The sequence below is a fragment of the Mycobacterium sp. G7A2 genome (assembly GCF_041902445.1).
GTDB lineage: Bacteria > Actinomycetota > Actinomycetes > Mycobacteriales > Mycobacteriaceae > Mycobacterium.
In genome coordinates this window covers 1,931,788-2,045,111 of the sequence record NZ_CP169251.1, presented here as the reverse complement: position 1 = coordinate 2,045,111, position 113,324 = coordinate 1,931,788, and the positions used below count along the sequence as shown (strand labels likewise).

At 67.2% G+C, this 113,324-nt stretch carries 112 protein-coding genes, 1 tRNA gene and 1 pseudogene (2 of these 114 only partly in view); 51 read left to right on the top strand and 63 right to left on the bottom strand.

From position 1 onward, the window contains the following. The 3 genes in view from ACEWX3_RS09990 to ACEWX3_RS09980 are tightly spaced (at most 30 nt apart) and all read left to right on the top strand, a layout consistent with a single transcriptional unit that may run on beyond the window. Positions 1-753: the 3' portion of an amidohydrolase family protein gene (locus ACEWX3_RS09990; protein ID WP_207069132.1), read on the top strand. The gene continues 390 nt to the left of window position 1, outside the view; 753 of the gene's 1,143 nt are visible here — the last part of the coding sequence; its start codon lies beyond the left edge, outside the window; the stop codon is at positions 751-753. A 3-nt stretch (positions 754-756) separates the two neighbouring features. Next, a complete protein-coding gene (locus ACEWX3_RS09985; protein ID WP_374159335.1) occupies positions 757-1,194 on the top strand; it encodes a Rieske (2Fe-2S) protein in 438 nt (145 codons plus the stop codon). A gap of 30 nt (positions 1,195-1,224) precedes the next feature. Continuing rightward, a complete protein-coding gene (locus ACEWX3_RS09980; protein WP_374159334.1) occupies positions 1,225-2,097 on the top strand; it encodes an alpha/beta fold hydrolase in 873 nt (290 codons plus the stop codon). Positions 2,098-2,101: 4 nt separating this feature from the next. Here ACEWX3_RS09980 and ACEWX3_RS09975 read toward each other — a convergent pair whose 3' ends face one another. After that, entirely contained in the window at positions 2,102-2,581 is a 480-nt protein-coding gene (locus ACEWX3_RS09975; protein ID WP_374159333.1) for a hypothetical protein, read from the bottom strand. Positions 2,582-2,601: 20 nt separating this feature from the next. On the opposite strand from ACEWX3_RS09975, the gene ACEWX3_RS09970 reads away from it, so the two are divergent. The 8 genes from ACEWX3_RS09970 (at position 2,602) to ACEWX3_RS09935 (ending at position 10,046) form a co-directional block, all read left to right on the top strand. Further along, entirely contained in the window at positions 2,602-3,894 is a 1,293-nt protein-coding gene (locus tag ACEWX3_RS09970; RefSeq protein ID WP_374159332.1) for an NADH-ubiquinone oxidoreductase-F iron-sulfur binding region domain-containing protein, read from the top strand. A gap of 8 nt (positions 3,895-3,902) precedes the next feature. After that, a complete protein-coding gene (locus ACEWX3_RS09965) occupies positions 3,903-4,196 on the top strand; it encodes a ferredoxin (RefSeq protein WP_207069147.1) in 294 nt (97 codons plus the stop codon). A gap of 60 nt (positions 4,197-4,256) precedes the next feature. Continuing rightward, on the top strand, positions 4,257-5,903 hold the full coding sequence (locus tag ACEWX3_RS09960) for an OB-fold domain-containing protein (protein WP_374159331.1): 1,647 nt from the start codon (positions 4,257-4,259) through the stop codon (positions 5,901-5,903). A gap of 57 nt (positions 5,904-5,960) precedes the next feature. Further along, positions 5,961-6,785 carry an alpha/beta hydrolase gene (locus tag ACEWX3_RS09955; protein ID WP_374159821.1) on the top strand — a complete coding sequence of 275 codons (825 nt, stop codon included), beginning with the start codon at positions 5,961-5,963 and terminating at the stop codon, positions 6,783-6,785. Then, positions 6,785-7,603, top strand: a complete 819-nt coding sequence (locus tag ACEWX3_RS09950; protein WP_374159820.1) for an NAD(P)-dependent oxidoreductase — start codon at positions 6,785-6,787, stop codon at positions 7,601-7,603. Before ACEWX3_RS09955 ends, ACEWX3_RS09950 begins: the two co-directional genes overlap by 1 nt. A gap of 100 nt (positions 7,604-7,703) precedes the next feature. Beyond that, entirely contained in the window at positions 7,704-8,519 is an 816-nt protein-coding gene (locus tag ACEWX3_RS09945) for an NAD(P)-dependent oxidoreductase (protein ID WP_374159330.1), read from the top strand. A gap of 124 nt (positions 8,520-8,643) precedes the next feature. After that, positions 8,644-9,846 (top strand): cytochrome P450, encoded by a 1,203-nt coding sequence (locus ACEWX3_RS09940; RefSeq protein ID WP_207068470.1) that lies wholly within the window; start codon positions 8,644-8,646, stop codon positions 9,844-9,846. Next, positions 9,846-10,046 carry a ferredoxin gene (locus tag ACEWX3_RS09935; RefSeq protein WP_207068469.1) on the top strand — a complete coding sequence of 67 codons (201 nt, stop codon included), beginning with the start codon at positions 9,846-9,848 and terminating at the stop codon, positions 10,044-10,046. The genes ACEWX3_RS09940 and ACEWX3_RS09935 overlap by 1 nt, the downstream gene beginning before the upstream one ends. Positions 10,047-10,064: 18 nt before the next feature. On the opposite strand, the gene ACEWX3_RS09930 is transcribed toward ACEWX3_RS09935, so the two are convergent. Genes ACEWX3_RS09930 through ACEWX3_RS09920 form a run of 3 tightly spaced genes read right to left on the bottom strand, consistent with a single transcriptional unit; the run spans position 10,065 to position 11,866 of the window. Then, complete coding sequence (locus ACEWX3_RS09930) at positions 10,065-10,349, bottom strand: DUF1330 domain-containing protein (RefSeq protein ID WP_374159329.1); 285 nt, start codon at positions 10,347-10,349, stop codon at positions 10,065-10,067. A gap of 17 nt (positions 10,350-10,366) precedes the next feature. Continuing rightward, positions 10,367-10,558, bottom strand: a complete 192-nt coding sequence (locus ACEWX3_RS09925; RefSeq protein ID WP_207068467.1) for a ferredoxin — start codon at positions 10,556-10,558, stop codon at positions 10,367-10,369. 24 nt (positions 10,559-10,582) lie between these two features. Beyond that, on the bottom strand, positions 10,583-11,866 hold the full coding sequence (locus tag ACEWX3_RS09920) for a cytochrome P450 (RefSeq protein WP_207068466.1): 1,284 nt from the start codon (positions 11,864-11,866) through the stop codon (positions 10,583-10,585). Positions 11,867-12,070: 204 nt separating this feature from the next. Here ACEWX3_RS09920 and ACEWX3_RS09915 point away from each other — a divergent pair, with 204 nt between their 5' ends. From ACEWX3_RS09915 to ACEWX3_RS09895, 5 genes are read left to right on the top strand one after another with little or no spacing between them, the layout of a single operon-like run. After that, a complete protein-coding gene (locus tag ACEWX3_RS09915; RefSeq protein WP_374159328.1) occupies positions 12,071-12,901 on the top strand; it encodes an emopamil-binding protein in 831 nt (276 codons plus the stop codon). A 54-nt stretch (positions 12,902-12,955) separates the two neighbouring features. Beyond that, positions 12,956-13,621: a TetR/AcrR family transcriptional regulator gene (locus ACEWX3_RS09910; protein WP_374159327.1), complete on the top strand. Its 666-nt coding sequence runs from the start codon at positions 12,956-12,958 to the stop codon at positions 13,619-13,621. A 15-nt stretch (positions 13,622-13,636) separates the two neighbouring features. After that, complete coding sequence (locus tag ACEWX3_RS09905) at positions 13,637-14,935, top strand: acyl-CoA dehydrogenase family protein (protein ID WP_207068464.1); 1,299 nt, start codon at positions 13,637-13,639, stop codon at positions 14,933-14,935. A 35-nt stretch (positions 14,936-14,970) separates the two neighbouring features. Next, entirely contained in the window at positions 14,971-15,963 is a 993-nt protein-coding gene (locus ACEWX3_RS09900; protein ID WP_286183526.1) for a phosphotransferase family protein, read from the top strand. Between the two features lie 7 nt (positions 15,964-15,970). Next, the gene (locus ACEWX3_RS09895) at positions 15,971-16,936 is read left to right on the top strand and encodes an NADPH:quinone oxidoreductase family protein (protein ID WP_374159326.1); all 966 of its coding nucleotides are present in this window, start codon (positions 15,971-15,973) and stop codon (positions 16,934-16,936) included. Here the strand turns inward: ACEWX3_RS09895 and ACEWX3_RS09890 are convergent, their stop codons facing one another. From ACEWX3_RS09890 to ACEWX3_RS09855, 8 genes are all read right to left on the bottom strand, one after another. After that, a complete protein-coding gene (locus ACEWX3_RS09890) occupies positions 16,937-17,437 on the bottom strand; it encodes a hypothetical protein (RefSeq protein WP_374159325.1) in 501 nt (166 codons plus the stop codon). Next, entirely contained in the window at positions 17,434-18,084 is a 651-nt protein-coding gene (locus ACEWX3_RS09885) for a TetR/AcrR family transcriptional regulator (RefSeq protein ID WP_207068460.1), read from the bottom strand. The genes ACEWX3_RS09890 and ACEWX3_RS09885 overlap by 4 nt, the downstream gene beginning before the upstream one ends. 196 nt (positions 18,085-18,280) lie before the next feature. Continuing rightward, positions 18,281-19,429 carry an acyl-CoA dehydrogenase family protein gene (locus tag ACEWX3_RS09880; protein ID WP_374159324.1) on the bottom strand — a complete coding sequence of 383 codons (1,149 nt, stop codon included), beginning with the start codon at positions 19,427-19,429 and terminating at the stop codon, positions 18,281-18,283. Positions 19,430-19,442: 13 nt separating this feature from the next. Then, a complete protein-coding gene (locus ACEWX3_RS09875; protein ID WP_374159323.1) occupies positions 19,443-20,588 on the bottom strand; it encodes an acetyl-CoA C-acyltransferase in 1,146 nt (381 codons plus the stop codon). A 2-nt stretch (positions 20,589-20,590) separates the two neighbouring features. Next, positions 20,591-21,391 (bottom strand): enoyl-CoA hydratase/isomerase family protein, encoded by an 801-nt coding sequence (locus ACEWX3_RS09870; protein ID WP_374159322.1) that lies wholly within the window; start codon positions 21,389-21,391, stop codon positions 20,591-20,593. Then, positions 21,388-22,623, bottom strand: coding sequence for a CaiB/BaiF CoA transferase family protein (locus tag ACEWX3_RS09865; protein ID WP_374159321.1), 1,236 nt, complete (start codon positions 22,621-22,623; stop codon positions 21,388-21,390). The genes ACEWX3_RS09870 and ACEWX3_RS09865 overlap by 4 nt, the downstream gene beginning before the upstream one ends. 85 nt (positions 22,624-22,708) lie before the next feature. Further along, entirely contained in the window at positions 22,709-23,887 is a 1,179-nt protein-coding gene (locus tag ACEWX3_RS09860; RefSeq protein ID WP_207068455.1) for an acyl-CoA dehydrogenase family protein, read from the bottom strand. Positions 23,888-23,921: 34 nt separating this feature from the next. Continuing rightward, entirely contained in the window at positions 23,922-25,217 is a 1,296-nt protein-coding gene (locus ACEWX3_RS09855) for an amidohydrolase family protein (RefSeq protein ID WP_207068454.1), read from the bottom strand. A gap of 258 nt (positions 25,218-25,475) precedes the next feature. On the opposite strand from ACEWX3_RS09855, the gene ACEWX3_RS09850 reads away from it, so the two are divergent. The 7 genes from ACEWX3_RS09850 to ACEWX3_RS09820 are packed head-to-tail and all read left to right on the top strand — an operon-like array spanning position 25,476 to position 31,282. Next, positions 25,476-26,006 carry a carboxymuconolactone decarboxylase family protein gene (locus ACEWX3_RS09850; protein ID WP_374159819.1) on the top strand — a complete coding sequence of 177 codons (531 nt, stop codon included), beginning with the start codon at positions 25,476-25,478 and terminating at the stop codon, positions 26,004-26,006. Positions 26,007-26,012: 6 nt separating this feature from the next. Next, entirely contained in the window at positions 26,013-27,356 is a 1,344-nt protein-coding gene (locus tag ACEWX3_RS09845) for an aromatic ring-hydroxylating dioxygenase subunit alpha (protein WP_374159320.1), read from the top strand. Next, positions 27,349-27,678 (top strand): hypothetical protein, encoded by a 330-nt coding sequence (locus ACEWX3_RS09840; RefSeq protein ID WP_207068452.1) that lies wholly within the window; start codon positions 27,349-27,351, stop codon positions 27,676-27,678. The genes ACEWX3_RS09845 and ACEWX3_RS09840 overlap by 8 nt, the downstream gene beginning before the upstream one ends. Further along, complete coding sequence (locus tag ACEWX3_RS09835; protein ID WP_374159319.1) at positions 27,678-28,928, top strand: amidohydrolase family protein; 1,251 nt, start codon at positions 27,678-27,680, stop codon at positions 28,926-28,928. Before ACEWX3_RS09840 ends, ACEWX3_RS09835 begins: the two co-directional genes overlap by 1 nt. Further along, positions 28,912-29,358: a nuclear transport factor 2 family protein gene (locus ACEWX3_RS09830; RefSeq protein ID WP_207068451.1), complete on the top strand. Its 447-nt coding sequence runs from the start codon at positions 28,912-28,914 to the stop codon at positions 29,356-29,358. The genes ACEWX3_RS09835 and ACEWX3_RS09830 overlap by 17 nt, the downstream gene beginning before the upstream one ends. Continuing rightward, positions 29,355-30,476, top strand: a complete 1,122-nt coding sequence (locus ACEWX3_RS09825) for an acyl-CoA dehydrogenase family protein (protein WP_374159318.1) — start codon at positions 29,355-29,357, stop codon at positions 30,474-30,476. Before ACEWX3_RS09830 ends, ACEWX3_RS09825 begins: the two co-directional genes overlap by 4 nt. Positions 30,477-30,478: 2 nt before the next feature. Next, positions 30,479-31,282, top strand: coding sequence for an acyl-CoA dehydrogenase family protein (locus ACEWX3_RS09820; RefSeq protein WP_207068449.1), 804 nt, complete (start codon positions 30,479-30,481; stop codon positions 31,280-31,282). Between the two features lie 16 nt (positions 31,283-31,298). On the opposite strand, the gene ACEWX3_RS09815 is transcribed toward ACEWX3_RS09820, so the two are convergent. Next, positions 31,299-32,084 (bottom strand): enoyl-CoA hydratase, encoded by a 786-nt coding sequence (locus ACEWX3_RS09815; protein ID WP_207068448.1) that lies wholly within the window; start codon positions 32,082-32,084, stop codon positions 31,299-31,301. Between the two features lie 222 nt (positions 32,085-32,306). Here ACEWX3_RS09815 and ACEWX3_RS09810 point away from each other — a divergent pair, with 222 nt between their 5' ends. From ACEWX3_RS09810 to ACEWX3_RS09795, 4 genes are all read left to right on the top strand, one after another. Then, positions 32,307-33,026 (top strand): TetR/AcrR family transcriptional regulator, encoded by a 720-nt coding sequence (locus ACEWX3_RS09810; protein ID WP_374159317.1) that lies wholly within the window; start codon positions 32,307-32,309, stop codon positions 33,024-33,026. A gap of 325 nt (positions 33,027-33,351) precedes the next feature. Continuing rightward, a complete protein-coding gene (locus tag ACEWX3_RS09805) occupies positions 33,352-34,476 on the top strand; it encodes a cytochrome P450 (protein WP_286183525.1) in 1,125 nt (374 codons plus the stop codon). A 37-nt stretch (positions 34,477-34,513) separates the two neighbouring features. After that, the gene (locus ACEWX3_RS09800) at positions 34,514-35,350 is read left to right on the top strand and encodes a mycofactocin-coupled SDR family oxidoreductase (protein ID WP_374159316.1); all 837 of its coding nucleotides are present in this window, start codon (positions 34,514-34,516) and stop codon (positions 35,348-35,350) included. Between the two features lie 156 nt (positions 35,351-35,506). Then, positions 35,507-36,955 carry a wax ester/triacylglycerol synthase family O-acyltransferase gene (locus tag ACEWX3_RS09795; protein ID WP_374159315.1) on the top strand — a complete coding sequence of 483 codons (1,449 nt, stop codon included), beginning with the start codon at positions 35,507-35,509 and terminating at the stop codon, positions 36,953-36,955. Here ACEWX3_RS09795 and fadD12 read toward each other — a convergent pair. Together fadD12 and ACEWX3_RS09785 are read right to left on the bottom strand one after the other, a co-directional pair. Next, positions 36,952-38,586: an acyl-CoA ligase FadD12 gene (gene fadD12, locus ACEWX3_RS09790; RefSeq protein WP_374159314.1), complete on the bottom strand. Its 1,635-nt coding sequence runs from the start codon at positions 38,584-38,586 to the stop codon at positions 36,952-36,954. The two genes, ACEWX3_RS09795 and fadD12, sit on opposite strands and share 4 nt — an antisense overlap. Positions 38,587-38,588: 2 nt before the next feature. Further along, on the bottom strand, positions 38,589-39,386 hold the full coding sequence (locus ACEWX3_RS09785) for a lysophospholipid acyltransferase family protein (protein ID WP_374159313.1): 798 nt from the start codon (positions 39,384-39,386) through the stop codon (positions 38,589-38,591). Between the two features lie 61 nt (positions 39,387-39,447). Here ACEWX3_RS09785 and ACEWX3_RS09780 point away from each other — a divergent pair, with 61 nt between their 5' ends. Beyond that, positions 39,448-40,509 (top strand): NAD-dependent epimerase/dehydratase family protein, encoded by a 1,062-nt coding sequence (locus tag ACEWX3_RS09780; RefSeq protein WP_374159312.1) that lies wholly within the window; start codon positions 39,448-39,450, stop codon positions 40,507-40,509. Between the two features lie 103 nt (positions 40,510-40,612). Here ACEWX3_RS09780 and ACEWX3_RS09775 read toward each other — a convergent pair whose 3' ends face one another. The 18 genes from ACEWX3_RS09775 to ACEWX3_RS09690 form a co-directional block, all read right to left on the bottom strand. Next, the gene (locus ACEWX3_RS09775; protein WP_374159311.1) at positions 40,613-43,051 is read right to left on the bottom strand and encodes a CoA transferase; all 2,439 of its coding nucleotides are present in this window, start codon (positions 43,049-43,051) and stop codon (positions 40,613-40,615) included. Between the two features lie 7 nt (positions 43,052-43,058). Next, positions 43,059-44,018: an enoyl-CoA hydratase/isomerase family protein gene (locus tag ACEWX3_RS09770; protein ID WP_374159310.1), complete on the bottom strand. Its 960-nt coding sequence runs from the start codon at positions 44,016-44,018 to the stop codon at positions 43,059-43,061. Next, on the bottom strand, positions 44,011-45,144 hold the full coding sequence (locus ACEWX3_RS09765) for a M24 family metallopeptidase (RefSeq protein ID WP_374159309.1): 1,134 nt from the start codon (positions 45,142-45,144) through the stop codon (positions 44,011-44,013). The genes ACEWX3_RS09770 and ACEWX3_RS09765 overlap by 8 nt, the downstream gene beginning before the upstream one ends. Continuing rightward, entirely contained in the window at positions 45,134-46,420 is a 1,287-nt protein-coding gene (locus ACEWX3_RS09760) for a M24 family metallopeptidase (RefSeq protein WP_374159308.1), read from the bottom strand. Before ACEWX3_RS09760 ends, ACEWX3_RS09765 begins: the two co-directional genes overlap by 11 nt. Positions 46,421-46,422: 2 nt before the next feature. After that, complete coding sequence (locus tag ACEWX3_RS09755) at positions 46,423-47,631, bottom strand: amidohydrolase family protein (RefSeq protein WP_374159307.1); 1,209 nt, start codon at positions 47,629-47,631, stop codon at positions 46,423-46,425. A gap of 42 nt (positions 47,632-47,673) precedes the next feature. Next, the gene (locus ACEWX3_RS09750) at positions 47,674-48,909 is read right to left on the bottom strand and encodes a cytochrome P450 (protein WP_374159306.1); all 1,236 of its coding nucleotides are present in this window, start codon (positions 48,907-48,909) and stop codon (positions 47,674-47,676) included. 127 nt (positions 48,910-49,036) lie between these two features. Continuing rightward, on the bottom strand, positions 49,037-49,231 hold the full coding sequence (locus ACEWX3_RS09745; protein ID WP_207068434.1) for a ferredoxin: 195 nt from the start codon (positions 49,229-49,231) through the stop codon (positions 49,037-49,039). Between the two features lies 1 nt (position 49,232). Continuing rightward, entirely contained in the window at positions 49,233-49,943 is a 711-nt protein-coding gene (locus ACEWX3_RS09740) for a TetR/AcrR family transcriptional regulator (RefSeq protein WP_374159305.1), read from the bottom strand. 3 nt (positions 49,944-49,946) lie between these two features. Then, the gene (locus ACEWX3_RS09735) at positions 49,947-50,774 is read right to left on the bottom strand and encodes an SDR family NAD(P)-dependent oxidoreductase (RefSeq protein ID WP_374159304.1); all 828 of its coding nucleotides are present in this window, start codon (positions 50,772-50,774) and stop codon (positions 49,947-49,949) included. Then, entirely contained in the window at positions 50,771-51,598 is an 828-nt protein-coding gene (locus ACEWX3_RS09730) for an alpha/beta fold hydrolase (RefSeq protein WP_374159303.1), read from the bottom strand. The genes ACEWX3_RS09735 and ACEWX3_RS09730 overlap by 4 nt, the downstream gene beginning before the upstream one ends. Further along, complete coding sequence (locus tag ACEWX3_RS09725) at positions 51,595-52,185, bottom strand: NADPH-dependent FMN reductase (protein WP_374159302.1); 591 nt, start codon at positions 52,183-52,185, stop codon at positions 51,595-51,597. Before ACEWX3_RS09725 ends, ACEWX3_RS09730 begins: the two co-directional genes overlap by 4 nt. 8 nt (positions 52,186-52,193) lie before the next feature. Then, positions 52,194-53,180, bottom strand: coding sequence for a cyclase family protein (locus ACEWX3_RS09720; protein ID WP_374159301.1), 987 nt, complete (start codon positions 53,178-53,180; stop codon positions 52,194-52,196). Positions 53,181-53,204: 24 nt separating this feature from the next. After that, positions 53,205-54,050, bottom strand: a complete 846-nt coding sequence (locus ACEWX3_RS09715; protein WP_374159300.1) for a coniferyl-alcohol dehydrogenase — start codon at positions 54,048-54,050, stop codon at positions 53,205-53,207. A gap of 2 nt (positions 54,051-54,052) precedes the next feature. Then, the gene (locus ACEWX3_RS09710) at positions 54,053-55,360 is read right to left on the bottom strand and encodes an LLM class flavin-dependent oxidoreductase (protein ID WP_374159299.1); all 1,308 of its coding nucleotides are present in this window, start codon (positions 55,358-55,360) and stop codon (positions 54,053-54,055) included. 6 nt (positions 55,361-55,366) lie between these two features. Then, a complete protein-coding gene (locus tag ACEWX3_RS09705; RefSeq protein WP_374159298.1) occupies positions 55,367-57,178 on the bottom strand; it encodes an FAD-binding protein in 1,812 nt (603 codons plus the stop codon). Further along, a complete protein-coding gene (locus ACEWX3_RS09700) occupies positions 57,175-58,095 on the bottom strand; it encodes a 3-carboxyethylcatechol 2,3-dioxygenase (RefSeq protein ID WP_374159297.1) in 921 nt (306 codons plus the stop codon). The genes ACEWX3_RS09705 and ACEWX3_RS09700 overlap by 4 nt, the downstream gene beginning before the upstream one ends. Then, on the bottom strand, positions 58,040-59,791 hold the full coding sequence (locus ACEWX3_RS09695; RefSeq protein ID WP_374159296.1) for a bifunctional 3-(3-hydroxy-phenyl)propionate/3-hydroxycinnamic acid hydroxylase: 1,752 nt from the start codon (positions 59,789-59,791) through the stop codon (positions 58,040-58,042). The genes ACEWX3_RS09700 and ACEWX3_RS09695 overlap by 56 nt, the downstream gene beginning before the upstream one ends. Further along, positions 59,788-60,654: an alpha/beta fold hydrolase gene (locus tag ACEWX3_RS09690; RefSeq protein WP_207068423.1), complete on the bottom strand. Its 867-nt coding sequence runs from the start codon at positions 60,652-60,654 to the stop codon at positions 59,788-59,790. The genes ACEWX3_RS09695 and ACEWX3_RS09690 overlap by 4 nt, the downstream gene beginning before the upstream one ends. A 137-nt stretch (positions 60,655-60,791) precedes the next feature. On the opposite strand from ACEWX3_RS09690, the gene ACEWX3_RS09685 reads away from it, so the two are divergent. Beyond that, positions 60,792-61,505, top strand: coding sequence for an IclR family transcriptional regulator (locus ACEWX3_RS09685; protein ID WP_207068422.1), 714 nt, complete (start codon positions 60,792-60,794; stop codon positions 61,503-61,505). A 34-nt stretch (positions 61,506-61,539) separates the two neighbouring features. Then, the gene (locus tag ACEWX3_RS09680; RefSeq protein WP_374159295.1) at positions 61,540-63,153 is read left to right on the top strand and encodes an FAD-dependent oxidoreductase; all 1,614 of its coding nucleotides are present in this window, start codon (positions 61,540-61,542) and stop codon (positions 63,151-63,153) included. A gap of 12 nt (positions 63,154-63,165) precedes the next feature. Here ACEWX3_RS09680 and meaB read toward each other — a convergent pair whose 3' ends face one another. Next, on the bottom strand, positions 63,166-64,038 hold the full coding sequence (gene meaB / locus ACEWX3_RS09675) for a methylmalonyl Co-A mutase-associated GTPase MeaB (protein WP_374159294.1): 873 nt from the start codon (positions 64,036-64,038) through the stop codon (positions 63,166-63,168). Positions 64,039-64,139: 101 nt separating this feature from the next. Between meaB and ACEWX3_RS09670 the strand changes: the two genes are divergently transcribed. After that, positions 64,140-64,904 (top strand): SDR family NAD(P)-dependent oxidoreductase, encoded by a 765-nt coding sequence (locus ACEWX3_RS09670; RefSeq protein WP_374159293.1) that lies wholly within the window; start codon positions 64,140-64,142, stop codon positions 64,902-64,904. Then, entirely contained in the window at positions 64,901-65,656 is a 756-nt protein-coding gene (locus ACEWX3_RS09665; protein WP_374159292.1) for an SDR family NAD(P)-dependent oxidoreductase, read from the top strand. Before ACEWX3_RS09670 ends, ACEWX3_RS09665 begins: the two co-directional genes overlap by 4 nt. A 48-nt stretch (positions 65,657-65,704) precedes the next feature. Here the strand turns inward: ACEWX3_RS09665 and ACEWX3_RS09660 are convergent, their stop codons facing one another. The 4 genes from ACEWX3_RS09660 to ACEWX3_RS09645 are packed head-to-tail and all read right to left on the bottom strand — an operon-like array spanning position 65,705 to position 69,748. Further along, the gene (locus ACEWX3_RS09660) at positions 65,705-66,469 is read right to left on the bottom strand and encodes an enoyl-CoA hydratase/isomerase family protein (protein WP_207068417.1); all 765 of its coding nucleotides are present in this window, start codon (positions 66,467-66,469) and stop codon (positions 65,705-65,707) included. Between the two features lie 3 nt (positions 66,470-66,472). Next, positions 66,473-67,561 carry an acyl-CoA dehydrogenase family protein gene (locus ACEWX3_RS09655; protein ID WP_374159291.1) on the bottom strand — a complete coding sequence of 363 codons (1,089 nt, stop codon included), beginning with the start codon at positions 67,559-67,561 and terminating at the stop codon, positions 66,473-66,475. Next, positions 67,548-68,366 carry an acyl-CoA dehydrogenase family protein gene (locus ACEWX3_RS09650; RefSeq protein ID WP_374159290.1) on the bottom strand — a complete coding sequence of 273 codons (819 nt, stop codon included), beginning with the start codon at positions 68,364-68,366 and terminating at the stop codon, positions 67,548-67,550. The genes ACEWX3_RS09655 and ACEWX3_RS09650 overlap by 14 nt, the downstream gene beginning before the upstream one ends. Continuing rightward, a complete protein-coding gene (locus ACEWX3_RS09645) occupies positions 68,351-69,748 on the bottom strand; it encodes a class I adenylate-forming enzyme family protein (protein ID WP_374159289.1) in 1,398 nt (465 codons plus the stop codon). Before ACEWX3_RS09645 ends, ACEWX3_RS09650 begins: the two co-directional genes overlap by 16 nt. A gap of 156 nt (positions 69,749-69,904) precedes the next feature. Between ACEWX3_RS09645 and ACEWX3_RS09640 the strand changes: the two genes are divergently transcribed. Continuing rightward, positions 69,905-70,228, top strand: a complete 324-nt coding sequence (locus tag ACEWX3_RS09640; RefSeq protein ID WP_286183524.1) for a 2Fe-2S iron-sulfur cluster-binding protein — start codon at positions 69,905-69,907, stop codon at positions 70,226-70,228. Here the strand turns inward: ACEWX3_RS09640 and ACEWX3_RS09635 are convergent. The 4 genes from ACEWX3_RS09635 to ACEWX3_RS09620 all read right to left on the bottom strand — a co-directional run bounded on the left by ACEWX3_RS09635 (position 70,216) and on the right by ACEWX3_RS09620 (position 74,464). Next, on the bottom strand, positions 70,216-71,310 hold the full coding sequence (locus ACEWX3_RS09635; protein WP_374159288.1) for a CaiB/BaiF CoA transferase family protein: 1,095 nt from the start codon (positions 71,308-71,310) through the stop codon (positions 70,216-70,218). The genes ACEWX3_RS09640 and ACEWX3_RS09635 overlap by 13 nt on opposite strands. 39 nt (positions 71,311-71,349) lie before the next feature. After that, complete coding sequence (locus tag ACEWX3_RS09630; protein ID WP_374159287.1) at positions 71,350-72,303, bottom strand: LLM class F420-dependent oxidoreductase; 954 nt, start codon at positions 72,301-72,303, stop codon at positions 71,350-71,352. 82 nt (positions 72,304-72,385) lie between these two features. After that, the gene (locus ACEWX3_RS09625; RefSeq protein WP_207068411.1) at positions 72,386-72,787 is read right to left on the bottom strand and encodes a cobalamin B12-binding domain-containing protein; all 402 of its coding nucleotides are present in this window, start codon (positions 72,785-72,787) and stop codon (positions 72,386-72,388) included. 87 nt (positions 72,788-72,874) lie between these two features. Continuing rightward, positions 72,875-74,464, bottom strand: coding sequence for a methylmalonyl-CoA mutase family protein (locus ACEWX3_RS09620; RefSeq protein WP_374159286.1), 1,590 nt, complete (start codon positions 74,462-74,464; stop codon positions 72,875-72,877). Between the two features lie 174 nt (positions 74,465-74,638). Here ACEWX3_RS09620 and ACEWX3_RS09615 point away from each other — a divergent pair, with 174 nt between their 5' ends. The 4 genes from ACEWX3_RS09615 to ACEWX3_RS09600 all read left to right on the top strand — a co-directional run bounded on the left by ACEWX3_RS09615 (position 74,639) and on the right by ACEWX3_RS09600 (position 79,028). Beyond that, positions 74,639-75,646, top strand: a complete 1,008-nt coding sequence (locus ACEWX3_RS09615) for an SDR family oxidoreductase (protein WP_374159285.1) — start codon at positions 74,639-74,641, stop codon at positions 75,644-75,646. Further along, on the top strand, positions 75,643-77,151 hold the full coding sequence (locus ACEWX3_RS09610) for a class I adenylate-forming enzyme family protein (RefSeq protein WP_374159284.1): 1,509 nt from the start codon (positions 75,643-75,645) through the stop codon (positions 77,149-77,151). Before ACEWX3_RS09615 ends, ACEWX3_RS09610 begins: the two co-directional genes overlap by 4 nt. Next, positions 77,148-77,450 carry a hypothetical protein gene (locus ACEWX3_RS09605; RefSeq protein ID WP_152518028.1) on the top strand — a complete coding sequence of 101 codons (303 nt, stop codon included), beginning with the start codon at positions 77,148-77,150 and terminating at the stop codon, positions 77,448-77,450. The genes ACEWX3_RS09610 and ACEWX3_RS09605 overlap by 4 nt, the downstream gene beginning before the upstream one ends. 84 nt (positions 77,451-77,534) lie before the next feature. Further along, positions 77,535-79,028: an adenylate/guanylate cyclase domain-containing protein gene (locus tag ACEWX3_RS09600; RefSeq protein WP_374159283.1), complete on the top strand. Its 1,494-nt coding sequence runs from the start codon at positions 77,535-77,537 to the stop codon at positions 79,026-79,028. 45 nt (positions 79,029-79,073) lie between these two features. On the opposite strand, the gene ACEWX3_RS09595 is transcribed toward ACEWX3_RS09600, so the two are convergent. From ACEWX3_RS09595 to ACEWX3_RS09575, 5 genes are read right to left on the bottom strand one after another with little or no spacing between them, the layout of a single operon-like run. Beyond that, a complete protein-coding gene (locus tag ACEWX3_RS09595) occupies positions 79,074-79,487 on the bottom strand; it encodes a nuclear transport factor 2 family protein (RefSeq protein ID WP_374159282.1) in 414 nt (137 codons plus the stop codon). Then, positions 79,484-79,897: a Zn-ribbon domain-containing OB-fold protein gene (locus ACEWX3_RS09590; RefSeq protein ID WP_374159818.1), complete on the bottom strand. Its 414-nt coding sequence runs from the start codon at positions 79,895-79,897 to the stop codon at positions 79,484-79,486. Before ACEWX3_RS09590 ends, ACEWX3_RS09595 begins: the two co-directional genes overlap by 4 nt. Positions 79,898-79,911: 14 nt before the next feature. Further along, positions 79,912-81,120, bottom strand: coding sequence for a thiolase family protein (locus ACEWX3_RS09585; protein WP_374159281.1), 1,209 nt, complete (start codon positions 81,118-81,120; stop codon positions 79,912-79,914). Positions 81,121-81,148: 28 nt separating this feature from the next. Then, complete coding sequence (locus ACEWX3_RS09580) at positions 81,149-83,401, bottom strand: acyl-CoA dehydrogenase (RefSeq protein ID WP_374159280.1); 2,253 nt, start codon at positions 83,399-83,401, stop codon at positions 81,149-81,151. Further along, on the bottom strand, positions 83,398-84,417 hold the full coding sequence (locus ACEWX3_RS09575; RefSeq protein WP_374159279.1) for an NAD-dependent epimerase/dehydratase family protein: 1,020 nt from the start codon (positions 84,415-84,417) through the stop codon (positions 83,398-83,400). The genes ACEWX3_RS09580 and ACEWX3_RS09575 overlap by 4 nt, the downstream gene beginning before the upstream one ends. Before the next feature lie 105 nt (positions 84,418-84,522). On the opposite strand from ACEWX3_RS09575, the gene ACEWX3_RS09570 reads away from it, so the two are divergent. Genes ACEWX3_RS09570 through ACEWX3_RS09560 form a run of 3 tightly spaced genes read left to right on the top strand, consistent with a single transcriptional unit; the run spans position 84,523 to position 87,401 of the window. Beyond that, positions 84,523-85,098 carry a TetR/AcrR family transcriptional regulator gene (locus ACEWX3_RS09570; protein ID WP_221362988.1) on the top strand — a complete coding sequence of 192 codons (576 nt, stop codon included), beginning with the start codon at positions 84,523-84,525 and terminating at the stop codon, positions 85,096-85,098. Between the two features lie 36 nt (positions 85,099-85,134). Then, on the top strand, positions 85,135-85,584 hold the full coding sequence (locus ACEWX3_RS09565) for an SRPBCC family protein (RefSeq protein ID WP_207068402.1): 450 nt from the start codon (positions 85,135-85,137) through the stop codon (positions 85,582-85,584). Next, positions 85,581-87,401 (top strand): sulfatase-like hydrolase/transferase, encoded by a 1,821-nt coding sequence (locus ACEWX3_RS09560; RefSeq protein ID WP_374159278.1) that lies wholly within the window; start codon positions 85,581-85,583, stop codon positions 87,399-87,401. The genes ACEWX3_RS09565 and ACEWX3_RS09560 overlap by 4 nt, the downstream gene beginning before the upstream one ends. Before the next feature lies 1 nt (position 87,402). Here ACEWX3_RS09560 and ACEWX3_RS09555 read toward each other — a convergent pair whose 3' ends face one another. Beyond that, a complete protein-coding gene (locus tag ACEWX3_RS09555; protein WP_374159277.1) occupies positions 87,403-88,665 on the bottom strand; it encodes an amidohydrolase family protein in 1,263 nt (420 codons plus the stop codon). Positions 88,666-88,690: 25 nt separating this feature from the next. On the opposite strand from ACEWX3_RS09555, the gene ACEWX3_RS09550 reads away from it, so the two are divergent. Further along, positions 88,691-89,542, top strand: coding sequence for a helix-turn-helix transcriptional regulator (locus ACEWX3_RS09550; RefSeq protein WP_374159276.1), 852 nt, complete (start codon positions 88,691-88,693; stop codon positions 89,540-89,542). A 72-nt stretch (positions 89,543-89,614) separates the two neighbouring features. Here the strand turns inward: ACEWX3_RS09550 and ACEWX3_RS09545 are convergent, their stop codons facing one another. Further along, complete coding sequence (locus tag ACEWX3_RS09545; protein WP_374159275.1) at positions 89,615-90,505, bottom strand: alpha/beta fold hydrolase; 891 nt, start codon at positions 90,503-90,505, stop codon at positions 89,615-89,617. Positions 90,506-90,714: 209 nt separating this feature from the next. Between ACEWX3_RS09545 and ACEWX3_RS09540 the strand changes: the two genes are divergently transcribed. Then, the gene (locus ACEWX3_RS09540) at positions 90,715-90,957 is read left to right on the top strand and encodes a hypothetical protein (RefSeq protein WP_152518038.1); all 243 of its coding nucleotides are present in this window, start codon (positions 90,715-90,717) and stop codon (positions 90,955-90,957) included. Between the two features lie 184 nt (positions 90,958-91,141). Here the strand turns inward: ACEWX3_RS09540 and ACEWX3_RS09535 are convergent. Beyond that, a tRNA-Leu gene (locus ACEWX3_RS09535) sits at positions 91,142-91,225 on the bottom strand. A gap of 124 nt (positions 91,226-91,349) precedes the next feature. Here ACEWX3_RS09535 and ACEWX3_RS09530 point away from each other — a divergent pair. The 4 genes and pseudogenes from ACEWX3_RS09530 to ACEWX3_RS09515 all read left to right on the top strand — a co-directional run. Next, on the top strand, positions 91,350-92,081 hold the full coding sequence (locus ACEWX3_RS09530) for a hypothetical protein (RefSeq protein WP_374159274.1): 732 nt from the start codon (positions 91,350-91,352) through the stop codon (positions 92,079-92,081). Then, complete coding sequence (locus ACEWX3_RS09525; RefSeq protein WP_221362994.1) at positions 92,062-92,439, top strand: hypothetical protein; 378 nt, start codon at positions 92,062-92,064, stop codon at positions 92,437-92,439. Before ACEWX3_RS09530 ends, ACEWX3_RS09525 begins: the two co-directional genes overlap by 20 nt. A gap of 13 nt (positions 92,440-92,452) precedes the next feature. Then, positions 92,453-92,797: a DUF3817 domain-containing protein gene (locus ACEWX3_RS09520; RefSeq protein WP_374159273.1), complete on the top strand. Its 345-nt coding sequence runs from the start codon at positions 92,453-92,455 to the stop codon at positions 92,795-92,797. A 29-nt stretch (positions 92,798-92,826) separates the two neighbouring features. After that, positions 92,827-93,990 (top strand): annotated as a pseudogene (locus ACEWX3_RS09515) (acyltransferase family protein); the annotation flags it as partial. Here ACEWX3_RS09515 and rdgB read toward each other — a convergent pair. From rdgB to clpS, 11 genes are read right to left on the bottom strand one after another with little or no spacing between them, the layout of a single operon-like run. Continuing rightward, entirely contained in the window at positions 93,984-94,595 is a 612-nt protein-coding gene (rdgB, locus tag ACEWX3_RS09510; RefSeq protein ID WP_374159272.1) for an RdgB/HAM1 family non-canonical purine NTP pyrophosphatase, read from the bottom strand. The pseudogene ACEWX3_RS09515 and the gene rdgB overlap by 7 nt on opposite strands. A gap of 5 nt (positions 94,596-94,600) precedes the next feature. Beyond that, the gene (gene rph / locus ACEWX3_RS09505) at positions 94,601-95,383 is read right to left on the bottom strand and encodes a ribonuclease PH (RefSeq protein WP_152518042.1); all 783 of its coding nucleotides are present in this window, start codon (positions 95,381-95,383) and stop codon (positions 94,601-94,603) included. A 33-nt stretch (positions 95,384-95,416) separates the two neighbouring features. Continuing rightward, positions 95,417-96,190 carry a cyclic nucleotide-degrading phosphodiesterase gene (locus tag ACEWX3_RS09500; RefSeq protein ID WP_152518043.1) on the bottom strand — a complete coding sequence of 258 codons (774 nt, stop codon included), beginning with the start codon at positions 96,188-96,190 and terminating at the stop codon, positions 95,417-95,419. A gap of 58 nt (positions 96,191-96,248) precedes the next feature. Continuing rightward, positions 96,249-97,094, bottom strand: coding sequence for a glutamate racemase (gene murI, locus ACEWX3_RS09495; RefSeq protein ID WP_207068395.1), 846 nt, complete (start codon positions 97,092-97,094; stop codon positions 96,249-96,251). Beyond that, positions 97,091-97,774 (bottom strand): rhomboid family intramembrane serine protease, encoded by a 684-nt coding sequence (locus tag ACEWX3_RS09490; RefSeq protein ID WP_179967530.1) that lies wholly within the window; start codon positions 97,772-97,774, stop codon positions 97,091-97,093. Before ACEWX3_RS09490 ends, murI begins: the two co-directional genes overlap by 4 nt. Beyond that, complete coding sequence (locus ACEWX3_RS09485; protein WP_207068394.1) at positions 97,765-98,748, bottom strand: cysteine synthase; 984 nt, start codon at positions 98,746-98,748, stop codon at positions 97,765-97,767. The genes ACEWX3_RS09490 and ACEWX3_RS09485 overlap by 10 nt, the downstream gene beginning before the upstream one ends. 11 nt (positions 98,749-98,759) lie before the next feature. Continuing rightward, positions 98,760-99,041: a MoaD/ThiS family protein gene (locus ACEWX3_RS09480; RefSeq protein WP_152518047.1), complete on the bottom strand. Its 282-nt coding sequence runs from the start codon at positions 99,039-99,041 to the stop codon at positions 98,760-98,762. A gap of 25 nt (positions 99,042-99,066) precedes the next feature. Beyond that, the gene (locus tag ACEWX3_RS09475; protein ID WP_374159271.1) at positions 99,067-99,480 is read right to left on the bottom strand and encodes a Mov34/MPN/PAD-1 family protein; all 414 of its coding nucleotides are present in this window, start codon (positions 99,478-99,480) and stop codon (positions 99,067-99,069) included. A gap of 42 nt (positions 99,481-99,522) precedes the next feature. Beyond that, on the bottom strand, positions 99,523-100,545 hold the full coding sequence (locus tag ACEWX3_RS09470; RefSeq protein WP_374159270.1) for a P1 family peptidase: 1,023 nt from the start codon (positions 100,543-100,545) through the stop codon (positions 99,523-99,525). Further along, positions 100,542-101,129 carry a DUF2017 domain-containing protein gene (locus tag ACEWX3_RS09465; protein WP_374159269.1) on the bottom strand — a complete coding sequence of 196 codons (588 nt, stop codon included), beginning with the start codon at positions 101,127-101,129 and terminating at the stop codon, positions 100,542-100,544. The genes ACEWX3_RS09470 and ACEWX3_RS09465 overlap by 4 nt, the downstream gene beginning before the upstream one ends. Before the next feature lie 7 nt (positions 101,130-101,136). Continuing rightward, entirely contained in the window at positions 101,137-101,439 is a 303-nt protein-coding gene (clpS, locus tag ACEWX3_RS09460; RefSeq protein ID WP_374159268.1) for an ATP-dependent Clp protease adapter ClpS, read from the bottom strand. Here clpS and ACEWX3_RS09455 point away from each other — a divergent pair. The 3 genes from ACEWX3_RS09455 (at position 101,438) to ACEWX3_RS09445 (ending at position 106,526) form a co-directional block, all read left to right on the top strand. Then, positions 101,438-102,862, top strand: coding sequence for a nicotinate phosphoribosyltransferase (locus tag ACEWX3_RS09455; RefSeq protein WP_374159267.1), 1,425 nt, complete (start codon positions 101,438-101,440; stop codon positions 102,860-102,862). The two genes, clpS and ACEWX3_RS09455, sit on opposite strands and share 2 nt — an antisense overlap. A 4-nt stretch (positions 102,863-102,866) precedes the next feature. After that, positions 102,867-104,978, top strand: coding sequence for an ATP-dependent DNA helicase (locus ACEWX3_RS09450; protein ID WP_374159266.1), 2,112 nt, complete (start codon positions 102,867-102,869; stop codon positions 104,976-104,978). Positions 104,979-105,080: 102 nt separating this feature from the next. After that, positions 105,081-106,526, top strand: a complete 1,446-nt coding sequence (locus ACEWX3_RS09445; RefSeq protein WP_374159265.1) for a peptidase — start codon at positions 105,081-105,083, stop codon at positions 106,524-106,526. On the opposite strand, the gene ACEWX3_RS09440 is transcribed toward ACEWX3_RS09445, so the two are convergent. Both ACEWX3_RS09440 and glgP read right to left on the bottom strand, forming a co-directional pair. Next, positions 106,523-107,368 (bottom strand): virginiamycin B lyase, encoded by an 846-nt coding sequence (locus ACEWX3_RS09440; RefSeq protein ID WP_374159264.1) that lies wholly within the window; start codon positions 107,366-107,368, stop codon positions 106,523-106,525. The two genes, ACEWX3_RS09445 and ACEWX3_RS09440, sit on opposite strands and share 4 nt — an antisense overlap. Then, the gene (gene glgP / locus ACEWX3_RS09435; RefSeq protein ID WP_207068385.1) at positions 107,365-110,004 is read right to left on the bottom strand and encodes an alpha-glucan family phosphorylase; all 2,640 of its coding nucleotides are present in this window, start codon (positions 110,002-110,004) and stop codon (positions 107,365-107,367) included. Before glgP ends, ACEWX3_RS09440 begins: the two co-directional genes overlap by 4 nt. Positions 110,005-110,249: 245 nt before the next feature. Between glgP and ACEWX3_RS09430 the strand changes: the two genes are divergently transcribed. Both ACEWX3_RS09430 and glgB read left to right on the top strand, forming a co-directional pair. Next, the gene (locus ACEWX3_RS09430) at positions 110,250-112,337 is read left to right on the top strand and encodes an alpha-1,4-glucan--maltose-1-phosphate maltosyltransferase (protein WP_374159263.1); all 2,088 of its coding nucleotides are present in this window, start codon (positions 110,250-110,252) and stop codon (positions 112,335-112,337) included. A gap of 4 nt (positions 112,338-112,341) precedes the next feature. Further along, positions 112,342-113,324, top strand: partial view of a 1,4-alpha-glucan branching protein GlgB gene (gene glgB / locus ACEWX3_RS09425; RefSeq protein WP_207068383.1) — the 5' end (the start) only. 1,240 nt of this gene lie beyond the right edge of the window; only the first 983 of its 2,223 coding nucleotides appear in the window; its start codon is at positions 112,342-112,344; its stop codon lies off the right edge, out of view.

Genomic DNA, 113,324 nt, shown 5'->3' with positions numbered 1-113,324 from the left:
CTGGACAGCCACAACAACTGGCACGAACGTTGGCGCGGCTCGATCTGTGTGGCCATCCAGCAGCCCGAGGAGGGTGTCGCCGAGATCGAGCGGTGGGCCGGCCATCCCTACATGAGCCAGATCTTGATCAAGGCCGAGCCGAGGCCGTCATGGGGCAATCCGAAGTACGACCCGATCTGGGCCGCAGCGACCAAGCACGACATCCCCGTGAGCTGTCACCTGTCGCGTAGCCATTACGACGAACTGCCCATGCCACCGGTCGGCATGCCCAGCTACAACCACGACTTCATGGTCACCTATTCGTTGTTGGCGGCGAATCAGGTGATGAGCCTGATCTTCGACGGCACCTTCGACCGGCACCCGAATCTGCGGATCGTCTTCGTCGAGCACGCCTTCACCTGGATCCTGCCGTTGATGTGGCGGATGGACAAACTCTACGAAGCGCGCAAGTCGTGGCTCGACATCAAGCGCAAGCCCAGCGAGTACGTCAAGGACCACATCAAATTCACCACACAGCCGCTGGACTATCCCGAGGACAAGACGGAATTGTCCAGGGCGTTCGAATTGATGGAGTGCGAGAAGATCCTGCTGTTCTCCAGCGATTACCCGCACTGGACCTTCGACGACCCGCGCTGGCTGGTCAAGCACCTACCCGAGCACGCCCGCGAAGCGGTGATGTTCCGCAACGGCATCCAGACCTACAAGCTGCCGGACACCGTGCCGGCGCTCGAGGGCCAGGTCCGGGTCTTCTGACACATGGAAGACGACAACGCGCCCGCGGTGGCAGCTGGGCGGGAGCCCCGATTGGCAGCTGGGCGTGAGCCCCGGTTGGCACAGGGACGTGAACACGTCGTCGCCACCGTCGACGAGATCCCTCCAGGCACACACAAACTCGTGCCCATCGGCCGGCACGGGGTGGGCGTGTACAACGTCAACGGCACGTTCTATGCGATAGCGAACTACTGTCCGCACGAGGGAGGACCGCTGTGCTCGGGGCGAGCCAGGGGCCGCAACATCGTCGACGAAAGCGTCCCCGGGGATGCGGTGATGGTCCGCGACCTGGAGTACATCTTCTGCCCATGGCACCAGTGGGGTTTCGAGCTCGCCACCGGCACAACCGCGGTCAAGCCCGAGTGGAGCATCCGCACCTATCCCGTGCGAATCGTCGGCAACGACGTTGTCGTACAGGCCTGACCGCTTCCACCCCGGACAATCGGAGAGAAGTTGCCCAACAAGAAGATCGAGATCAACGGCGGTGACGTCGTCTACGAGATCCTCGGCAAAGAGGGCGAGTTCATCGTCCTGACGCCGGGCGGACGGTTCAGCAAGGACATTCCGGGGCTGAAGCCGCTGGCCAAGAAGCTGGTCGAAGGCGGCTACCGGGTGCTGCTGTGGGACCGGCCGAACTGCGGCAGGTCCGACGTGCAGTTCTACGGCCAGAGTGAATCGCACATGCGGGCGCAGACCCTGCAACAGTTGATCACCAAGCTCGAGATCGGCCCGTGCATCATCGCAGGCGGCTCGGGAGGAGCCCGCGACTCGATGCTGACGACGATGCTCTACCCCGAGCTCGTCCGAAAGCTGGTGGTGTGGAATATCGTCGGCGGGGTCTACGGCTCGTTCGTCCTCGGCTCGTACTACATCGTGCCCAGTATCCTGGCCGTACGCGGGGCGGGCATGAAGGCAGTCGCGCAGATCGCCGAGTGGCAGGAGCGCATTGCCGAAAACCCCGACAACGAGACCCGCATCCTGTCTCAGGACCCGGACGAATTCCTCAAGCTCATGCTGCGCTGGCTCAACGCGTTCGTACCCAAGCCTGGGCAGACCATCCCGGGCGTCGAGGATGAGTTGTTCGACAACATCACCGTTCCCACTCTGATCATCCGCGGCGGCGAGAACGACCTGGATCACCCCAAGCGAACCTCGCTGGAAGTCAGCTGCCTGATCAGGGGCTCCACCGTGATCGACCCGCCTTGGCCGGAGGACGCGTGGGAACGCGCCGGTGAAGCCCGGGCTTCGGGGAAAGTCAAACGGTTCAACATGTTCGACACCTGGGTGCAGGCAGCGCCGGCCATCCTCGATTTTCTGGGGCGATGACGTGCTAACGATCCACCGTGACGATGCGCACCTCGCAGTTCGTCGAGGCTTCCAGCGCGGTGTGGATGCGGCTCTCGGGGATGCGGGCGAGGTCGGCCTTCTGCAGGGTGACCGTCAGGATGTCCCAGCCGTCGTCGCCCGGGGTGCGCTCGATGATGCCGGGCACTCCGAACCCGGCAAGCACGCCGCGGGCGTCGTCATCGGTGCCGTGACTGACGAACGTCAGCACGCCCAGCACCGGCTGGGCGGGAAAGGCCCTGCTGCACAGTCGTATCGCGACATCCTGCAAAGCTTCCGAATCGTTGCCGTCCATGAGGATCTCGACCTCGCGACGGCTGGGCGGCAAGCCGGCCAGGTCGTTGTCGATGACCCTCGCTCCTCTCTCGGCGGCCAGCGCGGTCAACTCGGCCATCCCGGCCCGCAACTGGTCGGCCGTCAGCTCACCCGCGGGATCGACGCCGATCCGCACCACCGCTGTTCGCATGCTGGGAAGGGTAGTCGGAGATGAGTACGGCGATGAACACCGAATTGACCGTCGCCGCATGGCCGGGGTTGACACCCCGGTTGCTACGGGTCGAGCAGGCCGTGGAATCACTGGACGAGTATCGACGCACTGGTGGTTATGCCCCGCTGGCCGACGATGCGGCACTGCTGGACGACATCGCCCGGGCGGGGGTGCTCGGCCGCGGAGGCGCTGCATTCCCCATGGCGACCAAGCTGTCTACGGTGCGGACCGCGTCTCTGCGCGGCGTGGACACGGTGCTCGTCGCAAACGGCGAGGAAGGTGAGCCGGCTTCGGTGAAGGACCGCTGGCTGCTTCGCCACCGCCCGCATCTCGTGCTCGACGGGTTGCGCCTGGCGGCGCACATCATCCGGGCACGTCACGCCCATGTCTACGTTTCCGACGAGCGAGCCGCCGCGGCGGTACGGTCTGCGCTCGACGAAGTGACGATCGAAGCGCTCGGTGGTGTCACGGTCAGCGTCTTCACCGTCGCTCCCGGTTACGTCGCGGGTGAGGAGACCGCCGCTGTGCGGGCGATCAACGGTGGCCCAGCCAAGCCGACCGACAAACCACCTCGGCCCTTCGAAGAGGGCGTCGGCGGGCTGCCCACCGTGGTCAGCAACGTCGAGACGCTGGCCAACCTTCCTTTCGTTCATCAACACGGCGCCGACACCTATCGGAGCGAAGGCACCTCGAGCTCGCCCGGCACCTTTCTCGCCACGCTCACCGGTGGCACCCGGCAACCTGGCCTCTACGAGATACCGTTCGGCATCTCGGCGGCAGAATTGGTTGCGCTGCACGGCATCTCCGTCGACCAGGTTCGGGGTGCGTTGATGGGCGGTTACTTCGCCGGGCTGCTCGACCAACGCATCCTGCAGGTGACGATGGACCACGCGTCGTTGCATGCAGTGGGCAGTGGACTCGGCTGTGGCGCGGTGTCGGTCATCACCGACGAGTGCCCGGTGGCCGTCGGCGCGTCGGTCCTTGCCTACTACGACCGAGAGAACGCCGATCAGTGCGGATCCTGTTTCAACGGCACCGCAGCCATGGCAGCCGCCGCCTGTGCGCTGCGGGACGGGGTGGCCACCGCCGACGACGTCGCTCGCCTGCGGCGCTGGTCAGTCGTCTTGCGGGGCCGCGGCGCGTGCGCAACGCTCGACGCCGCCTGCAACATCGCCGCCAGCATGCTCGCGATGTTTCCTGACGACGTCGCCCGCCTCCTCGAGAATCGGGTCGGAGTCCAGCCCCGCGTGCCGTACACCGCGCTGCGCCCCTTCGAGGTGGAGGCACTGTGAGCAACCCACTGCGGATCAAGCTCGACCGGACACTGTGCGACGGCTTCGGCATCTGCGCGAAGCACGCCCCGGAGTACTTTTCGCTCGACGACTGGGGATACGCCGTCCTGGTCGGTGACGGCACCATCCCCGAACAGGATCGCGACGCGGTCCGTCGCGCTCTGCTGGACTGCCCGGTGCACGCCATCCTCGAGATCGGCGAACGTCGGCCGGACGAAACCCCGATCCAGCCCCTGCGAGAGCCTGATCTCGACCAGCTGAAGACGGAGGACAACGAAGCAGAATGGGGTTTCACCCGATGAGCGCTTGCGCAGCGACGAGCCCTCGGGCGAGGAGCCAACGATGAAGAGCAGAGGCCCCCGATGAGCCGGCTTCCCCTGCCCCAGTTGACCTTCGACAACGAGTTCTTCTGGACCTCAGGAGCTGACGGGGCGCTCCGGATCCAGGGATGCGGTGACTGCAAGGCACTCATCCATCCGCCACAGCCGATCTGCCGGTACTGCTACAGCCACAACGTCGCACCTCGCGAGGTGTCCGGTCGCGCGGTGCTCTCGGCCTTCACGGTCAACCACCGATTCTCGATTCCCGGTCTTTCCGCGCCGTACGTCGTCGCACAGGTGGCAATAGAAGAAGATCCGCGGGTCCGGTTGACGACCAACATCATCGACTGTGATCCCGAGGAGCTCGAACTCGGCCGGGTTGTCGAGGTCGTGTTCGAACAGAACGACGACGTGTGGCTGCCGCTGTTCAGACCGACGTCAAAATCCGAGACCGCTCCCCTGCCGGACGACGAGATCGCGCCGACGGACTTTCCCAAGTTCGTACGGCCGATGCTGACCACCGAGAAATTCGAGGACACCGCAGCCATCACGGGTATCGGCGCGTCGAAACTCGGCCGGCGGCTGATGGTGTCGCCCCTGTCGCTGACTATCGAAGCCAGTGAGGCGGCGATCGCCGACGCCGGGTTGACCCTGGCCGACATCGACGGGCTGTCGACGTATCCGGCCATCGACGCGATGGGTATGGGTGAGGGCGGGATCACTGCGCTGGAGGGCGCTTTGGGCATCCGACCGACGTGGATAAACGGCGGTATGGACACGTTTGGTCCCGGTGGATCCGTCATCGCCGCGGTGATGGCTGTCGCGACCGGTATGGCGCGTCATGTGCTGTGCTTCCGCACCTTGTGGGAGGCCACCTTCAACCAGCTGATGAAGGAAGGCAAACTCTCCCCGCCGGGAGGTGCCAGGGTCAACAGCTGGCAGGCGCCGTTCGGCGCCACGTCAGCGGCCCACACCCTGGCGCTCAACGCGCAGCGCCATTTCCATCGCTACGGCACCACGAAGGAAACGCTGGGCTGGATCGCGCTCAACCAGCGCGCCAACGCGGCCCTCAACCCCACAGCCATCTATCGCGATCCGATGTCCATGGACGACTATCTCAACGCGAGGCCGATCACCACCCCGTTCGGCCTCTACGACTGCGACGTCCCCTGCGACGGCGCGGTTGCGGTGGTCGTCTCGGCTGTCGATGCCGCTGCCGACGCCCCGAGGGCTCCGGTCTACTTCGAGGCGATCGGCACGCAGATCATCGAACGCACCGACTGGGATCAGACCACGCTGACCCATGAGCCGCAGGTGCTGGGCCAGGCGGCTCATCTGTGGACGCGGACGTCGTTGCGGCCGAATGATGTCGACGTGGCCGAGCTCTATGACGGCTTCACGTTCAATTGCCTGTCCTGGCTGGAAGCCCTCGGGTTCTGCGGGATCGGTGAGGCCAAGGATTTCCTCGACGGCGGTGCCGCAATCGCGCGCGACGGCGTCATTCCGCTGAACACCCACGGCGGCCAGCTATCTCACGGACGAACCCACGGCATGGGGCTGATCCACGAGGCCGTCAGCCAGTTGCGCGGCGAGGCCGGTGAGCGCCAGGTGGACAACGCCCGCGTGGCCGTGGTCAGCAGCGGCGGCCTGACTCCCAGCGGTGTGATGCTGCTACGGACAGAGGCCTGAGCCCACGTGACTGGACCTGCTCCGCGCCGCCGCGTCGTCGTGGTCGACGGCATTCCGATGTCGGGGCTCGTCGCGGCCGCGCCGGACCCGCGGGCGGTCATCGTCGCGGTGCACGGCGGCGCGACGTCCTCGGCGTACTTCGACTGCCCAGGCAACCCGAATCTGTCACTGCTGCGCGCGGCGGCGCCAGCGGGTTTCACGGCTATCGCACTGGACCGGCCGGGCTACGGATCTTCCGCGGTCTACGCGGACGAGTTCGCCGACCCGGACCGCCGGGTGGGTGCCGCGCTGGGCGCGTTGGTGAAGATGCTCGGTACGGGAAGCCGCGGTGCGGGGTACTTCCTGTTCGGCCACTCGGCCGGTTGCGAGTTGGCGCTGCGGATGGCGATTGCCGCGGACGACGTGGTCGGCGTGGAGTTGTCCGGGACCGGTCTGCGTTATACCGACGAGGCCAAAGCGATCATCAGTGACGCCACGGTCACCTCCCGACCGGCGGGGTTACGCGATCTGCTCTGGCAGCCGACCGATCTGTACCCCGCCGAAGTCCTCACCGGTGCACTCTCGGCACCCGGGGTGGCCTACGAATCCGAGGCGACCGCTCACTGGGCGCGTCGGGACTTTCCGGCGATCGCCGCGACAGTGACCGTCCCGGTGCAGTTCAGCGTCGCCGACCACGAAAGAGTATGGGAAACGACGCCGCAAGCGCTGAGTGCGATCACGGGTCTGTTCGCGGGCGCTGTGCGGCTCAATCACATGGCCGACAGCGGACACAACCTGAGTGTCGGCAGAACCGCTGACACATATCACCGGAACGTGCTGTCGTTCCTCGAGGAATGCATCGCGGGCAGCGGCCGCGACCGAGAGCAAGTGGAGGCGAGTTGATACGAGTCGGTTTCATCGGACTGGGCAGCCAAGGCGGGCCCATGGCGCGGCGGATTGCCGAGGGTGGCTTCGAGACGACGCTGTGGGCTCGCCGGGCAGCGAGTTTGGAACCGTATTCGGACACGTCTGCCAAGTCAGCCGCCACGCCCGCCGAGATGGCGGCTGCCAGCGACCTCGTCTGCCTGTGTGTGGTCGGTGACGACGATGTCCGCGAGGTGTTGTACGGCGACACCGGTGTGCTCGCCGGCATGAACGAGGGCGGTGTCATCGCAATCCACAGCACCATTCACCCCGAAACCTGCCGCGAGATCGCCGAAAGAGCTGACGCTCAGGGTGTCTCGGTCATCGATGCACCGGTCAGCGGCGGTGGCCCGGCCGTCGAGGAGGGCACTCTCCTGGTCATGGTCGGTGGTGACGAGGAGGTGGTCGAACGCTGCAGGCCGGTGTTCGCCACCTATGCCGATCCGATTGTGCATCTCGGACCGCTCGGCGCTGGGCAGAGCACCAAGATCTTGAACAATCTGCTGTTCAGCGCGAATCTGGGCAGTGCGGTGAGCACGCTGGAGCTGGGCGAATCGCTCGGCATCGCGCGGGACAAGCTCGTCGAGGTGCTCAACCGCGGGTCGGCGACGAGCAAGGCCGTGGGCAGCATCTCCATGTTCGGTGGCACGTTGGAAGGGCTGGCACCGATCGCGGGGGCGTTGTTGCAGAAGGACGTCCGGCACGCAGCCAGCCTCGCCGCCGCTGCGTCAGCCGCCGAAGGTGCGGTATTCACGGCGGCGGACGCGGCACTGGTGGCCATGGAGTACGGCCGATGAGCGCTTGCGCGAAGAGCAGAGCAGCACGATGAGCGCTTGCGCGAAGAGCAGAGCAACACGATGAGCGCTTGCGCGAAGAGCAGAGCAACACGATGAGCGCTTGCGCGAAGAGCAGGGCAACACGATGACCCGTGTCGGATTCGTCGGCGCGGGCCGCATGGGCACCCCGATGGTGACCCGCCTGGTCGGCGCCGGCCACGAGGTCCGGGTGCTGGCGCGCACCGGCGAGAAGGCAGCTGCGCTGGCTGAACAGGGGGCCGAGCCGGTCACCGACCTGACTGCGGTGGCCACCGGCGCCGACGTCGTCGTGGTGTGTGTGTTCAGCGACGACCAGGTCAGGGAGCTGTGCCTGGACGGTGAGCTGGTGGCACGCATGGCTCCAGACTCTGTCCTGATCCTGCACACCACGGGCAGCCCGAAGACCGCGCAGTCGATCGCGACGAGGCATCACCACGTGGCGGTCATCGACGCGCCGGTCAGCGGCGGGCCGCACGACATCGCCGCGGGGGCGGTGACGTTGTTCGTCGGCGGTGACGAGGAGGCGCTGGACCGGGCTCGCCCGGTACTGAGCAGCTACGGCCATCCCATCCTGCACACCGGTTCCACCGGGACAGGCCAGGCCGTCAAGCTCGTCAACAACACGCTGTTCGCGGCGCAGATCGGACTGGTCACCGAAGCAGTCCGGCTCGCCTCCCGGCTCGGCGTCGGCGAGACGTCGCTGCTCAACGCGCTGACGCACGGCAGCGCCGAGAGCCGGGTGCTCTCGATGATCGCCAGGACAGGCTCGGCCGAGGCGTTCCTCGCCGCGGTCGGCGAGTTCATCGGCAAAGACATCGCGGTGGTGCGGGACACGGTGGGCGACCTCAACGATGACCTGGGCGAATTCGACAGAATCCTGAAGACGGTGACGCCATGATCGCGCGCCGCGCCGTTGCCCAATCAGCTGACTTTCGAGACCAAGTGTCACATACTGGAGCCATTACAGTGAAACAGCCTTCCGTAACGTTTCCGTCTCCGCATACCGCGCCGAGGAGGACCTGATGACAAAGCCCACATTGGTGTTCAACCCGGTCGCCCAGGAGTACTTCGACAATCCCTACGAGATTTATCGCAGAATGCGCGACGAGGCGCCGATCTACTACGACGAAGAGCAGGACTTCTACGCGCTGACCCGACATGCCGACGTCGCCGCGGCGTTCAAGGATCATGACGGGTTCTCGTCGGCGCGCGGCTGCGATCTCGGGATGGTCCGCTCAGGCGAGGTTCCGCAGAAGTCCATCATCTTCATGGATCCTCCCGATCACCGTCACATGCGCAGCCTGCTGAACAAGGCGTTCACCCCTCGGGCGATCCAGTCGCAGCGGGACACCGTCGTCGAGCTCGTCGAGCACTATTTGAGTGAGGCCGACCCGGACAATTTCGACGTCGTTCAGGATTTCTCCGGACCGTTCCCGGTTGAGGTCATCACCCGGATGGCCGGGGTCCCCGAAGAGTTTCGCCAGCAGGTCCGGCACTGGATCGACACCAGCTTGCATCGCAAGCCTGGCCAGATCGAGATGGACGACGAGAACATGCAGGCCAACATCGATTCTGGGATGTACTACTACGGCCTGGTCCAGGAGCGTCGCAAGAACCCCCAGGACGACATGATCAGCAGGCTGATCGCCGCGCAGATTCCCGACGAGAACGGGGAGATGCGCCGGCTCGACGACATCGAGATCACCGGCTTCACCACGCTGCTCGGCGGCGCCGGCGCCGAGACGGTCACGAAGCTGGTCGGCAGCGCGGTGGTCGAGTTCGCCCGTCACCCCGAGCAGTGGCAGAAGCTGCTCGACGATCGCAGCAAGATCCCCGCGGCCGTCGAAGAATTGCTGCGCTACGTGGGGCCGGTGCAGTACAACGTCCGTTACAGCCTCAAGGACGTGGAATTGCCCAGCGGCCGGATTCCGGCGAACAAGCCGGTGTTCCTTATGGGCGCCGCCGCCAATCGCGATCCTCGTGCTTTCGACGACGGCGAGACATTCGACATCGACCGGGACCGCACCCAGGCGCAGAATCTCGGACTGGGTTATGGCATCCACAGTTGTCTGGGCGCGGCACTGGCCCGCATGGAGACGGCCATCGCCCTGGATCATCTGCTCGACTTCATGCCCCGGTTCGACGTCGCATTCGACCGTCTCGAGCGGGTCAACATGCAGAATGTCGCCGGCTACCACCATGTTCCGGTGAAGGTGGTGAAGTGATGGCACAGAAGATCGACGTCGATTTCGGACTCTGTGAAAGCAATGGCGTGTGCATGGGTATCATCCCGGAGGTGTTCGACCTCGACGATGAGGACTATCTGCACGTCTTGCAGGACGAGGTGACGCCGGAGAACGAGCAGCAGGTCAAAGAAGCGGTGCGGCAGTGCCCGCGGCAGGCCATCTCTATCCGTGACGAATGACGGCGACCGACGACGCCATCAGAAGCCGGAGACAATCACCCCGTTGCAGTCCGCCGCGGCCTGACGTAGCTTCACCGCTTCCTGGTAGGCGTCCGAGTAATACCACTCCATGGCCGCATCAACGGATTCGAACTCCAGCAGCACGGTCTGTGTTGCCGGCCAGTCACCCTCGATGACCGTGGGGTTGTGTCCGATCGACAGAACCGTCGCGCCGGCCATGGTTTTCGACGCCAGCTTGCCGTACTCGGCCATCCCCTCTGGATCCTTGATTTCCTCGGTGATGATCACATAGCCCTTGGCCACGTTGATTCCCCTTCCAATCAGTCGATTTCACGGATCGCCCGCTCCGGGCAGTTCTGGACGGCTTCGTGCGCGGCGTCCTGCAGCGCGGGCGGGACGTCACCGGGATCCGCCACGGCCCAGCCGTCCTCGGTCATCGTGAACACCTCTGGACACAGCGTCAGACACATGCCGTGTCCGGCGCAGCGGTCCTCGTCGACAGTGACTCTCACACTCACACTTTCACTCGCGCCGTCTCACGCAAGGTCGAACTCGAGGTGCAGCTCGGTGAGCCCGCGCAGAATGTAGGTCGGGATGTACTGGTAGTTCCGTTTTTCGGCGGGGCCGTGATGAGTCTCCGAGATCCGAATGTCGGCGGTGCGGTCCAGCAGTCGCTCCAACCCGACGCGCGTTTCGGCCCGAGCCAGCGGAGCCCCCGGGCAGCTGTGGATGCCCCGGCCGAAAGCCAGGTGCTGGCGGGCGTTTTTGCGCTCCGGATCGAAGTCGTCGGGGTCCTCGAAACGGCGCGGATCCCGGTTGGCCGCACCGTTGATGACCATCAGGGTGCAGCCCGCGCCCAGAGGTTGATCACCGACGGTGGTGGGCACGCGAGACAACCGGAAGTCTCCTTTGACCGGGCTCTCGATGCGCAGACATTCTTCGATGAAGTTCGGCAACAGGCTGCGGTCAGCGCGCAACTTCTGCTGGATGTCGCGCCGGTCGCCGAGGACCTTGAGCGCGGTGGACAGCAGCCGCACCGTGGTCTCCTGACCGGCGGAGAAGACGTTGGTGGCGACCCGCACGACGTCGCCGACCTCAGGCATCGAGCCGTCGGGGAAGCTGGCCGTGGCCAGTCCGGTGAGCACGTCGTCACGGGGCTCGGCGCGCCGGTCCTCGACGTAGGTGGCGAACACGTCGTAGAGGTACTCCAGCGGCGTCTTGGTCAGTGTTTTGTCCGCATTACCCAGCCCACTTCCGTGGGTGCCACGTGCCAGCCGCTCGAGGAGTTCCGGACGGTCCTCCTCGGGTACCCCGAGCAGGTCGGCGATGACCCGCAATGTGAACGGTCCGGCGAAACCCTTGATGAACTCGCCTTCCCCCGGAGCGAGGAAGTCGTCGAGGATGTCGTCGGCGAGCTGCCACATCGCGTCCTCGTTTTCCTTCAGACGCTTGGGCGTGATCAACCGCATGAGCAGCGCGCGATGATTGGTGTGGGTCGGCGGGTCGAGCGTCGGCAACTGGTCGCTGAACGGGATCTCGTCACGGTGCTGCTCGATCAGTGCGGTGACGTCTCCGTCCTCCATGCCCTCCAGGGACACCGGAAAACCGGGGAACGGCCCGGTCACCGAGATGCACGAGGAGAACGTCTCGGCGTCGTTGTAGACATCCACCGCCTCCTGCCAGCCGGTCACCATCGTGACGCCGTAGTGCTCCTCTTTGGTGACAGGACACTTCTCGCGCAAGGCCTCGTAGAACGTGTAGGGGTCATCGGTCAACCGGCTGTCCCGAAAGAAGTCGACCTTCGTGAGGTCCTCCGCCATGTCACTCCATCCGACGATCTCTTCGAGCGAGAATGCTATTCTCATCTTTGCGTATCAGGTTTCCATACCGGTCGGCCGACGTCAACGACGGCACTACTCAGGCCCCCTGGTGGTGCACACACGGGGCCCGCCGCAACTCCGGAAACCCGATAGCACCGCTGAGTGACAAGCAGTTGGTAACTGGCAGCGACGGAGGTTGCAGGGATGCCCGATCACAGGACGGCGCTCGACAACGAGCCAGAGTTCGCGCAGCCGTGGGCACCCCACCGACTACGGATCTACACCGGCGTTGCGCTCTTCACCGTCGCCGTGTTCGTCCTTATGACCATCGCCGTGAGCGTCGGAGTCCTCCCACCGAGCTTCACAGTGGATGTCGTCGCGAACCTCATGTTCGGAATCCCGGTGATACTTCTTCCTTTCGTGCTGTTGTGGGATGCGCCCGGGGAGAATCGAACCCGAATCGACAAGGCTGCCGAGCTGACATTGTTCTATCTGCCGTACACCGCGTGCAGCCAGATCGGCTACGAACTCGTATTTCTGATCGGTCACCCGCTTGGCTTATGGACCCCGACCGACGATCCCGGCTGGAAATGGCTGTGGTGGCAGTACGCACTGGCTGACACCCGTTACGTCAGCGGAAACCCCTGGATCTTCGCCTTGGAGATCGTCGGCGTCTGCACCGGCGCGACCGTGTTCGCCATGTGGACCCGGCTCATCCGGCCGACGCTGCCTACCGAATCGCGCATTCGTTGCCTCTGGGTGGCATTCGCAGGCTGCGCGGTGCTGATGAGCAGCACTGCCGTGTACTTTCTCGCGGAGGTCGGCGCAGGGTTCGCGAACATCGGGCAGGGCGCCTACGGATTGGGGTTCAAGTTCATCGCGGAGAACATCCCCTTCATCGTGCTGCCTCCGTTGGTGTTGTACGCCATTCACCTTCAGATCGACTACCTGACCCGGCGAGCCGGGGTCGACCAGGCTCACGTCGTGGAGAAGGCAGACCCGGATGAGCAACGACTCCCTACAGCGCGGAATTAGTTGGACTCAGGTCAACTATTGTTCGCCCCTGTTCGGTGCGGTAATTTCCGGAACGTGGCTGCAGCCCGAACGAACCCCGATGCTGACCGTGGTCAGCGTCGCGCGTCTTTTCAGCGGGCGAAGTCGCGCGAGACCAAGCGCGCGCTGGTGCAGGCCGCGATGGCGCTGTGGCGCACCCAGGGGTATGCGCTGACCACCATCGCCGACATCTGCACCGCCGCGGGGGTCTCCAAAGCGCTGTTCTACTTCTATTTCCCCCGCAAGGAGGATGTGCTCTTCGAAGTGGGCGTGCTGTCCACCCGATCGGCCCATCGCACGATCCACGACCTGCTCGACAAGCCCTACGAGGTCGAACCGGTGCTCCACGCAGCCCTCACCGCCTTCGAGCGGTCCATGGCGCGCAATCCCCGCGATCTGATCATCGAGACCATCCTCGAGGGCTACCGCCACGAGCACCGCATCCTCGCCGAGGGAAGGGCCTCGGACGCCGAGACCGACATGTTCACCGAACTCTTCACCCGCGCGCACGCCGACGGGAAGCTCGCCGGCACGGCGTCCGGGGACGACATCGCCCACCTGGCCTATCTGTCTCAGACGCTGGTGAGCGAAGGCGCCCGGCACTGGGCCGCAGGCGCTTTCGGCGACCGGTCGTTCGCCGCGGTCGTCACCGGCGACATCATGGCCGTGATCAACGGCTTCGCGCACCGAACCATCCATTGACGGCAAGGAGGCCGCATGTGGGATTTCGAGACCGACCCCGAGTACCAGAAGGTGCTCGACTGGGCCGACGAGTTCGTGCGGGACGAGATCGAACCGCTTGACCTGGCTTTCCCTCACCAGCAGTTCATGCCGCTGGAGGGCAAGCGGCGCGAGGTGATCGACCCGTTGAAGCAGGAGGTGCGCCGACGCGGGCTGTGGGCCACCCACCTGGGCGCGGAGCTGGGCGGCCAGGGCTACGGACAGCTCAAACTCGCTCTGCTCAACGAGATCCTGGGCCGGTCCCAGTGGGCGCCGATCATCTTCGGCTGTCAGGCGCCCGACACCGGCAACGCGGAGATCATCGCCCATTACGGCACCGCCGAACAGAAGCAGCGCTACCTGGAGCCCCTGCTGAACGGTGAACTCTTCTCCTGCTATTCGATGACCGAACCGCACGCCGGCGCCGACCCCACGATGTTCACCACGTCGGCGGTCCGCGACGGCGACGACTGGGTCATCAACGGCTGGAAGTTCTTCTCCTCCAACGCCGCGACGTCGTCCTTCCTGATCGTGATGGTGGTGACGAACCCGAACGTCAGTGCCTATCAGGGGATGTCGATGTTCCTGGTGCCCACCGACACTCCCGGGGTGAAGATCGAACGCAACATCGGTCTCTACGGGGAACAGGCCGGGCAGGGCAGCCACGCGCTGATCCACTACGACAACGTCCGGGTTCCCGGCGAGGCCCTGCTCGGCGGTGAAGGGCAGGCGTTCGTCATCGCCCAGACCCGGCTGGGCGGTGGCCGGATACACCACGCGATGCGCACCATCGGACTTTCCCGCAAGGCTCTGGACATGATGTGCGAGCGCGCACTGAGCCGCCAGACACAAGGCAGTCGCCTGTCGGACAAGCAGTTCGTCCAGGGTTACATCGCCGACTCCTACGCCCAGTTGGTGCAATTCCGGCTCATGGTGCTCTACACGGCCTGGGAGATCGACAAATACAACGACTACAAGAAGGTCCGCAAAGACATCGCCGCGGTGAAGGTCGTCATGCCCACCGTGCTGCACGACATCGCCTGGCGCGCCATGCAGGTCCATGGCGCGCTCGGCGTGACCAACGAGGTTCCGTTCCTCGGAATGGTCACCGGCGCCGCGGTGATGGGATTGGCCGACGGCCCGACCGAGGTTCACAAGGCCACGGTGGCCAAACAGGTGCTGCGCGATTACACCCCCGCCGACGGCACCTGGCCGAGCGAATGGATTCCGGCCAAACGGGAAGCAGCCCACGCCAAATTCGCCGACTACCTCGAACACGAGGTGGGCAATCTGTGACCGAGCCGCTCGACACCCACCGGCTGGCGGCATGGATGGACGGCGCGGGCCTGCCGGGCAAGGGCGAGCCGCTGAACACCCGATTTCTGTCCGGCGGTACCCAGAACGTCATCCACGAGATCATCCGCGGCGACGCCCGCTGTGTGCTGCGGATGCCTCCACCCGGCGCGCCCCCGGACCGTGACAAAGGTATCCTGCGGGAGTGGCGCATCATCGAGGCGCTCGACGGCACCGATGTCCCGCACACCGAGGCGGTCGCGGTCTGCGCCGACGCCGAGATCCTCGGGCGCCCCTTCTACCTGATGGGCTTCATCGACGGCTGGTCGCCGATGGACACCCACGGCCGTTGGCCCGAACCGTTCGACAGCGACCTCACCGCTCGGCAGGGACTGAGTTACCAACTGGCCGAAGGTATTGCGCTGCTGTCCAACGTGGACTGGCAGGCCCGGGGGTTGACTGATCTGGGCCGGCCCGACGGGTTTCACGAGCGTCAGGTGGATCGGTGGATCGGCTTCCTGGACCGAATCAAGCGCCGGGAACTGCCGGGACTCGAGACCGCGACGGCGTGGCTGCGCGCCCACAAACCCCTCGACTTCGTCCCGGGCCTGATGCACGGCGACTACCAGTTCGCCAATGTCATGTACCGCCACGGTGCGCCGGCCCGGCTGGCCGCGGTCGTCGACTGGGAGATGGGCACGGTGGGTGACCCGAAGCTCGATCTGGCGTGGATGGTGCAGTCCTGGCCGGCGGATACGGCGCATCCAGGATCTTCCGAGATGGGCTATGTCGACATGCGCGGCATGCCCTCGCGCGACGACGTGGTCGCGCACTATGCCGACGTGTCGGGACGTCAGGTCGACGACCTGGACTACTACCTGGTGCTTGCCAAGTGGAAGTTGGCCATCGTCCTCGAGCAGGGTTTCCAGCGTGCCGGGAACGACGAGAAACTGCTGGCATTCGGGCCGGTCGTCACCGAACTGATGGCCTCGGCCGCCGACCTCGCCGAGTCCACGGACTACCGGGGATAGCACGGCAATGCGTGCCGCCATCTGCCGGGAACACGGACCGCCGGAGGTGGTCCGTGTGGAGAACCACATTGTGCCGCCGGCGGGACCGGGGCAGATTGGCGTGCGCGTGTCGACCGCTGCGGTCAACCATCCCGATGTCCTGCTGGTAGCCGACCGCTACCAGGTCAGCGTGGACACACCGTTCGTGCCGGGCAGTGAGTTCGCCGGCGTCGTGGACGAGGTCAGTTCCTCCGGCACCGGGTTCGCTGTCGGGGACCGCGTGACGGGAACCGCGATGCATGGCGCGTTCGCGCAACGCCTCGTCGTGGATGCCTCGAGCTTGTCCCCCATCCCCGAAGGCGTCGACGACGTCACCGCGGCGGCGGCGGGCGTCGCACACCGCACCGCCTATCACAGCCTGCGCTCGGTGGGACGGGTGAAGTCCGGAGACGAACTCGTCGTACTCGGAGCGGGCGGGGGTGTGGGGCTGGCCGCGGTGCAACTCGGGGTCGCCCTCGGGGCGAGGGTGACGGCGGTGGCGTCCTCGGCGGAGAAACTCGATGCCGCAGCCTGTTACGGCGCCACGCGGCTGCTCGATCACACGGCAGTCGACCTGCGCGCCGCCCTCCGCGAAAACGTGCCGGAGGGAGCCGATGTGGTCCTCGACCCGGTCGGCGGCGCCCTCAGCGAGCCGGCTCTTCGGTCGCTGCGCCGCCGTGGCCGGTTCGTCACCGTCGGTTTCGCGTCGGGCGCGATCCCCCGTATCCCGTTGAACCTGATTCTGCTCAAAGGTGTTCAGCTGGTGGGGTTCCAGTTCCAGGATGTGCCCGCCGACGAATTCGACCGCAACGAGGGCGAGTTGCGGGAGCTCCTCACCTCAGAACGGGTGAAACCTCATGTCGGGGCGGTATTTGCGCTGGACGACATTGCCGCGGCGCTGCGGCACGTGCGCGATGGCCGCGCGATCGGCAAGGTTCTGATCGATCTGCGGTGATCAGCTTGCCGGAACGAGATCCGCGGCGACCGAGGCCATCATGCCGCAGCAGAACGTCTCTACCGGCGCGACACCCTGCTCGGCGACCCCGCACGCACCCAGCGCCTGCGCCTTGAAGGCACGGGCAGCGGCGCTGAGCCGATGCACCACCGAGTCGACGCTGCTGTCCAACTCCGCCGGCAGCGCCTGCCCCCAGAGCGTGACCTCCGTGGCACCTTGATCCAACGCCCCGACCACGCCGCGGCGCACCCTTTCGTCGCGGCTGAACAGATCCGCGGACACGGCAACGGTCTGCGGGTGCGGGCGATCAGCCCACTCCTCCAGGACAGATTCGAGATCTGCCGTCGCGGCCCCCAGGATCTCCAGCGGACGGACGTTGTCACCGCTGCCCACCAGAACCGTCACGTCCCAGCCGGCCATGACCCGGTCGTAGATCCACCCTCCGGCGGAGTAAACCGCATCGAGCACCGTCGGCGCGACGACGTCGAGCCGGTATCTCATGTCGGCATGGGCTGCGGCCTTGTCGGGGCCAGGTCCCGACGCAGCGAGTCCGCGTACCCCTCGAATACCTCGGTCAGCGGGATTGAAGGATCGAGCAGCCATAGGGTCTCCATTCCGTTGATGAAGGCGAGAATCTCCACAGCCTTGGTGGCCGCGTCGAAGTCGTTGCGATAGTCACCGTTGCGCTGACCGCGTTCGATGATCGCCGTGATGATGTCGGCGGCGTCGCGGTAGCGCTTGTGCAGACGGTCGTGCAGAGGAGCGTCAGGAGCGATGTTCTCCGCCAGGAGAACCATGAAGGTGCCGACCAGTTCGGGTGCGCGCTGGAACCGTTCCGGCACCCGGCTCAGCTCGATGATCAGGTCGCCGCTGCGGTAATCAGCGTGCGCGTCGTCATCGGCGTCGCGCGCGTCGAGCACCGCGTTGAGCAACTGCTCCTTCGACTCGAAATGGTGCAGCAGTCCGGCCGGGGTGACGCCGGCCTCCTTGGCGATCTGCGCGAGCGAGGTGTTCCGCCATCCATTGCGGGCCAGGAGCCGCTCGGCCACGCCGAGGATGCGCTGCCGACGATCCTCACCTTTGGCGAGAAGGGCCGCATAAGGCCGCCTCGGCGTCTCCAGGGCGGTGGCGGGCTCGGGGGCTGACACATGACTCCTTCGGCACAATCCAACCTAGTGAACACACAGTAGGTAGGTTCGAGCGTTGTGACAAGGGTCTCAGTTAACAAATTTATTGACACGTGTAATGCTGCAGGTCAGCGCTGTCAAACCGGTCGGGAGTCGAGCCCGCGGCGACGTATTCGGCTGGCGTGGTGCGCCATTCGCATTACATCCTCAGCCGACGTCACAGACCCAGAGACTTGGCGATGATCACCTTCATCACCTCGCTGGTGCCTGCATAGATCCGGGCGACGCGCGCGTCGGTGTACAGCCTGGCGATCGGATACTCCATCATGTAGCCGTAGCCGCCGAACAGCTGCAGGCACCGATCGACGACCCGCTGTTGCATCTCGGTGCAGAACAGCTTCACCCGGGCGGCGTCCGCCCCGGAGAGCTCCCCCTCCACGTGCAGCGCCACCGCACGGTCGAGCATCGCCTGGGCGGCCTCCACCTCCGTCGAGCAGGCCGCCAGCTCGAACTTGGTGTTCTGGAACGATGCCACCGGCGTGCCGAACGCCGTGCGGTTGCGGGTGTAGTCGATGGCCGCGGTGATCGCCGAGCGCGCCTGGGCCACGGATCCGACGGCCACCGTCAACCGCTCCTGGGCGAGGTTGTGCCCCAGGTAGCCGAACGCCTCGTCGACCTCACCCAGGACGTTGGCCGCCGGCACCCGGACATCGACGAACGACAGTTCGGCGGTGTCCTGCACCTTGCAGCCCATCTTCTCCAGTTCGCGTCCTCGGGTGAAGCCCGCCATATCGTCCTCGACGACCAGCAACGTCAGCCCCTTGCGACGGTTGTCCGGATCGGTCGACGTACGGGCCACGACCACCACCAGGTCGGCCTGCATACCGCCGGTGATGAACGTCTTGGCGCCGTTGACGACGAAGCCGTCTCCGTCGCGCACGGCGGTGGTGCGCATGCCCGCCAGATCGGAGCCGGTACCGGGCTCGGTCATCGCGATCGCGGTGAGCAATGTGCCCGCCGCCAATCCCGGGAACCATCGTTCGCGCTGTTCGGCGTTGGCGTAGTGCAGGAAGTACGGCAGGATCACCTCCAGCTGGGTGCGCACGGTCGACAACGTCACCAGCGCCCGGGCGGCTTCCTCCTGCAGCACCACGTTGTAGCGGTAGTCGGGTTCGCCACCGCCGCCGTACTGCTCGGGGATCGCCATGCCGAGCATGCCGAGCGAACCCATGTGCTCGAACACCTCGCGCGGCATCCGGCCGCCCTTCTCCCACAGCGGGTAGTCGGGCACGACCTCCTTCTCGACGAAGTCGCGCGCCAACTCACGGAACGCCTCGTGGTCCTCGGTGAACAGGTCTCTACGCACGTGCTTCTCCCGGTCAGGCGATCAGCTCGACCAGCGTGGCGTTCGCGGTGCCGCCGCCCTCACACATGGTCTGCAGCCCGTAACGAATGTCGTTGTCCCGCATGTGGTTGATCATGCGCGTCATCAGCACGGCACCGGATGCACCGAGCGGGTGGCCCAGCGCGATCGCCCCACCGAGCGGGTTGAGCCGCGCTTCGTCGGCGCCGGTCTCGGCCAGCCACGCCAGCGGCACCGGGGCGAAGGCTTCGTTGACCTCGTACACCCCGACCTCGTCCAGGCTCACACCCGACTTGTGCAGAATTTTCTCGGTGGCCGGGATCGGACCGGTCAGCATCAGCACGGGATCCGCACCGGTGACCGCCCCGGCACGGTAGCGTGCGATCGGAGTCAACCCCAGCGACAGCGCGTTGTCTTCGGCCATGATCAGCAGCGCAGCCGCACCGTCGGAGATCTGCGACGAGTTGCCGGCGTGGATCACACCGTCGTCCTTGAACGCCGGTTTGAGACCGGCCAGCTTGTCGGCGGTCGTGCCGCGACGGATGCCTTCGTCAGCGGACATTGGGCCGGCGTCGGTCAACACGGGGTGGATCTGGGCGTCGAACGCGCCGGCGTCCTGGGCGGCGGCGGCGAGTTCGTGCGAGCGGGCCGAAAAGTCGTCGAGCCGGGTGCGAGACAACCCCCACTTCTGCGCGATCAGTTCGGCCGAGATGCCCTGGTTGAACGAGAAATCTCCGTAACGGGCAAGCACTCTCGGTCCGTACGGCATACCGGTGGCACGCGCCGCGCCGAGCGGCACCCGGCTCATCACCTCGACTCCCCCGGCAACCACCACATCCTGTTGTCCCGACATCACCGAAGTCACCGCGAAATCCAGCGCCTGCTGACTGGACCCGCATGCGCGGTTGACGGTGGTACCCGGAACGCTCTCGGGCCATCCCGCTGCCAGCACCGAGAAACGACCGATGTTGCTGGACTGGTCGCCGACCTGAGACACACAGCCCCAGACCACATCGTCGATGATGCTCGGGTCGACGCCCGCCCGCTCCACCAACGCGTTGAGCACCACCGCCGACAGGTCGGCGGCGTGCATGTCCGCCAGGCCGCCGTTGCGCTTGCCGATGGGGGTGCGGACCGCCTCGACGATCACCGTGTCACGCATGTCTACTCCTTCGTGTTCAGGTGTGGCGACCACTGTCCGGTGAACACCGGGTCGCGCTTGTCGGCGAACGCGGCGTACGCCTCCGTCGAGTCCTCGGTCGCGAAATTACCGGGTTGCGCGCGTGCCTCGTTGGCCAGCGCCTGCGGCAGCGTCGTACACGCACCGTCGTTGAGCAGAGCCTTGCTCTGCGCCAGCGCGAAAGACGGTCCCTGCGCCAGCCGCCGCGCCAGGTCGGCGACGAAGGCGTCGATCTCCTCGGCGTACTTGACCCAGGTGACCAGCCCCATCGAATGCGCCTCTGCGGCGTCGATCATGTCCGCCAGCAGCACCAGCCGCTTGGCCTGTTGCAGACCGACCAACTTGGGTAGCAGCCACGACCCACCGAGGTCCATCGACAGCCCGCGTCTGGCGAAAATCTGACAAAAGCGCGACTCGGGGGTGGCCACCACCAGGTCGCAGCCCAATGCCAGGTTCCAGCCCGCGCCGACGGCCACACCGGTGACCTTTGCGATGGTGGGGACCGCAAGTTCGTGCAGCGCCAGAGCGACCTCGCTGAGCCGGCGCATCTTGTGCCGCGGATGGATGGTCTCGCCCGTTCCGACGTCGGCGCCCGAGCAGAATGCGCCTCCGGCACCGGTGATCACCAGGGCCCCGAGATCGTCACGCGCCGCGGCGCGCAGTGCATCGGCGAGTTCCTCCCACAGTCGGGCGTCGATCGCGTTTCGACGGTGCGGTCGGTTGAGCGTGAGGGTTCGCACCCTGTCGTCGTCGCGGCACAGCAGCGCGGGCTCCGACGCGGTCATCGGGGCGTCCCGATCACACCGCGTTCCCGCAGCGAATCGAGCTCGGCGGGCGCGACTCCGAATTCGGTGAGCACGGCGTCGGTGTGCTGCCCGAGCGCCGGAACCGGACCCATCGGAGGTTCGAAGCCGTCGATCACGGGAGGCGGCAGCAGCGCCTGGATCGGGCCGCGGGAAGTCTGGACCTCGCGCCACCGGTCGCGGGCGGTGAGCTGGGGATGAGCCACCACCTCACTGGGCACGTTGTATCGCGAGTTGCCGATCCCCGCGGCATCAGCGGTGCGCTGGATCTCGGCGAGGTCGTGCCGGCCGCACCAGGCGCCGATGGCTTCGTCGAGTTCGGCTCGGTGGGCGACCCGCCCGGAGTTGGCGCCAAAGCGCGGATCGTCGGCCAAATCGTTGCGCTGCAATATTTCTCGGGCCAGCCGCTGCCACTCGTTGTCGTTGGTGGTGCCGAGAACCACGATCTGGTCATCTGCGGTGGCATACGAGCCGTACGGGGCGACCGCGGGAGAACTCATTCCCAGAGGTTGCTGGTCGACGCCGGAGTGTTGGGTGTAGGTCAGCTGATAGCCCATCACGTCCATCATCGTGTCGAACAGGCTGACCGCGACGCCGCCGCCACCGGGGCGGCGGCCGGTATCCCGGGCATACAGCAGCGCCAGGATGGACAGGGCGGAGTACAAACCGGAGGACACATCGGCCACCGGCGGGCCGGGTTTGGCGGGCGCGCCGGCCTGCCCGGTCACCGCGCAGGTGCCCGACTCGGCCTGGATCAGCAGGTCATACGCACGTTTGTGCGACAGTGGCCCGCCCGGCCCGTAGCCGTCGATCTCGACGGCGATCACCCCGGGATGCCGTTCGGCCAAGTCGGCCGCGGTGATGCCCAGGCGTCCGGTCGATCCCGGCGCGAGGTTGGACACCAGCACGTCCGCACCATCGAGCAGCCGGTGCAACAACTCAAGACCCTCGGCGGACTTCAGGTCGATCGCGACCGACTCCTTGTTGCGGTTGCACCACACGAAGTGCGCGGCGAGCCCGCCGGGGCCCAGCACGACGTCGTCGTAGTGGCGGGCGAAGTCACCGCCCTTGGGGTTCTCGACCTTGATCACCCGTGCCCCGAAATCCGACAGCACGCGAGTGCACATCGGAGCCGACACGGCTTGTTCCAGCGTCACCACGGTGATTCCGGACAACGGTCCGGTAGGCCGCTCATCTCTTTCCGAGACTGTCATGAATGACTACATAACCATTCCGCCGTCGACCGGCCGCATTTGCCCGGTGGGGTAGCACGCCGCGGCGGACGCCACGTCACCCACTTCAGTAGCTCCGGGGCAGGCCGAGCACGTGCTCGCCCAGGAAATTCAGCACCATCTCCTGACTCACCGGCGCGATCTTCATCAACCGTGATTCCCGGAAGTAGCGCGACACGTGGTACTCCTCGGAGTAGCCCATGCCGCCGTGCAACTGCAACGCACGGTCGGCCGCCCCGAAACCTGCTTCGGCGCACAGATACTTGGCGGTGTTGGCCTCGCGTCCGCACGGTTTTCCGTTGTCGTAGAGCCAGGTCGCCTTGCGCAGCACGAGTTCGGCGGCATCCAGGCGGGCCAGCGAGTCGGCCAGGGGGAACTGCAATCCCTGGTTCATCCCGATGGGGCGGTTGAACACGTGCCGCTCGTTGCCGTACTTGACGGCCTTCTCCAGCGCCACCCGGCCGATGCCCAGCGCCTCGGCGGCGATGAGCATGCGTTCCGGGTTCAGCCCGTCCAGGATGTACTTGAACCCCTGGCCTTCCTCGCCGACCCGGTCCTCGACGGGCACCATCAGGTCGTCGATGAAGACCTCGTTGGAGCTCACCGCGTTGCGGCCCATCTTGTTGATCGGGCGGACGTCGACGTGATCGCGGTCGATGTCGGTCAGGAACAGCGTCATGCCGTCGGTCTTCTTGGTGACCTGGTCATACGGTGTGGTCCGGGTGAGCAGCAGGATCTTCTCGGATTCGACCGCTTTGGAGATCCAGACCTTGCGGCCGTTGACCCGGTAGTGATCCCCTTCCCGCTTGGCCGAGGTGGTGATGCGGCTGGTGTCCAGCCCGGCGCCGGGTTCGGTGACGCCGAAGCACACGTGCAGGTCGCCGTCGACGATGCGGGGCAGCGTGCGGGCCTTGAGTTCGTCGGATCCGTGCTTGACGACGGGCTGCATGCCGAAGATCGAGAGGTGGATCGCGCTCGCGGCGTTCATCGCCCCACCTGAACGGGCGACCTCCTCGAGCAGCAGGGTGGCCTCGGTGATGCCCAGCCCATGGCCACCGTACTGCTCGGGGATGGTCATGCCGAGCCACCCGCCGCCGGCGATGGCGTCGTAGAACTCCTGCGGGAACTCGTGGTCCTGATCCTTCTGCATCCAGTAGTGGTCGTCGAACTTGCCCGCCAACTCGGCCACGGATTTGCGGATCAACTGCTGATCCTCGGTCAACTCGAAACTCATGCCTTCCGGCATCGTCGTCTCCCCTTTTCGCTCTGCGCTCAGCGCGTCAATCCTTGTTGCCGGTCAGTTCTTTGGCGCTGGCCGCGAAGTCGGCGAAAGAGGCGCCGGTCTTCTCCCGATGAGACAACGCCTGGATCGACACGTCGTGCCCTTCGGCCGCTTTGCGCAGCGCGCCCACGGTGGCTTGCTCGCGGGCGATGTGGCTGAACGGGTCCCAGTGATACCAGCGCATGGCGTTCTCGAAGGTCATCCTGTTGATCTCGTCGTCAGGCACGTTGTTGGTGGTGAACACCTCGTCGAGTTGCTCGGGCGCGCCCGGCCACATCGAGTCGCTGTGCGGGTAGTCGGCTTCCCAGCAGATGTTGTCGATGCCGATGGAATGGCGGGTGGACACGCCAACCGGATCGGCGATGAAACAGGTCAGGAAGTGATCCCGGAACACCTCGCTGGGCAGCTTGCCCCCGAAGTCCTGCCCGGTCCAGGTCGAGTGCATCTCATACGTGCGGTCCACACGCTCAAGGAAGTACGGGATCCACCCGGTGCCGCCTTCGGACAATGCGATCTTCAGGTCGGGATAGGCCTTGATGGGCTTGGACCACAACAGGTCGGCGGCAGCCTGGACGATGTTCATCGGCTGCAGCGTGATCATCACGTCCATCGGCGCGTCCGGAGCGGTGATCGCCAACCGGCCCGAGGACCCGATGTGCACGTTGAGCACGGTGTCGGTGTCGACCAGCGCGTCCCACATCGGCTTCCAGTAGTCGAAGTCGTGGAAGCTGGGATAGCCCATGGCCGAGGGATTCTCCGAGAAGGTCAGCGAGTGCACACCCCGTTCGGCGTTGCGCCGGATCTCGGCGGCACACGCGACCGGGTCCCAGATCACCGGCAACGTCATCGGGATGAACCGCGCCGGATACGCCCCGCACCACTCCTCGACGTGCCAGTCGTTGTAGGCCTGCACCAGCGCCAGGCTGAACTCCGGATCCTCGGTGGCGAACAGCCGACCGGCGAAACCCGGGAACGACGGAAAGCACATCGAGCCGAGGATGCCGCCAGCATTCATGTCCTTGACCCGCTCGTCGACCTGCCAACAGCCGGGGCGGATCTCGTCGAGCCCCTGCGGCTCCAGGCCGTACTCCTCCTTGGGCCGGCCCGCGACGGCGTTGAGCGCCACGTTGGGGATCACCACGTCGCGGAACTGCCACGTGTCGGAACCGTCCTCGTTGTGCACCAACCGCGGCGCCTCATCCAGGTACTTCTTCGGCAGGTGGTTCTTGAACATGTCCGGCGGTTCGACGATGTGATCGTCGACGCTGATCAGAATCATGTCGTCCCTGTGCATGGCGAAGCTCCTCCCGTCTGCGCGACCCGGGCGCAGACTAACGACCGCGCTGTTCTCCTACTGAGGAAACTATCTTCTCCACAGGCGAGAATCAACGTCCGAAGACGGTTCTGGAGCTATCTGGCTGGCACGTCCCGCCTCCGACGGAGACGTCGCCGGCGCCGTTCCCACCCGGCACCGTTGACGTTCCGACCGAAAAATGAAAACCTGTTGGTCGAATATGAGAATCTGATTCTCGTGAGCGAGAGGAGTACGGCGGTGCGAGTGGCTCCATTGCCTGCGGATCAGTGGGACGACACCGTTGACCAGGCACTGTCCGGCCTGATGCCCGCTGATCGCCGCAACCCCGAGTCGACCGGGAATCTGGTCGCGACGCTGATGCGTCACCCGAAGCTGGCGCGCGGCTTCCTGCGGTTCAACTTCCACCTGCTTTACGGCTCGACGCTGCCCGAGCGGCTGCGCGAGCTGGCCGTCCTGCGCGTCGCGCACGTGACGAAGTGCGAGTACGAGTGGCGCCACCATGTCGCCATGGCCCGCGACGCCGGACTCACCGACGAGGTGATCGCCGGAATCGAGCGCGGTGAGGCACCGAACGAGCTCGACGCCGCGATCATCGCGGCCGTCGACGAACTGCAGCGAGACACCAACGTCTCCGACACGACCTGGACGACGCTGTCCGCCCATCTCGACGAACGCCAGCTGATGGATCTGGTCTTCACAATCGGCTGCTATGGCTCGCTGGCCATGGCGATCAACACCTTCGGCGTAGAGCCCGATCAGGAGAGGTAGACACCCGTGGCATTTTTCAAGAAGCCGGATGTCGGCAGCTGGACCGAGAATTGGCCCGAGCTCGGCACGGGCCCGGTCAACTACGAGGACTCCATCGACCCGGAACAGTGGAAGCTGGAGCAGCAGGCCATTTTCCGCAAGACCTGGCTTCAGATGGGCCGGGTCGAGCTGATCCCCAAGAAGGGCCGCTACATCACCCGCGAGCTGCCCTCGGTCGGCCCGGGCACGTCGATCATCATCGTCAACGACGGTGAGCAGATCCGCGCGTTCTACAACCTGTGCCGCCACCGTGGCAACAAGCTGGTCTGGAACGACTACCCCGGCGAAGAGGTGTCCGGGAGCTGCCGCCAGTTCGTGTGCAAGTACCACGCCTGGCGCTACGACCTGCAGGGCAACCTGACGTTCATCCAGCAGGAGCAGGAGTTCTTCGACGTCGACAAGGCCGACTACCCGCTCAAGCCGGTGCGGTGCGAGGTGTGGGAGGGGTTCATCTTCGTCAACTTCGATGACGACGCGGTCTCGCTGGAGGAGTATCTGGGCGAGTTCGGCCAGGGCCTGAAAGGCTATCCCTTCCACGAGATGACCGAGCACTACAGCTATCGCGCCGAGGTCAAATCGAACTGGAAACTGTTCATCGACGCGTTCGTCGAGTTCTACCACGCGCCGATCCTGCACATGAAGCAGGCCGAGAAGGCGGAAGCCGAGAAGCTGGCCAAATTCGGCTTCGAGGCACTGCATTACGACATCAAGGGTGACCACTCGATGATCTCGTCGTGGGGCGGGATGAGCCCGCCGAAGGATCTGAACATGGTCAAGCCCATCGAGCGGATCCTGCACAGCGGCCTGTTCGGGCCGTGGGACCGGCCCGCGATCAAGGGAATCCTGCCCGACGAGCTGCCGCCGGCGATCAACCCGGGCCGCCACAAGACCTGGGGCCAGGACTCGTTCGAGTTCTTCCCGAACTTCACGCTGCTGTTCTGGGTGCCGGGCTGGTATCTGACCTACAACTACTGGCCCACCGGGGTGGACACCCACATCTTCGAGGCCAACCTGTATTTCGTGCCGCCGAAGAATCTGCGTGAACGCCTCTCCCAGGAACTCGCCGCGGTGACATTCAAGGAGTACGCGTTCCAGGACGCCAATACGTTGGAGGCCACCCAGACCCAGATCGGCACGCGCGCCGTTCTCGACTTCCCACTGTGCGACCAGGAGGTCCTGCTCCGCCACCTGCACCACACCGCCCACAAGTACGTGGACGCGTACAAGGCGGGCCTCAACGGTAACGGTTCGTCGGCCGACCACGCCGCTGCCGGCCACAAAGCCACGACGAAGGACGAAGTAAATGCCTAAGTTGCCAGAGGAATTCGCCGATCTCGAGCGGTTCAGCGACTGGTGCCTGCCCACCGAGGAAGAGCGCTATCAGAAGCGGCTCAATTCGTCGATGGACGAGATGCAGGAGCTTTACGATGCCGGCATGGCCCGCCTCGAGGACATCATGGTCTACGTCGACGCGCGCTTTCCCCTCAAGGGCATGCCCGACGATGCCAAGGCGCTCGTCCATCTGGGACAGTCGATCGTGATGGTGAGCTTTCCGGTGGAGGTGTGGAAGCAGCCGCGGGTGCTCGACAGCGGCGCGGCCTACATCCAGCTCGTCAAGGAGCCGGTGGTCTAGTGCGCTTGACCCTCAAGGCCGCGGGTCTGCTCGACGTCGACGCCGGCGAGATCATCCGGCCCGGTGTCATCACCGTCGACGACGGCCGCATCGTGGGTATCGGCGGCACGGCTCAGGCTGGTCCTGTCGGCTCCGCCGACGAAGGGGATGTTCTCGATCTGGGTGACGCGATTCTGCTGCCCGGGCTGATGGACATGGAGGTCAACCTGCTGATGGGCGGCCGGGGAGAGAACCCCGGCCTGTCCCAGGTCCAGGACGATCCGGCCACCAGGGTGCTGCGAGCGGTCGGCAACGCACGACGCACCCTACGTGCGGGTTTCACCACGGTGCGAAATCTCGGCTTGTTCGTCAAGACCGGTGGCTACCTGCTCGACGTCGCGCTGAGCAGGGCGATCGACGCGGGCTGGATCGACGGACCGCGGGTGATTCCGGCCGGGCATGCGATCACGCCGACAGGCGGGCATCTCGACCCGACGATGTTCGCGGCGTTCATGCCCGGAGTGCTCGAGTTGACCGTCGAAGAGGGCATCGCCAACGGCGTCGACGAGATCCGCAAAGCGGTGCGTTACCAGATCAAGCATGGCGCGCAGCTGATCAAGGTGTGTTGCTCGGGCGGGGTGATGTCGCTGACCGGTGAGGCGGGCGCCCAGCACTATTCGGACGAAGAGCTGCGGGTGATCGTCGACGAGGCGCACCGCCGCGGACTCAAGGTGGCGGCGCACACCCACGGCGCCGAAGCGGTCAAACATGCGGTGGCCTGCGGCATCGACTGCATCGAACACGGATTCCTGATGGACGACGAAGCGATCCAGATGCTGGTCGACCACGACCGCTTCCTGGTGACGACCAGGCGCCTGGCGCAGGCGATGGATGTCTCCAAGGCGCCGAAAGTACTGCAGGACAAGGCCGCCGAGATGTTTCCGAAAGCCGAGACGTCGATCAAAGCCGCGTATGAAGCCGGGGTCAAGATCGCTGTCGGCACCGACGCGCCGGCCATCCCGCACGGCAGGAATGCCGACGAACTCGTCACCCTCGTCGAGTGGGGCATGCCGCCCGCGGCGGTGTTGCGCGCAGCGACAATCGTGGCCGCCGACCTGATCGACAAGCCCGAGCTCGGCCGCCTCGCCGAAGGATGCCTGGCCGACATCATCGCGGTTCCCGGTGACCCGCTGTCGGACATTACCGTTACACAGAATGTCATTTTTGTAATGAAGGGCGGTAAGGTCTTCAAGAATGACTGTGCCAACTGACCCCTCACGCACCGCGGACCTGGTCGAGATCCAACAGCTCCTCGCCAAATACGCGGTCACGATCACCCAGGGTGACACCGATGGGCTGATGTCGGTGTTCACACCGGACGGGACCTACAGCGCCTTCGGCTCGACCTACACGCTCGCACGCTTCCCGGAACTGGTCGAGGCCGCGCCCAAAGGGTTGTTCATGACCGGCACGTCACTGGTCGAACTCGACCCCGCGGACCCGGACAGCGCGACCGGCACCCAGCCGCTGTGTTTCATCGAGCACTCCCAACATGACATGCGCATCGGCTATTACAACGACACCTACGTCCGCACCGATGCCGGCTGGCGGTTGAAGACCCGCGCGATGACGTTCATCCGCCGCAGCGGCGATCACGACTCGGGTCGTCCGCACGCCATCGGAAGGCCCGAAGCAGGATGACGGACCTGTTCGAGCCCGCCGCATTCCGGGCCGCACTGCAGGCCTGGCTCGGTGACAATGACCTCACTCCCCCCGACGACCACAGCCTCGAGGGCCACCTCCGGCAGTTCGCCCGGGTGCAACGCGCGCTCTACGACGGCGGATGGAGCCGCTACGGCTGGCCCGAGCATGCGGGAGGGCTCGGCGGGCCTGCGGTGTTGCGCGCCATCGTGGGCGAGGAGGTCGTCGGCTGCCGACTGGCCGAGCCGGGACCGTATTCGATGCTCGAGGTGTTGGCACCGACGATGATCGACTACGCCTCACCGGAGCTGGCCGCCGAGATGGTGCCGCGCCTGCTGAGCGGCGACGAACAGTGGTGCCAGGGCTTTTCCGAGCCGGGTTCGGGTAGCGACCTGGCCTCGTTGACCACCCGAGCCGTCGAGAAGGACGGCAGGTGGGTCATCAACGGGCAGAAGGTCTGGACGAGCTTCGCCCAGTACTCGCACCGGTGCGTCCTGCTCACCCGCACCGGCGACGCGGGCACACCCGATCACCAGGCGATCACGGCGTTCTTCGTCGACCTCGACACCCCGGGCATCACGGTGCGCCCGTTACGCACCATGCACGGCGTCGACGAATTCTGCGAGGTCTACTTCGACGACGTCGTCGTCGACGCGAACAGGATGCTGGGCAATCCGGGAGACGGCTGGCAGCTCGCCATGGATCTGCTGCCCTACGAACGCTCGACATGCTTCTGGCAGCGCATCGCCTACCTGTACTCGCGATTCGACGAGCTGATCGAGGATGTCAAGGGTCAGGGTCAGAGTGTGGACTCCGAGCTCGGCGAGGTCTACCTGGCGCTGCACACCCTGCGGTGCCGCTCACTGGTCACCCAGCAGCGACTGGCCGACGGCATGAAGCTGGGGCCCGACACCTCGGTCGACAAGGTCTTGCTGGCCGGTGCCGAGCAACTGCTCTACGACACTGTGCGCGACCTACGACCGGGCACGATCGAGCTCGACGACGACGAATGGCGCACCGAGTTCCTGTATTCGCGCGCCGCCACCATCTACGGCGGTACCGCCGAAGTGCAGCGCAACATCATCGCGCGCCGGTTGCTCGACCTCGGGAAGGAATGACGATGACCGACCGCGACGCCGAGACTCTCGAACTCGACCTGCTCGAAGACGCGTTGCGCAAGACGATGCTGAGCCATTCGGGCGCCGAACTGGATGCCGCACTGGCCGAGCTGGGCTGGGCCGAGATGCTGGCCGACGTACCCGACCAGGCGATACCGCTGGTTTTCCGACTCCTCGGCGAAACAGGTTCGCACGCATCGATTCTCAATGATGTCATCCTGGAGACCATCGGCGGTGTACCCGGCGGTACTCCGCCGATGCCTTATGCCGGCGGGGACTGGGTGGTGTGGAGCCGTTCACCGGTCGAGGACCCGACCCTGGGTGGGCTGCCGATCCATCGTGTGCCCGACGGGCAGACGATGCGGTTGGGCGAAGCGCGCCGGGCGGCCGGTTGGTGGCTGGTCGGGTCCGCACGGGCCATGCTCACCCTGGCGCGTCAGCACGCGCTGGACCGGACGCAGTTCGGCAAACCGATCGCCGGCTTCCAGGCCGTCCGCCACCGGCTGGCCGAGACATTGGTCGCCGTCGAAGGCGCCGAGGCGACACTGCGTCTACCCGGGATCGAGAGCCCCGACCTCACCGCGATGCTGGCCAAGGCCGCCGCCGGCAAGGCGGCGCTGACGGCCGCCAAACACTGCCAGCAGGTGCTCGGCGGTACCGGCTTCACCGAAGAACACGCGCTGCAGCATCATGTCAAACGCGCGCTGGTCCTCGACGGGTTGCTGGGCAGCTCAAGGGAATTGGCTCGCAGAGCCGGTGCCGGCCTGCGGGCGCGCGGTTCGGCGCCCCGCCTGGCCGTCCTCTGACGCCTTCCGTGAGCATCTAGCTGCTGTTGGCGGCCTTCATCTGCGCCAGGTCCACCAGGACCGGCCAGCCACCGACTGACAGCGCGTTGCCGTGCCCTGTCTGGTGCACGTCGAAGACCGACTGGATGGCGGCGTAGAAGCCTTGCACGTCCAGGGTCTGGTTGACCGCCCGTTTGGCCTGTCGCAGGGCGAAGGGGGGCATCTTGGCGATCTGTTCGGCCAACGCCCGGGTCTCGGTGTGGAGTTCGTCTCGCGGCACCACCCGGTTGACCATGCCGGTGCTCAGCACCTCCTCGGCAGTCATCGCCCGCCCGGTGAACAGGATCTCCTTGGCCTTTCGGGGGCCCAGTTCCCAGGTGTGCCCGTGGTATTCGACGCCGCCGATGCCCATCAACACCACCGGGTCGGAGAACTGCGCATCATCAGCAGCGATGATCAGGTCGCACGGCCAGCACAGCAGCAGTCCGCCCGAGATGCACCGGCCCTGCACGGCGGCAATCGACGGCTTGGGGACGTTGCGCCATCTCAGGGTGTACTCGAGATAGCGTTTGGCCTCGTGCTCGATGATGAACTCGAGCGTGATCTTGTCCGGCACCGGCCCGCCGCCTTTGAGGTCGTGTCCGGCGGAGAAGTGTTTGCCGTTGGCCCGCAGGACGATCACCGACACCTCGCTGTCCGCGGCCGCGCGGGTCCACGCCGCATCGAGTTCGTCGAGCAACTCGGGGTTCTGGGCGTTGGCCGCCTCGGGACGATTGAGCGTGATGGTCGCGATCCTGTCGGCGACGTCGTATTCGATGTACACGGGGGCGTTCTCCAGACGGGGTTACGGACGGCATGGGCGGGTACCACGGATGGCGCAGCGGGCCGCACGGGAATGCCGGTGCGAGCACAACGGTTGAGTTGAACCGTGTCACGTCCGACTATCCACGAGGCCCTTCTGTTATCTCGAAAATGAGAATACTATTCTCAAGATGAGGAAGTTACAATCTCTGACACGTGGGCCGAGAGGGGGTCGAGGACCGCTATGGCAAGGCGTTCTCCGGTACAGTCAGTTCATGTTCTCCCCAGTCGGCCTACAGTCGAGTCGCCGGTGACAAGTCCCAGCGAAGAGCCCGCCTGGAAGCAGAGGGCGGTCGAGCGTTCCATCAAAACCGCCAAACTGCGGGCAGCTCAGCGTGTGCAGCGCTTCCTCGACGCTGCGCAGGCAATCATCATCGAGAAGGGCAGCACCGACTTCACCGTCCAGGAAGTCGTCGACCGGTCCCGACAGTCGTTGCGCAGCTTCTACCTGCAGTTCGACGGCAAGCACGAGCTCCTGCTCGCCCTGTTCGAGGATGCCCTGAGTCGGTCCGCGGACCAGATTCGGGCCGCGACGGCGAGCCAGGCCGACCCGCTGGAACGCCTCGAAGTGGCCGTCAAGCTGCTGTTCGAGTCGTCTCGCCCGGACCCATCGGCCAAGCGTCCGCTGTTCACCGATTTCGCCCCACGACTGCTGGTGTCTCACCCGTCCGAGGTCAAGGTGGCCCACGCCCCGCTGCTCGCGCTGCTCACCGAGCTGATGGAAGAGGCCAGCGCCGCGGGCCAGCTGCGCGACAGCATCAATCCCAAGCGGATGGCAGCCATGACCATGCAGACGGTGATGTTCGTCGCGCAGTCGAGCAGCGACGGCGAAGACGGAGCTGCCCATCCGATCACAGCCGACGAGGTGTGGGACTTCTGCTCCCACGGTTTCGCCGCCGAATAGGCAAGAATCTCGCTCTCCGCTCGCTAGAATCCTGTTAACGCTTGCGCGCCCCATGGGGCGTCGCGTACCACGCCGTTGACACGACTTCCGCATTCGAGAAGACCATTCTTCTTTTCCAAGAGTTGCACTCGCCTCAGAAGAGTCGGGCATTGACACGCACATGGCCACGGTGCCAGAGTTGTGAGACAAATCGTAGGCTGATGTCTTACGCCAAGACCGGTCCAGCGAGAGGACACCTGTGACGATCAGCGCCGAGAACTCCGACCTACCGGGCGCCTCGACGGTCGACGACCTGTATTACGACCCGTACAGCGTCGAACTGAACATGAACCCCTATCCGGTGTTCGCCCGGATACGCGAAGAAGCGCCGTTGTACTACAACGACAAGCACGACTTCTATGCCTTGAGCCGTTTCGACGATGTCAACAAGGCCGTCATCGATCACGACACCTTCATCTCGGGGCGCGGGGCGCTTCTCGAGATCATCAAGTCCGGCATGGAGATCCCGCCCGGCACCTTGATCTTCGAGGATCCGCCGATCCACAACATCCACCGTAATCTGCTGTCGCGCATGTTCACCCCGCGCAAGGTGCTGGCACTGGAACCGCAGATCCGCGAGTTCACCGCACGCTGCCTGGATCCGCTCGTGGGGTCCGGGCGCTTCGACTTCGTCAACGACCTCGGTGAACAGATGCCCATGCGCGTGATCGGCATGCTGCTCGGCATTCCCGAAGAGCATCAGCGCCGCGTCGCCGACCACGGCGAGGCGACGTTGATGAACGAGCAGGTCGACCTGCTGGCGACCGGTGAGGTGTTCGCCGAGTTCATCGACTACCGCGCCGAGCATCCCTCCGACGACATCATGACCGACCTGCTGACCGCCGAGTTCACCGACGAGACGGGGACGGTGCGGCGGCTGCGCCGTGATGAACTGCTGATGTATCTGACGGTGGTCGCCACCGCGGGGGCCGAGACCACCACCCGCCTGATCGGGTGGGCCGGCAAGACGTTGGCCGACTTCCCCGACCAGCGACGCGAGCTCGCCGAGAACCCCGACCTCATTCCGCAGGCGATCGAAGAGATCCTGCGCTGGGAGCCTCCGGCGCTGCAGATCGCGCGCTATGTCAGTCGAGACGTCTCCTACTACGGACAGACGGTGCCCGAGGGCTCGGCAATGTTGATGCTCGTGGGCGCCGCCAACCGGGACCACCGCCGTTTCGCGCCCGATGGCGACGTCTTCGACATCCACCGGGAACAGCGCTCGCACATGACATTCGGTGCTGGAACCCACTTCTGCATGGGCAATGCGCTGGCCCGACTCGAAGGCCGCATCGCGCTCGAGGAGATCCTCAAGCGGTTCCCGGAGTGGGATGTCGACTGGGCGAACGCCGCGCCGTCGCAGACCACCGCCGTGCGGGGCTGGGAAGCCATGCCCACCTTCATTTCCTGACGTTCAACCATCACATCGATCAGAAGGACCACACATCATGGCAGGACGGGTAGAAGGCAAGGTCGCGTTCATCACCGGCGCGGCGCGCGGTCAGGGACGGGCGCACGCTGTGCGCATGGCCCAGGAGGGCGCCGACATCATCGCCGTCGACATCTGCAGGCAGATCGACAGTGTGCTGATCCCCTTGTCCTCACCGGAGGACCTGGCCGAGACCGCGGATATGGTCAAGAACGCCGGTGGCCGCATCCACACCGCAGAGGTCGACGTTCGTGACTACGACGCGCTCAAGGCTGCCGTCGACGCCGGTGTCGAGGAGTTCGGCAAGCTCGACATCATCGTCGCCAACGCCGGTATCGGCAACGGCGGTCAGACGCTCGACAAGACCGGTGAACCCGACTGGGACGACATGATCGGGGTGAACCTGTCCGGGGTGTGGAAAACGGTGAAAGCCGGTGTGCCGCACATCCTTGCCGGAGGCAACGGCGGTTCCATCATCCTGACCAGCTCGGTCGGCGGCCTGAAGGCGTACCCGCACACCGGGCACTACGTTGCCGCCAAGCACGGTGTGGTCGGCTTGATGCGCACCTTCGCCGTCGAGCTCGGGGCGCAGAACATCCGGGTGAACTCGGTGCACCCGACCAACGTGAACACCCCGCTGTTCATGAACGAACCGACGATGAAGCTGTTCCGTCCCGATCTGGAGAACCCGGGTCCGGACGACATGAAGGTGGTCGGCCAGCTCATGCACACCCTGCCGATCGGCTGGGTGGAGCCGGAGGACATCGCCAACGCGGTGTTGTTCCTCGCCTCCGACGAGGCGCGCTTCATCACCGGTGTGACATTGCCGGTGGACGGCGGCAGCTGCCTGAAGTGACGACGTCGGCGTAGCCCTCCCCGCAGCACTGGGCACAGCGCTACGCGGCGGCGTCCGTCGACGTGAAGACCCCCGATGCGTTGAACATCCTCGGCGGCTGAGGCATTCCGCCGAATCCGCAGTGATCATGGCGTTCGGGTGGTTGCATGTCTGTCCATGAAGCGGCTCAACGGCATGGACGCCATGCTGTTGTACAGCGAGACCCCGAACCTGCACACCCATACGCTGAAAGTCGCGATACTCGATGCGTCGGGTTACGCCGACGAGGACAGAGCCCCGTACGGATTCGACGCGTTCCACCGCACGGTCGCGCGCCGGCTGCATCTGCTGGACCCGTTGCGCTACCGGCTGGTCGACATACCATGGCACCTGCATCACCCGATGTGGTTGCAGGACTGTCCGGTGGACCTGGACTATCACCTGCGTCGGGTCCGGGTGCCCGCCCCAGGCGGTCGCCGTGAACTCGACCGGCTGATCGGCGAGATCGCCAGCACGCCGCTGGACCGCACCAAGCCGTTGTGGGAATTCCACTTCGCCGAGGGAATGGCCGACCAGCGGTTCGCCCTGATCGGGAAGGTGCACCACACCCTCGCCGACGGGGTGGCGTCGGCCAATCTGCTTGCCCGGCTGATGGATCTGTCCGGCGACGAGCAGGACGAACGCGATGATCCTCCGGCCGGCTGTGAGGCACCGTCCGACGGGGAACTACTCAAAGAAGCTCAGCTGGACCACTTTCGGAACATCGCCGGGTTACCCGGACTCGTGGCCGACGCGGCGCGGGGCTTCACTCGGTTACGACGGCGGTCCCGCCAACGCCGCGCTCATCCGGATCTGGCCAGACCCTTCAATGCCCCGCCCACGTTTCTCAACCACGTCGTGTCGCCGGTCCGCACGTTCGCGACGGCGTCGCTGTCGCTGGCCGAGGTCAAGGAGACCGCCAAGCACCTGGGCGTGACATTCAACGACGTCGTGCTGGCCGTGGCCGCCGGTGGACTGCGCGAGTTGTTGTTGCGTCACGACGGGCGGGCCGACCGCCCCATCCTGGCGACGGTCCCGGTCGCGATCGACAAATCCGCGGAGCGGGTCACGGGCAACGAAATCGGCGGGATGATGGTCTCGCTGCCGGTGCACGTCGACGACGCCATGCAACGGGTGAGGCTGACGTCGCTGGCGACCGCCAGGGCCAAGGAGGACAACGACCTGCTCGGGCCGGCCCTGCAGGGCCGCATGCTCGAGTACCTGCCCCCGCCGCTCGCGCCGACGCTGTTCCGCCTGCAGGCCAAGCGCGCCGATCACAACCGGTTGATGAACGTCGCGGTGTCCAACGTGCCCGGCCCCCGACGGCGGGGACACATCGGCGGGGCACCGGTCACCGAGATCTACTCGGTGGGTGTGCTTTCGGCGGGCAGTGCGTTCAACATGACAGTGTGGAGCTATGTCGATCAGGTCGACATCGCGGTGTTGTCCGACGATGCCACCTTCGACGATCCGCACGAGGCCACCGACGCAATGGTCCACGCGTTCGCAGAATTACGTCGCGTCTGCGGACTACCGATCCCCGGCGTCGTGGATTCGGCGATGGCTCCGGCGCCGGCCGAGAGCTAACCTGGCCGGCTTCGCAACTCTTTGCGGAGGATCTTGCCGGTGCTGCCGCGCGGCAACGCGGGCAGCAGTGTGATGTCGCGTGGCACCTTGTAATTGGCGAGGTTGTCACGGACGTGCTGCTTGAGGTCGTCCACCTCGACGGACGCCCCCTTGTCGAGTACCACGAACGCGGCGAGCCGCTGGCCGTACTGCTCGTCGTCCACACCGAGCACCGCCGCTTCGGCCACGCCCGGATGGGCGGTGAGGATCTTCTCCACCTCGATGGGATAGACGTTCTCCCCGCCGGAGACGATCATCTCGTCGTCGCGACCGACCACGAACAGCCTGCCGGCCGCGTCGAGGTATCCCATGTCCCCCGAGGCCATGAAACCGTCGTGGAAGTCCTTGGTGGCACCCGAGGTGTATCCGTCGAACAGCGTCGAGCTGCGCACGAAGATCTGGCCGACCTCTCCGTCGGCCACCTCCCGGTGGTCGGCGGAGAGGATGCGCAGCTCGGTACCGTCGGCGGGTCGGCCCGCGGTGTCCGGCGCCGCGCGCAGGTCTGCGGGGGTGGCGGTGGCGATCATGCCCGCTTCGGTGGCGTTGTAGTTGTTGTAGATCACGTCGCCGAACTGGTCCATGAACGCGGTGACCACATCGGGGCGCATCCGGGAGCCCGACGCGGTGGCGAATCGAAGCGACTTGGCGCTGTATCGGTTTCGTACGTCGTCGGGTAGGTCCATGATGCGGTCGAACATGACCGGCACCACGGCCAGACCGGTGGCCCGGTGCCGGTCGATCAGCGCCAGCGTGGCCTCCGGATCGAACCTGCGGCGGGTGACGATCGGGCAGGCCAGCAGCGCGGCGAACAGCAGCTGCGAGAAGCCCCAGGCGTGAAACATCGGCGCGGCGATGACGATCGGCTCCTCGGCGCGCCACGGGGTGCGGTCCAGGACTGCCTTGAGGTCGCCGGCGCCGCCGCTGCCGGCAGATCGTTTGGCGCCTTTCGGCGCTCCGGTGGTGCCGGAGGTCAGCAGGATCACGTCGCTACGGCGGCCGGCGGACTCCGGACGCCTGCCGAGGTGAGCCTCGATGAGCGAGTCGACTGTGGCGGTGGCGCTGCCGGTTACGTCGGTTCCGTCGGCCCAGGCCAGTATCCGCGTGGCGTTCGGAATGTCGCGCAGCGCCCGCTCGACGGTGTCGGTGAACTCCTCGTCATAGATCACGGTGATCGGCCTGCCGGCGCTCTCCCGCTCGATCACCTCTGCCATGGCGGGCCCGGCGAACGACGTGTTCAACAACACGACATCGGCACCGATGCGGTTGGCGCCGACCAGCGCCTCGATGAAACAGCGATGGTTTCGGCACATCACCGCCACCGTCGCCGGTAGGCCGGAGTGCGAATTCTTCTGCTGCAGTGCGACACCGAGTGCGTCACAACGGTCGTCGAGCTGCCTCCAGGTCAATGTGCCGCGTTCGTCGATCAGGCCCGCGCGGTCGGGGCAGCGCTGGGCCGCGGCGGCGAAGCCCACTGTGGCGGTCAGGCCGGCACGACGCATCGCCATCCCCATGCGCAGGTATCGGTCCGGGCGCATCGGCGCGATGAGCCGGGCACGCCACAGCGTGCGGAACAACGCCCGGGCATCCGCCATGCTCAGCCCAGAATCGGAAAACGGCGGTTGCGAGCCAGATCGTCGAGCGCCGCCTGCATGACCGCGCGCACGTGCCCGTCGACCTCGTCGACGTCGGGGTTCTCGCCGAACTCGGCGACCACGTCGATCGGCTCCAGGACGCGGGTCACGATCTTGGCCGGCAGCGGGAGGTTGGGTGGGACGATCAGCGAGAGCCCAAACGGAAAGCCGACACTGACGGGCAGAATCTCCATTCGCGCGCGGGTCAGGCCGAGGCGGCGTGCGAGCGAGGCGCCGCGGGCCAGGAAGAGCTGGGTTTCCTGCGCACCGATGGACACCATCGGCACGATGGGCACACCGGATTCGACGGCGGTACGCACATATCCGGTGCGGCCGTTGAAATCCACGACGTTCGCCGTCATCGTCGGACGGTAGGAGTCGTAGTCACCACCCGGAAACACCAGCACCACCGCACCCGATCGCAATGCCGCTGCCGCGTTCTCCCGGCTGGCCTCGATCACGCCCGCCTTCCGCAGGTAGTCGCCGAGCGGACCCACGAACACGCCGTAGTGCGCCAGGGTGTAGAGCGGCCGGTCGAAGCCGAAGTGTCCGTAGAACTGCGGCGCGAAAACCAGCACGTCAGGGGTGAGCATGCCGCCCGAGTGGTTCGACACGACGAGCGCACCGCCGGCGGCGGGCAGGGCGTCCATGCCACGGACTTCCGCACGGAAGTATCGTTTGATGACCGGCCCCACCCAGCTGGTGATCTGACGGGTGAAACCGGGATCCCATTTGGCCGTCTCGGCCGGCTCGTCGGACATGGTAGATGGATATGCTACTCTCAGATTTGGAGAATGTCATATCCGCAGCTAGGGGGCGTTGATGCCGGGTACGGTGCTTGTCACCGGGGGGTTCGGGCTGGTCGGATCGGCCACGGTGCGACGACTGGCCGAGCTCGGGCGCACCGTCGTCGTCGCCGACTTGGGCAGCCCCGCCAACCGCGAGGCGCAGGCGGCACTACCCTCCGGAGTCACGGCACGGTGGGTCGACCTCACCGACGCCGAGCAGACCGCGGAGTTGGTCGCCGACGTGGCCCCCGAGGTCATCATCCACCTGGCCGCGATCATTCCTCCGGGGATCTACAAGAACCGGTCGCTGGCCCGGAAAGTCAATGTCGACGCCACCGCGACCCTGGTGAAGATCGCCGAGGGACAGCCCGAACCCCCGCGGTTCGTGCAGGCGTCCAGCAATGCTGTCTTCGGTTCACGGAATCCGCACCGCGCAACCGGACCGGTGACAGCGGACATGCCGTTGAAGCACTCCGACCTCTACAGCGCCCACAAGGCGCAGGCCGAGGAGATTGTGCGGGCGTCGTCGCTCCCGTGGGTGGTGCTGCGACTCGGCGGGGTCCTCAGCACCGATCCCAAGGCGATCCCGTTCTCCTCCGACGCGCTGTACTTCGAGAGCCTGCTGCCCACCGACGGCAGATTGCACAGCGTCGACGTTCGCGACGTCGCATGGGCGTTCGCCGCCGCTACGACCGCAGACGTGGTGGGTGAGATCCTGCTGATCGCCGGAGACGACTCCCACCGACGGGTCCAGGGTGAGGTCGGCAAGGCGCTGGCCGAGTCCCGCGGCCTCAAGGGCGGCTTGGTGCCCGGCCGCAAGGGCGACCCCAACAGCGACGACGACTGGTTCGTCACCGACTGGATGGACACCGCCCGAGCTCAGGAAGCGCTGCAGTTCCAGCACTATTCGTGGCAGGACATGCTCGACGAGTCACGCGCGCAGGCCGGGCCGTCCAGGTATGTGCTCACTGCGCTGGCACCGCTGGTGCGGGCGCTGCTGAAGCGCCGCGGGGCCTACTGGAAGCAGCCGGGGCAGTACGCCGATCCCTGGGGTGCCGTCCGCCGCAAGCTGGGAGACCCGACCCCGGACGTGTGACCCTCACCCCGGGCCGAGGGCGGCTTCGCCCGTCTGCGGATGGAAGTACCAACCACCGGCGGCCTCGGTGCCACCGTCGACGCGATCGTCATGGATTCTGAGGCTAGCGGGCCGGCGAGCTTCCGATGACGCCTTCGGCTTCGAGCCGATCGACGTCGGCGTCGTTGAGCCCGATCTCCCGGAGCAGTTCGCGGTTGTGCTGGCCCAGAAGTGGGGCAGGCGTGGTGTGCACCCGGTCCGGGCCTCCGGAGAAGCGAAACGGCAACGTACTGTGGAGCGAGGTCGGATTGACCGGGTGCCCGACCGGCTCGAAGAAATTCCGCGACCGCAGCTGCGCGAGTTCGGTCTGGCGGTGCGGCTGGAGCACCTTGGCCACCGGCACGTCGTGTGCCCAGAGGGCAGATACGATCTCGTCGCCGGTGCGATCGGCGCACCAGCTGGACAGATGCCGGTCGATCAGGTCGTGGTGCGCGTGCCGCTCGACCGCTGTGGCCAGCTCGCCGGTCACCATCCACTCGGGTCGGCCCAGCGCATCGCACAGACCACACCATTGCGCGTCGGTGGCCACCGCAATCGCCGCCCAGCTGTCAGCGCGGCCGAACTCATCGATCTCGTTGGTGCGGTAGAGGTTCTGCGGCGCGGCGGCGGGACCGCGATTGCCGGCACGTTCCAGCACCGCGCCGTATGCCGAGTATTCGATGACCTGTTCGGCCGCCACGTTCAGCGCTGCGTCGACCATGGCGGCCTCCACCATCGAGCCCTCGCCGGTACGCTGCCGGTGCGCCAGCGCGAGCAGCAGAGCGTTGAGGGCGTGAATGCCGGCGTTGGGGTCGCCGACCGAGTAGGGCTCGTACGGATTGCGGTCGGGATAACCTGTCAGCCAGCTGATTCCGGCGGCAGCTTCGATGACGTAGGCGAACGCCGGGTTGTCGCGCCACGGACCGTCGAGGCCGAAACCCGGCATCCGCACCATGATCACGTCGGGGCGGACGGCCTTGACCTCGTCGTAGGTCAGTCCCATGCTTTCCAGCACCCGGGGGGTGAAGTTCTCCACCACGACGTCGGCGGTGGCGATCAGTCGTTTGAGCAGGTCGCGGCCCTCCGCGCTCTGCAGGTTCAGCGTCACCCCCCGCTTGTTGGTGTTCAGGCCCGAGAAGATCGGTGAGCGTTCCCACCAGAGTTCCTCGGTGACCGGGATGCCGGCGATCAGCCTGGTGCCGTCGGGATGGCGGGTCGATTCCACATGGATCACGTCGGCGCCGAGCATGGCCACCAGGTGGGTGCAACTCGGGCCGGCCCAGAAGGTGGTCATGTCGATCACCCGCAGACCGGCGAACGGCAACCCCGTCCGCGGGCCGCTCCGCCGCGAAATAGGATTCCGGGCTGTGGTTTCGCCAGATTCACGACCCGGAATCCTATTTCGCGGCAGCGAACGGTGGTGCTCGGTGTGCTCGCCGAGGCGCGGCGCGGGCTCGGGAGGGCGTAGCGCCGCGGGCGTCATGCGGTAGGGGTGGGTGGGTTGAGTGAACCCGTCGCGTGGATTGACCACGAACGATCGGCGGGCGACAAAGTGATCCAGCCCTTCGACGTTGGCACCGTTGGCCACCGGGGCATTGGGGATGCGGAAAGCGGTGGCCAGGTCCCGGATCTCGTCGACGGTCTGCTCGCTCACCCACGCATAGAGCTCGTCGGCTTTCTCATTGGCCTGTTGGGTGATCGACAGCGGCGAGTCCTCGTCGATCCAGTCGTCGTGGCCGGTCATCGCACACAGGTCGAACCACTGCTGAGCCGTGCCGCAACCGATGTCGATCAGACCGTCTTTGGCACGGGCGATGCCCGGCACCGTCGGGCGACGCGCGTCGCGCCAGGGCCGGCCCAGCATCTCGTAGTAGCTGACCGGATAGTAGGTCAGCCCGAGGACGGAAGTCTCGAGCCGCGACACATCGACGAGCTCGGCGCCGCCACGCATCCAGGAGGCCATCGTCGCCGCGCTGGCGTAGGCACCGGCGAGGTAGTCGCCGACCTGACCGCCGACGAAGACCGGCGCCCGGTCCGGAGTCCCGCGGCCCAGACCGACGATCCCGCCCGACCAGGCCTGCAGCGTGAATTCGGTCGCGGCCTTGTCTTTCCAGGGACCCTCGAGCCCGAACGAGGTGATCGCGGTGACCGTCAGGTGCGGGTGACGCCGCCGCATCGCCTCAGGCGCGAACCGCCCGTCGCCGGCCACGCCCGGCCCCGGGGACCAGACGACGGCATCCGCTCCCGCCAGCAGGGCGTCGACAAACGCACCGTCGGTGTCCGGCTCGGCGATCACGGAGCGCTTCGAGCAGGCCAAGAACGAGAACAGCGCACCATCGGTGCCGTCGAGGATCTCGGCTCTCGATGCCGACCAGCCGCGCAGTTGGTCACCTTCGGGTGGCTCGACCTTGATCACCTCGGCGCCACCGTCGGCGAGCAGTTTCGTGCAGTACGCGCCCGCAATCCCGCTGGACAGGTCGACGACGACGTGGCCGGCAAGAGGCGGGTCAGGCTCTGGGCGCACCGAAGGTCTAGTCCTCCTTGGCCCGGTTGCGCTTGCTCAACCGGAATTCGGGCGGGAACTTGCTGTCGTTGTCGTTGACTGCCGCAGAGAGGCCGGAGTCGATCGACTCGAACATGTCCAGGTCGTCGTCGCTGTCGTTGGCCACCCTGTTACCCATCGACTCGAAGAACGCGCTGAGCAGGCTACCCAGGTACTCGCCCTGCTGTTGCTTGAAGATCTCGAAGAACATCTTCTGCTGGAACACCGTGTCCACGGGGCGGTTCCGCGCGCAGGCGAGCGCGTACTTCTGCGTCTCTGCCTCCAACTGGTCGCGCGCGACCACCTTGTTGAGGAAGTTGCAGTCGTACATCTCGGCGGCGGTGAACGGCCGACCGGTGAAGACCATCTCCTGGAACTTGCGCAGGCCCATCATCTGCACCCAGGTCCACATCCGGGGACCCCACCCGTGGTAGCGAAACGACGGGTGACCGAACAGAGCGTCGTCGGAGGAGATCACCAGGTCGGCATCGGCACACTGGTAGAAATGCCAGCCGTAGCAGTAGCCCTTCGCCTCGACGATGCTGATCTTCTTGAAGTCCTGCAATGCACGGTTGCCGGCCTGCGAGTTGGCGTACCAGGCGCTGATGGTGGCACCGTTGCGGAAGGTGCCTTTCGGAGGATAGGTGACCTCACCGACCCCGTCGTCCTCCAGCCGCAGTTCGGCCAGCCGCACGGCGGGATCGTCGTTGCCCTCCATGAACTCCGGTAGGTCCGCGCCGCTGCCCAGGTTGTCGCCGACGCCGCGGATGATGACCACCTTGACGTCGTTGTCGGCGTTGGCTGCGCGCAGCACGTCGGCGTAGCGCAGCCGGGCCATCGAGGTCGGCGCGTTGAGGAACTCCGGACGGTTGAACGTGATCGTCGCGATCTTGGTCTTCGGGTCTTTGTCGTAGAGGATGATCTCCTCGGGCGACGGACGCTCAGCCATGAACGGCCTCGCCGTAGGCCGGCAACGTCGACAGTATCTCGGCGCCGTCGTCGGTGATCAGCACCGCATCGCGGGTGAGCACCGCGCCGACGCCCTGCTCCCAGACATAGGCGGTCAGCGCCAGCACCATCCCCGCCTCGAGGACGTCGGTCTCGGCGGTCGCCCGTAACCCCGGCGATACCACCGGCGGGTCGAATCCCAGACCCAGGCCGTGGGCGACCGGCATCGCCGGCAGCTGCTCCCCTGCCTGTTGATAGGCGTCCAGCAAGGTGCTCGTGGTCGCACCGGGCCGACAGGACGCGACCAGCCTGTCCCACAACTCGTCCCTGCGGCGGTAGAGCGCTGTGCTCGCCTCGGTGGGTTCGCCGACCACGAGCGTGCGCGCCACTTCGGCGACATAACCGTCGGCCAGCACTCCGGCCGACAACACGACCAGATCACCGTCGCGTACCCGGCCGTCCCCCTCGGCGCGACGCCACGGATGCTGCTTCGACGTCACCCACGCGGCGTCCTGCGTTGCCGGGGTACTGACCCCTCCGGCGGCCTCGGCCTCCAGTATCGTTCCCGCCAAGGCCTTTTCGCTGACACCGGCGCTCAGCGCGGCGACACCGGCGGCGACGCCCTTCTCGGCGATCACGAGAGCGTTGCGCAGGGCCGCCACTTCCTCGGGTGTCTTGATGCGACGAGCTGCTTGCAAGGCCTGCTCGGCATCGACCAGCTCCGCGTTCGGGAACGCCATCGGTAGCAGCTGGGCGAACATCGGGGTCAGAGCGTCGGTGCCGACGCGCCGGAACGTCTCGGCGCCCTTGATGTTCTGCAGGATCCCGACCAGCGTCATCGGATTCCACGCGAAGCCGTAGAGGTTCTCGTGCGGGATCTCCGCAGGTATGCCCTCGTCCCAGGTGCTGTTGAGATGGATCTCTCCGGTCTCCCGGACGAACTCGCAGACCGGACCGAACGGGCGGGTGCCCACCACCCACAGTTGTGGGGCCCCGGAGATGTAGCGGACGTTGGCCTGGCGTCCGAGCACCAGGGCGTCGAGGTCGTGCGCCTCCATCTGGGCCAGCGCTCGTTCGCGCCGGCTCAAGCGCAACGCTCGGCCGTCGGCCTCGATCTCAGTTCCCATCGGTCACCTCATACGGCTCGTACGGATACGCGGTCAGCGGCATCCAGCCGCCTTCGGTGACCACCACGATCTCCTCACCGCGATAGCCCCCGGTGCCGTCCTCCCACACCAGCGGTTCCAGCACCAACAACATGCCGGCCGGGAAAGCGAACTCGTCGTCCCATTTCTGACCGAGGTCCGTGCCGATCATCGGCATTTCGGCAGCACTGGTCCCGATACCGTGACCCAGATAGAAGTGCGGCAGCCACGGCTTCTCACCGCCCGCCGCCGCGGTCGCGGCTCGGCCCAGGTCACCGCAGGTGGCACCGGCCTTGGTCACCGCGAGCACCTCGTCGACGATGTGTCCCCACCTGTCGAACTGCCTCTGCTGGGCAGGAGTCGGATCCTGGCCGACGATCCAGGTGCGCCCGTGGTCCGAGCAGTAGCCGTGGTAGGCGATGGACACGTCAGTCCACAGCACGTCGCCCTGCGCCAGTTCCCGCTCGGTGGTCAGCAGCGGGAGGGCGAGATCACCGGTGGTGGTCCAGGTTCCCTCGGCTTTCGAGGCGGGCATGACCTGCCATATCGAATCGAACATGTTCGTGGTCGCGCCGAGTTCGAAGGTGCGCCGGACGAATTCGGCGGACAGGTCGATCTGACGGGCGCCGGGCGCCAGGGACCTCTGGATCTCCCCGACCGCCACTTCGGTGATCTGGCAGGCGCGCCGGATACAGGCGATCTGGTCGATGGTCTTGACCAGTTTCGCCGCGCCGATCACCGGGCCTGCGTCCACCGGAGCGCTGGGAAACAGCGCACTGCGGGCGCGCCGCATCGCCCCGGTCAGCTCGTCCGTCGCGACGGTGGCACCGACCGGGATGAGGCCGGCCAGAATGGTGGCGAACTGTGCGACGCCTTCGTCGAATTCGAGGTAGACCGGCCCGTGCATGTGGTCGTCGGGCAGGCCGGACTCCATGGCCGCACCTTCTCGAAAGGGCAGGAACAGGTGCGGATGCTCGTCGCCGGCGAGAACCACGGCGACCGGCCGCTCGACATGCGACAGCCCGGCGTCTGCCAGCGGCCAGCTGATCCCGGTGGCGTACGTGACGTTGCCGTTGCCGAGCAGGACCACAGCGTCGATGCGCTGCTCGGCCATCGCCGCGTGCAGTCGTGCACCGACTTCTCTGCGCATCCGGGCGAAATCGGGCTCGGGCGGGATGTCCAGCCAGGTGTACCCGGTCTTGGCGATCTGGGTGACGCCAGGTTCAGTGGACGCGGTTCTGGACGCAGTCCCGGACATTGTCACAGCCCCAGGAACTTCTGCACGTTGGTGCTGACGATCTTCACCGCCGCCTCAGGGCCGACCGTCTCGACGACGGAAGCCAGCGACCTCTCGGAATAGCCGAACGTGCTTTCGTTGTGCGGGTAGTCCGACGACCACATGACGTTGTCCACGCCGATGTGGTCGATCAACTGCAACCCGAGCGGGTCCACCATGAACGACGCGCTCATGTGGTGATCCCAATAGTGGCGCACGTCGTGCTCGAGCTGGTGATTGAACATGTGCCGGTAGGACGCCAGCATGTGCTCGGCGTCCTGCAGCGCGGTGGGCACCCACGCGATTCCGCCCTCGAACCACCCGATCCTGAGCGAGGGATGGCGATCGAGGATGCCGGAGAACACGTACTTGGCGAACTGCTCGCGGAACGAGTCGACGTTGACCATCATGCCGACGACGACGCTGTTGTGCTGGCACGGCGTCTTGGGCGGGGTCTCGCCGATGTGGTGGCTCACCGGGACACCGGATGCTTCGATCTCGTCCCACACCGCGTCCATGGCGGTGCTGCCGTAGTCGTAGATGTTGCCGTCGTCGTCCTTACCCGGATTCAGCGGTAGCAGGAACGTCTTGAGCCCCAACGCCTTCAGTTCCTCGAGCGTGCTGCGGGCGCCCTTGGGGTCCCACCAGTTGATCAGCCCGACCCCGTAGAAGTGCCCGCTGGACCGCTCCTGCAGGTCGGCGATGTGTTCGTTGTAGATGCGGAAGACGCGTTCGCGCAGAGACTTGTCCGGGTAGTGGAACAACGCGAGCACGGCGTTGGGAAACGCCAGCTCCTTGTCGATGCCGTCCTCTTTGAGTTCGCGGATGCGTGCCTCGATGTTGTTGGACGCCGCACCGGCGAGGTCGTCGTACTGCATGAGGACGCGACCGAAGTCACCACCGGTCCACGCCTTGCCCTTCATGCCGACCATGTAGGCGCCGTCCTCGTACCAGATGCGCGGCGCTGCGCCCTTGAGCTCCTCGGGAAAGCGTTCGTAGAAGATGTCTTCGGCGACCGAGATGTGGTTGTCCGCGGAGAAGATCGTCGTGTCGGCGGGCAGCCCGGGGATTCCGCCGCCGGAGTGGCCGTGGCGGTTCTTGGGTGCGCCGAACCCCTCCGGCGGATACCAGGCCGGGGGTTGAGCGGGTGAAGGTGTCGCGGCGGGTGACGGTGTGGCTGTAGGGGTGGACATCGTTGGTACTCCAATCGGGCTGTAGGGCTGGTCTTGCGGTGGTTACCAGGCCACCGGGAGCTCGTAGACGCCGTAGGCGAGCCGGTCGTGCTTGAACGGCACCTCGTCGAACGGGATCGCCAGCTTCATCGTCGGCATACGGCGGAGCAGGGTGTGGAATACGATCTGCAGCTCGGCACGCGCCAGCTGCTGGCCCACGCACTGGTGCCTGCCGTAGCCGAACCCGAGCTGCTGGCCCGCATCGCGCGTGAGGTCCAGCTTCTCGGGGTGCGGGAAGGCGTGCGCGTCCCAATTGGCCGGCGCCAGGTCGAGGATGATGCCCTCACCTGCCCGAATGGTCTCGCCGCCGATCTCGATGTCCTCGATCGCCACTCGGCGCTGACCGTTCTGGATGATGGACAGGTAACGCATCAGCTCTTCGACGGCGTTGGCGATGAACTTGGGGTCATTCGAATCCCGCAGTAGTGCAGTCTGTTCAGGGTTCTCCAGCAGCGCGAGGATACCGATACCGATCATGTTGGCGGTGGTCTCGTGCCCGGCGATCAACAATCCGGTGCCGAGCTGTGCAGCCTCCTTGACGCTGATCTCGCCGGCGGTGACCCGCTCAGCCAGATCCGATACGGCGTCCTCGGCAGGGTTGGCCTGCTTCTCCTCGACCAAATTGATCAGATACTGATGAAGACTCATCGCGCCTTTTTGCATCGCATCGGCCGCCGCATAGCGAGCCAGACCGGCGTTGGCGTGTTCCTGGAAGAACTCATGGTCCTCGTAGGGCACCCCGAGCATGTCGCTGATCACGCGGGTGGGTACCGGAAGGGCGAGTTCGGCGACCATGTCGGCGGGCTGAGGACCGGCGAGGATCTGGTCGATGCACTCGTCGGTGACCTCCTGGATCACCGACCTCAGGCCCTCGACGCGCCGGAAGGTGAACGGCTTGGACAGCATCCGGCGGAAACGGGTGTGCTCCTCGGCATCGGAGGTGAACACCGACCTGGGCCGCTTGTCGACGGTCGCCAACATGTGCTCGTTCCAGTGCGGGAAGCCCTCGCGGCGGTCGTCGACGCTGACTCGGGAATCTGCGAACAACGCCCGGGCCACCTCGTGTCCGGTCACCAGCCACGGAGTCGTTCCGTTCCAGATCCGCACCCGCGACAGCGGCTTGCGGTCGTTCATGTCGAGCATCTGTTGCGGCGGCGCGAACGGACACTGCGCATCCCGCTCCATCGGATACTCCGGGACGTCAGCGGAAACCTTGCCTTCGGCAAGCGTGTCGGTCATTTCGCCTCTCCCCCTGGCCTTCGGCGGGGCGGTACCCCCACGCGCAAGCGCTCGTCAGTCATTTCGCCTCTCCCCCTGGCCTTCGGCGGGGCGGTACCCCCACGCGCAAGCGCTCGTCGGTCATGCATCACTCCTCGATGTGGATGGCCAGGGCCGGACAGGCGGCCGCGGCCTTTCGGGTCTCCTCGGCGTGTTCGGGGCCGGGCTCGGCGATCAGGAGTTCGACGACACCATCGTCGTCACGTTGGTCGAAGACCTCGCCGGCGTTCAGAACGCACTGCCCCGAGGAGACGCACTTGTCCTGGTCGACGGTGACCCGCACGTCAGGGCACCTCCGTCACCGGCGCATGCCACAGACCGATGATGGCGTCGATCAGGCCGGTGGCGGCGGCCTGCCAGGACGGCCGGGCCACCGCCGCACCTTGCGCCAACAGGCGTTCGCGTTCAGCACAGCTGTGCATCAACAGGTTCCGGCCCATGATGTTGCGTTCGATGCGCACGTCGGCGGGCAGTTCCGGCAGGCATCCGTTGATGCCGTCGAGCACCCGCACCAGCGACTCGGACGACAGGGCGTCCTTGACGATGATGTTGTGATAGGCCGGATCGGTCATCACCTGCGCAGCGAACCGCGCATACCACGTCGGGTTCCCCAGCGCGGCAAGGTGATCGGTGAGCGGGCAGACCAATGCGGCGACCCAGTCGCGCATGTCGGTCGAGCCGCCGATGTCCGCGATGCGCCGCTGACGCAGCTCCTCGATCGGACCGCGATGCTTGTGCTCGATGGCGCGCACCAGATCCGCCTTGGTGCCGAAGTGATAGCCGACCGCAGCGTTGTTGCCTTGCCCGGCGGCCTCGCTGACCTGCCGGTTGGACACGGCGAAAACCCCGTGCTCGGCGTACAGCCGTTCGGCCGCCTTCAAGATCGCTTCCTGGGTGGTGCTCGCCCGGTCTGCCCGCACGCTTCTCGCCGTCGTCACCCCTTCAGTGAACCGGGTCACAACAGCTAAGTCAATCGACTGCTTTAAAAAGTTCATCGCTCAGCCGCTCGCCCGGTCGGACTTCCGGACGATGACCTTGCCCGCGACGGTTCCGCCGTCCACGGGCAGCACGGTGCCCGTGACGTACCGTGACCGGGCCGTCGCCAGGTACAGCGCCGCTTCGGCCACGTCCTCGGCGGTCCCCTCCCTTTTCAGCGGCCGATCATCACGCATCTGCTGACGAATGCGAGCTTCGAACCGCTCGAGGCGTTCACGGTCCTCGTCGGTGGCCGACGTGGCCAGAATCGGGGTGGGGATGTTTCCCGGGGCCAGGCAGTTCACCCGCACTTCGTAGTGCGCCAATTCGATGGCCGCGCACTTGCTGAAGTGGATGATGGCCGCCTTGGACGCCCGATAGGTCGACACACCGCCGCCTGCCTGGATGCCGCCGATCGAGCCGAGATTGATGATCGACCCCCCGCCGTTGTCGGCCATGTGCCGGGCGGCCTCGCGGGTGCCGGCCATCACGCCGAGCAGATTGACCCGCATGACACGGTCGAACTCCTCGAAGTCCTCGGCGAACAGCCCTTTGCGCAGCGGGCTGGAGATGCCGGCGTTGTTGACCATCACATGCAGCCCGCCGAATGCGGAGACCGCCGACGCCACCAGCTCGCCGACCTGCGTCTGATCACCGACATCGGTGTGGCGGTACGTCGTCCGATGCCCGGCTGAGTTCAGCTTGTCCACCAGTTCGGCGCCCAGGTCGTCACGGACGTCGGCGATGACCACGCTGGCACCCTCCGCGGCGAACCGCTCGGCGATACCGCGGCCGATGCCGGACGCGCCGCCGGTGACGATCGCGACCTTGCCCGCCAGTTCGTCCGTCATTCGTTCCCGATCCCTTCGAAGAAATCCAACAGCAGCGCGTTGACCACGTCGGGCTGCTCGATCTGCGGACAGTGCCCGGCACGGTCGATCACCACGCTGCACCCGTGTTCGATCTGACCGGCGATCTCGGCAGCCCACCCTTTGGGGAGCAGCTTGTCGGCGCCGCCCTCCACTACGAGGGCCGGCACGGTGATGCGCTCGTAGGCGCGCGCACTGCTCGGAGTGTTCGGCGGCTCCAGGCCGGGACGGCGAAACCGTGCTGCTGCCAGCGATTCCCATGCTCCCGGCGCGATGCTCGAGTCGTAACGCCGTCGCACATAGCTCTCGTCGGCCGGGTAGGAGGCGTCGTGGAACAAGGCCGTGACGATCTTGCGCATCCCCCCGAGGGTGGCGTCGTAGTCGTAGAGCGCGCTGACATGCTCGTTTCGCTGGATCTCACCGCCGCCACAGATGGCCACGATGCTGCGCACCGGCAGGACAGGCGCTTCCGAGGTGGCGTCGACGAGGATGTTGATGGCGCCCATCGAGTTGCCGACGAAGTGCGCCGAGTCGACCCCCACCACCTCGCAGAAGCGGGCGAGGTGTCTGATCCGCATGCCGCGCCCGTCGGTGAAGTCGACGACCTTGGCCGACTCGCCGAACCCGAGCATGTCCGGCGCGAGCACCCGGTACCGCGCGGCCAGTGCCTCGATGGTGCGCTCCCACCCGATGCGCGCGTTGGCTCCGAACTCCCCACCGTGCAGCAGCACCACGGAGTCGCCCTGTCCGGCTTCCAGGTAGCCGGTGACCAGGCCGTCAACCAGCACGCGGTGCTGGTCGATCACGCCGACACCTGTGTGGTCTGGGCGAACGCCAGCAACTGAGTGGCCAGCAACTCCAGCTGATTGGCGACCACCTTGCCCTGATCGGTGTCGGCAAGCTCACCCGAGGGTGCCCAGACCGGGTCGGCGGAGTTGATGGCCACGCCCAGCGGGGTCGGCCAGGCCCGCAGCGCATGCCCGATGCTGCGCAGCTGGGTCAACGTGCCGACCGCGGCCTGCCAGCCGTACGCGCAGCTGATACAGCCCCATGGGGTGTTGTCGAGATAGACCCGTGGATCCTCACGCAGATCCTCGATGTAGTCGAGGGCGTTCTTGACCAGACCCGACACCGCCCCGTGGTAGCCCGGCGAACCCACCACCACCGCGTCGGCGTCCCGCAAGGCCTTGACCAATTCCAGTGCCCGCGGGGTTCGCTCGAGTTCGTGCGGCGCGTACATCGGCAGGTCGATCTCCTCGGCGGCGAACAATCTGGTCCGCCCGCCCTGTCGCTCCACCGCGGCCAGGCAGCGGCGCAGCGCGCGCTCGGTCGACGAGTTGGCGCGCAGTGTTCCGCCGAGGCCGACGATGAACGGTTGAGATGTGGTTGTCACGTGCTCACTCACTTGATCGCAATCGGGCTGACAGGTGCTCCGACCGCACCGACCACTTTCAGCGGCGCTGCGACGAGCTGGAATTCGTACACGCCGTCGGCGGCACAGTCGGCCGCCAGCGGCCCCAGGTCCCAGTACTCGCCGAGCATCAGGCCCATGTCCCGCAGGCACAGCATGTGCATCGGCAGGAAGGTTCCGTCGACGCCGTTGCCCGGGTCAGGGTCTTCGACCATCAGGTTGTCCGCGGCGACCGCTGCCACCTCGTGCCCGTGCAGCCAGGCCGCACACGTCCAGTGCAGCCCGGAGCCGGCCTCGGCGCCGTCGCCGGTCTGCAGGAACCGGGTCCACCAACCGGTGTGCACGATCACGACGTCACCGGAACGGATCTCGATGTTCTGTGCGGCGACCACATCGTCGAGTTCGGCCGGGGTGATGGGCGCCCCTGGTTCGCAGAACACCTCGGCGCCACGATGCGCCACCACATCCAGCAGCACCCCCCGCGAGGTGATGCCCTTGGTGTCCACCTTCTCGATGCCGCAGTGAAAGGCACCGAAGCTGGTCACCGAATCGGCCGGGAATCCGTTGTAGAGCTTGTCCTCGTAGTACACGTGTGACAGCGCGTCCCACTGGGTTGCCGCCTGCAACGGCATCACGATGAGGTCGTCGTTGAAGCGGAACGGGTTGTCGGCGAAGAAGGCGCTGACGTCCGAGGCCACGGCGTTGCGCAACCATTGCGGCCCGTACTCGACCAACGTCGAGGCGTCTCCGCCGTCGACGGTCATGACGTGCTGCGGGTTCTGCCGGAACTTGAATGCGCCCTGCGGTCCCCCGGCGCTGAAGTCACCCCCGAGCGAGATCACCTTGCCCTGTTTGACCGTCGCGGCCGCCTCGGCCACCTTGTCGGCGGTGATGAAGTTCAGCGTGCCGATCTCGTCGGCGTCACCCCAGCGACCCCAGTTGCGTACGTCGTCGGCCATCCGGCGGAATTCGCTCATGCTGTCGGCCATAGTCGGATCCCGTCAGTTCCCTTGCGCCGCTTGCGCGGTCTCCGTGGCGTCGCGTAGCGCTTCGGCGAACCGCTGGGCGAGGATTCCGCCGTCGGTCCACAGCACCTGACCGGTTATGTAGCCCGCGGCCCCGCTGCCGAGAAACACCAGAGCGGCGGCCTGCTCGCCGGCATCCGAGACGCGGCCGAGTGGGGCCGTGAACGAGTCGAGGAACTGCTGCCCGTAGGCCGATCGCAGTTGGTCGAGGATCGGGGTCTCGGTGACCCCGGGTGCCGTGCAGTTGATCCTGATGCCCCGGGCGCCGAAGTGGGCCACCCGGCTCATGCCGTAGAGGATGACCGCCTCCTTGGACAGCCGGTACCCGCCGTCGGCGAGGGCCCCGGGATTATCGGCGCACCAACGCAACCCCTCGTCGACCGATCGGGTCCGCAGCAGTCCTGCGGTGACGTCAGCGTTCTCGCGGTAACCCGAGGCCGCCAAAGAGGACACGTTCGTGATCGCTGCGCCGACCGGCATCCGGTCGATCAGCGCCTCGGTGAACTGCCGCATACCCAGGAAGTTGATCCGGACCACCAGCAGCGGATCCCCGATGCCCGAGGACACGCCGGCGACGTTGAACAGCGCATCGACGTCGCCCTCGATCGCGGCAACGGCGGCGGCGACCGACCCGGGATCGGCCAGATCCATCGGAATGTACCGGCCGCCGGACGTCTCGGTCGGTGCCCGCAGGTCCAACTGCGTGACACGGGCACCGAGCCGGCCGAGCTGGTGCGCGACCTGCGCTCCGATCCCGGATGCACACCCGGTGACGACGACATGCTTGCCGTCGTAGCGCACCAGCTCGTCGAACGCGCTCACCGTCAGCCCGCGGCTTCCCGCGCTGCCTTCTCCTGCTGCGCGGCCTTGACGCGGCCCTCGTTGATCTCGGCCATCGCCTCGGGGATCTCACCGGCGGTGAACTTGTTGCGTCCGGTCGGCAGTCCGCCGAATGCGTAGGTCTCGTCGAACAACGGCGCCTCCGAGGGCTGCCGGCGCGCCTCGACCTTCTCGATCACCGGTTCCAGCCGTTTCGCCTTCTCGGCTACCGCCTTCTCGTCGCGCTCGATGAACTCGGGCAGGATCTGGTTGCCCATGATCTCGATGGATTCCATGGTGCCCTCATGGCTGCGGGGGTTGAGCAGCAGGATGATCTCGTCCACGCCGCTGGCCTCGTAACCTCGCAGGAACTCCCGCACGGTGTCCGGTGAGCCAATCGCGCCGCGGCCCGGGCCGTAGGCCAGCGTCGGATCCTCTTTGACCGCTTCCTGATAGCGCTCCCACACCTTGGTCCGGCCGGGGGTGTGCATGCCGGTGAGGTAGTAGTGCATGATGCCGAACGAGAAGAAGCCGCCGCCGGTACCGAGCCGCTCGAGCGCCTCCTCGTCCGATTTTGCGACCATCATCGACAGATCGCCACCGATGGCCAGGATGTTCGGGTTGATCGCCGGGGTGATCGGTGTGCCCTGCTCCTCGAAATCTCGGTAGTACCCGTCGACGCGCTCCTTGAGTGCCTCCGGTCCGGTGTAGGCGAAGCTCAATGCGCCGATGGCCTTCTGGGCGGCCATCTCGACCGACGACGGGCGGGTACAGGCCACCCACACCGGCGGATGCGGCTTCTGCAGCGGCTTGGGAACCACGTTGCGGGCCGGCATCTCGACGTGCTCACCCTTGAACCCACTGAACGGTTCCTCGGTCATGCACCGGATCGAGACCTCGAGCGCCTCCTCCCACTGGGCCCGCTTGTCGGCCGGGTCGACGTTGAAGCCGCCGAGCTCGGCCACCGAGGAACCCTCACCCGTGCCGTATTCCACCCGGCCGTTGGACAGGTGGTCGAGGGTGGCGACACGCTCGGCGATGCGCGCCGGCGGGTTGATGTTCGGCAGCAGATGCATGACCCCGAAACCCAGCCGGATGTTGTCGGTGCGCTGGCTCGCCGCGGCCAGGAACATCTCCGGCGCCGTCGAATGGCAGTACTCCTCGAGGAAGTGGTGCTCGGTGAGCCACACCGTGGAGAAACCCGCCTTGTCGGCCGCCTCGACCTCGGTGAGGCCGTGCTGGAACAGCTGGTGTTCGTCGTCCTCCGACCACGGTCGGGGCAACGGGAATTCGTAGAACAGGGAAATCTTCATTGTCGGTTACCTCCTTGAAGTTCCGGGTGAATCGATGGCTGAGCCGGGTTCGGCAGAGGTCGACCGGCCGGCCGCCTCCGGGGTCGTGTCGGCCATGTGCCGGGCGGCGACATAACCGAACGTCATGGCCGGGCCGATGGTCGCCCCCGCGCCCGCATAGCTGCGGCCCATCACCGCCGCGGATGCGTTACCGACGGCGTACAAGCCGGCGACCACACTGTCATCGGCGCGGAGCACCCGCGCGTGCTCGTCGGTGCGCAGACCGCCCGACGTTCCGAGATCACCGAGGATGATCTGGAAGGCGTAGTAGGGCGGATCCCCCAGCGGGTGCAGATTCGGGTTCGGCAGGGTCGGGTCGCCGTAATAGTTGTCGTAGGCGCTGTCCCCGCGGTTGAAGTCGTCGTCGTGGCCCCGGCAGGCAAGATCGTTGAATCGCTCGGCGGTCGCGCGCAACCGGTCGCCGGGCACCCCGATCGCGGCCGCGAGTTCCTCCCAGCTGCAACCCTGCTTGACCACACCGGAATCGAGCCATGCCTGAGGCACTGTGCGTCCCGTCGGCACGGGCGCGAACGGCACCTTGGGGATGGGGAGGTGTCCGCCCACCACATACCGGTGAAATGACCGGATGTCGGTGATCAGCCAGCACGGGATGTGGGTCACCCCCGAACGCTGACCTTCGATCATGGCGTGGGCGAAATCCATGTAGGGCGCCGCCTCGTTGATGAAGCGCACACCGTCACCGTTGACCACGAACTGTGCCGGCATCATCCGTTCGTTGAGCATGAACTGCAGACGTCCGTCCGGCCAGCAGATGGCCGGGAACCACCACGCCTCGTCGAGCAGCGCGGTGGCGCCGCCGGCCTTCTCGCCGGCCCGGATCCCGTCCCCCATGGCAGCCGGATTGCCGAAGCTCCAGTCCTTTGCGTCGCCGGGCATCTCCTCGATCCTCTTGAGTTCGGGAAGGTGCTGCAGCCGCCACTCCATATCGTGATCGAAGCCACCGCTGGCCAACACCACGCCACGCCTGGCCCGCAGGCGGATCTGCCGGCCACCCTTCTCGACGACAGCGCCGACCACGGCACCATCGGCATCGGTGATCAGCTCGGTCATCGGCGCGTCCAGCCACAGCGGCACGTTCTCCTGCTTCATCGCCAGGCGCAGCCGGGCAGCCAGCGACTGGCCGATCGCCGCCATCCGCTCACCGAAAAACCGCGCCCGAAACATCCGCCAGATCAATTTCAGCAGAACGACTTTGCCCCGCCAGGATTGCCGAACCTGGTAGAACAACCGCAGATCCTTGGGCGCGAACCAGATACCCCTCGGCGCCAACGCCAGCGGCGCAAGCAGGCGCTCCTCCTCGTCACCGAGTGCGCGCAGATCGATTTCCGGCACATTGATCGTGCTGCCCAGGGCGGAACCGCCGGGCAGTTCGGGATAATAGTCGGCGTATCCGGGCTTCCAGACGAATTCCAGCCACGGGCTGAGCTTTTCGAGGAACTCCATCATCTTCGGAGCAGCCTCGACATACATGCGTAGCCGCGCGTCGCTGACGGTGCCCTCGGTGATGGTCTTGAGGTAGGTGAACACCTGTTCCGGATCGGACACGTGACCCTCCCGGCGTTGCGACGGCGCGCCGGGTACCCAGATCCCGCCGCCGGACAACGCCGTGGAGCCACCGAATCGGGATGCCTTCTCCACGACGAGCGTGTCGAGCCCCGCCGCGTGGGCGGCGAGCGCTGCCGTCATTCCGCCGCCTCCCGAACCGACCACCAGCACATCGGTGACGCGGTCGAAGGGCCGATCCGTGTCCGGGGTCATGGTGTCGTCACCGCCGTTCTGATCGCGAAGCCGGCGATCAGCTCCGGCGCCGCTCGGTAGAAGTGGTCAGCCGTCCGGTAGCTGCCCTGGGCCGCCAACGCCGCGAACGCGGCCACCCAAGTCCGCACCTCGTGCGCGGAATTTCCTGCCTGCTCAGCGATCCAGGCGTTGTCCCAGCCGTCGATCTCGGCGAGACGCTCGGTGTCGAGGAGGTCGAGAAAGGCGTGGTCCCAGGACGGATTGAGGGGCGCCAGTGCTCCTGCTCCGGCAGCGAACTCCCGAGCCGCCTCGACGACGGCGGTCTGGCGGGCCTGACGCTGTTCGTCGGTCATCGGCACGCCGTGCACGATGCGCTGCAGCGCCGCCGGCGGGGCGGTAGCCAGGGTCGGCACCGGCGGATCGTGCGAAAGCCCGCCCGAACCGATGACGAGCACACGTCGGCCGAGGGTGGCCAGGTGCCGGCCGACAGCGGCGCCGAGGGCCCGCACCCGCCGCAGCGGTCCGAGCGGCGTGGCGACCGAGTTGATGAATATGGGGATCACCGGCTTGGCCGTCGCGTCGCCGAACAGCTTCTGCAGGGGCTGGACGGTGCCGTGGTCGACATCCATCGCCGCGGAGATCGCGACATCGACGTCGGCATCGAGAACAGCTCGCGCACAGTCGGTGGCGAGATCGGCGGGAACATCGAGGGGACCCTTGTGGGTGCCGTAGTCGCCGACCCCTTCGGCGGAGGTGCCGATGCAGAACGGCGGCATCGCCCGGTAGAAGAATCCGTTGTAGTGGTCCGGGGAGAAGGTGACCACGAGGTCGGGGTCGAACTCGGCGACGAACGCGCGAGCGCCGTCGATGGCCTCCTCGATGTCATCGAGGAGTTCGCGTGACGGTCCCGGAAGATTCAGAAGCGGACTGTGCGACATGCAGCACAGCGCGATGTGACTTTCCGTCTGTGGTTGCGCCATCGGTACCGGAGCCTCCTCCCTGGGTCAGATGCAGCACACGAGTCAAGGCTTCGGACATCTCAGGAGCACGTTGTGCGATGCAGGCGCCGGCGATGCAGCGGTCCGGCCGCAGGAACAGCACCGAATCGGGGTGGACGTCGAACCAGGACTTCAGCGCACCGGTGCGGTCACCGACGATGACCACCTCGGGGTCGTCATGGCCCGTCCACGGCAGCTGCGTCATCGGTCTCGCCTCGACGAATTTGGCGCCCAACGCCTTCCAGTGCCGAAATGCCGCTTCGCCGAGCACGGCGCGCAGGTTGTTGCTCCAGCACAGCACGGCGAAGCCGGTTCCCAGGACGTCGTCGAGCATCGCGTTCTGGGTGTCGCGGGTGTCGACGCGGGGCTGGATGAACAGCGTGCCCGTGGGCGAGTCGGGTGACCCGCCCTCGGGGTGGCAGACGGCGCCCTGCTGGTAGCGCGGCATCGGTTTGAACCGCATCTCCAGGACGTAGCGCTTCAGGGTCGGGACGACGGACGCGGCGTGGATGACCCGGTCGCGCAGTGCCGCCACCCGCCGGTTCGTCGGGGAGATGACCCGCCCCACCATCGTCGACAGATCGATCATCGCCCGGGCATGCTTGCGGCGCTCGACGTCGTAGGTGTCGAGGAGCTCGTCACCGGCCTTGCCGGTCACCACCGCGGCGAGCTTCCAGCCGAGGTTTGCGGCATCGCGGATGCCGCTGTTGTAGCCCTGGCCCTGCCACACCGGCATCAGGTGCGCCGCGTCGCCGGCCAGCAACAACCGACCCTTGCGGAACGACGAGGCGATGCGGGAGTGATGGGTGTAGACCCGGTGCCGAATCATCTCGACGCGCTCCGGATGGGGCACCAGCTGCCCGAGCATCCGCCGCACGAAAGCCGGGTCGTCGGCCTCCTGGTCGGTCTCGTCGGGATGGATCATGAATTCGAACCGGCGGATGCCATGGGCGATCGCGATCGACACGTAAGGGCGCCGCGGATCGGCCCCGACCTCGCTGTTGGGATGTCCGAGTGGATCGTTGGCGCAGTCGACCACCAGCCATCGGGTTGACGAGGTGGTGCCGTCGAACGACACGCCCATCAGCCGCCGGGTGGCACTTCGCCCGCCGTCGCAGCCCACGACGTAACGCGCGCGCACGGCCCGCTCTCCGTCGGCGAACTCGACGGTGACATCGTCGGTCGTCTCGACGCAGGTGTGCATGCGGTGTCCGAATCGAACCTCGACGCAGTCGAACCGGTCGAGACCGGCGTACAACTCGGCATCGACCATCGGCTGGACGAAACCGTTGCGCTTGGGCCAGCCGAAGCGGGCGTCAGGCGGCGCCATCTCGGCGAGCAGTCGGCGATTGCCGTCGAAGAATCGCAGGATCTGGTTGGGCACGGTGTGGGGCAACACACGGTCGACCAGTCCGATCGACTGGAAGGTGCGCAACGATTCGTCGTCGAGCCCGACTCCACGCGGATAGTCGATCAGCGTTTCGCGCTCGTCGACGACGAGGGTGTGGACCCCTTGCAGGCCGAGGATGTTGGCCAGCGTGAGGCCCGCGGGACCGGCGCCGACGATGACGACATCGACAGCGGCATCGACATCGGCGTCGGCGTCCCGAGTCCGCTGCTCCGCGGGCACAGTCATCCGCGCCCCAGCAGGAAGTCCAGGTGCAGCCGGTCGAAGGTCTTGGGGTCTTCGTACTGGGGCCAGTGCCCGCACCCGGCCATCACCTCGAACCGCGCACCCGGGATCATCGAGGCGATCCGGCGCCCCTCCGCGACGTCGGCGGTCGGATCGTCACTGGTCCACACCACCAGGGTCGGGGCGGCGATCGAACCGTAATCCCGCGCCCCGAGCAGATTTCGGGCTCTGACCTCGGGATCCTGCAGCGCCATGATGTCACGCATCGCCGAGGCGAACCCGGGCTGACGATAGACGCGCTGCCGACTGGCAACGATGTCGTCGTAGTCCTTGGTCTTGTCGGCCATCAGCCATTTGATGCGCGCCTGCACGGTCTCCCAGGTGGGGTTCTCCGCTGCGGCCATCGACAGGGTGATGATGCGCCTCATCACCTCCGGGTCGGCCTGCGAACCGCCGGCAGTGTTGAGCACCAGTCGGTCGACCCGTTCGGCGTGGTCGACCGCGAACCGCGACGCCACCCAGCCCCCGAGAGATTCGCCGCTGATGTGGGCCTTGTCGGCACCGAGGGTATCCAGCACCGCCGCAAGATGATTCATGTAGTGGGCGATCTCGAGCGGATGCCCAGGTTTGTCGGTGTAACCGTGGCCGAGCATGTCGACCGAGTAGGTCGAGAAGTGTTCGGCGTGCGCCTCCAGGTTGCGGATATAGGCCTCCGCATGGCCACCGGAACCGTGCAGGAACACCAGCACCGGTGCCGCAGGATCCCCGGCGTGCAGATAACGGGTTCGCACTCCCCCGGCGTCGAGGTAGCCCTGTGAGAACGCGACACCTTGCAGGTCGCTCCACACGCTCTCGAATTCCGTCACCGAATCCTCTCCCGAGACCTTGACTGCGAGAATCGTATTCTCATATTTTGTAAGCGTTCTGCTCATTTATCGCACAACCATGTGCACTATAGTCAGAGCATCACTCTCGCAAGAGTGATCTGTCAAGGAAGGCCCGCATGAATCGACCGTCCACCGAAACCCGGGCGACCGCCGCGGGCCTCGGCGCGCCCGGCTCGCAGACTCTGGCCCGCGGCCTCAACGCACTGCAGCTGGTCGCCGGCTCCCCGAACGGCATGAGCGTCGCCCAGGTCGCCGACGACATCGGGGTGCACCGAACCATCGCCTACCGCCTGCTCAGCACGCTGGCCCAGTTCCGGTTCGTGACCAAAGGCGAAGACGGTCGCTACCGTCCGGCGGCAGCACTGGCGGTTCTCGGCGCGTCGTTCGACAACAACGTCCGGCAGCTGTGCGTGCCCACCCTGCGCAACCTGGCCGACGAACTCGGCAGCACCGTGTCACTGCTGGTGGCCGAGGGTGATCAGCAGGTCGCGGTCGCAGTGATCGCACCGACGAACGTCAACTACCAGATGGCATTTCACGAGGGCAGCCGTTATCCCCTCGAGCGCGGCGCCGCCGGCATCGCCTTGCTGGCCAGCATGCCGCCGCGACCGAACGAACGCGAGCTGGTGCCTCAGACCCGGCTGCGCGGCTGGGTCATCACCCACGGCGAGATCGAGCCCAACACCTACGGCCTCGCGGTTCCGGTGCATCGTCGACTTCCCGCCCCGCCCACGTGCATCAACCTGATCTCACACCGCGAAGACGTCGTGTTGAGCGGACGGCCCGCCGTCATGGCGGCGGCACACGAACTGTCGGCGGCCCTGTCCTGAGGACGCCGACCGAGAGCACAGAAGGGAGATGGAGGTGACCGACTGGGACCACGACGTCGACGTCGTCGTACTGGGTAGCGGGGGCGCCGGGCTGACCGCAGCGCTGACCGCGGCCGTTCACGGTGCTTCGGTTCAGGTGTACGAGAAATCCGCCACGGTCGGCGGCACCACCGCCGTATCCGGCGGGATCATGTGGATTCCGGCCCACAAGCGTTCGAGCGCAGGTGAATTGACCCCCGAGGATGCGATGGCGTATCTGCGGGCGCAGTCGCTGGGGTACATGGACGACGAGCTGGTCGAGACGTTCGTGCACACCGGCGCGGACATGCTCGACTTCGTCGAGGCGCACAGCGATCTGCGATTCGAGGTCGCTCAGGGCTTTCCCGACTACAAACCCGAGCTGCCCGGCGGTCAGCCCGGCGGCGGGCGGTCGCTGAACACCAAGCCGTTCGATCTGGCCGAACTCGGTGAGTGGCGGGACCGGATCACCACGTTTCCCGCCGACTTCAGCAACGTCGGAATCGACGCCGAGACCCGGGCACGCATCCACGCCGCCGTCGACGACGAATCCGGTGATTACTGCGTCGCGGGTACCTCGCTGATCGCGGGCCTCCTCAAGGCGCTGCTCGACGCCGGGGTGATGCCGCGGACCGGGGCGCGAGCGGTCGAGCTCGTCGCCGATCCGCTCGGCATCATCGGCGTCCGTATCGAGCAGGGCGACAGAGATTTCCGGGTTCGGGCGCGCCGCGGCGTGGTGCTCGGCACCGGCGGTTTCGAGTGGGACGAGCGGCTGGTCGAGGCCTACCTGCGCGGCCCGATGCGCGGCGCGGTCTCGCCGCCCAACAACACCGGCGACGGACTGCGGATGGCGATGGCGCACGGCGCGGACCTGGCCAACATGGGTGAGGCCTGGTGGGTGCCGGTCATCCAGATTCCCGGAGACACCTATGCCGGGCACCCCCGCAGCCGCAGCGTCCGGCTGGAACGAACCCGCCCCCGCAGCATCATCGTCAACCGGGCCGGCAAGCGCTTTCTCAACGAGGCCGGTGAGTACAACTCGATGGCGGGACCGTTCCACTTCCTGGACCCCAAGCTCGGCTATGCCAACGACCCCGCGTGGATAGTGTTCGACTCACTGCACCTCAAGCACTATGGATTCCTCGGCGTCGATCCGGACGGGCCTGTGCCCGAGTGGTTCTGCCAGTCCGCGGACCTGGACGAGCTCGGCGAGAAGACCGGGATCGACCCCACCGGGCTCGCCGAGACACTGGCGGCGTGGAACACCAACGTGTCCCAGGACCAGGATCCCGAATTCGGTCGCGGTGCCAGCGCTTACGACGGTTACTGGGGCGACGACAAGGCGTCCACCCCGGCCGGCAAGACGCTCGGCCCGATCGACACGGCACCGTATTACGCCGTACCGGTGCACATCGGCGCGATGGGCACCAAGGGCGGCCCCCGCACCGACCGTGACGGCCGGGTATTGCACGTCAACGGAACCGCCATCACCGGTCTCTTCGCCGCGGGCAACGCGATGGCCGGGCCGACCGGCAAGGCCTATGGCGGGGCGGGCGGAACCCTCGGTCCGGCCATGGTCTTCGGCTACCGCGCGGGTTACGCCGCAGCCACCGGGAGGTCCGCGCCCTGAGCGGCTCTTCGTTCAGTGGGGGCCGCCGGCGACCAGTTGGGCCGCAGCGCTGTAGGGGTCGAGGGAGCCGCTGGCGACTGACTCGGCGAGCCGATCGAGGTCGGGGTGCTGGCGCAGCATGGTGTGGGCCAGGGACAGGATCTGTGAACGGGCGCGCGCATTCCTGCGTTCGGAGCTGTCTGTCCGGTGATGCGCGTCGATGGCCTCGACGAGTTCGGTGATTCCGTCGCCCTGCGCAGCGATCAGCTTGAGGATCGGGACCCCGGTCTCGGCACGCAGGTCACGGACGGTCTGGTCGGCGCCTTCGCGGTCGGCCTTGTTCACCACCACGATGTCGGCGACCTCGAGCAGACCGGCCTTCGCCGCCTGGATGGCGTCGCCGGCACCGGGATTGAGGACCACCACGGTCGGGTCGGCAACCGCGGCGATCTCGATCTCGGACTGACCGACGCCCACGGTTTCGACGACGACCAGGTCGTAGTTCAGAGCGGACAGCAACGTGACCGCGGCGGGGACGGCTGCCGCCAGGCCACCGAGATGCCCGCGCGTCGCGACCGAGCGGATCAGCACGTCGGGATCGTTGATGTGAGCGGCCATCCGGATGCGGTCGCCCAGCAGGGCGCCGCCGCTGTAGGGCGACGACGGGTCCACGGCGAGCACGGCCACCCGCTGGCCGTGTGCACGGTAGGCGCCGACGAGCGCGCCGACCGTGGTCGACTTGCCCGCGCCGGGTGGCCCGGTGATGCCGACCACGCGGGCGGCGGTCACGTCACCGAGCGCTCCGAGCACCTCGTCGCGGCGCGGGCTCTCGACGAGGCTGAGCAGACGCCCGGTCGCGCGCGCCGAGCCACCCGCGGCGGCGGCGATGAGCTCGTCGATGATCACGTCACCGAGAGTACGCAGAGGCGTTCCCCCTTCCGCAGCATCCCTCCCATTTGCGAGAATGCTATTCTCTACTGAGGAGAGTATCCGTTTCAGGAGGGCGAATGCAGATCAACGGGTGTTCGGCCCTCGTCGTCGGCGGCGCGGGCGGCTTGGGTGAAGCCACGGTACGGCGTCTGCACGGAGCCGGCGCCAAGGTCGTCGTCGCCGACATGGCCGACGACAAGGGCAAGGCGCTCGAATCCGAACTCGGCGTGCGCTACGTGCGGACCGACGCCACCTCCGAGGAGTCGGTGAACGTCGCCGTCGCCGAAGCGCAAGCCCTTGCACCGCTGCGTATCTCGGTGGACACCCACGGCGGCCCGGCCACCGGCGGGCGGCTGGTCGGCAAGGACGGCACCCCACTGGATCTCGACGGCTTCAAGACCACCATCGAGTTCTACCTGACAGCGGTGTTCAACGTGATGCGGCTGTCGGCGGCGGCCATCGCCACCACCGAACCGCTCGGTGAAGGCGGCCGCGGCGTGATCGTCAACACCGCCTCGATCGCCGGATACGAGGGACAGATCGGTCAGCTGCCCTATGCGGCGGCCAAGGGCGGCGTCCTCGGAATGACGCTGGTGGCCGCGCGCGACCTGTCCCCGCTGGGCATCCGCGTGGTGACGATCGCGCCGGGCACCATCAACACGCCGGCCTACGGCAAGGCCACCGACCAGCTCGAGCAGTACTGGGCCGCTCAGGTGCCCTTCCCCAAGCGGATGGGTCGGTCGTCGGAGTACGCGCAGCTGGCGCAGAGCATCATCGAAAACGACTACCTCAACGGCGAAATCATCCGCCTGGACGGTGCATTGCGGTTCCCTCCAAAATGACCGGAACGCGTCGACCGCTGATCGGCAAGGTGGCGTTCGTGGCCGGCGCCAGCCGCGGCATCGGCGCGACCATCGCGGGCGCCCTGGCCCGAGCAGGCGCCGCCGTCGCCGTCGCGGCCCGCTCCGAGCAGGAAGGAAAGCTGCCCGGCACCATCGGCTCGGTCGCGGCCCGCATCGTCGAGCAGGGCGGCCGTGCGATCCCGGTGCCGTGTGATGTCACCAGCGAGCAATCGGTCGATGACGCGGTCACCGCAACCGTTGCCGAATTCGGCGGCATCGACATTCTGGTCGCCAACGCCGGAGTGTTGTGGCTGGGCCCCCTCGAGTCGACCCCGCTCAAGCGCTGGCAGCTGTGTCTCGACGTCAACACCACCGGCGTTTTCCTGGTCACCAAGGTGGTGATCCCGCATGTCCGTGCCCGCGGTGGAGGCTCGCTGATCGCCGTCACCACCACCGGTGTCACGACGACCGAGCTCGGCGCCAACGCGTACTGGGTGTCCAAGGCCGCCGTCGAGCGGCTCTATCTGGGATTGGCGGCCGACCTGCGGCCCGACAACATCGCAGTGAATTGCCTGAGCCCGTCTCGGGTCGTGATGACGGAGGGATGGCAGGCCAGTGGCGCCGGGATGCGGGTGCCACCGGAGACGATCGAACCGCCCGAGGCGATGGCCGATGCGGCGGTGCGGCTCGCACAGCAGGATGCCGCCGGCGTCACCGGCACCATCCAACGCTCCGAAGCCCTCACCTTCTGACCGGCAAGCACCCTTTGGACCGAGAGCACCTTCTGACCGCGAGTGCGGTCAGTTCTTGGCGATCAGGCCGTCGACGATCCTGTTGAAGTCGGCGGTGCCGAACGACACGTACTCGGCGAGGTTGGCGTAGTCCAGCGAGGCCATCACCGACTTCTCCAATTGAATGTTCATCAGCCGCTTGGTGGCCTCGACGGCCTGCTGCGGTAGCTCGAGCAACTTATTGGCACACGTCACCGCCTCGGCCAACGGGTCGGCCACCACGTGGTTCGCCAGGCCGAGTTCCACCGCGCGCTGCGCCTTGATGCGCACTCCGGTGAGCGCGAACTCTTTGGCCTGGAGCAGACTGATCTGGCTTCCCCACACCAGAGGCCCGCCGTCGGCGGCCACCAGGCCGATGGACACGTGCGGATCGGCGAAAAACGCATTCTCGGCGATGTAGACCACGTCGGACAGCGCGGCCAGGCTGCAGCCCAGACCGACAGCCGGTCCGTTGACCGCGGCGACGACCGGAATCCGGCAGCGCACCATACCGATCACGATGTCGCGGCCGTGTTTGATCGTCTTCTGCCGCAGGGCTTCGTCTTTGCGCAACTCGTCGAGATAGTGGAAATCGCCGCCGGCGGAAAACGCCCGTCCCGCACCGGTGATCACCGCTGCGCGGGCGCCCGCGTCCTCGTTGAGAGCGTCCCATAGTCGTGCCAGCCCCACGTGCAGGTTGTCGTTGACCGCGTTGAGGTCATCGGGCCGGTTCAGCGTGATGATGCGCAGTGCTCCGTCGGCCTGGACGTCGATCTCTTCCGGCATGTCGTACATGGCTTAGCCTCCCAGGCCGAGGATGCGTTGGGCGATGATGTTCTTCTGGATTTGCGAGGTGCCGCCCATGACGCTCTGCGCGCGGCTGTACATGTAGGCGCCGAACAACTCCTCGTCGGCGGTGCCGACGGTCTTGAGCGCGGCGTGTCCGACCGACTGCTCGACCCACGTCATGAGCAGTTTGTCCAGCGATCCCTGGGGGCCGTGGGTGAGCCCGTCGAGCTGCTCGGACAACCGCCGCCGAACGTGCAGCCGCAGCATCTCGGTCTGCACCCACGCCCAAGACAGCTCCTCCGGCGGCGCCCCCTGTAACCGAGATGCCATCTGACGCACGGTCTTTCCATAGCGCGCCGAGAATCCCAGGGTGGAGGGCTCCCGCTCATGACTGACGATCGTCATCGCCAGCTTCCAGCCCTCGCCCGGTGCGCCGACCATGTTCTCGGCGGGGACCCGCGCGCCGTCGAACGCGACCTGACCGAATTCCTTGGTCACCCCGCTCATCATCTTCAACGGCCGCTGCTCGATGCCGGGTTGGTGCATCGAGACGATGAACGCCGAGATGCCTCGATGCCTGGGCACGTCCCTGTCGGTGCGGGCCAGCACCAGACACCAGTCGGCGACGTCGGAATAGCTGGTCCAGATCTTGTGCCCGGTGATGAGGTAGTCGTCCCCGTCGCGGACCGCTGTCGTCGCCAGCGACGCCAGGTCCGAACCCGCCCCGGGTTCCGAGAAGCCCTGACACCAGCGTTCGGTCCCGTCGATCATGCCGGGCAGAAAGCGTTGCCGCAGTTCCTCGTTGCCGTGATGGGAGAGCCCTACGACCAGGTAGCCCAGGCTGGGCCGAGCCGGTGCGCCGGCTTTGGCGATCTCCTCGTCGACGATGACGTCGTACACCGGCGGTAGGTCCTGGCCGCCGTACTTCTCCGGCCACGATGTCCCGAAGAAGCCGGCGGCGTAGAGCGCCTGATGCCACTCCCCGGCCTTGGCCCAGTAGGCGTCGCCGGAGGTCGGGAATCTGCCCTTCTGCTCGGCCAGCCAGCCGCGCAGCCGTTCGCGGAATGCGGCCTCGTCCGGTGAATCACGAAAGTCCAATGGTCAGCTCCTCCAGGTTGACGGGCCAGCATTCGGTCGCGGCCAGGACCCGGCGTAGATACACGTGCGCCAGGCACTCCCAGGTGTTGCCGATGCCGCCGTGTACCTGGATCGACGTCTCACAGACCGTCAATCCCGCTTTGGCACAGTAGAGCTTCGCGACGCGGGCGGCCTCGACGGCTTCACGCACCGGCAGCGCGTCGACCGCCCACGCGGCATGCCGCACGACACTGACCGACCCCTCGATCAACGCCAGCGCCTCGGCCAGCAGGTGTCCGACAGCCTGATACGAGCCGATGGGCGCGCCGTACTGTTCACGCACCTTGGCGTATTCGGTCGCCAGTGCGTGCGTTCCCCGGGCGGCCCCGAGGATGTCTGCCGCGGTCACCGACAGCGCCAACGCATACCACCGGCCGGAGTCCTCGTCGGACAGCTCTGTCAGCTCGACGGGCGATTCGACCACCCCGGCGAGGCTGCCGGTGAGGTCCACCGACGCCGGCCCGGAGCCGGCCCCATGCGGCACCTCGCGTCCGAGCCTGCCACGCAGGTCGTCGGCGAGAACGGGGCCGAGGTAGGGGACGTCGACGAGGCCGCGCGCGAGTTCTTCGGCCACGATGGCGATCTCGACACCAGACGCTCCGTCGGCACGCAGCGAACGAAAACCTGTGGCATCCAACGCTTTTTCCAGTCTTGCGCGGCGAGCTTCGTCCTCGAGGTCGGCCACCGAGTCGGGTCCGAGGTCGTCGGCCAGATCCGCTGCCGCGGCGCGCAACTGCCGTTGCTCTTCGTTCAGACGGACGTCCACAGACGCTCCTTCAATATTCGGCGTAGCACTTTGCCCGAAGGCAGACGGGGTATCTCGTCGACGACGACGACGCGGCCGGGCCGCTTGTAGGACGCCAACTGATCAGAGACCAGTTCGGCGAGTTCGTCGGGCGGTACTGCGGCCGAGAGCTTGACGGCGGCCACGATGGCCTCCCCGTCGGCGGCGGGCACACCGAACACCGCACAGTCCTCGACCGCGCGGTGACCGTGCAGCACCGCCTCGATCTCGGCGGGCGCGACCTGGAAGCCGCGCACCTTGATCATCTCCTTGGCGCGATCGGTGATCCGCAACCAACCGTCACCGTCGACGGAGCCGACGTCACCGGTGCGGTACCACCCGTCGGCGAATGCCGCTGCGGTGGAATCCGCAGGCAGGTACCCGGCCATCGCCGACTCGGAGCGCACCTGGATCTCGCCTTCGGTACCGGGTCCGACGAGCTCACCGGTGTCCAGCGCGACGATGCGCAGCACGACACCGGGAACCGCCCTACCCACGGTGTCCAACTTCGCGTCGTACAGGTCGTTGCACGAGATCACCGGCAACTCGCTGGCGCCGTACGCAGTCACCCAGCGCACACCCGTCCGCGCAGCGACCGCCGCGGCGACGCTTTCGGTGACCGGGGTGGCGCACCACATGATGTAGCGCAGCGAGGACAGATCGAACGACTCCAGGCGCGGATGCGCCGACAGGGCCAGCGCAATGGGGGCGACCGCCATCTCGATGGTGATCCGGTCGGATTCGATGTGGGCGAGCATGGTGTCGATGTCGAAGCGAGGATGCAGGCGTATCCATGCCCCGGCATCGAGCGCCATCACGATGTTCAGCAGGCCGAGAATGTGCGACGGCGGCGTCATCACCTGCAGGCGGTCCGACGGTGACACCTGCAGAGCCTCGCGCCAGTGCCGCACCGCCGCGGCCAGCGAGGCGTGGGTGTGCCGCACCGCCTTGGGCATGCCCGTCGTGCCGGAACTGAACACCAACACCGCATCTGACGACGGATCGTTCGCTTGGGCCGGGCCGGGGTCCGCGGCGTCGAGCGGCTCATCGAGGTGCCGCATCGGCATCACCTCGGCCAGCACCGGGTGGTCGCCGACAGCGAATACCGGACTGGTCAACGTCAGCGCATGTCGCACCTCGCGCTGCTTCCAGGCGGGACTGAGCAGCACCGCGGCCGCGCCGAGACGCCAGAGGGCGCGCAACGCGACGACGAACTCCGGCCGGTTCGACGACATCACCGCCACCCGGTGACCGGCCCGCACCCCGCGCTCGTGCAATTCTGCGGCCAGGCCGACAGCGAGTGCGTCGAGGTCGGCGAGCGTGTAGTGCCGCTCCTGGAAGGCGAGCACCGATCGCCCTGTCACGTTGCTCGCGCCCCTTCCCGGTAGCACAGAACAGGAATGGAGAGAGCGCTACCGCTTGTTCAGGAGAATACTATTCTCCTATTATCAGAATGACAATGTCGAGACGGTCGGTTGGCCGCGGAACAGGGGCCCGCAGTGACGGAGTTGGACGCAAGGGTGGACGCAGAGTTGGAGACACAGTCGCAGGCAGCGGAGGACCAGAGCCCGGGCACAATCACGATCCACCTGGACGGCAGCACCGCATCGGTGCCGCCGAAGCCCGGCGAGACGCTGCTCGACAGCGCCCGGCGCGCCGGGCTGGGGCCACCGTTCTCCTGCGAGGCCGGAAACTGCGGCACCTGCATGGCGCTGCTCAAGGAAGGCCGCGCCACGATGCGTACCAACGATGCACTGACCGAAGACGAGGTCGACGAGGGGTACGTGCTGACATGCCAGGCGGTCCCGGACACACCCACGGTGACGGTCACCTATGACGAGTGAGCCGAATGAGCCGAGTGAGACGGCCGGGCGGGATTGTCGATCACGTCGGCGTGCTCGTCGAGCTGAGGCGCCGCCCGGTAGTGCGGTTCGTAGCCGACGATGCGGATCGGGCTGCGCACCAACTGGAACCGACCCGCTGACACGACGACCTCGGGGGTGGCCGCCAGCGCCTCGGGCAGTGTGCGCACCGCCGACACCGGGATCCCCAGCGGCTTGAGCCGCGCCTCCCAGTTGGCAGCCGAATCGCGGGCCAACGCGGCGGTGACGACCGCAAGAACCTCGTCCCGCCGGGCTGCCCGTTCTGCCATGGTCGGGAAGCCCTCGATGCCGGCCTCGCCGGCGAACGCGGCCCAGAACGCGTCATGGGTGATGAACAGCGCCAGATAACCCTCGGCGGTGGTGAACAACTGCGCCGGAACGTAATACGAGTGCGCGCCCATCGGGTACCGGCGGGGCGCCGCGCCGTCGTTGAGGAATGCCGACGCCCGGTAGTTCAGCTGCGAGAGCATGACGTCACGCAGCGACACATCCACCTGCCCGCCCCGGCCCGAGAGGATCTGGGCCAGCAGCCCCAGCGCCGCGGTGAGACCGGTGGAATTGTCCACCGACGAGTACCCGGGCAGGGTCGGCGGGCCGTCGGGATCGCCGGTCATGGCCGCGACCCCGGTAGCGGCCTGGATGACGTAGTCGAATGCCGGGTCGTCGCCGCCGTCGAGACCGAAGCCGGTCAGTGCGACGCATACGATCGCCTCGTTGAACTTCCGCAACGCGTCATAGGTCAGGCCGAGACGTCGGATCGCAGAGGGCTTCATGTTGACCAGCAGCGCATGGGATTCGGCGACCAGCTCTCCGAGTTCCTGCCGCCCCTGCGCCGAGCGCAGGTCCAGGCACACGCTCTGCTTGTTGCGGTTCAGGCTGGCGAAGTAACTGTCGGACACCTGCCGGGAGATCTCGCCGCCGGGCGGCTCTATCTTGATGACCTCGGCGCCGAGATCGGCGAGCATCATCGTGGCATAGGGACCGGCCAGCATGACGCCGACCTCGAGGATCCGGATTCCGGCCAACGGGCCCGGGCTGTTCACTGCGGTTCCCTTCGGCGTCTCATCCACGGCAGACGGTGATCATACGGCCTTGGCCAGTTCGGCGATCACCTCGCGGGTGCGGTACTTCGACGCGATCAACTCGTCGCGGGTGTCTCCGATCGGCAGCAGTCGCACCGACAGGTCGGTGACACCGGCATCGGCGAACTGCTTGAAGCGCGCCAGGATGGCCTCTTCGTCGCCGGCCGCACAGAGGTCACCGACGTCACGCGCGTCACCGCGGTCGAGCAGGCGCTGGTAGTTCGGCGACGTCTCGGCCTCCGCGAGAATCCGGTTGGCGCGTTCCTTGGCAGCGTCGATTTCCGAGTTCGCGCACAGGCACACCGGGATGCCGGCGACGATGCGCGGGGCCGGCCGACCGGCCTCGGCTGCAGACTTGGTGATCTTGGGTGCGATGTGCTCGCCGATGGCCTTCTCGTCGGCCATCCACAGAACGGTGCCGTCGGCATGCGCTCCGGCGATCTGGAGCATCACCGGGCCCAGCGCGGCGACCAGAACAGGCATCGGCGTTTCGGCGCCCAATGCGGTGGGATTGTGCACGGTGAACGTGTCGTTCTGGACGTCGACGGACCCCGGGCCGGTCAGTGCGGCGTCGAGCACCTCGAGGTAGTCCCGCGTATAGGCCGCCGGCTTCTCGTAGGGCAGCCCCAGCATGTCCCGGACGATCCAGTGGTGTGACGGACCGACCCCGAGCGCCAGCCGGCCCTGCGCCATGGCGTGCACCGAAAGGGCCTGGCGGGCCAGTGCTATCGGATGCTGGGCCTGCAGCGGCACCACCGCGGTACCCAGCTCGATGCGCGAGGTGTGCGCGGCCATCAGCGCCACCATCGTCAGGCAGTCGAAGTCGTCGGGCACCTGCGGCATCCACGCCGTGGCCAGACCGGCCTGCTCGGCCCACTCGATGTCGGCGACCAGTTTGGTCACCTTGCGCGCCATGTCGCCTCGTTCGGCACCGATCATCACGCCGAGTCTCATACACCCTCCCTCGATGTCACCGAATATGCGGCCGCTGCGACCACGAGCGGCCGGAGTCGCAACCCGCACACCGTCGGCGCGCTCATCCCTGCTCCACCTTGGCGGTCAGAGCCCGCACGTCGCGCACCAGATCCTCCAGCGACGTACCGGTCGGGAACACCGCCGCCGCACCGGCGTCCAGGAGCTTCTGGACATCGGATTGCGGGATGGTCCCGCCGACGACCACGGCGATGTCGCCGGCGTCGGCAGCCCGCAATGCGTCGACGGTGCGGGTGGTCAGTGCCACGTGCGCGCCCGAGAGGATCGAAAGACCCACCAGTGCAACGTCTTCCTGCAGCGCGATCGAGACGATGTCCTCGATGCGCTGCCGGATGCCGGTGTAGATGACCTCGAATCCGGCGTCGCGCAGTGTCCTGGCCACGATCTTGGCGCCCCGGTCGTGACCGTCCAGTCCGGGTTTGGCCACGAGTACCCGCACACTCATGTGCCCGCTCCTCCACTCCGACTCGGCGCGGCATCCCGCGGCATCACCGGTGGTGCTCCTCGCGTGCGCACTAGAACAGCTCCTCCTCTAGAAGACGACAGGCTGCTGGAACTCGCCCCACACCGATTTCAGTGTGGTGACCATCTCCCCCACCGTGCAGTAGGCGTTGGCACAGTCGATGAGCTTGTGCATCAGGTTGTCGTCACCGTCGGCGGATCTGGCCAGCGCCGCCAGCGCCGCCTCGACCGCCGCGCCGTCACGTTCGGCCTTCACCGCTTTCAGCCGCTTGAGCTGCATGTCACGGCCTTCGGCGTCGAGTTCGTACGTCGCGATCTCGGGCGGGTCCTCTTCGGTGACGAACTTGTTGACGCCGACCACGGGCCGCGCACCCGATTCCACTTCCTGGTGGATCTTGTAGGCCTCGTCGGCAATCAGGCCTTGCAGGTAACCGTCTTCGATGCAGCGCACCATGCCCCCGTGCAGCTCGAGGTCATGCATGATCTCGAGGATCTTCTCCTCGGTGGCATCGGTGAGCGCCTCGACGAAATAGGACCCGCCGAGCGGGTCGGCGACCTTCGTCACTCCCGTTTCGTAAGCCAGGATCTGCTGCGTGCGCAGCGCCAGGGTCGCCGATTCCTCGCTGGGAAGGGCGAAAGGCTCGTCCCAGGCGGCGGTGAACATGGACTGCACGCCGCCGAGGACCGCCGCCATCGCCTCGTAGGCCACCCGCACCAGATTGTTCTGGGCTTGCGGCGCGTACAGCGATGCCCCACCGGCCACGCACCCGAACCGGAACATCGAGGCCTTGTCGGTGCTCGCCCCGTAACGCTCGCGCACGATCGTGGCCCACCGGCGCCGACCGGCCCGGTACTTCGCGATCTCTTCGAAGAAGTCCCCGTGGGTGTAGAAGAAGAACGAGATCTGCGGAGCGAACTTGTCGATGGTCATCCGTCCGCGTTCGACCACGGTGTCGCAGTAGGTGACTCCGTCGGCCAGTGTGAAAGCCATCTCCTGCACCGCGTTGGCGCCCGCATCCCGAAAATGGGCGCCGGCGACCGAGATCGCATTGAACCGCGGCACTTCAGCCGCGCAGAACTCGATGGTGTCGGCGATCAGTCGCAGCGACGGCTCGGGCGGCCAGATCCAGGTTCCTCGGGACGCGTATTCCTTCAGGATGTCGTTCTGGATCGTGCCGGTGAGCTTCTCCCGTGGCACGCCTTTCTTCTCGGCCGCTGCGACGTAGAACGCCAGCAGGATGGCCGCCGTGCCGTTGATGGTGAAGCTGGTGCTGATCTTGTCCAGCGGAATGCCGTCGAAGAGGATCTCGGCGTCGGCCAGCGTGTCCACCGCGACGCCGACCCGTCCGACCTCCTCGCCGTATTCGGGATCGTCGGAGTCATAGCCGCACTGGGTGGGCAAGTCCAGCGCCACCGACAGCCCCGTGCCGCCCTGGTCGAGCAGGTAGCGGTACCGACGGTTGGACTCCTCGGCGGTGCCGAAACCGGAGTACTGCCGAAACGTCCAGGTCTTGCCCCGGTAGCCCGAGGCGAAGTTCCCGCGCGTGAATGGATACGTCCCCGGTGGTGGGGGGTCCGCGGCCCGCTGCGCCGGACCGTACACCGGTTCCAGCGGAATCCCGGAGGGAGTCTGCACGGTGGGATCGACTGGCTGAGACATCGAGGATAACGTACTTGCAAAAAATGAGAATGCCAATACCGCTTGTGGGAAAGCCGCACGCCAAGCTGGGTCCACACAACCCTAGCCAGTGACCGAAACCCCGGTACACGGCGATTATCTGGTTCCCGTAAAATGAGAACGACACTATCTGTTCCTGCATCGAGGAGAGCCGAGTTGGCCCGATCGCCATCGTCGAACACAGCGCTCACCGACCGCACCGTGGTGGTCTCGGGAGGCAGCCGGGGTATCGGGCTCGCCATCGCGCTGGGGGCGGCCCGACGGGGCGCCAACGTCGTCCTGCTGGCCAAGACCGCCGAACCACATCCGAAGTTGCCCGGCACGGTGCACACCGCTGTCGCCGAGGTCGACGCGGCCGGAGGTAAGGGGGTTGCCGTCGTCGGGGACGTGCGCAACGAAGACGACGTCGTTCGTGCCGTCGACACCGCCATCGAGCGCTTCGGCGGCATCGACATCGTGGTGAACAACGCCAGCGCGATCGCCACTGAACCGACCGAGACCCTCCCCACCAAGAAGTTCGACCTGATGATGGACATCAACGTCCGCGGCACGTTCCTGCTCACCAAGGCGGCGCTGCCGCACCTGCGGAAGTCGGCACTGCGCACGCAAGGAGCGAATGAGGCCCTGCGCACGCAAGGAGCGAATGAGGCCCCGCGCACGCAAGGAGCAGATCAAACCCTGCGCACGCAAGGAGCAAATCAAACCCTGCGCACGCAAGGAGCAAATCAAACCCTGCGCACGCAAGGAGCAAACGAGCTCTCAGCCCATGTCATGACGCTCTCGCCGCCGCTGAACATGAACCCGCACTGGCTGGGTGCGCATCCCTCCTACACGCTGTCCAAGTACGGGATGACGCTGCTCTCGCTGGGCTGGGCGGCCGAATACCGCGACGCCGGAATCGCATTCAGCTGCCTGTGGCCGCAGACGTACATCGCGACCTCGGCCGTGTCCAACCTCGCCGCCGGCGACGACCTGGTGAAGGCGTCGCGGCACCCCGACATCATGGCTGACGCCGCCGTCGAGATCTTCGACAAGCCCGCGGCCGAGGCGAACGGGCAGTGTTACATCGACGCCGACGTGCTCACCGCCGCGGGCATGACCGATCTGTCGCGTTACGGCGGTGGCGAGGACCCGATGTGGGATATCTTCGTGGACAAATCATGAGCATTTCGTTGCTGCTGGAGATGGCCCAGGAGGCCGCGTCGGCCGACGCTGAGCAGACGGCGGTGGTCGACGACGACATCCGGCTCACCACCGAGGAACTGGGCAAGCTGGCCGACGGCGGGGCCGGCGTCATCGCGGCGTCGGGTGCTCGCCATGTCGCCTATGTCGGCACCGGCGGCGCGATGCTGCCGCTGCTGTTGTTCGCCTCGGCCCGCGCCGCAGTTCCGCTCACCCCGCTGAACTACCGGTTGTCGGCCGACGGCCTGCGCGCACTGCTGGATCGCCTGCCCGACCCCCTGGTGGTCGTCGACGACGAGTATCGCGACGCCGTGGGAGAGGGCTACCGGACCATCGGCTCCGCCGAGTTCCTCGAGTCGGCACGGACCGCCGAACCGGCCGCGGAGTTCGCCGACCCTGACGCAGTGGGCGTGGTGCTGTTCACCTCGGGAACCACGTCGAAGCCGAAGGCGGTCGAGCTCACCCACACGAATCTGACCAGTTACATCACCGGCACCGTCGAGTTCGCCTCCGCCGAACCCGGTGATGCTGCGTTGATCTGCGTGCCGCCGTATCACATCGCCGGCGTCAGCGCGGCGCTGTCCAACCTGTACGCAGGTCGGAAGATGGTGTACCTGCGACACTTCGACGCCGACAAGTGGGTACAGCTGGTGCTCGACGAGGGTGTCACGTCGGCGACCGTGGTGCCCACGATGTTGGACCGCATCGTCACCGTGCTCGACTCGCGGGGCGTCACGCTGCCCCACCTGCGCACACTGGCCTACGGCGGATCGAAGGTCGCGCTGCCGCTGGTCCGTAGGGCGCTGGAGCTGCTGCCCGACGTGGGCTTCGTCAACGCCTACGGACTCACCGAGACCAGTTCCACCATCGCAGTGCTCACCCCCGACGACCACCGCGACGCGCTGGCCGCCGACGACCCGGCCGTCGTCCGCCGGCTCGGGTCGGTGGGCCGGCCGGTGCCGGGAATCGAGGTCGAGATCCGCCGCGAGGACGGCACCGTGTGTGGTGCAGGCGAACCCGGCGAACTGTTCGTCCGCGGTGAACAGGTATCCGGCAAGTACACCGACATCGGCTCGGTGCTCGACGAGCAGGGCTGGTTCCCGACCCGAGACGTCGCGTTCCTCGACGAGCAGGGTTATCTGTTCATCGGGGGACGCTCCGACGACACGATCATCCGGGGTGGCGAGAACATCGCGCCCGCCGAGATCGAGGACGTCCTGGTCGAGCATCCCCACGTCCGTGAGTGCGCCGTCGTCGGTGCCGACGACCCCGGATGGGGCCAGATCATCGTCGCGGTCGTGGTACCCCGCCCTGGCACCGAACCCGATATCGAAGACCTCCGCAGCTACGTTCGCTCACAGCTGCGCGGATCGCGTACCCCCGACCGGGTCGTGTTCCGGAACGAACTGCCGACCAACGCGACCGGCAAGGTGCTACGCCGCGACCTCGTCGACGAACTCAACGCCCAGTCGAAGGAGCCCGCATGATCAAGAACGGCACACGGCTGCAAAGCCAAGTCTGTGACACGCAGGTGATCGTTGTGCGCAGCGCCGACAGCCTCGATGACCTGCGCGCAGGCGGCGCACCGATGGTCCCGATCGGTGGCGAGGCCGACACCTCACTCACGATCGACGACTCGATGTCCGACGGCACGCTGATGGGTAAGCGCTACGTCGACGACACCGGCGCCGAGGTACTGGTGACCAAGGCCGGCAAGGGCACACTGAGCATCGGGTCGACTCCCCTGTCACTCAAGGAGGCAAAGCCGCTGCCCGCCAGCGACTGACACCGCAAGCCGGGCCCCCGCTGGGTCTCGGCGCGCCGCAATGAAGGCGAACCCTCGTGGCCGCCGGCTGATACCTTCGGCCGTGTGAGGCCTCGTCGGCTGCTGACGCGCTACGTCGCGGGCCTGTCGTGGGCCTACCTTCTGACGCTGGCCGAGGTCGTGGCGATCGTCATGTCGCTGGGTGGGCGGAGCACGTGGAATGCGCAGGGCCTGGTCATCCTGGCCGTCCAGGTCGTCGCGGGCACCACCCTGGTGGCCGTCGGCGCCACGCTGACGGTGCGGCCCACCCTGCGCTGGCTCGGCAGCGAGTCACCTCCGACGGACAAACAGGTTCGTAGCGCCTCGAGGATCACCCGACGGCAAGCAGCGATCACCTTGGCACCGTGGCTGTTGGCGACCGCGATCCTGATACCGCTCAACCACACCGCGGGGCCGGCCGCCCTCATGGTGATCGCGTCGACCATGCTGTTCGGCGCGGTGGCCACCGTCAGCACCGGCTTCCTGTTCACCCTGCGCACCCTTCGCCCCATCCTGGCCGGTGTCTCGCCAGGCCGGTATCGGCGTTCGGTGCCGGGGGTTCGATCGCGGTTGTTGATCATGTGGCTCGTGTGCACGGCGCTGCCCGGATCGGCGATCGCGCTGCTGCTGGTCATGCGGTCCAACAGTTGGCTCATCGACGAGTCGACGTCGATCGACCTGGCTCTGTTGGTGTTGGCGCTGGTGGCCGTACTGCTCGGCCTGCGGGCCATGATCCTGGTGTCGATGTCGATCTCCGATCCGGTCAACCAGGTGATCGAGGCGATGGCCGACGTCGAGCGCGGCCACATCGACCGTTCCGTCGACGTCTACGAATGGTCCGAGATCGGCCGGTTGCAGAGCGGCTTCAACAGCATGGTCGCCGGGCTGCGGGAACGCGATCGACTCCGAGACCTGTTCGGCCGGCACGTCGGTGAGGAAGTCGCCCGCCACGCCGTCGCCGCCGAGGAGACATCGACCGGAGACGAACGCGACGTCGCGGTCTTGTTCATCGATCTCGTCGACTCCACCCAACTCGCCGTCGACCGCGAGCCCCATGAGGTCGCCGAGGTGCTGAACGACTTCTTCCGCATCGTCGTGGCACAGGTCGACGCGCACCACGGACTCATCAACAAGTTCCAGGGCGACGCCGCGCTGGCGGTGTTCGGCGCGCCGCTGCGCGTCGACGAACCCGCGACCGCGGCGTTGTCCACAGCCCGCGCACTGGCCGACGAACTGCGCAGCTTGCCGCTCGATTTCGGCATCGGGGTATCGGCCGGTCCGGTGTTCGCCGGCAACATCGGAGCCGAGAACCGCTACGAGTACACCGTCGTCGGCGACGCGGTGAACGAGGCGGCGCGGCTGGCTGATCACGCCAAGCAATTCGCTACCCGCACATTGTGTTCCGGCGCCGCGAGGTCCGTCGCCGCGACCGCCGAGCGAGTGCGCTGGACTGCCGCCGGACAGACCACGCTGCGCGGACGGAGCACCGCCACAGATCTGTTCGCCCCGCGGCCGTCGAAATCGCCGCAACCGTCTCCCGTTGCGGCGTCGACGGCCTGAGCGATCATCCGGACGGCGTCGGCGCGTGCGAAGATCTGCGCGAGGTCATCCGGGGGTCACGGTCCTGACCAGAACGGTGGTGAACCGTCGCCGCGCGATGCGCCAGCCGGCCGGGGTACGCGCGAGTTCGTCGTCGTAGAAGCCCGCGGCATTGACGCCGGAACTGTTGTCCTGAGACATGATCAGAGCGTCGACGTAGGCGCGCGCGGTGGCGGTGTCCCTGTCGACCGAAATCGTCGTGTTCGTGATCCGGTGCAGGGTGTGTCCGGCCATGTCGTGGGCGGTGACCATGAAGTCGACCACGGCGTCGAGACCGCGCCACACTCCGATGTCGCCGTAGTCGAGCTCGCAGTCCTCGGTGAACACCGTCCGGAACAGGTCCCAGTCACGTCGATCGATCCCGGTCGCATACCGCACCAGCACGTCGCCGATCTGCTCTTCGTCGGTGCGGTCGGTCATCGTGGATCCGCAGGCTCGTAGCGCAGCATCGTCACATCGTGGTCGGGGTAGTCGCAGAAGACCGGCCGCACCCGCATGCCCACGGTGATGTCGCCGGGTTCGACGTTGACCAATTCCGTGGTCACCCTGGGCCCTTCGTCCCATTCCACGATGGCCAGCAACTGGGGCACCGCATCCGCGAAATGCGGCCCGACGGGCCGGCGGGCCACCGTGAACGAATACACCGTGCCCATCCCGGAGATCTCCCGCCACTCCAGGTCGTCGGCCAGTGTGCGCGGTGCCCGCACCCGGGGGTAGAACACATACGAGCCCGACGACGGTGAATACTGGATCACGACCCGATGTTGGGCCAGGGCATCCCAGAACGGCGCGGTGGTCGGCGTCTTGACCGGCATCGGGCGCTGCAACATCGACAGGTCCACGTTCAGTCCCCTTCCAGCACGAGGGTGGTCTGCTCGGAAAGTATGCCGCCGTTGCCCGACACGAAGGCCCGATCACAGCCGGCGACCTGAGCAGGCCCCGCACGCCCCATGATCTGACGGGTGGCGTCACAGACGTGGTGCATGCCGCCCGCGTTGCCAGCCTGACCGAAACCGAGCTGGCCGCCCGCGGTGTTGAGCGGGAAGTCACCGCGGAAGGTCAGGTCGCGGGTGGCGACGAACTCCATGCCCGTGCCCTTGGCGCAGAAGCCCGCGTCCTCGAGACTGAGCAGAACGGTGATGGTGTAGCAGTCGTAGATCGAGACCATGTCCATCTGCTCCCGCGTCAAACCCGACATCGCGAACGCCGTGTCAGCCGCGCGGGTGATGGGAGTGTGCAGCAGATCGGCGGCGTAGGTCGGCGTCTTGAACGGCACATGCTCCCCGAAACCCTTGATCCACACCGGACGGTTCTTGGCTCGCCCCGCCACCTCGGCGCTGGCGACCACCACGGCCGCGCCGCCCACGCACGGCATGACGATCTCGAGCATGTGCAGCGGGTCGGCGATGACCGGGCTCGCCAGCACGTCCTCGACGGTCAGCGGCGTGTGCTGCCAGATCGCTCCCTCCGTGTGATTGGCGTTGACCCGCTGGTCGACGACGATCTTGGCCATTGCACGCTCGTCGTAGCCGTAGACGGCGGCATACCGCTGGGCCACCTGTCCGTACGGCCCGTTCTGACCGAGGTTGCCGTAAGGGATCTCGAATTCGGCTTGTGGGGAGCCGAATTGGTTGCTGGACGCGCCGAAGAAGACCGCATCCGAGAGCGGCTTGGGTTTCTTCTCCGACGTGTGGGTGATGTACCGGGCGGGGATCGCGCACAGCACCACGTCGCAGATACCCAACTCGATCGCCGCGGCCGCCCGCCACACCATGGCCGCCGCCGTCGCACCCCCCAGGTCGACATGCTCGGCGAAGTTGGCGTCCACGCCGAGGTATTCGGCCACGGTCGAGGGAACGAAGATCTCCGATTCGGCGAGCGGGGACGTGGTGATGCCGTTGACGAGCTCCGCGGAGAGCCCCGCGTCGGCCAGCGCCGCGGCCGACAGCTCGGCCCACTGTTCGAGTGTGAACGGCGCGACCGTCGCCTTGTTCATCCGCTCAGGCGGCAACTCCACGTAGCCGACGATCGCGGCGTCGCCGCGTAATCCCATGTGTCACTCCCTTGGTCGGTGGCCGCCATCACCGGCGGGGCAGCCCGAGAATCATCTGCGCGATGATGTTGAGCTGAATCTCCTTCGTCCCGCCACCGATGAGTTCGGCGGGCAGATGGAAGTACGGTTCGACCACCGACGGCGGGTCAGCCGCTGATGCCTTCTCCGTCAACGCCGCTGGAGCGGTGAGCTCCAGAGTGGCCTTGAACGTGCGTCGCAGCATGACGTTCATCGCCACCTTGGCGACGCTGGAGGCCGGGCCGGCCGGCTGTCCGTCGAGCAACCGGATCACCTCACGTACCGCCAGCACCTTGATCGCGTTGGCGTACGCATCGGCTTCGCCTAGAGCCGACAGCACCCGGTCGTGGTCCGGTCCCCCGTCGTTGGCCAGCCTCCGCAGGATCTCTGCCCGGTCGGTGTTGACGTAGCCGCTGATCGCCACCCGCTCCTGGGCCATGGTGGCAATGGCCAGGCCCCAGCCGTCGGTCGGCCGGCCCAGCAGCATCTCGTCGGGCACGAACACGTCGTCGAGGAAGACCTCGTTGAAGTGGGCCTCGCCGTTGGCCTGCCGGATGGGCTGCAGTTCGATGCCGTCGGCGCGCATGTCGACGATGAAATAACCCAGACCGCGGTGCTTTGCGGCGTCGGGATCCGTGCGGGCCAGCAGCGCACCATAGTCCGCGGTGTGCGCCGACGAGGTCCAGATCTTGTGTCCGTTGATGCGCCAGCCGCCGTCGACCTTGGTCGCCCGGGTGCTCAGCGACGCCAGATCCGACCCGGCGCCGGGCTCGCTGAACAACTGACACCAGCCCAGCTCGCCTCGCTGGGTGGCGGGAATGAACCGCTGCTGCAGATGTTCCGGCGCGGCGCTGATCACGCTGGGCAGAATCCATTCGGCGATGTTCAGCGACGGCCGGACGAGGTCCGGCCGCTTGGCGAACTCCTCGTCGAGGATCAGTTGTTGGCGCGGCGTGGCGTTCACGCCCCACGGACGGGGCCAGTGCGGGGCGATCAGCCCGGCCTCGGCGAGCAACGTGCGCTGCGGGCCGGTGGCCAGGTTCGGGTAGTCGCCCTGGCGGCCCGGCTTGTCGTTGCGCAGCGTGGCCGCCTCGTCGAGGACGGCCGCTACGTGCGTGCGGAACTCGCGGTCCAGATCACCCAACTTCACCGACACGTCGCGGTCGTGGGTACGGCTCAGTTCACCGAGAGCGTGCGCGTAACGTCCCGCCGGTCCGATCGACGCAGCCAGACTGGTAGCTTTTCGCCAGTAGAGGTGGAGATCGTGCTCCCAGGTGAAGCCGATGGCGCCGAACATCGTCAGGGTGTCGAGGACCAGCTCCGGCGCCGGACTGACGGCCATCAGCGCCGCCCCCGCCGCCGCGATCTCGTGCTGCACCCGGTCTTCGTCGGCCGCGCGCACGGCGTCCCACGCCGCCGACGTGGCCAGTTCACAGTTCACCAGCAGCATGGCGGCCTGATGCTGTAACGCCTGGAAGGTCCCGATGGGCTTGCCGAACTGCTCGCGGGTACGCAGATGGTCGGTCACGGCGTCCACGCACCAGCGGATGGCGCCCACCGCCGCGCAGGCCGTCAGCGCCACGGAAAGGCACCGGGCCCGCACCGCGTCGATCCCGGCGAGCAGTGAATCGGATTCGGCGACATACCCATCGAAATGCACGACGCCGACATCGACGGTCTTGTCCGTGCTCTCGAGCGCGTCGATCCGCACTCCGGGGCCGGTGGGATCGACCACCAACCAGAGGACCTCGTCCTCGGTGTCGGTGGCCGTTTCGCGGGCGGCAGCGACCAGAAGCATGTCGGCCGCGCACACCCCCGGTGCCGGCGTCGCGGTTCCGGTGATCATCCAGCCTGTCTCCGCCGGCCGGACCGTGACGCGACGAGAATCCGGCAGCAGTACCGATGACGGCTCACCGTGGGCCAGCCGCGTCAACACCGCGCTCTTCGCCTCGGTCTCGTCGGCGAGTTGGGCGAGCGCGCCGGCGAGGACCGTCGACACCAGCGGCCCCGGCAGCATCGCGGTGGCGGCGGCCTCCAGCACGCAGGCGCAGTCCAGCAGCGAACCGCCTTGCCCGCCGACCTCATCGGGCAGGTGAACCGCGTGAAACCCGTTGACGACGAACTCATCCCACCACTGCGGTAGTTCGCCGCGGGCCACCGCCTCGAATGTCTCGCGGGTCTTGTCGATCGGCGCGTGACGCTGCGCGAACTGCGCCACGGCTTCGGCCAGCTGCTGCTGTTCGGGAGTCAGCGCGATCGTCACCGAGGACCCCCGACCGGCGCTGCGGGCCGGCGGGTGTCGTGGAAGAACTCCGCGGCCTCCTCGATGGCGTTCGGGGTCGGGCGTGGGTTCCAGCCGAGCTCGGTGACGGCCTTGGAGTGATCGAGAGGGGTCATGATGTGCATGAGACGAACGTTCAGCGGGGTGAGCATGGTGTCCTTTCGACGGACGTGCGCCAGCGCGCTACCGAGGTAACTCGCCGCGGACAGCACCCCGATCGGAACACTGAACCGCGGCGGTTTCACACCTACTGCAGCACAACCGATCTCGTGAATCTCACGGGTGGCCATGTACCGCTCGGAGACGATGTAGCGTTCACCCACGCGGCCGCGTTCACCGGCCAGTAGCAGCGCCGTCGCCGCATCCTCGATGCCCACGACCTCGCTCTCGTAGCCGTCGATGGCGAAGGGCAGTGCGCCCCGGACGGCGGCGGCGAGCATGCCGCCGTGCGGGGTGGGCAGCCAGTCACCGGGTCCGTACGTGTTGGCCACGCACATGGCCACACCGGGCAGCCCGGCGTCGGAGCAATAACGCATCAGCAGATCCTCGGCGGCCACCCGCGAGCGGATGTAGTCACCGCCGACATCGAGCCAGTCGTGCGGGGTGTCCTCATCGGCCAGTCCGTGAGGGTTCCTGCCGATGGTGCCGATCGAACTGGTGAACACAAAGCGGTCCAGGTCGGCTTGTGCGGCGACGTCGAGGACGTGCCGGAGGCCGTCGACGTTGGTGCGCCACAGCGGGCGGGGATCACGCAGCCACGGCCGGGCGTCGACCACGCAGTAGTAGACGACGTCGCATCCGCTCATCGCGGTACGTAAGGCATCCGTGTCGAAGATGTCACCGTGGTGGATGTCCACGGGCAGGTCAGCGATACCCCGCGTCGAACTGGTGGTGCGGATCATCACGCGAACATCGCTGTCTCCGCCTGCGACGAGCTGCCGTGTGACGTGCGACCCCAGGAACCCACTGGCGCCGATCACCAGCTTAGTTGCCGCCATCGCCGTCAGACCTCCACACCGATTCACGAGACGCAACGTCTCGTCTTGTGGCACACTACGGGCGATGGTCCAGCGTGTAAAGCCGCGCCCGGCACGGGTCGGCTGATGACCACCGAGGTCACCACCCCGAGACGGCGCAGCGAGAAGTCCCGCGTCGCGATCGTCGGCGCCACCAGGGACCTGCTGCTGGAACGCGGCTTCGACAAACTCAGCATCGAGGCCGTGGCCGCCCGCGCGGGTGTCGGCAAGCAGACCATCTACCGTTGGTGGCCGAGCAGGCACGCGCTGGTCGCCGACGTCATCCTCGAAGACGCCGACCGGATCCTGCGACCGATCGTCACGACCGACGACGTCACCGCTGACGTGTGCCGGTGGACAGTGACACTGGCCACGGCACTGACCACCTCACGCGGACACGCCATGCTGCGCATCCTGACCATCGCCGGAGTCGAGCATCCCGACACCCAGGCTCGCCTGCAGGCGGGCTTCAACACACCGTTGCGCGACACCGTCACCGCCCGGCTGATCGCCGCCGGATGGACCGGCGAGGCGGCCCGCGACGCATCCGACGCCATCGTCGGTGGCGTCGTCTACGCCATCCTCAGCGAGGGACGATCGTTTCAGACCGGAAGGGCCGAGTCGATCGCCCGCACCGTCCTGAGCGGTGTTTCTGAGCGTTGACCTGCGGTCGTGGTGCAGGTCGAGTTTGATGAGGGGATGGCCGAGGTCAGCTGCTCACGCGTGATCCGGGCACGCCCAGAGGACGTCTGGGCGGTATTGGCCGACTTCGGCGCCGCGGCCGGCTGGGCCGACGGCGTGGATCACTGCAGCCTGCTCCGTCACACCGCCGATTCCCCCGGGGTGGGGACCGCACGCCGCGTCCAGGTCGGTCGCGACACCTTCGTCGAGACGATCACCGACTTCCAGGCGAACCGTGTTCTCGCCTATGACATCGCCGGTCTGCCGCCGCCGGTGTCGGCGAACAACCGATGGACTCTGCGCCCTGATTCCACGACCACCACCGCCGTCACCTTGACGAGTTCAGTGCATGCCTCGCGCGGACCGTTGCGCCGGCTCGGTGAGGGCGTGCTGGCCCGGATCATGGCCCGCCGATCACGGGCACTGCTGGCCTCGCTGGCGAGCGCATCAGAAGGAGTGAGCGTATGACCGACACCCGACCGGACATCGTCATCGTGATGACCGACGAGGAACGCGCGACCCCGCCCTACGAAGGTCACGCGGTCACCGAATGGCGGACCCGAACTCTGCGCGGCGCAGCGTGGTTCGAGGCGAATGGGGTCAGCTTCACCCGGCACTACACCGGTTCGCTGGCCTGTGTGCCCAGCAGGCCCACCATCTTCACCGGGCACTACCCGGACCTGCACGGTGTCACGCAGACCGACGGCATCGGCAAGGCATACGACGACTCCCGGCTGCGCTGGTTGCGTCCCGGCGAGGTTCCCACCCTCGGCAACTGGTTCCGCGCGGCCGGCTACGACACCCACTACGACGGCAAGTGGCACATCTCGCACGCCGACCTGACCGACCCCCGAACCGGCAAGTCCCTGGCCACCAACGACGACGACGGCGTCATCGACCACCGTGCGGTGCGTCGCTACCTGGACGCCGATCCCCTTGCCCCGTACGGTTTCTCGGGCTGGGTCGGCCCCGAACCCCACGGTGCTGCGCTCTCCAATGCCGGAATCCGGCGCGACCCGCTGATCGCCGACCGCGTGGTGGCCTGGCTCGAGGACCGCTACGCGCGCCGCCGCGCCGGCGACCCCGCGGCGCTGCGCCCGTTCCTGTTGGTGGCCAGCTTTGTCAACCCACACGACATCGTGCTGTTCCCCGCGTGGTCACGCCGCAACCCGCTGACGCCGTCACCGCTGGACCCGCCGAACGTGCCGGCCGCACCGACCGCAGACGAGGACCTGGCCGCCAAACCCGCTGCGCAGATTGCGTTCCGGGAGGCCTACTACTCCGGATACGGCCCGGCGCGGGTGATCGAGCGCACCTATCGTCACAACGCGCAGTCCTACCGCGACCTGTACTACCGGCTGCACGCCGAGGTGGACGCCCCGATCGACCGGGTGCGCCGCGCGGTCACCGAGGGGGGCTGCGCCGAGGGCCCCGACGACACGGTGCTGGTGCGCACCGCCGATCACGGCGACCTCCTCGGCGCGCACGGCGGCCTGCATCAGAAATGGTTCAACCTGTACGACGAGGCCACCCGGGTGCCGTTCGTCATCGCGCGGGTGGGGTCTCGGGCGACCGCGGCGCGCACCGTGACGGCCCCGACGTCCCATGTGGATCTGGTCCCCACCCTGTTGTCGGCCGCCGGGATCGACGTGGCCGCCACGGCGTCGGCGCTCGCCGACTCCTTCTCCGAGGTTCATCCGCTCCCGGGACGGGACCTGATGCCGGTGGTCGACGGCGCTGCGGCCGACGAGGACCGGGCCGTGTATCTGATGACCCGCGACAACATGCTCGAAGGCGACACCGGAGCCTCGGGTATCGCCCGGATGCTGAAGCTGACATCGAAGGTTCCTGCGCCGCTGCGCATCCGGGTACCCGCACACACCGCGGCCAACTTCGAAGGCCTCGTGGTCCGCGTCGGGGAGAGCACCGCCGCGGGCGGCGCGGACCATCTGTGGAAACTGGTCCGCTCGTTCGACGACCCTGCCACGTGGACCGAGCCCGGAGTCCGGCATCTGGCCGCCGACGGTATGGGCGGACCCGTGTACCGCAGCGATCCCCTCGACGATCAGTGGGAACTCTACGATCTCGGCGACGATCCGGTCGAAGCCCGTAACCGGTGGGACGATCCGACGCTGCACCACGTGCGCGCACATCTGCGAACAGCCCTGAAGCAGGCGCGCGCCGAGTCGGTTCCCGAACGCCATCAGCCGTGGCCGTATGCCTCCCGCCGACCTCCGAAGCCCACCGGGTGGACCACGATGCTGCGGGGACTGCTGACCCGGTGAATCAGGTTCGCGCGAACTGCTTCTCGTCGTAGAGCCGCGCCCACTCGGCCCTGGGCCGGATCGACACGTCGACGTCGGCTCCCTTGACGCGCAGGGCGCCGACGGTCGCCTGCTCCTTCGGGGTGAGCTCGAACGGATCCCAGCCGAAGAACCGGCAGGAGTTCTCCCAGGTGATCTTGTTGATGTCGGAGTCCGACGCGCCCGCGGCATTCAGCTCGGCCAGCACCTGCTCCGGGGCATCGGGCCAGAAGCAGTCCGAATGCGGGTAGTCGCACTCCCAGGCGATGATGTCGATACCGATCTCGTGACGCAGCTTCAGCGACGTCTTGTCGGTGACGTAGCAGGCCAGCGAGTGCTCGCGGAACACCTCGCTGGGCAGTTGAGAGCCGAAGTCGCGGCGCAGCCATTTCTGGTTGGTGTAGTGCCGGTCGCTGCGGTCGAGGTAGAACGGGATCCAGCCGATGCCGCCCTCGGAGAACGCGAACTTCAGATCCGGGTAGTTGCGCATCGCCGGTCCCCACAACAGATCCTGGGCGCACATCGCCGACACCTGGGTGGCCAGGATGATCATGTTGTCGATCGGAGCGTTGGGCGCCATGCTGATCGCGCCGAAGCCGGTGCCGATGTGCAGGCACATCACCACGTTCTCCTCCGACAGCGTGCGGAACACCGGGCCCCAGTACTCGTCGTCGTGGTAGCTCGGCAGGCCCTCGAGGTGCGGCAGCTCGGGCATCGTGACCGCCCGGCAGCCTTTGGTCGCCACCCTACGAATCTCGCGGCACATCGCCTCGGGGTTCCAGGTCGGCAGAATCGCGATGGGGATGAACCGGTCCGGGTACGTGCCGGCCCACTCGTCGATGTGCCAGTCGTTGTAGGCCGACACCATGACCAGCGTGGTCTCTTCCCGGTGCATGTTCAGGTGGCGCGCCGAGAACCCGGTGAACGTCGGGAAGCACATCGAGGCCAGGATGCCGTTGCGGTTCATGTCGCGGACCCGCTCGTGGACGTCGTAGACGCCGGGACGCATTTCGGCGAACCCCGCCGGGTCACGGCCCCACTCCTCCGCCGGCCACGACACCACCGCGTTGAGCCCGCTGACACCCTGCGGCCTGCCTTGATACATCCACTGGTCGACGCCTTTGTCGTCGGTCACGACGATCGGCGCCTCGGCCTTGTACTTCTCCGGGACGTGGCGCAGGAACATGTCCGGCGGCTCCACCACGTGGTCGTCGATGCTCACCAGGATCAGGTCGTCAGTCTGCATGTTTCCAGTAGTACCGTCGACAACCGTGACCGACTCCGCGTCGTCGGACAAGCTCTTGTCCAAATCGGCCAACCTCGTCCCGCACGGTCCTCGCCGGGTCATCGAACTGCGTCGCGGCGGCCGGGCGCTCGGCGGCAGCTACTTGTACGAGGGGGATGCGTTGATCACCGGGTGGCACTCGCACGAAGTGCACCAGATCGAGTACGCGCTGCACGGGGTCGTCGAGGTGGAGACCGATTGCGCGCACTATCTGCTGCCGCCGCAGCAGGCTGCCTGGATTCCCGCTGGGCTGGAGCACCAGGCCGTGATGAACCCCGACGTCAAGACCGTCGCGGTGATGTTCGACCGCTCTCTGATCGGCGACGGCGGTGACCGGGCGCGCATCCTGGCGGTGTCGCCGCTGATCCGCGAGATGATGATCTACGCGTTGCGCTGGCCGATCGACCGGGCGCAGGGCGACGAGACATCCGACGGGTTCTTCCGCACGCTGGCGGCGCTGGTCTGCGAGGCCCTCGATCACGAAGCCCCGCTGAGCCTGCCGACATCCGAGCACCCGATCGTGGCCGCGGCGATGGCCTACACCAAACAGCATCTCGACACCGTCACCTGCGACCAGGTCAGCCGCGCGGTGTCGGTGTCGGAACGCACACTGCGCCGGCTGTTCGCCGACACGCTCGGGCTGCCGTGGCGCACCTATCTGCTGCACGCGCGAATGCTGCGCGCGATGGCGCTGCTGGCCGCGCCGCGACAGACCGTGCAGGAAACGGCCGGCGCTGTCGGGTTCGACAGCGTCAGCTCGTTCACCCGCGCCTTCTCGCAGTTCTGCGGCGAGACGCCGTCGGCGTACCGGCGCCGGGTCGGCGGATCCGACCTTTGAACGGCCGGCTTGGTGAAGCGGCCGGGCCGGTCGGCCGGGCCGGGTCGCGGCCAGCCGGCTCAGTCGGGCCGGTCAGCGGGGCCGGGTCGCGGCCGTGGTCTTCCCTGGGCTGGTCGCGGCGGGCCTGGTCGTCGCAATGAAGTCGTCGAGCAGGTCGACCACCTCGGCGGGTTTCTCGACGTGCGGGAAGTGGCCGACGCCGGGCAGCACCTCGAGGCGGCAACCTGCGCGCAGCTGGCAGAGCGCGTAGCCGTGGTCGACGGGGATGATGTGGTCCTGGTCGCCCCAGATCACCATCAACGGCGTCTCGGCGGTCAGATGCAACCGGTTCAACGCGCTGACCGCCTGCCCGCGATAGTCGACGACCGAGCGCAGCGTGCGCAGGAAGGCCTGCCGAGTTTGGGCATCGGACAGCGACGAGTACGCGCTCCACATCTCCGCACCGCGCGGCGACTGGATGTTGGCCGCGGAGAACCAGCTCCGCAGTTTCTCGCCCGCCCGCACCACCGGTGGCGGCGCGATCAGCGGCATGATCAGTTCGGCCCCCGGCGCGGACAACAGTCGCAGCGTCCACCCGACGTCCTGACCGAGCCCGCCGCTGCTGATCAACACCAGACGCTGGCAGTAGTCCGGATGCTGGTACACGAACTGCATCGCCACGCCGCCGCCGAGGGACTGCCCCACCACCGTCACGCGGTCGACACCGAGTTCGTCGAGCAGGTCGCGCAACGACACCGCGAATGCGCCCAGCGAGTAGTCGCTGCGGGGCTTGGCGGACTGGCCGTGACCGAGCAGATCCGGCGCGATGACCCGGTAGCGCTTGGCCAGCTGTGGCAACACCGCACGCCAGGTGTCGGAGCTTCCGGCCATGCCGTGCAGAAGCAGCAGGGTCTCCGGGCCGCTGCCGACGTCGCGGTAGGCCACCTGGTCGCCGTGCAGATCCAGATACTTGAGCTCACTCATGGGCATGGAGTCCCCCGTAGATTGCGGATCACTCGCCATGGTGGCAGATGAGGTGCCCGCCACGCGGACCAGGTGGGCCTCGAGACAAATAGCCGTCAGTGGTGAGCCGGGTCACCGGCAGCGCACCGTGGTGGTTCGAACACGAGGTTTCGCTGATCGCGGGTGGGGTATTTACGGTCCAGTCAAGCACCGCGCGAGAAGGAGTGACCATGGCTGAGCGGGCCGCAGGATCGGATGATCCGTTCAACGAGACCGTCGCCACCACGGGACTCTTCTTGCTGATCACGGCGATCATCGCGCTTGCGTTCGCGCTCGCGAGCTGGACCATGGCCGAGACCGTCATCGGCGCCTTCGCCGGAGCGGTCGCGCTGCTGAGCTTCGTGTCGAGCATCCTGTGCTTCAAGGCGCAAGCGACTGAGCCGACCCCGGCTCCAGCCGAGGTGGCGGCCTGATTCGCCGAGCGTGATCCGTCCCCGAGCGTGAGCTCAGTGCGAAAAATCAGCCGACTTTCGCAATGGCTTCACACTCGGCGGAAGTGCGCTGGGGGACCTGAACCCGATGTCTTGCCCACCGACGTGTAGGGATGACCTAGGCAACGGTCGAACACCCTCAAAACCTGGCGCATCTTCCGGATTGTGCGGGCGGTGGGACTCGAACCCACATGTTCTTTCGAACACGGGCACCTAAAGCCCGCGCGTAAACCAATTTCGCCACGCCCGCGACGGTCGAATCGTATCAACTCCTCGTGTGTCGGACCCCGCCCGTAGCTTCAGCGACAGGTTGAAGGAGACGCGCGGTGACGAGATCTCGTGAAGAGTTCGAGTATGTGCAGAGGTTGATTGCCATGGACATGAACGACTGCGCGATCGCGAGGGCCACGGGCATTCCGCGGAAGACGGTCTGGCAGTGGCGGCATCAACCACCGACGACGCGCCGGAGGTCCGTCACTTCGAAGTCGTGCACGGTCGACCACCTCGACGCCGGGCTGCCGGCGGCTCCCTACGCCTATCTGCTCGGGCTCTATCTGGGCGATGGCTGTATATCGCTTGCCGGCCGCAGCTACCGAATCCGGATCACCTGCGACAAGCGCTATCCAGCGATCATCGCGCGTTGCCGCGTAGCGATCAATGCCCTATTCCCCCACCAAAATGCCGGGGTTTACTGGCGCCGAACCCGATGCGCCGACGTGTATCACTACTCACGACATTGGCCATGCCTACTGCCACAGCATGGGCCCGGCCGCAAGCATCACCGCGAGATCGCGCTGTTGCAGTGGCAGCAGAGAATTGTCGATCAGGAGACCGAGGAGTTCGTCCTCGGACTCATCCACAGCGACGGCTGCCGTGTCGTCGCCAACGATCGCGGAGTCCAGAGCGTGCGGTACCACTTCAGTAATCGGTCCGAGGACATCCTCGGCCTTTTCACCGATGCCCTCGACGCGTTGGGTATCCCATGGCGACGTTCCAACAAGCACACGATTTCGATATATCGCAAGGCTGCTACGGCACGATTGGACGAGTTCATCGGACCCAAGGACCGCGCGGTACCGTTGAACGGTGTCCACTACGCGGCGTAGGAGGCCGGCGCTCATCCTGTTGGTGATCGCCGCGGCCGGTGGCTGCCTGGGCCTGGCCTGGTGGCAGTGGACCCGCTTCGAATCGACCGCAGGCGATTTCCAGAACCTGGGCTACGCGTTGCAGTGGCCGCTGTTCGCCGGCTTCTGCGTGTACGCGTACTTCAAGTTCGTCCGCTACGAAGAAGCACCGCCCCCGAGCCCCTCCCAGGACGGGGTCACCGAACTTCCCGCCGGGCTGCTTCCGGAGCGGCCCACCGCTGCGCCGCAGGACGACGCCGATCCCGCGCTGCAGGAGTACAACGCCTACCTGGCCGAACTCGCCAGGAACGACAGCGACGCCACCCCGACCCGAGAATGACAGGACGCCGCCCGTGACCGCACCCGACTCCCCCGCCCCCACCACACCCGTCGACCAGATCCGCAAGGCTCTGCTCGGTTACCGGGTGTTGGCGTGGGCGACCGGCCTGTGGCTGATCGCGCTCTGCTACGAGATGGTGATGAAGTACGGCTTCAACGACGACTCGCTGGGCTGGATCGCGGTCGTGCACGGCTGGGTGTACTTCGTGTATCTGCTGTTCACCGCCAACCTCGCGGTCAAGGTGCGCTGGCCGATCGCCAAGACCGTCGGGGTGCTGCTGGCCGGCACGATCCCGCTGGTCGGCATCATCGTCGAGCACTTCCAGACCCGGGCCATCAAGGAACAGTTCGGGGTCTGACCCCGCGCGACCTGGCTACACTCGACGAGGTGTCAGCCAGCCCCGGGGCGCGCACTGGCGCCGCACCTGAGGTGGCCGGACACCACGACCCCGCCCTCACCGGAATCCGCGCCGTTGCCGCGCTTCTCGTCGTCGCCACGCACGCCGCGTTCGCCACCGGCTACCTGAACCACGGCTACCTCGGGAACGTCTACGCCCGCCTGGAGATCGGGGTCGCGCTGTTCTTCGTGCTCTCGGGGTTCCTGCTGTTCAGCCCGTGGGCGCAGGCCGCCGCCGACACCACCCGGCGCCCGTCGACGCAGCGCTACCTGCGCCACCGGGTCCGACGGATCGTGCCGGCCTACGCGGTGGCTGTCGTCGTGACGTTCGCGGTGTACACCGTGTTCACCCCCGGGCCCAATCCGGGCCAGTCCTGGTACGGGTTGCTGCGCTATCTGACTTTCACCCAGATCTACACCGACAGTTACCTGACCACGCTGCTGCATCCGGGGCTTTCACAGATGTGGAGCATGGCGGTGGAGGTGGCGTTCTACGCGGTGCTGCCCCTGCTGGCCTACCTGCTGCTGCGCCGCGGCTGGCGGCCCCGGCGCGTGCTGGTCGGGCTGGCGCTGCTGGCCGCGGTGACACCGGTGTGGGTGCTGCTGGTCACCACCACCGACCTCCTACCCCATTCGGCGGGCATGTGGCTGCCGGCCCACCTGGCTTGGTTCGCCGGCGGCATGGTGCTCGCGGTGTTGCGCTGCCTCGGGGTTCGATGCCGCGCAGCGGTGGCGATCCCACTCGCGCTCGCACTCTTCCTGCTGGTGTCGACGTCGCTCGGCGGCACCCTGCACGGCCCCGATCCCGCCTCCGCACCGGTCGTGAAGGCCGTCGGGTACGCAGTCATCGCGACGCTGGTAGTGGCGCCGCTGGCGCTGAGTAACCACGCGCCGCTGGCGCCCGGAAGCCACGCGCCGACGGTGCTCGCCGATCGCGGCGGGTACGCACGGGTGCTGGCCAGCAGACCGATGGTGTGGCTGGGCGAGATCTCCTACGAGATCTTCCTGCTGCACTCGATGCTCATGGCGGTGGCACTGCACCTGGTGCTGGACTGGCCGTTGTTCACCGGCTCGATGCCGGGTCTGATTGCCACGACGCTGGCGCTGACGGTGCCGGCCGCCTGGCTGCTGCACCGGGTCACCGCGCCTCAGCGAACCAGGGCCCGCAACGCGGGGACGAGCGCCGCCAGCGCCAGCCCGCGATGGGAGACGGCGTCCTTATCTGCAGGGCTGAGTTCGGCGGCTGTGACCGCCGAACCGGCGGGCAGGAAAACCGGGTCGTAGCCGAATCCGCCCTCGCCGCGCGGCGCACGCACGATGCTTCCGGCCCATTCGCCGCGCACCACGAGGCTGTCGCTCTCGGCCGGCCCGGTCACTAGAGCGCACGCCGAAACGAAGGCCGCGCCGCGGCGCTCGTCGGGGACGTCAGCAAGTTGGCCCAGCAGCAGTGCCGTGTTCGCGGCGTCGTCACCGTGACGGCCCGACCAGCGCGCGCTGAGCACTCCGGGCATCCCGTTGAGTGCGTCGACGGTCAGGCCGGAGTCGTCGGCGACGGCGGGTATACCCGTGGCGGCAAACGCATCACGGGCCTTGGCCAGCGCGTTCTCCTCGAATGTGGCGCCGGTTTCGGGAGCCTCGTCGAACGCCGGGACGTCGTCGAGGGACAGCAGCGTCAACCCTGACACCCCGGCCGCCTCGAGCACCCGGTTCAACTCCGCCAATTTCTTGCGGTTGCGTGAGGCCACCAGGACCCGGGTCATTCCGGTCAGCTTCCGAACGCCTTCTTCGGCGGTTCACCGGACACCGGCAGCTCGCCGGGATAGGGCAGCTCCAGCGCCGCTTTCTGGATCTCGAACAGCTCGTCGCACGCGGCCATCGCGGCGTCGAGCATCTTGTCCAGTGTCGACCGCGGGAACGTCGCACCCTCACCGGTGCCCTGGATCTCGACCAGCGTGCCGGTGTCGGTCGCGACCACGTTCATGTCGACCTCGGCGCGGGAGTCCTCGGTATAGGGCAGGTCGACGCGGATCCGACCGTCCACGACTCCGACGCTCACCGCGGCGATCGCACACGACAGCGGCCGCGGATCGGTGAGCCGGCCCGCCGCCGACAGGTAGGTGACCGCGTCGGCCAACGCGACGTAGGCGCCGGTGATGGCCGCCGTCCGGGTGCCACCGTCGGCCTGCAGGACGTCGCAGTCGATCGCGATCGTGTTCTCCCCCAGAGCGCCCAGGTCGATGCAGGCGCGCAACGATCTGCCCACCAACCGGCTGATCTCCTGGGTGCGTCCGCCGACCCGGCCCTTGACCGACTCGCGGTCGGAGCGGTCGTGGGTGGCGGCGGGCAGCATCGCGTACTCGGCAGTCAACCAGCCCTGCCCGGAGCCCTTGCGCCAGCGCGGCACGCCTTCGGTGACGCTGGCGGTGCACATCACCCGGGTCTGACCGAATTCGACCAGCACCGATCCCGCCGGATGCGTGGTGAACCCACGGGTGAGGGTGACAGGGCGCAGTTCGTCGTCGAGTCGGCCGTCTTCTCGTCTGGACACGGGGCCAACCCTATCGGCTCGCCACGACGCCACTCAGGAGCGGGTGACGGCGAAAGTCTCGTTGCACACCACGGCGTGCACCGGACCGTCGAACTCGGCTTTCGCCTCGCTGATGATGTCCTCCCGCGACGTCCAGGGCGGGATGTGGGTCAGCAGCAGTTCCGACACGCCGGCGCGCGCGGCCGCCCGACCCGCCTCGGTACCGGACAGATGCAGCCGGGGCGGCCGCGACGGCGAATGCGTCCACGACGCCTCGCACAGAAAAACGTCGGCGTCGCGGGCCAGATCGATCAGCGCATCGCAGTAGCCGGTGTCTCCGCTGTAGACCAGCGTGGCGCCGGACGGGTCGGTGATCCGCATGCCGTAGGACTCGGTGGGATGGCACACCAGCCGCGGCAGCACGGTCAACGCCCCGATCTCGACCGGCTGGTTGTCCACCCAGTGCCGCACGTCGAAGATGTCGGTGAAGTCGTCGATCTCGCCGCCCTCCGGCGAGGACGCAGCCCCGAGCCGCGCCCAGGTGTTGGCCGGTCCGTAGACCAGTCCTCGCTCCGGCGCCGGGCTGGGATGGTAGCGGCGCCAGACGAACAAGCCGGGCAGGTCGAGGCAGTGATCGGCGTGCAGATGAGACAGCAGCACGTGCACGGAGTTGGGGTCGGCGTGCCGTTGCAGTGCGCCCAACACCCCGCCGCCGAAATCGAGAACCAAGGGTGGCGTATCGGGTGCGGTCACCAGATATCCCGACGCCGGCGAATCAGGGCCGACCACACTGCCGGAGCAACCCAGGACGGTGATTCGCACGTTCACTAGCTTGCCATGCCCGCCATGGACGTGACGAAAACATCGCCGCTTTCGGCGACGAACGTCATGATCGGCTGTCGGCGTGACGTCGTACCGGCCGGACCCCGTCGAGTGTCGGCCCGAGGAACCGCGCAGCCAGGTCGGTGAAGGCCTCGGGATCGCCGGTGGCCTCGAACAGCCGGGTCGGCCGGGCGGGTCCGGGCAGGCCGTTGCCGGCCTGCGGACGCAGCAAATCCCTCTCGGTGAGGACCCGCAGCAGGTCCTTGGCGGTTTCCTCGGCACTGGACACCAACGTCACGTCCTCGCCCATGGCGAGCTGGATCAGCCCGGACATCATCGGGTAGTGGGTGCACCCCAGCACCAGCGTGTCCACCTCAGCGCGTTGCAGCGGCTCCAGATAACCCTCGGCCAGACCGAGGACCTGCCGGCCGCTGGTCACGCCGCGCTCGACGAAGTCGACGAACCGCGGACACGCCACCGCGAACACCTCGGTGTCGCGCGCCGCGGCGAAGGCGTCCTGGTAGGCGCCGGACGCGATCGTCGCCGCGGTGCCGATGACGCCGATGCGACCGTTGCGGGTGGTCGCCACGGCGCGGCGGACGGCCGGCAGGATGACCTCGACCACCGGTACCGGCGCATAGCGCTCGCGCGCGTCCCGCAGACAGGCCGACGACGCGCTGTTGCACGCGATGACCAGAGCCTTCACCCCACGCGCGGCGAGGTCGTCGCCGATCGCCAACGCGTGGCCACGGATCTCGGGCACGGTGAGCGGACCGTACGGACCGTTGCCGGTGTCGCCCACGTAGATGATGTCCTCGTCGGGCAGCTGGTCGATCACCGCCCGCGCCACCGTCAGCCCGCCGACCCCGGAGTCGAAGATGCCGACCGGGCGCAGCGCGTCGGCGCTCACCGGCCCAGCGACGGCGGCTGCACCGGTCGACGCAACGCCCTCGCCTTCCGTTCGGGACCCGAGAGCAGATAGGCGGCCAGCACGCCGGCCAGGGCTCCGCTGAGGTGACCCTGCCATGACACCCCGAAGGTGCCCGGCAGCACGCCCAGCAGGATGCTGCCGTAGACGAACAGCACCACGACGCCGATGACGATCTCCCAGATCGTGCGGGTGAAGAAGCCGAACAGGATCAGGAATGTCAGCCAACCGAAGATCAGGCCCGACGCGCCGATGTGGTTGGTCTCCACCACGACACCCCGGTAGGAGGGGGCACCGACGTTGCCGATCAACCAGGTACCGAACCCACCGACGATCCAGATGATGGCGGTGGCGAACAGGAAGCGGGACAACCCCGCAAGCGTCATCAGGAAGCCGAGCACCAGCGCCGGGCCGGTGTTGGCCATCAGGTGCTCCCAGTTGGAATGCAACAGCGGCGCGAACAGGATCCCGGTCAGGCCGTCGGTCTCCAGGGGGCGGATCCCGTTGCGGTCGAGCTGGTGTCCGGTCAACGAGTCGAACAGTTCGACCAGCCAGAGCAGGACGACGAACGACACAATGGTCAGTCCGCCGACCAGCCACACCGGGCGCTTCGTGGGCTGCGAGGGTGGCCCCGCATAGCCGCCGGCGCCCGTCATGCCCATAGTTGCCCTTCCAACGCGTCCTCCGCGTCATCCAGGCTACCGGCGTACGCGCCGGTCGACAGATACTTCCAGCCGGCATCGCAGACGGTGAACGCGATGTCGGCACGCTCACCGGCCTTGACCGCCTTGGCCGCCATGCCCAGCGCGGCGTGCAGGATGGCCCCGGTGGAAATGCCGGCGAAGATGCCCTCGACCTGGATCAACTCCCGGGTGCGCCGCACGGCGTCGAAGGCGCCGACGGCGAACCGGGTGGTCAGCACTCGCGGGTCGTAGAGCTCGGGGATGAAGCCCTCGTCGATGTTGCGCAACGCGTACACACCTTCGCCGTAGCGCGGCTCGGCGGCGACGATCTGCACGTCGGGCACGTGTTCGCGCAGGTAGCGTCCGGTGCCCATCAGGGTGCCGGTGGTGCCCAGCCCGGCCACGAAATGCGTGATCTCGGGCAGGTCGGCCAGCAGCTCGGGCCCGGTGCCGTCGTAGTGCGCAGCGGTGTTGGACGGGTTGCCGTACTGATAGAGCATCACCCAGGACGGATGCTCGGCGGCCAGCTCCTTGGCGTGTGCCACCGCGGTGTTGGAGCCGCCCTCGGCGGGCGAGAAGATGATCCGGGCGCCGTAGAGCTCCAGGATCTGGCGGCGCTCGATCGAGGTGTTCTCGGGCATCACACAGACCATCTGGTAGCCCTTGAGCATCGCGGCCATGGCCAACGAGATGCCGGTGTTGCCACTGGTCGGTTCCAGGATGGTCGCGCCGGGCCGGAGGCGGCCCTCGCGTTCGGCGTCCTCGATCATCCGCAGCGCGGGCCGGTCCTTGATCGAGCCGGTGGGGTTGCGGTCCTCCAACTTGGCCCACAGCCGCACGTGCGGGGCGGCCCCAGAGTCAGGGGACCCGCCGTCCCACAACGGCGAGAGCCGTTGCAGGCCGACGAGCGGGGTGTTGCCCAGCGCCTGGAGCAGCGAGTCGTACCGGGTCATCGCGGCGGGTCTCAGCCTCCTGCCACGGCGGGCAGGATGGTCACCGAGTCTCCGTCGGAGATGGTGGTCCCCAACCCGCCGGAGAAGCGGACGTCCTCGTCGTTGACGTAGATGTTGACGAAGCGTTGCAGCTTGCCCGGATCGGCCGGGTCGACGAGACGCTCGGAGATACCGGAGTAGTTGGCCTCGAGGTCGGCGATGACCGCGCTGAGCGTGTCACCGGAGGCGCTGACACGCTTCTCCCCACCGGTGTGGGTGCGCAGGATGGTTGGGATCGACACGGTGACAGACATGGATCGGGTGGTTCCTTTCACGCGTTCAGTACTGCTCGACGATCTGGACGGGCTCTTCGGTCACGACGCCGTCGACGATGCGGTAGCTGCGGAGTTCGTGAGCGTCGGGGTCGCGGGTGGACACCAGGACGTAGTGGGCTTCGGGTTCGGAGGCATACGAGATGTCGGTGCGGCTGGGATAGGCCTCGGTCGCGGTGTGCGAGTGATAGATCACGACCGGGGCTTCGTCGGCGTTGTCCATCTCACGCCACACCTTGAGCTGTTCCCCGGAATCGAACCGGTAGAACGTCGGCGAGCGCTCGGCGTTGACCATGGCGATGAAGCGCTCCGGCCGATCGGAGCCCTCCGGGCCGGCGATCACCCCGCAGGCTTCGTCGGGATGATCGGCCCGCGCGTGCGCGACCATCGCGTCGACGAGGTCGGCACGGATCGTCAGCACCGGACCCCCTTCGTTGCGCCGCCCTGTTTCACACTTCCTCTTTCATTCGAACGCTCCCGGCAACAGACCACGGTAGGTCGGTATTCCAGCGAGCTCTTCAGCAGCCAGAACACCGACCAGCACGGCGCGGGCCAGGCAGTCCGCCGCCGCTGCGCCGACGGCGGTGATCAGCGGCACCTCCGGCGACATCGACGCCGGGGTCGTCGGATCGGGCACGACCTCGACGGCACCGGTGGCCAGTGCGAACACCGTATCGCCGTCCATCGGGGTGTGGCACGGGCGGATGGTGCGCGCCAGCCCGTCCTGCGCCGCGACCGCCACCCGGCGGCAGCCCGCCGGGCTGAGCGCCGCGTCGGTGGCCACCACCGCGATCGTGGTGTTCAGGGGACTGAGCTCGCCGTGACGATCGGCATAGGCCCGACGCTCATCGGCCGGCGGCGGCACCAGCGAGAACTCCTCGATCTGATAGGCCAGCCACGGCAGCCCGGTGTCGGGGTCGACGACGTCGCCGGCAGAGTTGACCACCACCAGAGCGCCGACCGTGACGCCGGACGCCAGGGTCACCGACGCCGTGCCGACACCGCCCTTGAGGACCCCGGCGCGGGCACCGACACCGGCGCCCACCGTGCCGATGCCGACCTCGACGCCGGCCGCCTCGGCGGCGCGGTAGCCGAACTGGGCGTCCGGGCGGCACTGCCAGCCCCCCACCGGCAGGTCGAAGATGACGGCGGCGGGCACGATGGGCACCACACCACCGTCGAGTGCCACGCCTCGCCCGTGAGGTTCGAGCCAGCTCATCACGCCGTCGGCGGCGGCCAGCCCGTAGGCACTGCCTCCGGTGAGCACCACCGCGTCGACGTGCCGCACCGAGTTACTCGGATCCAGCAGGTCGGTCTCGCGGGTGCCCGGGGCGCCCCCGCGCCCGTCCACCGCGCCGACGGTGCCGGGCGGGGTCAGCACGACCGTCGTGCCGGTGGCCCAGCCCGACCCGAGCTGGGCGTCGGGGTCGATGCGGTGATGGTGACCGACGAGGATGCCGCCGACGTCGGTGATGCTTCCGCTCACGACCTGTGATTTCCCATCAGACTCAACACCAGGTACTCCTGCAGCACCGTCAACCACTGGTACACGTCGAGGTGGCCGGCCATCGGGTGGTCACCGGGCAGCCGGTCCGGACCGTCGGGGCCGATGTCGAGCATCGTGCCCAGCGCCAGCCGGACGTCGTTGACCGCCGAGGCCCACGCCTGCGCATCGTCGTCGCTGAGCTCGAACTTGCCGCCGCCGGCCGGGACGGTGTCGAGCAGCCGTTGCGCCGCTTCACGTTTGGCGTCGATGATCTCGGGCTCGTGCAGGCTGCGCAAAGCGCTGTTGAGGCTCTCCGCGGTACCCGAACCCGCCGGATGCTCGGTGGCTTGGCGGTAGAAGTCGGGCAGCAGCCGCTTCATCGTGTCGTCTTGCGGGGGAACGGAATTGCCCGTGCGCATGCCGGTGATCTCGGTGAGTTCGTCGGCCGGCGCCGACGACTCACGGTCATCGAGCATCCCGACCATCGACGAGACCAGGCTGCTCAGCAGGTCAGCCTCGTGGGCGGCCAATGCTGAGCGGTAACGCGGCCCCTCGGGGCCCTCGACCCGTTTCCATTTACGCACCGGCCGGTCAGCGATCCTGCTGCAAGGTTGCCCACAGCCCCGCGGCGTGCAGTTTGGACACGTCGGCCTCCATCGACTCCCTGGTACCCGCCGACACGACCGCCCTGCCCTCCTGGTGCACCTGCATCATCAGTTTCGTCGCGTGCGGTTCGCTGTAGCCGAAGAGCTTCTGGAACACATAGGTCACGTACGTCATCAGGTTCACCGGATCGTCCCAGACGATGGTCACCCAGGGGACGTCTGCCGCGGCGTCCTCGACGACGTCCTCGTCCTCGCGCGTTCCCGGTCGTGCCTCCGCCGGCGTCACCATGCCGTCGAGAATACCGGGGACGCGGTGCTGGTTCGAAGTCACGCCGACCCGATACGGTTGGCCGGTGACTTCGTCGACGAGCGGGCCTGCCGGTTCAATCCCCGGCCTGCCGGTCGCGCTGCTGACCGACAAGTACGAACTGACGATGCTGGCAGCGGCGCTGCGCGACGGCACCGCCCACCGCCGCGCGACCTTCGAGGTGTTCGCCCGTCGCCTGCCCGCGGGCCGGCGTTACGGCGTGACCGCGGGTACCGCCCGCCTCCTGGAAGCGTTGCCGCAGTTCAGGTTCGACGATGCTGCTCTGGAGTTGGTGTCCGGCTTCTGCGACGACGAGACGATGCGGTACCTGGCCGACTACCGGTTCACCGGCGACGTGGACGGTTACCCGGAGGGCGAGTTGTACTTCCCGGGCTCGCCGGTGTTGTCGGTGCACGGCAGCTTCGCCGAGTGCGTGGTCCTCGAGACGCTGGCACTGTCGATCTTCAACTTCGACTCCGCGGTGGCCTCTGCCGCCGCGCGGATGGTCGGCGCGGCCGGTGGTCGCCCGCTGATCGAGATGGGTTCCCGGCGCGCCCACGAGCAGGCCGCGGTCGCCGCCGCGCGCGCGGCCTACCTCGCCGGTTTCACCGGGTCGTCGAACCTGGAGGCGCAGCGCCGCCACGGGGTGCCGACGTTGGGCACCAGTGCGCACGCGTTCACCCTGCTGCACACCGTGGCGGGCCAACAGCAGTCCGACTGGGAGCGCGCCGCGTTCCGCGCCCAGGTCGACGCGCTGGGGGTGGAGACCACGCTGCTGGTCGACACCTACGACATCACCGCCGGGGTCGCCAACGCCGTCGCGGTCGCGGGCCCGCAGCTGGGCGCGGTCCGGATCGATTCCGGCGACCTGGGCATCCTCGCCGGTCAGGTGCGCAAACAGCTCGACGGCCTGGGTGCCACCTCGACTCGCATCGTGGTCTCCGGCGACCTCGACGAGTTCGCCATCGCCGCGCTGCGCGCCGAACCCGTCGACATGTACGGCGTGGGCACCTCGGTGGTCACCGGGTCGGGTGCACCGACAGCCGGAATGGTCTACAAGCTCGTCGAGGTCGACGGCATCCCCGTCGAGAAGCGCAGCAGCCACAAGGAATCCCACGGCGGACGCAAACACGCGACGCGGGTGGCCAAGGCGTCGGGCACGATCGTCGAAGAGGTGGTGCACCCCGTCGGGGCTTCGCCGCAGACACCGGACGGGCTCGCGGCCCGCGCGTTGACGGTGCCGCTGGTGCGCGACGGCGAACCGGTGGCGGATCTGAGCCTGGAGGCTGCCCGCCGCCGCGTCGCGCAGGGGCTGCGGAGCCTGCCCTGGGACGGGTTGAAACTGTCCAAGGGCGACCCTGCCGTCCCCACCCGGATGATCGCCCCCGCCGCGCACCGCGGCTGACGCGATGTCCGAGATCTCCGGGGTGTCCGAGTCGTCGCAGGTGTCCGAGTCGTCGCAGGTGTCTGAGTCGTCGCAGGTGTCTGAATTGGCCGAGGAGTCGGCGGTGTCGGCCGCCTCCGAGCCGGCTGAGACCGAGACCAGTGAGATCCGCCGCTTGCTGGCCGCGGCCGTCGAGGGACTGGGGGGCGCACGCCGCGACGGTCAGATCGCGATGGCCGAGGCGGTCGCGCGCGCGTTCGCCGACGGTGAGCATCTGGCCGTGCAGGCGGGCACCGGCACCGGTAAGTCCCTGGCCTACCTGGTGCCCGCGATCGCGCAGGCCCTGACCGACAACCGGCCGGTGGTGGTGTCGACGGCGACGATCGCCCTGCAGCGACAGCTGGTCGACCGCGACCTGCCCCGCCTGGCGGACTCGCTGACCGCTGCCCTGCCCCGCCGACCCGACTTCGCACTGTTGAAGGGACGAGGGAACTACCTGTGTCTCAACAAGATTCACAACGGCAGCAGCGGCGAGCCGGAAGACCGGCCGCAGGAGGAGCTGTTCTCCCCAACCGCGGTCAGCGCGCTGGGTCGCGATGTGGCCCGACTGACCGAGTGGTCGTCGTCGACGTCGACCGGTGACCGCGACGAGTTGAGCCCCGGCGTCCCCGACCGGTCGTGGGCGCAGGTCAGCGTGTCGGCGCGGGAATGCATCGGGGTGTCCCGGTGCCCGTTCGGCACCGACTGTTTCGCCGAGCGGGCCCGTGAGCGCGCCGGCCGCGCCGACGTCGTCGTCACCAACCACGCGCTGCTGGCCATCGACGCCATGGGCGACGCCAACGTGCTGCCCGAGCACGACCTGCTGATCGTCGACGAGGCGCACGAGCTGACCGATCGGGTGACCAGCGTCGCGACCGCCGAGTTGTCCGCCACGTCGCTGGGTGTCGCACAGCGGCGCGCCGCGCGAGTGGTGCCCGCCGAACTGGCGCAACGGCTCGACGCCGCTGCGGCGACACTCACCTCGGCGATCTTCGAGGCTCAGCCCGGACGGATCGACGTCCTCGACGACGAGCTCGCCACCCATGTGACCGCGGTGCGGGACGCGGCGAGCGCGGCGCGCACCGCCATCGACACCTCGCCGTCGGATCCGAAGTCGGCGTCCGCCCGCGCCGAAGCGGTCACAGCGCTGCTCGACGTCAGCGATACCGCCGCGCGGATCCTGGATTCGTTCGTGCCCGCGATCCCCGACCGCACCGACGTGGTGTGGCTCGAACGCATCGAGGACACCCGCACGGGGACCCGGGTGTTGCTGCGAGTCGCGCCGCTGTCGGTGGCGGGGTTGCTGCGGCACCGGCTGTTCGACCACACCACCACAGTGTTGACGTCGGCGACCCTGACCATCGGCGGCAGTTTCGACGCGATGGCCCGCGACTGGGGTCTGGCGAGCGCCACCGACGACAAGGCAGCGGCATGGCGTGGCCTGGATGTCGGATCGCCCTTCGACCACGCCCGCTCCGGCATCCTCTACGTGGCCGCGCACCTGCCGCCCCCCGGCCGGGACAGCACCGGCACCGCAGAGCAGCTCGACGAGATCGCCGCACTGATCGCGGCCGCCGGCGGAAGGACCCTGGGACTGTTCTCCTCCATGCGCGCGGCCAAGGCCACCGCCGAGGTCATGCGGGAACGGCTCGACACCCCGGTGCTGTGCCAAGGCGACGACAGCACCTCGGCACTGGTAGCCCGCTTCGCCGCCGACGAGCCGACCTCGCTGTTCGGCACGCTGTCACTGTGGCAGGGCGTGGATGTGCCCGGGCCGTCGCTGTCGTTGGTGCTCATCGACCGGATCCCGTTCCCGCGCCCCGACGACCCGTTGCTGACCGCCCGCCAGCGCGCCGTGGCGGCCCGCGGCGGCAACGGATTCATGGCCGTCGCTGCCACCCACGCCGCACTGCTGCTGGCCCAGGGCGCCGGCCGCCTGCTGCGCCGGGTCGACGATCGCGGCGTGGTGGCCGTACTGGACTCCCGGATGGCCACCGCACGCTACGCCGGATTCCTGCGCGCGTCGCTGCCGCCGTACTGGGCGACCACCGACGGCGCAGCCGTGCGGGCGGCGTTGCAGCGCCTGCGGGCGGGCTGAACCGGATCGTCTCGACCGCGCCGGTGAGCCGTGCGTCGAACTATTCTGGCATCGGGTCCGTTGCGGGCGGTCAGCTCCCGCGCCGCCGCCGAAGGGAGTGCCATGGGTCGACGACGGCTGGTGGGCGCGACGGTCGCCGTCTGCTCAGTACTGCTGGGCACCGCCTGCTCGACGGCGGTGCAGGGTGAGGCGGTGTCGGTGTTCCACGATCCGTTCAACGTGGCCGGGATGCCGGCCACCGACGGTCCCAGCGGCCTTCGGCCGGGCGCGTCGGGCCCCGACCGCGACATCGAGGGTTCCGACGGCGGCAGGATCGACGAGTTGGCCGGCGGCGCGATCAGTGACATCGAAGAGTACTGGCAGACCGCCTATCCGGCGACCTTCGACGACGAGTTCAGTCCCGCCAGCGCCCTGATCTCCTGGGACGCCAACGGTTTCGACGGAGTGTTCTGCGAAGAGGACACCTACGGACTGGTCAACGCCGGCTTCTGCTATCTGGACCGGTCCATCGGATGGGACCGCGGTGAGCTGTTGCCGTCGCTGAAGCGTGCGCACGGAGACATGGGTGTGGTCATGGTGCTGGCCCACGAATACGGCCACGCGGTGGCCCGGCAGTCCGGCATGGCCGACGAGGACACCCCCACACTGTTGTCCGAGCAGCAGGCGGACTGCCTGTCCGGGGCGTACATGCGCTGGGTCGCCGAGGACAGCTCGCCGCGCTTCACCCTCAACACCGGCGAGGGCCTGAACAACGTGCTGGCCGGCGTCATCTCGTTCCGCGACCCCGTGCTGACCGAAGGCGATCCCGATGTCGGTTACGACGAGCACGGCTCGGCGTTCGAGCGCGTGTCGGCGTTCCAATTCGGCTTCACCGACGGCCCGAACGCGTGCGCCGCGATCGACATGCGAGAAATCGGCCAGCGCAGGGGGGATCTGCCCGTGCTGCTGCCCGAGGACCAGACGGGGGAACTACCGGTCACCGAGGACTCGGTGTTCTCCATCGTCGAGGCGATGGACATCCTGTTCGCGCCCGCCGATCCCCCGGCGCTCAGTTTCGATGCGGCCGAGGCCGACTCCTGCGCCGATGCCCGGCCCAGCCCGCCGGCGTCCTACTGTCCGGCGACCAACACCCTCGTCGTCGACCTGCCCGCCCTGCAAGACCTCGGCGCTCAAGCTGATCCGACGGACGCCGCGACGCTGGCCATCGGCGACAACACCGCCTATTCGGTGCTGATGTCGCGCTACATGATGGCCCTGCAGCATCAACGTGGCGGTGTCGCGCTCGACGACGCCAGCGCCGCGCTGCGCACGGCCTGCCTGACCGGGGTGGCGACGGTGAAGATGTCGAAGGAGGTCACGACCCCGGATGGCAACACGGTGGCGCTGACCGCGGGCGATATCGACGAGGCGGTGTCGGGCATTCTGACCAACGGCCTGGCGGCGGGCGACGTCAACGGCGAAACCGTGCCGTCCGGCTTCTCCCGGATCGACGCGTTCCGGCTCGGTGTGCTCAGCGACACCGAGAGGTGCTTCCAGCGGTTCCCCTAAACCGGCAGCCGCAGAACATAACCCGCCTCCAGTGCCACCCACAGTGCGCCGTCGGCGGCGACGGCCATGCCGTGCGGTTCGCTGCCTGCCGGCAGGTCGATGGTCACGACGTCGCCGTCGGCGCTGACTCGTGCGATCTGGTCGGCGCCCCACAGGCTCACCCACACACCGCCGACCGGGTCGGGCACCAAGGCGTGGGGCTTTCCCGGCAGGTCGAGTTCCTGGATCGCATCGTCGACCGGGATGCGGCCGATGCGCTCGGCCGCGATCGCGGTGAACCACACGCAGTCGTCGTGGGTGGCGCAGATGCCCACCGGCCCGGATCTCGGCGTCGGCACCTCGCGCGTCGTCAACCGCCCGGTGAGGTCGAGCCTGCCGATCGCGCCGGCCTGGTTCATGGTGAACCACAGCGCTCCGTCCGGGCCCGCGGTGATCATCGACGGCATACCGCCGACGGGCCACTCCTGCACTGTGCCGTCGTCGTCGAGCCGGCCCACCACACCGCTGCCCGTCGCGGTGTACCAGAGTGCGCCGTCCGGCCCGACGGCGAGACCGAATGGCGCACTGCCGGTGCTCAATTCGACTGCGGACTGGTCACCGTCGATCGTGATGCGGCCGATTCGGTCGTCACCGGCGCGGGTGAACCACAGCGCTCCGTCGCGCGCGGCGGTGATCAGTGACGGCCGGCTGTCCGGGGCCACCGCGAATGTGGTCAGCGCACCGCTGTTCGTCACCCGCGCCACGGCTCCGCCGTGGACGAGCGTCACCCACATCGCTCCGTCGGGACCGGCCGCCACCGCATACGGCCCCCCGTCGACGGGAACCTCGAGCAGCGCCGTCACGCCAGCGTGACCAGGCCCAGCTCCGCCTCGCCCGAAAGCAGACGATGATGGGGCAGCACGCGCACGGTGTAGCCCACCGGCCCGGTGATCGGTAGCGACATCGTCGCGGTGAACACGTCGGCGCCGTGATCGGTTCGCCCGGTGTGCGTCATCGGCACAGTGACGGGGTCCAGCAGCGTCGCGCCGGCATCCACCCGGCCGATCAGCGCCTGCACCGCGACATCGGTGGCCCGCAGTCCGTCGAGTCGCACGAGCGCGGTCAGCGTCAGCTCCGAGCCCAGCAGCGGCGTGTCCGGCAACCCGGAGCTGTCCACATCCTCGATCGAGATCCGCGGCCATGACCGCTCCACGCGGTGCCGGTAGGCGGCGAGTTCCCGTGCGGCACCGAACGGCTCGGCGAAGTCACCGGCCCCCGCCGACACCGGCTCGATGGTCTGGCGCAGCGAACGCGCCGCCGGGAAGTAGTACTTCTCGGCGTACTCCTCGACCATGCGTGAGGCCAGCACCTTGGGCCCCAGGTCCTGGAGGGTGTGGCGGACCATCTCGACCCACCGCCTCGGTACCCCGTGTCCGTCCCGGTCGTAGAACTTCGGCACCACCGCCTGCTCCAGCAGGTCGTAGAGCGCCGCCGCCTCCAGGTCGTCGCGACGGCCGTCATCGGCCAGACCTGCGGCGGTGGGGATCTCCCAGCCGTTCTCCCCGTCGAACCACTCGTCCCACCAGCCGTCGCGGATCGACAGATTGAGCCCGCCGTTGAGGGCGCTTTTCATCCCCGACGTGCCGCAGGCCTCCAACGGCCGCAGCGGGTTGTTCAACCACACGTCGCAGCCGTGGTAGAGCGTGCGCGCCATCGACATGTCGTAATCGGGCAGGAATGCGAAACGGTGCCGCACGTCGTGGCGGTCGGCGAAGCGCACGATCTGCTGGATCAACGCCTTGCCGCCGTCGTCGGCCGGGTGGGCCTTGCCGGCGACGATCAACTGCAGGGGTCGCTCGTCGTCGAGGAGCAGCCGGGCCAACCGGTCGGGGTCACGCAGCATCAGTGTCAGCCGCTTGTAGGTGGGCACCCGCCGCGCGAACCCGATCGTCAGTGCGTTGGGGTCGAACGCGGTGGCGATCCACCCGAGCTCTGCCTCGGCCGCGCCGCGCTCCAACCACGACCGGCGCAGCCGCCGCCGGACGTCGTCGATCAGCGCCTCCCGCAACTGGCCGCGGATCCACCACAGATGGCCGGGGTCGACCTTCTGCAGACGCTCCCAGACGTGCGGTTCCCGCAACTGGGCCAGGTCGTCGGCGCCGAGCAACTCCCTGCCGAGCTCCAGCCACTGCGGCGCGGCCCACGTCGGTCCGTGCACGCCGTTGGTGATCGACCCGATCGGGACCTCGGCCGCGTCGAAACCCGGCCAGAGCTCGCTGAACATCTCCCGGCTGACCCGTCCGTGCAGCAGCGAGACGCCGTTGGCGCGCTGAGCCAGCCGCAGCCCCATGTGGGCCATGTTGAATTTCGCCGGGTCGTCTTCGGCGCCGAACGACAGCACCCGGTCCACCGGGACGCCGGGCAGCAACCGCGAGCCATGGCCGTCCGGCCCCGCGCCGAAATAGCGCTCCACCAGATCCAGCGGGAACCGGTCGATACCGGCCGGAACCGGGGTGTGGGTGGTGAACACGGTCGACGAGCGGACGACGGCCAGCGCCGTGTCGAAGTCGAGCCCGGCCTCGATCAGTTCGCGGATCCGCTCGACACCGAGGAAGCCGGCATGGCCTTCGTTCATGTGGAAGACCTCGGGACCGGGCAGGCCCCGAAGTTCGGTGAACGCACGGATCGCGCGGACGCCGCCGATGCCGGCCAGGATCTCCTGCCGGATGCGGTGCTCCTGGTCGCCGCCGTACAGCCGGTCGGTGACGGTGCGCACGTCGTGGTCGTTCTCCGGGATGTCGGAGTCGAGCAGCAGCAACGGGATCCGACCCACCTGGGCGATCCAGATCCGCGCCGAGAGCGTCACGTCGTCGGGCAACGTGAGCTCGATCAGGACCGCTTCGCCGTCGGCACCGGTGAGCAGACGCAGCGGCAACCCCTGCGGATCCAGCGAGGGGTAGTTCTCGTGCTGCCATCCGTCGGCGGTCAGCGATTGCCGAAAGTATCCGGAGCGGTAGTGCAGGCCGACCGCGATCAGCGGCAGTCCCAGATCGGAAGCCGACTTCAGATGGTCGCCGGCGAGGATGCCGAGCCCGCCGGAATAGTTGGGCAGCACCTCGGCGACGCCGAACTCCATCGAGAAATACGCGATGCCGTGCGGCAACGCCACCGCGGGGGCGTTGCCGTCGCTGACCTCGGCGGCGCGCTGCTGGTACCACAGCGGACGGGTGAGATAGTCCTCCAGCTCAGCGTCCAGCGTCTCGACCCGCTGGACGAACGACGGGTCGGCGGCCAGCTGCTCGAGTCGCTCGGGACCGACGTGGCCGAGCATCGCCACCGGGTCGCCTCCGGTGTCCTGCCACAGCGCGTCGTCGATGGACTGGAACAGGTCCTGCGTCGGCTTGTCCCAGGACCAGCGCAGATTCGTCGACAACCGCTCGAGCGGGGCCAGCCGGTCGGGCAGATGAGCGCGGACGGTGAACCGGCGAAGGGCTTTCACCCGTGTCACCTTACTGGCGACCGGCAAACACGCCATGCGTCCCGCGGCCGTCGCCGATCGGGCGATCGGTCGCTCCCGCTTCGCCCTCCGCGTGATTGAGCTGCGCACTACGGTGGGTATAGGCGCGAGAGGGCTGTTGAGGGATCTGTGAACGAACCGGTCGACGAAGAACCGGACGACGACGACACTCCGCGCAGGGTTGCGCCGGTTGTGCGCCACGGCAGGAAGTGGGAGGAAACGGATCAGTGACCGCGGGCCGTATCGAGATCGATGACGTTGCACCTGTGGTGTCCGGTGGGCGTTTCCCCGCCAAAGCGGTGGTGGGCGAGGTGGTGCCGGTGACCGCGACCGTGTGGCGGGAAGGACACGATGCGGTCGCCGCGACGCTGGTGGTCCGTTATCACGGACCCGGCTATCCCCCGCTCGCCGAGGAACCCACGGGGTTGGCCCGGCCGCAGGCGGTGCCGATCGACGAGGTGGTGACGCCCGCGTCCCGGATACGTCCCACCACGTACCCGATGGCGACGGGGCGCACTCCGGACGTGTTCCACGGCCAGTTCACCCCCGATGCCGTCGGTCTGTGGACCTACCGGGTGGACGGCTGGGGCGATCCCATCGCGACATGGCGGAGCCACGTCATCGCCAAGCTCGACGCCGGCCAGAGTGAGGGCGAGCTGGACAACGACCTGATGGTGGGCGCCCGGCTGCTGGAGCGGGCCGCGACCGGGGTGCCCCGGCAGGACCGCTATCCCCTGATCCTGGCGGCCGAGCGGCTGCGCGAGCCCGGCGACCCGTTCTGGCGGGCGGGTCCGGCGCTCGCGCCGGAGGTGACCGAACTCGTCGACCAGTACCCGCTGCGCGAGCTGGTCACCCGCGGCGAGCAACACGGCGTGTGGGTGGATCGGCCTCTGGCCCGGTTCAGTTCGTGGTACGAGCTGTTCCCCCGCTCGACCGGCGGCTGGGACAGTTCCGGGCACCCCGTGCACGGCACGTTCGCGACTGCCGCCAAGGCGCTGCCGCGTGTCTCGCGGATGGGCTTCGACATCGTCTATCTGCCCCCCATCCACCCGATCGGCAAGGTGCACCGCAAGGGCCGCAACAACAGCGTCACCGCCGGTCCCTCCGACGTGGGATCGCCGTGGGCGATCGGCAGCGACGAGGGCGGCCATGACGCCGTGCACCCCGACCTCGGCACGATCGACGATTTCGACGAATTCGTCGCCGCCGCCCGCGGCGAGGGGCTGGAAGTGGCGCTGGACCTGGCACTGCAGTGCGCGCCCGACCACCCGTGGGCGCGTGAGCACCCCGAGTGGTTCACGGTCCTTCCCGACGGCACCATCGCCTACGCGGAGAACCCGCCCAAGAAGTATCAGGACATCTACCCACTGAATTTCGACAACGACCCGGCCGGCCTCTACGAGGAGGTGCTGCGGGTCGTCCGGTACTGGGTTTCCCACGGGGTCAAGGTGTTCCGTGTCGACAACCCGCACACCAAACCGCCGAACTTCTGGGCCTGGCTGATCGGGGAGGTCAAGAACACCGACCCCGATGTGCTGTTCCTGGCCGAGGCGTTCACCCGCCCGGCGCGCCTGTTCGGGTTGGCCAAGCTGGGCTTCACCCAGTCCTACACGTATTTCACCTGGCGCACCGCCAAATGGGAGCTCACCGAGTTCGCCGAGTCGATCGCCGAGCACGCCGACTACAGCAGGCAGAGTCTGTGGACGAACACGCCCGACATCCTGCACGAGAGCCTGCAGCACGGCGGCCCCGGAATGTTCGCCATTCGCGCCGTCATGGCCGCGACGATGAGCCCGACCTGGGGCATGTACTCGGGCTACGAGCTGTTCGAGCACCGTGCGGTGCGTGAGGGCAGCGAGGAGTACCTGAACTCCGAGAAATACGAGCTGCGGCCGCGCGATTTCGACGCTGCGCTGGCTGACGGCGAGTCACTGGAGCCGTTCATCACCCGGCTCAACGAGATCCGCCGGGTGCATCCGGCTCTGCACCAGTTGCGCACCATCACGTTCCACCACATCGACAACGACGCGTTGCTGGCCTACAGCAAGTTCGACCCGGTCACCGGTGACCAGGTGCTCGTCGTGGTGACGCTGAACCCGTTCGGCCCCGAAGAAGGCACTTTGTGGTTGGACATGGCCGCGCTGGGAATGGAACAGCAGGACCGGTTCTGGGTGCGGGACGAGATCACCGGAGAGGAATACCAGTGGGGTCAGAGCAACTACGTGCGACTCGAGCCGGCCCGTGCCGTCGCGCACGTGCTCAACATGCCCCAGATTCCAGCCGACCAACGAATGACCCTTCTGCGTAGGGAGTGACCACATGACCAACGCGTCCAACCTGACCGACCAGATCGAGAGCCCGCATCTGCGGCCGCACACCGCCGACCTGAACCGGTTGCTGGCCGGTGAGCACCACGACCCGCACTCGGTGCTCGGCGCCCACGAATACGACGACCACACGGTGATCCGGGTGTACCGCCCGCACGCGGCGAAGGTGAACGCTCTGATCGGCGGTGCCCGTCATCCGCTGACCCACATCGAGGCCGGGCTGTTCGCCGTCGCGGTGCCGTTCACCGACCTCGTCGACTACCGCCTCGAGATCAGCTACTCCGAGGACGAGTCGGGGTTCGTCCACACAGTGGCCGACGCCTACCGGTTCCTGCCGACCCTGGGCGAAATCGACCTGCACCTGTTCGCCGAGGGTCGCCACGAGCGTCTCTGGGAGGCGCTGGGTGCACACCCCCGGAGCTTCACCACCCCCGACGGTGAGGTCACCGGTGTGTCGTTCGCCGTGTGGGCACCCAATGCCAAGGGCGTCAGCGTGATCGGCGACTTCAATCACTGGGGCAACGAGGCCCAGATGCGCGTGTTGGGCTCCACCGGCGTCTGGGAGCTGTTCTGGCCCGGCTTCCCCGAAGACGGGCTCTACAAGCTGCGTATCCACGGCGCCGACGGCGCGGTCACCGAGCGGGCCGACCCGATGGCCTTCGCCACCGAGGTGCCCCCGCAGACCGCGTCGCGGGTGTTCCAGAGCGACTACACCTGGGCCGACGAGGACTGGATGGCCCAGCGTGCCCTGCGCAATCCGGTGTTCGAGCCGATGAGCACCTATGAGGTGCACCTGGGTTCGTGGCGTCCGGGCCTGAGCTACACCGAGCTGGCCGAACAGCTGACGAAGTACGTCGTCGACCACGGGTTCACCCATGTCGAGATGCTGCCGGTGGCCGAGCACCCGTTCGGCGGTTCCTGGGGTTACCAGGTCACGTCCTACTATGCACCGTCGTCCCGCTTCGGTTCGCCGGA

What these genes read in the sequence shown, in the direction of transcription:
- ACEWX3_RS09545 (WP_374159275.1), bottom strand. Translation starts at nt 90,505, where the DNA reads ATGAGTGAGCTCAAGTATCTGGATCTGCACGGCGACCAGGTGGCCTAC.
- ACEWX3_RS09970 (WP_374159332.1), top strand. Translation starts at nt 2,602, where the DNA reads ATGAGTACGGCGATGAACACCGAATTGACCGTCGCCGCATGGCCGGGG.
- ACEWX3_RS09825 (WP_374159318.1), top strand. Translation starts at nt 29,355, where the DNA reads ATGACGGACCTGTTCGAGCCCGCCGCATTCCGGGCCGCACTGCAGGCC.
- ACEWX3_RS09870 (WP_374159322.1), bottom strand. Translation starts at nt 21,391, where the DNA reads ATGACCGCGTCGGAGCCCGCGCTGCTGTGCCGCGACGACGACAGGGTG.
- ACEWX3_RS09795 (WP_374159315.1), top strand. Translation starts at nt 35,507, where the DNA reads ATGAAGCGGCTCAACGGCATGGACGCCATGCTGTTGTACAGCGAGACC.
- ACEWX3_RS09765 (WP_374159309.1), bottom strand. Translation starts at nt 45,144, where the DNA reads ATGGGAACTGAGATCGAGGCCGACGGCCGAGCGTTGCGCTTGAGCCGG.
- clpS (WP_374159268.1), bottom strand. Translation starts at nt 101,439, where the DNA reads ATGGTGACGCCGGCGGAGGCACGACCGGGAACGCGCGAGGACGAGGAC.
- ACEWX3_RS09625 (WP_207068411.1), bottom strand. Translation starts at nt 72,787, where the DNA reads ATGAGTGTGCGGGTACTCGTGGCCAAACCCGGACTGGACGGTCACGAC.
- ACEWX3_RS09735 (WP_374159304.1), bottom strand. Translation starts at nt 50,774, where the DNA reads ATGACGGACGAACTGGCGGGCAAGGTCGCGATCGTCACCGGCGGCGCG.
- ACEWX3_RS09590 (WP_374159818.1), bottom strand. Translation starts at nt 79,897, where the DNA reads ATGTTGCAGCGCCCGATGCCGGTCAAGACGCCGACCACCGCGCCGTTC.
- ACEWX3_RS09695 (WP_374159296.1), bottom strand. Translation starts at nt 59,791, where the DNA reads ATGACTGTGCCCGCGGAGCAGCGGACTCGGGACGCCGACGCCGATGTC.
- ACEWX3_RS09770 (WP_374159310.1), bottom strand. Translation starts at nt 44,018, where the DNA reads ATGGCTGAGCGTCCGTCGCCCGAGGAGATCATCCTCTACGACAAAGAC.
- ACEWX3_RS09445 (WP_374159265.1), top strand. Translation starts at nt 105,081, where the DNA reads ATGGGTCGACGACGGCTGGTGGGCGCGACGGTCGCCGTCTGCTCAGTA.
- ACEWX3_RS09560 (WP_374159278.1), top strand. Translation starts at nt 85,581, where the DNA reads ATGACCGACACCCGACCGGACATCGTCATCGTGATGACCGACGAGGAA.
- ACEWX3_RS09920 (WP_207068466.1), bottom strand. Translation starts at nt 11,866, where the DNA reads ATGGCGGAGGACCTCACGAAGGTCGACTTCTTTCGGGACAGCCGGTTG.
- ACEWX3_RS09665 (WP_374159292.1), top strand. Translation starts at nt 64,901, where the DNA reads ATGACCGGAACGCGTCGACCGCTGATCGGCAAGGTGGCGTTCGTGGCC.
- ACEWX3_RS09450 (WP_374159266.1), top strand. Translation starts at nt 102,867, where the DNA reads ATGTCCGAGATCTCCGGGGTGTCCGAGTCGTCGCAGGTGTCCGAGTCG.
- ACEWX3_RS09785 (WP_374159313.1), bottom strand. Translation starts at nt 39,386, where the DNA reads ATGTCCGACGAGCCGGCCGAGACGGCCAAATGGGATCCCGGTTTCACC.
- ACEWX3_RS09915 (WP_374159328.1), top strand. Translation starts at nt 12,071, where the DNA reads ATGCCCGATCACAGGACGGCGCTCGACAACGAGCCAGAGTTCGCGCAG.
- ACEWX3_RS09585 (WP_374159281.1), bottom strand. Translation starts at nt 81,120, where the DNA reads ATGGGATTACGCGGCGACGCCGCGATCGTCGGCTACGTGGAGTTGCCG.
- ACEWX3_RS09935 (WP_207068469.1), top strand. Translation starts at nt 9,846, where the DNA reads ATGGCACAGAAGATCGACGTCGATTTCGGACTCTGTGAAAGCAATGGC.
- ACEWX3_RS09855 (WP_207068454.1), bottom strand. Translation starts at nt 25,217, where the DNA reads ATGCACAGGGACGACATGATTCTGATCAGCGTCGACGATCACATCGTC.
- ACEWX3_RS09575 (WP_374159279.1), bottom strand. Translation starts at nt 84,417, where the DNA reads ATGGCGGCAACTAAGCTGGTGATCGGCGCCAGTGGGTTCCTGGGGTCG.
- ACEWX3_RS09940 (WP_207068470.1), top strand. Translation starts at nt 8,644, where the DNA reads ATGACAAAGCCCACATTGGTGTTCAACCCGGTCGCCCAGGAGTACTTC.
- ACEWX3_RS09555 (WP_374159277.1), bottom strand. Translation starts at nt 88,665, where the DNA reads ATGCAGACTGACGACCTGATCCTGGTGAGCATCGACGACCACGTGGTG.
- ACEWX3_RS09670 (WP_374159293.1), top strand. Translation starts at nt 64,140, where the DNA reads ATGCAGATCAACGGGTGTTCGGCCCTCGTCGTCGGCGGCGCGGGCGGC.
- ACEWX3_RS09760 (WP_374159308.1), bottom strand. Translation starts at nt 46,420, where the DNA reads ATGTCCGGGACTGCGTCCAGAACCGCGTCCACTGAACCTGGCGTCACC.
- ACEWX3_RS09570 (WP_221362988.1), top strand. Translation starts at nt 84,523, where the DNA reads ATGACCACCGAGGTCACCACCCCGAGACGGCGCAGCGAGAAGTCCCGC.
- ACEWX3_RS09960 (WP_374159331.1), top strand. Translation starts at nt 4,257, where the DNA reads ATGAGCCGGCTTCCCCTGCCCCAGTTGACCTTCGACAACGAGTTCTTC.
- ACEWX3_RS09485 (WP_207068394.1), bottom strand. Translation starts at nt 98,748, where the DNA reads ATGACCCGGTACGACTCGCTGCTCCAGGCGCTGGGCAACACCCCGCTC.
- ACEWX3_RS09755 (WP_374159307.1), bottom strand. Translation starts at nt 47,631, where the DNA reads ATGTCCACCCCTACAGCCACACCGTCACCCGCCGCGACACCTTCACCC.
- ACEWX3_RS09900 (WP_286183526.1), top strand. Translation starts at nt 14,971, where the DNA reads ATGGACGGCGCGGGCCTGCCGGGCAAGGGCGAGCCGCTGAACACCCGA.
- ACEWX3_RS09620 (WP_374159286.1), bottom strand. Translation starts at nt 74,464, where the DNA reads ATGTCTCAGCCAGTCGATCCCACCGTGCAGACTCCCTCCGGGATTCCG.
- rdgB (WP_374159272.1), bottom strand. Translation starts at nt 94,595, where the DNA reads ATGACCCGGGTCCTGGTGGCCTCACGCAACCGCAAGAAATTGGCGGAG.
- ACEWX3_RS09985 (WP_374159335.1), top strand. Translation starts at nt 757, where the DNA reads ATGGAAGACGACAACGCGCCCGCGGTGGCAGCTGGGCGGGAGCCCCGA.
- ACEWX3_RS09830 (WP_207068451.1), top strand. Translation starts at nt 28,912, where the DNA reads ATGACTGTGCCAACTGACCCCTCACGCACCGCGGACCTGGTCGAGATC.
- ACEWX3_RS09595 (WP_374159282.1), bottom strand. Translation starts at nt 79,487, where the DNA reads ATGACCGACCGCACCGACGAAGAGCAGATCGGCGACGTGCTGGTGCGG.
- ACEWX3_RS09875 (WP_374159323.1), bottom strand. Translation starts at nt 20,588, where the DNA reads ATGCGTGACACGGTGATCGTCGAGGCGGTCCGCACCCCCATCGGCAAG.
- ACEWX3_RS09565 (WP_207068402.1), top strand. Translation starts at nt 85,135, where the DNA reads ATGGCCGAGGTCAGCTGCTCACGCGTGATCCGGGCACGCCCAGAGGAC.
- ACEWX3_RS09720 (WP_374159301.1), bottom strand. Translation starts at nt 53,180, where the DNA reads ATGAGCGAATTCCGCCGGATGGCCGACGACGTACGCAACTGGGGTCGC.
- ACEWX3_RS09480 (WP_152518047.1), bottom strand. Translation starts at nt 99,041, where the DNA reads ATGTCTGTCACCGTGTCGATCCCAACCATCCTGCGCACCCACACCGGT.
- ACEWX3_RS09710 (WP_374159299.1), bottom strand. Translation starts at nt 55,360, where the DNA reads ATGAAGATTTCCCTGTTCTACGAATTCCCGTTGCCCCGACCGTGGTCG.
- ACEWX3_RS09860 (WP_207068455.1), bottom strand. Translation starts at nt 23,887, where the DNA reads ATGCCGGAAGGCATGAGTTTCGAGTTGACCGAGGATCAGCAGTTGATC.
- ACEWX3_RS09895 (WP_374159326.1), top strand. Translation starts at nt 15,971, where the DNA reads ATGCGTGCCGCCATCTGCCGGGAACACGGACCGCCGGAGGTGGTCCGT.
- ACEWX3_RS09630 (WP_374159287.1), bottom strand. Translation starts at nt 72,303, where the DNA reads ATGAGACTCGGCGTGATGATCGGTGCCGAACGAGGCGACATGGCGCGC.
- ACEWX3_RS09975 (WP_374159333.1), bottom strand. Translation starts at nt 2,581, where the DNA reads ATGCGAACAGCGGTGGTGCGGATCGGCGTCGATCCCGCGGGTGAGCTG.
- ACEWX3_RS09905 (WP_207068464.1), top strand. Translation starts at nt 13,637, where the DNA reads ATGTGGGATTTCGAGACCGACCCCGAGTACCAGAAGGTGCTCGACTGG.
- ACEWX3_RS09660 (WP_207068417.1), bottom strand. Translation starts at nt 66,469, where the DNA reads ATGTACGACATGCCGGAAGAGATCGACGTCCAGGCCGACGGAGCACTG.
- ACEWX3_RS09810 (WP_374159317.1), top strand. Translation starts at nt 32,307, where the DNA reads ATGGCAAGGCGTTCTCCGGTACAGTCAGTTCATGTTCTCCCCAGTCGG.
- ACEWX3_RS09955 (WP_374159821.1), top strand. Translation starts at nt 5,961, where the DNA reads ATGTCGGGGCTCGTCGCGGCCGCGCCGGACCCGCGGGCGGTCATCGTC.
- ACEWX3_RS09780 (WP_374159312.1), top strand. Translation starts at nt 39,448, where the DNA reads ATGCCGGGTACGGTGCTTGTCACCGGGGGGTTCGGGCTGGTCGGATCG.
- fadD12 (WP_374159314.1), bottom strand. Translation starts at nt 38,586, where the DNA reads ATGGCGGATGCCCGGGCGTTGTTCCGCACGCTGTGGCGTGCCCGGCTC.
- ACEWX3_RS09700 (WP_374159297.1), bottom strand. Translation starts at nt 58,095, where the DNA reads ATGTCGCACAGTCCGCTTCTGAATCTTCCGGGACCGTCACGCGAACTC.
- ACEWX3_RS09530 (WP_374159274.1), top strand. Translation starts at nt 91,350, where the DNA reads ATGGACATGAACGACTGCGCGATCGCGAGGGCCACGGGCATTCCGCGG.
- ACEWX3_RS09750 (WP_374159306.1), bottom strand. Translation starts at nt 48,909, where the DNA reads ATGACCGACACGCTTGCCGAAGGCAAGGTTTCCGCTGACGTCCCGGAG.
- ACEWX3_RS09805 (WP_286183525.1), top strand. Translation starts at nt 33,352, where the DNA reads ATGAACCCCTATCCGGTGTTCGCCCGGATACGCGAAGAAGCGCCGTTG.
- ACEWX3_RS09840 (WP_207068452.1), top strand. Translation starts at nt 27,349, where the DNA reads ATGCCTAAGTTGCCAGAGGAATTCGCCGATCTCGAGCGGTTCAGCGAC.
- ACEWX3_RS09890 (WP_374159325.1), bottom strand. Translation starts at nt 17,437, where the DNA reads ATGAGATACCGGCTCGACGTCGTCGCGCCGACGGTGCTCGATGCGGTT.
- ACEWX3_RS09455 (WP_374159267.1), top strand. Translation starts at nt 101,438, where the DNA reads ATGCCGTCGAGAATACCGGGGACGCGGTGCTGGTTCGAAGTCACGCCG.
- ACEWX3_RS09490 (WP_179967530.1), bottom strand. Translation starts at nt 97,774, where the DNA reads ATGGGCATGACGGGCGCCGGCGGCTATGCGGGGCCACCCTCGCAGCCC.
- ACEWX3_RS09540 (WP_152518038.1), top strand. Translation starts at nt 90,715, where the DNA reads ATGGCTGAGCGGGCCGCAGGATCGGATGATCCGTTCAACGAGACCGTC.
- ACEWX3_RS09605 (WP_152518028.1), top strand. Translation starts at nt 77,148, where the DNA reads ATGATCAAGAACGGCACACGGCTGCAAAGCCAAGTCTGTGACACGCAG.
- ACEWX3_RS09610 (WP_374159284.1), top strand. Translation starts at nt 75,643, where the DNA reads ATGAGCATTTCGTTGCTGCTGGAGATGGCCCAGGAGGCCGCGTCGGCC.
- ACEWX3_RS09865 (WP_374159321.1), bottom strand. Translation starts at nt 22,623, where the DNA reads ATGACAGTCTCGGAAAGAGATGAGCGGCCTACCGGACCGTTGTCCGGA.
- ACEWX3_RS09800 (WP_374159316.1), top strand. Translation starts at nt 34,514, where the DNA reads ATGGCAGGACGGGTAGAAGGCAAGGTCGCGTTCATCACCGGCGCGGCG.
- ACEWX3_RS09740 (WP_374159305.1), bottom strand. Translation starts at nt 49,943, where the DNA reads ATGAACTTTTTAAAGCAGTCGATTGACTTAGCTGTTGTGACCCGGTTC.
- ACEWX3_RS09685 (WP_207068422.1), top strand. Translation starts at nt 60,792, where the DNA reads ATGAATCGACCGTCCACCGAAACCCGGGCGACCGCCGCGGGCCTCGGC.
- ACEWX3_RS09820 (WP_207068449.1), top strand. Translation starts at nt 30,479, where the DNA reads ATGACCGACCGCGACGCCGAGACTCTCGAACTCGACCTGCTCGAAGAC.
- ACEWX3_RS09705 (WP_374159298.1), bottom strand. Translation starts at nt 57,178, where the DNA reads ATGACCCCGGACACGGATCGGCCCTTCGACCGCGTCACCGATGTGCTG.